Origin of the sequence: Enterobacter sp. Ap-1006 (genome assembly GCF_011752835.1) — a bacterium.
In the GTDB taxonomy this organism is placed as follows: Bacteria; Pseudomonadota; Gammaproteobacteria; order Enterobacterales; family Enterobacteriaceae; genus Cedecea.
On sequence record NZ_VWWU01000003.1, the window covers coordinates 908,494 to 1,002,010 of the forward strand.

Sequence of the window (93,517 nt, forward strand, 5' to 3'; positions counted from 1 at the left end):
ATTTAGCTTACCGAATAGGTTTTTTCTGGTTATCGCCACGATAAAACTCGCCCTGTTTTAATTCGATTATTCGATTGTTTTATTCATCCACTTATCCACGTGGATCAGAGAGCCGAAACAACGCATTAAGCGCATTACGGAACGTTACCTGGAGGGCATAGTAATTAACAAAAATTAAAATAAAAACCCTTGCTGGCCAACATCACGGGTTTTAAGAATTACGCCCGAAAGCCATTCTTAAATTCTCTAAAACGCATGATGCAGGCATACGAAAATTTAACGTTTACTTTTAGAATCGGATTCATAAACAGAAGAACGCCTCCGACAAAAAAGATTTTTTCTGTCTTCAAATATTTATCTCCAGCATGGCAAAAACATATTTGCTGTAATAATTGACAGGGTGACAAGTGGAACACAACTTTCTGGATTACTACAACCGGGAGCTAACTTTCGTCAGAGAAATGGCGCAAGAGTTCGCCGAACGTCATCCCAAGATTGCCGGGCGCCTGGGGATGAACGGCATTGAGATTGCCGATCCTTACGTTGAGCGTTTAATCGAGGCGTTTTGTTTCTTATCCGCCAGAACGCAGATAAAGCTGGACGCTGAGTTTCCCAAATTTACCCAGCGCCTGTTGGACATTGTCTATCCGAACTATAACTCCCCAACCCCCTCGATGGGGGTGGTGCAGCTGGAGCCTAACCTCAGCGAGGGCGATCTCACCCAGGGCTACAGGATCCCAAAACAAAGCGCCTTTTATAGCCGTATTTTGCCCGGTGAGATGACCCGCTGCGAGTTCAGAAATAACCAGGATGTGACGCTTTGGCCGCTGGAAATTGCCGAGGTACGCCTGACCTCAATCCCCCCGGATATCCCTAACCTTGAACATTACCGCATTAAGCATCATCAATTAAAAGGTGCTTTGCGAATTAAACTAAAGCTGCAGGGAGAGCTGGTCTTTTCTGAACTGAAGGGACTGAATGAACTGCCGATATATATCCAGGGCGATGAGCGTATCGTCTCTCATACGTTCGAACTGCTTCACGGCAGCCACGTTGCGATGGTGGTACGCAGCGGAGAACGGGAAAAAAACCGTTATCATGTCATCAATGAACAGCCGCTGAAATTTGAAGGCATGGCGCCAGATCAGAGCTTATTGCCGCTACAGTGGAATATGTTTCATGGCCATACGCTGATTCAGGAATATATTTCCTGCCGCGAAAGATTTTATTTTTTCTCACTCACACAGCTGGCTGAATCCTTTGCGGATAATAACACCAATGAAGTAGAGATAATTATCCTGTTGAATAAGTTACCGCAGGATTTAGTCGCCCACCTGGACGCATCGCGCTTTCTGCTGTTCTGCACGCCCGTCATTAACCTTTTCCCTAAACGTGTCGACAGGATTGAGGTTAACCGGGCGCTCAATAACTTTCATATCGTGCCGGACCGCAGCCGTCCTCTCGACTATGAGGTGTTCTCGGTCAATAAAGTGTTTGGTCTGCAGGCCGAAACCAGCGAAGAGCTGACCTTTAACCCGCTCTATCAGACCCGCCATAGCGATACCGGCAACTTTGGCCGCTATTTTTCCGTCAACCGCACGGTGAGAACCAAAGAGTCCAGCAGCCGAAAATACGATACCCGCACGCCCTACAGCGGGACTGAAATCTTCATCTCGCTGGTTGATCAGCAAGAAGCGCCTTACGGCGAGCATATTCGCTATCTGCTGGTCGATGCGATGGTCACCAATCGTGATTTGCCCCGCCTGCTGACCAGCAGCGGCAGCCTCGATCTGACAATGTCGGACTCGGTTCCCATTCACGGCGCGCGCTTTGTCAGTTCGCCCAGCGCGCCCCGCTCACCGTTTGCTCTCGGTGAAACGGCCTGGCGCCTGATTCGTCAGCTTAGCTTCAACTATCTGCCGCTGTCGGATATGGACCATGCTCAAGGGGGCGAGGCGCTGCGTAATATGCTGCGGCTGTTCACTACCGCCTCCGATCTGGAGTCCATGGCACAAATTAACAGTCTCGTGGGCTGCCAGACCCGCCCGGTGGTTCGCCGCCTCTCGGATGAGGGGCTGCTGGTTTACGGGCGCGGCGTGAACTGTAGCCTGACGGTTGACGAAGAAGGGTTTTCCGGGGTCAGCCCTTATCTGTTTGGGCTGATTATGGAGAACTATTTGTCGCGGCATGCCGCCATCAATATTTTTACCGAAACTGAGCTGCACTCCATGCAGCGAGGCCTGGTCGCCCGCTGGAAAGCGCGCCCGGGCAGGCGAGGCGCGCTATGACTCTCCCGAAGTTGCCTCAGGCCTCGTCATTACCGCCAGGGCTGGAAAACTGGTTCGATCCCAGCGCCCCCTGGGATGCGGGATTTATCAGCATTATGCGGGCTATTGCCGCCCGCACGCCGTCTCTGCCGCCGCCGGGTAAGGCCGCGCTCCCCTCTCAGGAGCGCTTCAGGCTCGGCCAGATCTCCAGCATGGCCTTCTCCCCTCGAGAGATAGCGGCCATTCATCAGCAGGACGACAAAATCAAACTGCAGCTTTTTGGGCTGGGGATCTGGGGCGCTCAGGGGGCAATGCCGCTGCACCTCTCTGAGCTGGCTTATTCCCGCTACGAACAGCACGACCCGACGCTGATTGATTTCGTGGATATCTTCCACCACCGGGCGCTGAGCCAGTTTTATCGGGCCTGGTTCTTATCGCAGGACACCGCCTCGCTCGATCGTAAAGAAGACGAGCGTTTTTCATTTTACGTGGGCAGCCTGGTGGGGCTGGATCCCTCCGAGCTCGATCCCGCCCCGCTGCCGATTCACGCCCGCCTTGCGTCATCCGCGCACCTGATTCGAGAAGCACGCAACCCTGATGGCCTGCTAGGCGCCATGGAGTACTACTTCCAGGTTCCGGTGCAGATGGAAGAGTTTGAGCTGCAGTGGATTTTCCTTGAGGGAAAAGATCAAACCGCTTTGGGCGACGACCGCTACGCCGCGCTGCTGGGCGACGGGGCCATCCTCGGGAATACCGTCCTCGACCGGCAGCATAAATTCAAGCTGATGATGGGCCCGCTCACGCTGGCTCAGTACATGCTGTTCAGCCCCTGGGGCAGCGATATGGCGGTGCTGCGCGAGCTGGTTCGAAGTTTTATCGGCTTTGAGTATGCCTGGGATGTGCAGCTGGTGCTTGCCGCCGATCAGGTGCCCCAGGCCACATTAGACGGCAGCCACCAGCTGGGTTATGCGAGCTGGCTGGAAAGAGAGGCCAGCGAAACCCCCGTTTTCGGGATGAGCTTTGAGCCCGAGATGTACCGCCGGTAGCCCTTCGCCTGGAAGAGAACGTAACCATGGATGAAAAGACACGCACATGAATCAATACGAAAGCCTGACCTGCTCGGACTATTACCAGCCATTGATGCAGCCCTTTCCGGGCGACTCGCCCTGCGGCGAAGCGCTCGATTACGATCCTGCTTTTATCATGCTGCAGTCGCGCCTGCAGCCAAAGCTTGGGGCCGAATACGGCGACTTCGTTGAAGCCGCTGAGCCGGTGAACTGGACGGAAACCGAACGCGACTGCCAGGCCCTGCTGCAAAAAAGCAAAGATGTTCGCCTGGTGGTTATTTTGATGCGCTGCCGCCTGCGTAAGCGCGGGCTGTCTGCGCTGGCCGAAGGCGCGGAGGCGCTGCTTGCCCTGCTGCAAAGCTGGCCGGACGACCTTCATCCACAGCTGCTTGACGAAGGGGAGTTCGAGCCAATGCTGCGGGCAAACGCCTTCGCCGAGCTGGAGGATATTGGTGGTCTACTGACGGATCTGCGCAACCAGCCGCTGCCCAAAGCTTCCGGGCTGCAAATTACCGTTAAAGAATTTGAAAAAGCCCACCAGCTGCCGAGAGAAGAAGGGGCGCTGTCGGACGAGGCCGTCGCCGCCATCATTCGCGAATGGCACACCAGCGCACGAGAAGAGATTCGCCCGCTAACGCAGGCCCATTACTTTGTGCAGCAGATAAAACAGATCCTGGCGGAGACGCTGGGACACGAGGCACCTGAGCTGCCGCTGTTGTCCGGCATTCTTGGCATGTTTAGCCGCGAGTTTGGCAGCGAAATGCCCGCCAGAGATCTCCCTTTGGAAAAAGTCCCCGAAAGCGTGCCGGAGCCTTTGCCCACGCAGCCCCCTGGTCAGGTAGCCGTCCCGGCTGACGAAGCGGCCTGGCAGCCTCCTGTCCCGGTGCCTCGTCCTGCGCGGCACGAACCGCAAAAAGGGGTTAATACGCGCGAGCAAGCGCTCCAGCGCCTGCAGGAAATCCGCAGTTGGTTTGCCGTGGCAGAGCCAAGCAGTCCGCTGGTGCCGGTGCTGAAATACGCGGAGGAAAGCATAGGCAAGAGCTTCGCCGAGCTGCAAAAAATGTATCCCCCAGAAGTTATCGCAATGCTGAACCAGGAAAAGGAATAAACAATGTTAAGGATACTCACCCTTCTGATTTCCGGGCTGCTGATGTCGCCTGGCGCATGGGCCGTTTGTACGCTGGCGCGCGGGACCCCCACGCCGCTCACCATTGACGCTAAGACAATCATTATTTCCGCTGATGCGCCGGTGAGTACTTCTACGCCAATAGCTCAATATGACAGCCCGACGGTGGGTGGCGCTGGCGTAGGTTATGACGACTGTATTAAGGGAACAGAGTACGGCAAACGCGCCGTGTCGCTGTCCGGGCAGGATACATCCACAAAAATTTATGCGACCAACATTCCGGGCATTGGCATCAAAATGCTGGCGAGCAACGGCTCGGCGTTTGGTAATTTCCCGTCGACCAGTTATCTGACTTTCTCAAACGGCAGCTCGGTTGGTTCACTCGATATTCCACCGCAGTCTTTTTATCGAATTGAGTTTTATAAACTCAGCAATAACCTGCGCCTGGCCAATGCCGCGACGGGGGATACCATCCTGCCCGCCGGACAAATTGGCTACAACTATATCCTGTCAGATAACCCCGCGTCGTTCACCCATAGCCTCTCTATCGGGGAAATGAAAATTATCAGTACCCCGGCCTGCACTGCGGATAACGCTAAAACTATCGACTTTAACGACGTGACGCCCACGCTGCTAAAAGCCGGGGTTACCCGCAGCCTGGACTTCGCCATCGTCTGTAAGAGTGACTATGGATCCTACTCGGCCTCCGCGTCGATGATTACCGATACCCCTACGGCAGACGGCGGTTTTATTCGTATCAAAGACTCTGACGGCAATATGGATCGCTTAAAAATCCGCATCACCGACGGCGACAACAAAACCATGAAAGTCGACGGGTCCACCTCTGAATCCTCACGGGTTATCACCAGCCAGGGTCCGGCTGAATTTGCCTGGAAAGCGACGCTGCTCCAGGGCAACGGCACGGCACCTGCCGGTGGCCTGTTCACGGCAAAAGCAGAAATTATTTTTAGTATTCAGTAAGCCAGGGAAGAAGGAAATATGGGCAACCCCGCGACAATTTTTATCAGCATTGCCAGCTATCGGGATCCGCAGCTGATCCCGACGCTTCAGGATATGCTGCGCCACGCCAGTCAGCCTGGAAGGCTGCACATTGCCGTGTGCTGGCAGGACGATGAGGATCTCAGCCTCTTTACGCGACACGGCTTCGTCCCCATGGGCAGCCGGCATGTTGCCGGACACGAGGCGTTTATTTTCAGTTTCCAGCAGGCCCGAATCGAACTCATCAGCGTGCACTACTATGCCAGCCAGGGGGCCTGCTGGGCGCGGAGCCTCGCGGAATCGCTATTTGAGGCAGCAGACTATTTTCTGCAAATTGATTCCCACTGCCGATTTATCCCCGGCTGGGATAACGAAATGATAACCACACTGCGCCAGCTAGCGGCGAAATCTCCCCGGCCAGTGCTCTCCTCCTACCCGCCTGCGTTTGTTCCCGGAGAAGACGAAGAAGCCAGTAAAAAACGTTATGTGAGCCGCTTAATCTTCCGGGAGTTCAACCCGCAGGGGCTCCCGATGTTCAGCTCCACGCCTTTTGAGTCTCCCGAACCCGTCAGGGGCAGCTACCTGGCCGGAGGATTTATTTTTACCCGTGGGGACTTCGTAAAAGAGATCCCCAACGACCCACAGATTTTCTTCGCCGGTGAGGAAATAGCCATGGCCGTGCGCGCGTTTAGCCACGGCTACGATATCTACCATCCCCATAAGCCTCTGCTATGGCACTACTATCAGCGCAAAGAGCACAGCAAAGTCTGGGGCGACCACACGAATCAGGCCAAAGAACAGGGCTCCGTCGAGAAGGCCTGGTGGGAGCGCGATGCCGCGTCGAAAAAGCGAGTCAGAACCGTGCTGGGTCTGGAGAGCGAGCCCGAAGGCGGCCTGGCCCCCTATGGGCTGGGAAAGATCAGAACGCTGGCACAGTTTGAATATCAGGCCGGTATTTGCCTGAAAAACGGCACAGTTTTACCGGAAGTCATGGCCGAGGATAAAGTGAATTTCTTCTCCGACCCGCCCGCCGACCATGCCGAATGGCTACGTCGGCAATATGCCTGGCATAAGAAGACCCTTACGCTGAGCAAGACTGATTATGAAGCAGACAACGGCGACGTAAGAGCACTGCATATCAGCGTCTATACCCAACAAAACGAGTTGTTCCACAGGCAAACGCTCACCCGCAGCGAACTGCATGAACTACGCCAAAAAACGTCCTCGGAAGACATCTCGCTTCCGGTGGAATTTAAAACCACCAGCCTAAGCAAACCAGGCTCGATCAGGCTGTGCACCTGGTCAGACAGCCTGGGCTGGGGCACCGTCACGGAGAAGACATGGTGAAAAGTGAAGCCCTTTTTTGTCGATTAGTCAGCGTGGATACCCTGTTTTCTTTTGACGGCATTATTCCCTCTGCGCCGGACTTTCAGCTCAGGCTGATCTCGCTGATTGAGCAGTTCAACAAGGCGCTGCTGGTGGAAAACCAGGCGCCTGAAGAAAGCGAGGCGCTGTGCCGGGCGCTGTGTGATTATTTTGATAAGCGCTTGAGCAGTAATGCCCAAAACAACTCTCTGTCCTGGCAACGCTACTCGCTGGTGCAGTATTTCTATGGCTTTGTTGACAGCGAGGAAGCGCTCCCCCTTTCCGCCCGGCTGGATGCCCTGCTCAACGCCGACAGCGAGATCATTTTTCGCTACGCCTGGAAGCTGCTGACGCTGGTGATGCAAATTGAAGGCAGTACCGATGCCCTGGTCTCGCTGCGGGCGGCTAAACGCGCCCGCTATTTTTCACGCGCCCGGACAGAGACGCCTCCTTCGGAACACGCAACGGCATCCTGGGTGAGCCCGCGGGCCGGGGCGGCAGGATCCCCGCGCTTAATGATCTTCGTCATCGGGCCCTTTGCTGGAAAATGGTTCAGCCAGTCAAACCTGTCATCCGGCAGCGAGCATGGGATTCTGTGGGTGATTGAGGAGAACGCCAACGGGCTGGCCAAACGGATGGCATATTTAAAGAAAAATAACATCGCCCTTGCTACGATGGCTTACTTCCCGCTGCTTGCCGACGGCTTTGAAAGCAGTAGCATCATGATCGAGCAAATTACCGCCTGGAAATACGCCTTTTCATCCATCCGCCTTTCTGAGCCTTTACCCTGCATGCTGGGGCTCTACACCCGGCTCAGCCAGCAGCGCTCCGCCCACGATCCGGATCGGGCTATCTGGACCGGCGGGCTTGCCGAGCCGCCTTACGGCCACCTCAAGCTTGAGCATCAGTGGGCGAGCCTGCTGGCCGAGCTGGAGGCTAATGACGACGGGAAAGATCTCTACGCCATTCAGCGCCACGCGGTAGCCAGCACGCTGCTCTCCTGGCTGGCTGAAAGCCGTATCATGAACGTGTTACAGACCCTGTTTGACAGCACCCAGCTTGACTTTGCCGGCATCACTCTCGCCGATCACGGCCAGGGATTCACCCGACATGGGGCCTGGTCCCTGTGGCTTTCAGAGCGATACGGTATTTTGCCCGGCCTGTCGGCTTCTATCGCCCTGCCTCCGCTGCCGGAGATTCCCCTGCCGCCGGTTGAAGAGCCGCCTCCTGCCCCCTCTCCTGCGCCGATTCCACTGCCGGTAGAGATCCCACGCCGCCGACGCTGGCCTAAAGCAGTCGCCGCCCTGCTACTGCTGTGCCTCGCGGGCGGCATTGGCTACGCCATACAGCAGGATGCGGTGGAAATTCGCGGCCAGATTAGCCAGATAAAGCCGATCCAAAGGCTACTGGGAATAAATGACAAACCCGATGCATCGGCATTCCTGCAGCTCGTGAACAACGCGCCTTTATTTGAGAACGGCAGCAGTAACCTGATGCCGGAAAGCCAGCACATTCTGACGCAGCTGGTGCCTGAGATGGCGCGCAATCCGCTGCAGATGTATCTGATCATCGGCCATTCTGACAACACCGGCTCTGCCACTGTCAACATGGCCCTGTCCACAGAGCGCGCTCGCGTTATCCGCGACTGGCTGGTGGAACACTCGGGCCTGGCCGCCAGCCAGTTTATCGTTGAAGGCGCGGGCAACTCTCGCCCGATAGCCAGTAACGCCACCCAGGAAGGACGCGCGCAAAACCGCCGCGTCGAAATCATTCCGTTATCTATGCAAGACTACAAGGATTGAGAGAGTCGCTTATGAGTAACAAACCTGTGACCTACCCCCTCAATGAGGGCAGTTTCGTGACGTTGAATCCGCAGGAGGATCAGTCGATCAATATCCTTCGCTACATGGATGAGGATCACAATCCCTATAACATCTTGATCAACCGCACCACTCTTGAAGAAGAGCAGACCGTTGATCAGTTCTGTGAAAAACAGTGGGATAAAATGAAACGCTTCGTCCCGGGATTCGAGGTCGAAGGGAAGAACCTCAGGCATGAGATCGGGCCTGCCAAACTGCCGGTCCTGCAAACCGCGAATAAGTTTCTCGAGGACGGCACCTGGATCCGCCAGGTCTCGTCTATCATTACGCTTCCGGGGCACCCGGTGCTGAACCCGAATAAACGTAAGCTGCTGGTGTTTACCCTGGCCGTAAATAATGATTTCACCGAAGCACAGCGTAAACATTATGTCCGGATTATTAACAGCTTTGTTCCGCTGGAAGCCCCCCTCGGCGAAAGCGAATAACCCTCCCGCTGAAGCATCCCTTCTTTTCGGGGGCTGATGCTTCAGCCCCTTCATTCTTCGCCAGGATTAAAATGAGCCGTAGCGTTTAATGTCTTCAATTGGCCGTTTAAAATACTCTCGTCTGTCCATGACCGTATTTTCTATATCACTGAGCCCGGGGCGCTGATGCCCGATGCAGGGATATACGCCGTACCAGTTTCCCTGAGCCATCAGTTTTAACCAGTTGGTATCCAGTCCGGCTTTATTGCGCGCTTCGCCCTGCTCCATTCGATAAATGGCCCGAGAATAATTGTGCATCAGCGTTCGATAATAAGGCCTGTTCACCAGATAACTGTTTGCCAGAAAAGCGAATTCGACTTTATAAAAAGCGGAACTCACCTTTTTAATGATGTAATAGCTGGCCGAAAGAAACCCCACATCCCAGTCAGTGCGTGCTAACTCACCCAGAAAAATATTAGCTCTTTCAATAGATTGGGGATCCTCATTGAACACCATATCATCTTCAAGAATCAGGACGTTGTTCCAGCCATTTATTTGCGCCATGATCAGGACATTCAGGTGGGACTTTGCGCAGCCCAGCGCGCCCTCTTCTTCCTCAATGGCCTGAAAATGGATAATTTTTTCTTCCGGGGCCTGAACCTTTTTTAATTCTGCGATAATTTCAGCCTTTCTATCCTGACGTTTCGCCAGATTGATATAGACAATTTTATCAATAAAATCCCAGTTAATTACGCACATATTGAGCCATTCCAAATAATTGCCAGCTTGTATTTTATCGCAAACTCCATGCCCTTACGGGCAACAGGTCTATTTTAGGATTATGGCTTTATTTTTCTTTCAAGATACTGTCATTGAATCTTTCTTGCCGATAGCCCTGCCGGGGGAAGTTTTTATATTCAGATCAAATTCTGCGCTCACTCAGGAGCGCGAGATTATTTTCATCAAGAGCGTACTGAGTCATCCGCTACTTTTAACGAAAGACTGAGGAAATTCACGAACGTGGCGGGATGTTGACAGAAAAATACCTGACGTAAGTCCATAAGCCAACGCGGCCAGGCCATACAACTTCCCCCGTCATCAAAGCGTAGCGGGAATTATTACAATACGTACTTCGTTGTACATACCGTTACACAGCAACGCTCATCATCGGTGAAAGGCTGGTATATAGTGCAGCGATGCACAGGGATGATTTGTTGTGTTGATAAAAAATAACAAATTTTAAACAAATGGTAGTCATGTAACCTCATATTAATAATGAAAATCAAGAATACTCTCTGCCTACATATCCTGATGGCGCTGCTTGCCGTTCTGGTCTTATGCGTTCCGGCCCTGGTGACGGGCTTGTTCACGCCGCTAACATTCCAGCCGCTGATTAAAAGCATGGACGGTACAGCGAAAGAGCAATCAGAGAAAATAGCGACAATTTCCCATGCATTACAAGGTAATGCATTATTTTTCCTCGGCGCTTCTGAGGTGTCGACATCGGAAGATGAACATTACGCTGTATATAATTACTTTAATAAGCAATTACATCAGCCGGTGGTGGCTTACGGGGATAGTTATGTCGATAACATCACACAATTCCTGCTGCTCTCACGTTTTAAAAACGATATAAATGCCAACAGTAAAATTGTTCTGCTGTTTGCCCCGGACAGTTTTTATTTTGACACTATTCCTCCGGCTATTTTTGCCGATCATTTCCCGGCCGCTATTTTTAACCCACTGATGGCGGATGAAAAAGCCCGTCCTTTCCTGGTCAATTACTTACACCATATTGATGAAGAGGACATCAGCCATTTAACCCTGGGCGAAATGAAAATATATGGCTGGCGGCCAAAAGTAATTTGGCAGTCTATTAATTATGAGTTTGCTAACTTCTGCACCCTGGTAAAAAACCATTGGCTGGCGTGGCTGCGCATTGCGCCTGAACCTCACCGCCCATGGCCCGCTCCCGCTGATAAGTACGCCGCGCCAGACTGGAACGAACAGCTGGCCCATGCCCGCGTATTGAATCAGGTTCGCCAGCAAAGTGCCGCCACGTTGTGGATGGACAAAAGCGTTTATGAAGACGGAAAAACGGCGGAAGAGTGGTATGAAACGCCGGTGGTAAACCGCCAGATGGAAGCCTTCAAGGCCACCATCGATCTGCTCAAATCTCGCCATGCCCAGTTCGTGGTGATCGTCGATCCGCTTAACCCGTGGGCGCTGAAAAACACGCAAAAATTCCAGCCCGTTGACCGCCAGGTCAGGGCGTATCTCGAGCAAAACCAGGTGCGCTATTTCGATATGTACGCCCAGCCTTATCAAAACGGCTGGAACTGGGATCGCCTGCATCCCACCGAGCTGGCGTGGGTTGCTATGGACCGCTTTATTGCCGAGAGCTTTACACGATGAAAACTGCCGTTCGCCTGTTTGTGCTTTACCTCTTGCTGGCCATCACGGTGATCGCATGGTCTTCCGTGGACGACAGCATGAGTATCAAAGTGCATTTTGAATATCAAAAATTCTGAAGGATGAATGATGTATAGCTCCGGGGCATTTTTTTTCTTTCTGTTTTCATCGGCGCTGCTGTTTGCGCTGGTTAACCGCGTTCTGCATTACCGGCTGACTTATTTGGCGGCATTCTCCGTGCTGGCGGCGCTGGCCTGGGGATATATTTTCCAGGGTGATTACTTGGTTCCGGTGGCGGTATTCTTTGCGTTTTATCTTCTCGTCACCCTGAAAGAGAAAGGCTGGTTAAAAACCTGGCAAGCAGTCACCCTCACGCTGCTCCCGCTATTGCTGGTGAAGTTACACCTGAATAATCACTGGGGCATGATTGGCCTGTCGTTTATGACCTTCCGCGCCATTGACGTGCTGCTTTACCGCAGCAAAAAAGATGGCCAGAACTTTTTGCATTATTTCTGCTATCTGTTTATGCCGTTTATTATTCTTGCGGGCCCGATGTACCGCTGGAGAACCTGGGTCGGGGATATTAATAAGCCGGTATTCAGGCTGACCCGCGAACAGTTTTTACTGGCCGTGGAGCAAATCGTCACCGGCGTCGTGCAAAAGTTTTTGTTTGCGATGCTTATCGACAATCTGGTGATTGAGTCCTGGAGCCACCGGCCGTTCACGCTCACCGTCGGCGTGGTGATGTCGGTCGCCTACAGCGCCTATCTCTACTTTGATTTTGCGGGCTACAGCAACATGGCTATCGGCGCCGGGCGGCTGTTTGGCCTGAATATTCCGGCCAACTTCAATATGCCGATTCTGGCCAAAAACCCGCAGGACTTCTGGCGCCGGTTCCACATCAGCCTGTCTGAGTGGCTGCGCGACGTGGTCTTTATGCCGATTTACATGAATCTGATGAAGCTCGATTTCTTCCGTCAAAACAAAACCCTGGCACAGAACGTGGGCATCTTCTGCACGCTCTTTTGCATGGGGGCCTGGAACGGGCTTGAACGACACTACGTCATCAGCGGCGCGCTGTTCGGCGCCATTTCCGTTGCCCATAACATGCTGCTTTGGTCAGCCAAACGCAGCCCGGCCTTGAGTAACGGCTTACGCCATCCGGTTATCGCGTTTTTTGGACGAATTCTGACGCTGGCTAGCGCCGCGGTCTCCCTCTACATCTTTAGTGGAATGTCACCTCTATGAACCTTCATCCAGAGCTTCAGGAACTGCAGGATTTTCTGCGTGCGGCATTACTCGACCCCGCGCGCCCCAGCCAGTTAGCCATCAGCGGCAGCGATACCGCCCTGACCTGGCAACAGCTTTCCGTCGCCGCAACCGACTGGGCGCAGCGCTACGCGCAGTGCGAACAACCCGCCGGCACGCCGGTGGTTTTATACGGGCATCAGCAGGCCGAATTTGCCGTGGCAATTTACAGCTGCCTGCTGCACAACATCCCGTATATTCCGGTGGACTGCATCTACCCGCAGGAGCGGCTGAAAGAGATCTGCCAGCTTGCCAGAGCCCCTTATTACTACGACGTCGTGACGAAGCAGTTTGTGGCGACCGGAGAAACCGGCAGCGTGCTGGCCGAGCCCGATCTGGCTTACATCATGTTTACCTCAGGCAGCACCGGGAAACCGAAAGGCGTGCAGATTGGCCGCGAGAGCCTGTGGCACTTCATGAAGTGGGTGCGCAATGACTTTGCGCTGCCGGACGTGCCGGTATTAATGAACCACGCGGTGTTCAGCTTCGACCTGTCTCTTATTCCTTTGCTGGCGAATCTCGCCACCGGCGGGCACATCGTGCTGAACGCCAAGGAAGATATTGCCGCTGAAAACTGGCTCGATCGCCTGAAAACCAACGAAGTTTCGGCCTGGGTTTCCACGCCCTCTTTTGCCTACCAGAAGCTGCTTTCCCCGCAGTTCAGCGCCGAGTATTTGCCCGCGCTGAGCGTGTTTGTGTTTATTGGTGAAGTGCTGAATAAGGCGCTGGTCAGGCAACTGCGCCGCCGTTTCCCGCAGGCCAAAATCCTGAACTCCTATGGCCCAACGGAAGCCACCATCGCCACCACGGTGATTGAAATCACCGACGAGATCCTGCACAGCGAAAACGACGTGCTGCCGGTGGGCACCATGATGCCGGAATCCCACATGGAGATTACCTCCGAAGGTGAGCTGATTATCTGGGGGAAAAACGTCATGCGCGGTTATCTCGGCCTGCCGCAGGAAAACGCCGCTAAGTTGCTGCACCGCGAAAGCGAGCAATACCGCGGCTACCGCACCGGCGATCTCGGCTACGAAAACGGGCTGCTGTATTGCCAGGGCCGTAACGACAGCCAGATCAAGCTGAACGGCTACCGCATTGAAATCAACGAAATTGAAAACCGCCTGCTGGCGATGTCCGGTATTAGCGAAGCCGTGGTACTGCCGCTGATGAAGTCCGGTGGCGGCGTGCTGCGCATTGCAGCGTTCTGCGTCACTGGCCTTGCCCCGGAGGCGATCAAGACTTCGCTCGCGAAGGTGATCCCGCCTTATATGGTGCCTTCACAAATCATTATTAAAGACGCTTTGCCGCTGAACCCTAACGGCAAAATCGACCGCAAGCTGCTGGATACCCAGGCTCGCACGAATTAATGACCCAGGAAAATAAGATGGAACAAGAAATTCTCGCCCTGTTTGAAAAAGTGTTATCCCGCAAGGTCGGTTTTAACGATGAACTGATCGAGTCCGATATTCTCGACTCTATTCTGGCCGTTGATTTGGTGCTGGAAGTGCAGGATGTGTACGGCTGCATGATCCCGCCGACGGAAGTCGCCACCGTGCTGAAAACCCCGGCGGATTTGGCGCGTTATATTGAAGAGAATCGCTAAACCCAACTGTTCTCTCCCAAACATTCGGGAACAGTTCTGCCCCTCACCCCGGCCCTCTCCCCCAAGGGGAGAGGGAGAAAAGGCCAGGCAGGGAACGTGATTTATCTCCTCTCCCTTCCAGGGAGAGGGTTAAGGTGAGGGTAAAAGCGCTGATTCAGACTATAGGCTGCACCGTCTCTCTTTTTTTCAAAGCCGCGATCATTTGCCGCAGTTCAAACTTGAAAACGGGCTGAGAGATACTGAACCCCTGAAAGAGATGCACCCCGGATGCCAGCAGCAACCTTAATTTCTCGCGGCTATCAATCCCCTCGGCAACGCAGTAACTTCCCGTTAATTCACAGTAGTACGCCAGGCTTTTGATCAGCGCCAGCGCGTGAGGTTCATACTGCGCGTCGGCCACGACTTTGCGATCCAGTTTGTAATCGTTGAACCGCACCGCCCGCACCGGGAAATAAACGCTGCTCTGCGAAAAGCAGTCATCAAGCATCACCCGGTATCCCTGGTGCTGAAGCTGAGTAATAAAGAATCGACTCTCCTGATGCTGATTCAAATTCAGATCTTCTGAGATTTCCAGCACCAGCCTGTCCGTCCAGAATGGATTTATCAGCCGGGTACTCAGCTGTTTAATAATGCCGAACAGACTTTCACTGTTGGAAACCGCGGCCGGAATATTCACCGCGAAATAATACTCCCCCTGGTACTGATTAATACCGCCCACCGCCTCTTGCAGCATAAAGGCCGTTAACAGCCGCCACGTATAGCTGGAGCGGATCTGCGGCAGAAACTCTGCGGGCTGTAGGGTTTGCCCGTTTCGATGCCAGCGGGCCAGGATTTCCAGCCCTTTGAGCTGCAGCCCACCGTTCACAATAGGCTGGAATACCGGGTAAATCTGGCGGTTGTGGATGGCATAAACCAGCTCCCTTTCAAACGGTGAAAGGGCAGCCAGCGTCCCCGCTGAGTCTCCTTTTTTCTGCTGATTACTCGCCATCGGCGCCTTCTCATGCAGCAGCGGATGAACCATTTTTTTTAACCCGGATATTCGCTGCACATACAACGTCTTATGGCTGACGCCGCGCTGTTTCGCCTGCTCCTGAATCGTCTGGCCGGCCAGAGAGTCCACCAGCACATCCAGCTCTTTTCGGGTCAAACCTTCGGGCCGGATCTGGCTCACCAGCTCCTCTTCAAGAGCGTGTTTTTTGAGGCTGACGCTGTTATCCCAGTCCCCGAGCAGCAGCGCGGCCAGGCTGGCGCAGGGCAGATCGGACGGCACCACCCGCACGCCGCCAAGATAACCGTCTTTTTTCACTAATTTCTGCAGCGAACGCCAGATCCATGAGGCTGAACTTCGGCTCAAAATGAGCATCGGGAGCTGGCCATCATGGCGATCGAGCAGCTGCGCCACCTGCCGCAAGACGACAAGCAGCCAGTAAGGTTGATCGGGCAGATAGACCACAAACCGCGCCCCGCTCTCTTCCCGCATTCTTTCTTCCCCTAAGCCTGGGAAAAATACCGTGCGGGTTTGACTTGCTGATAACAAATTCGCCAGCCCGCACGCCATCATGTTGCAGGGCGAGAGAATGTAGGCCACGCGCTCGCTTACTTTTCCAGGTGTGCCGCTACTGGTAAACAAACGTCACCCCAACGATCGACTGCACATTACCCGCCGTAACCTGCCCGGTCGTTCTCGCGTAGGTCGCGGTCAGCCCCAGACTAACGGGGGTCGTCCCTACCGTTCCCAGCGAAACGGTGTTAGCGCTGCCGGCCCCCAAAGCGGCACCATTTCGCAAAAGCTGAACGCCAATTCCCTGAGCAGGCGAGCTGGCAGAGGTATTGGTGAAAATTGAGCTATCGCTGCCCAGCGTGTTGCCAGACAAAAAGTAACCGATTCTCTGATTCTGCGCGCAGCGCACGGTGACGGGCGCAGGCGCCGTGCCCGGGTAATCAGGCAGATTCACCGTCACGTTACGGGCGGACACGTCACAGCCCCCGGTTGGCACCACAACATCGTTGTTCGCGTAGATATTCCAGTTGATGATCTGGCGATTCCCGTTAATGGAATCTTCTTTTTCCAGAATAAGCTGGGCAATCATGGTGTTGGCTTTAACCACTACGCCGCTGGCGGTGCTGATAGGCGTTAAATACAGCACCGCCTGCCAGCCACGATAATCCCCCCAGGTGTGGTTCACCCAGGCGGTTTCCGTTGTGGTCGGGAAAGGATATTGCACCCCGAAGTAACCTAATGATCCTCTGAAAGCAGAGAGCACGCCCTGATACGCCGAGCCGGATCGGATCCTTACCGGATCGGTATATTGGCTTGGGGCATCGTTTTTGCACTGAATCGACTGGGAAAGATCGACCACTAAGTTTTGCCCTGCCGAAATGGACGGCACGAGATTAACATTGACGTTCACGGTGCCGGAGCCGCTGATGGAAGTCCCCAGCGACTGGCAGGTAAAGGCCTGGCCTGCGGTTGACCATCCCAGCCCGGCCAGAGTGGCCAATAACGCGATGATTTTTTTCATTCCATCCTCCTTGCGATCAGGACCAGGTGTAAGTGACATTGATCACCGCCTGAATGGTTCCCTGGGTAGTCCCGCCGTTGACCGTTATCGCTCTGACCTGCAGAGGAAAACTCGTCGCCTGACTGCCGGCATCCACCGGCACGGTTTTATTGGCACCGTTATTCAGCGTTGCCCCACCGTTGTCCCGCAGCTGGAGCTGGAGGTTACGCGCCGTGCCCTGGTTGGCGTAATACCCCGTCGCATCCGCCGTGCCGCTGAACGTCGCGGTCACTTTAGAGGTCCCGACCGGGCAGTTGGTCAAGCTCAGGACAACATCATGCCAGGCGGATGTAGCACCGGCCTGCACCAGGCTAAAGGTATAGAGATCGCCCAGATCGACCGTGGCCGTTGGGGTCGAGATCGTGCAGGGCTTCGCCACTACCCTGCCGTTCACGGTAATGGTGACGTCATCCGCCTTTGTCGTGGCAGAGAGCACCAGCAGCACTCCGGCAAGCACCCTTCCGGGTAGAATCCATTTCATGTCCGCCTCCGGTTACTGAAATTCAAGTGTGAATATTGCGGTCGCATTTACGTGCCCGGCGGTGACCGGCAGCTGCGTTGCCATCAGGCGCGCATAAAAACCCAACACGTTGGTCTGGCCGGGCACCAGCGTGGTCCACTGAATTGCCGACGATCCCGCGTTGATCGGCATCGGCGTCCGGGCGCTGTTCAGGATTTGTATCCCCATGCCTGCCGCCGCTGCCGCGCCGCTATCCAGCTTTAATAAACTGGTGTTGACGCTATCCGCCACGCCGGTAAAGCCCACTTTCACCGCGGTAGCCAGGCCGCCACACGGGGAAAGCACGATGCGAAATGGCACCAGCGCGGTGGTGGCTCCCACCGCAGAAAACTGTTTGGCCGGGTTATTCATCAGATCGACGGTGAAATCTTTCGACTCCGCCGCAACCGCGCAGGCGTTGTCCCGAACATTCCCACTAATAGTAATGGTGCTGTCTGCCGCATCCGCAGCGGCGGCGAACAGTGACAGGGCGATGCCGACGATATAAAGAGATTTAGTCATGCTTATTCCTTAGCGACACAGCGCCGAAAGCGAGCTCAGCATCTGCTTCTGGCTCTCTTCACCCAGACGGTAGTCCGCCACGCAGCTGGCACCCGGCCCGTCTCCCCATTTGGCCAGCACCTTGCCCGCTAGCGGCATTCCGCTCAGGTACACCTGCCCGCCGTCGGCCACAATACTGCTCACCTGCAGGCCTTCGGCGGTCACAACCGCCCCGAAAGGCACAGGCTTGCCGTTGTGGGTCAGCGTCATGAGCATTTTCACCCCAACCTGTGGCTTGAATTCCGCGCGCACCACGGCGCCGTGGGTTGGCACCACGTTGGCGACCGCATCCTGAAGGTCTACGTTGTCGGCCAGCGTGTTGGTGTCCAGCGCGATCCTGTTTTCGCGGTAATCGCTGGCATACGGGAGCACGGCGTAACCGCGCCAGTCAGTACGCACGCCGGTTTGGTTTTCGACTTTTACGTCTCCGGCTCCGGGGGCTTTCACCAGCACGACCGTGCTGTTCAGCGGCTGGCTGAAGGTCACACCATCCGCATGCGCCAGTACACCACCGCTCGCGCCGTAGTAAACCTGCTTCATGCCGTCGCTGCGGCTATAGCCCACGTTCGCGTTGCCGTATCCGCCGCGATAGTTCAGTGCGGCATAACCTGTACTGCTGCTATTCCCGTGCCCGCCGCCCGCGTAGCCGGTCTGCACGCTATAGCTCAGGTTATTGTCCTCCAGCAGCGTGCCGTACAGCCCGGCCAGGTTGGTCATCCGGCCATTAAGATCGTGTGAGGCGCTGTAGCTGGCGTTGGCATTACGCCAGACCGATTTGCTGTCGGAACGCAGCCAGTGGCTGAACGGGATATTGACGTTTACCGCCAGCATCTGGTCACGCCCGTCCTGCCAGGCGTTTTTCGTCAGGCTGTAGCTGACCGTCCAGTTGATGTCATCCACGGCGGTGTTTAACCCCACCTGCATCTGTTCGTCGGCGCTGCTGCTGTTCCAGTAAGTCTGGTGGCTGCCGCTGAGATAAAGCGTTGTCGTTCTGCCCAGCTGTTGGGTCAGGCTCAGCTGCACCCTGCCGCGCTTGTTGTAGGCGAGGTTGTAGTAGTCGGTAAACTTAGGTTTAACCTGTATCACGCCGTCCTGCGTTTCCACGCGGTAACCGCTCATCCGGCTGTAGGCACTGTCGGCGAGCGTAAAATAGCCGCTGGTTGAATACCGGTAGCCCACCAGCTGGATGTTGGTGCCCAGTTCATTCAGCGATTTGTTATAGAGGAAGCGCAGCGATTGCCCCTGGTGTTCACTGTCATCGGCGAGCCTGGCGTTGGCCTGAGTGACGTCCATCGACAGCGCCCCCAGCGCCCCCATGTTTTTCCCTACGCCCAGGTTGAAGCTGCGGTAACGGTCAGCCAGCTGGCTGCCGCCATAAAGCGTCCAGCCATCGGGCAAACCATGCAGCACCGTGCCCTGGAAGAACTTAGGCTCTTCCTGCTGGCGGTTGCCGCTGCGATATTCCCCGGCCGTCAGTGAAAAACGCGTGCGCCCTTCGCGCTGTAAAACAGGCACGGATGACCACGGCACGCTGAAGATCTGGCTGCTGCCGTCGGTTTCTTTGATAGTGACCTGCAGATCGCCGCCGCTAGTGGCAGCGTAGAGATCGTTAATCGTGAACGGGCCTGGCGGAACGGTGCCCTGATAGATTTCATAGCCATTTTGTTTGACGATGACGTGCGCCGTGCCCCGGGCAATACCGCGAATCACCGGCGCAAAGCCTTTCATGCTGTCGGGCAGCATATTATCGTCGGAGGCCAGCTGAGCCCCCCGGAAATTGATCCCGTCAAAAATATCGCTGTCGGTATAGCTGTCGCCCAGCGTTAACCGGGAGCGCAGGGAAATAATATCGCGCTCAAGCCAGGTGTTGACGTGCTGCCATTTGTTTTCGTTCGCTGAGCTGCCGCCGCCGCTGTTGTAGCTCCAGGTGGTGTTGTCACGCAGTCGCCATGCCCCGAGGTTGATCCCGCTCTGAAGGTTCAGCCAGGCATAATTGCTGTTACCACCGCGATCGTTTTGCACGCTATTGCCGGTAAAGTTGTAATTCAGCAGGCCGGCGTTAATGCCGTTATCCCAGCGTTCAGGCGGGATATAGCCTCTGGCCCGGTTGCCCATAAACGCCTGCGGCACCGTCAGGTTGAGCCTTTGGAGACCAACATCAAACCCGGCGGTCGCCTCAGGAATAAGTTCAGTCATCGGGACGCAGGCGTCCGACGCCAGGGCGTTCATGCCGGCAATGGCCGCCACGTCGACGCCCATTCCGGCCCATTGCTCACGCGTCAGGCAGGGAGCCAGGCCGCTGCTGCTCTTTGCCGCATCAAATTTAACGTCCCGCGTGGCGACAAATCCCTCGTTGAGATAAATATCGACGCGATAGGTTCCCGGCGGCGCTTCCTGCCCACTTTCGAAGCTGGACAAATCAGCCACCGCGGAGGGATCGTCGGCTAAAAAGCGCGGGTTAAAATAGAGATCCGCATGGGCGGAACAGGCTTGCATAGCAATGAAAAGCGCCAGCGGCGTTTGTACCAGAGTAAAAAAAGAAGCTAATTTGCGCCGCGGACGACGGAAGCCGAAACGCGCTAATCCATATTTTAGATGTGACATTGTCCCTCCGGTCCGCATTCGCCCGGCAGTCAGTTCTTCGTTGTTATTTAACGCAGGACGGCCTGTCCTGAATTACTGCATAACGCCCTGCATCCGTGGCGTTAGCGCCCCGTAGTCGTTAATGGTCTGGTAAGTGATGTTGGTCCCGGCATCGGCCGGTAGCTTCACGGAGGTTTTTCCCATCGGTGGGACAAGCGCATTGTCCAGCACGCGGGTGCCGGCATTTATATCCGTGACCGTCAGGTAATACGGGGTGGGATTGTTTACTGTCAGCTGGCCGTTGCTGCGGCTAAAGGTCAGCTTTTCTGCCGCTTTTTCCGGGGCCAGTGCCAGGTTATCCGGGCGGTAATAAAGTTTAATTCGGCTGATGATCGCCAGCTGGAGCGTGTTCTCATTCAGCTTTGATTTTTCCATGGATGGAATGGCTTTCACGTTCAGCCAGAACAGGCTCTCCCGATCCTTCGGCAGCTGATTATTGGTCGCATCTAAAATGCGTAACGTGGTTTCTTTCTTCCCTTTGATGGCAAACAGCGGCGGGGTAATCACGAACCGGCTGTCTTTATCGCCATTAGCGTTTTCTACCCACGACTGAATAAGGTAAGTACTTTTTTCATCGTTGCTGGTTACCGCCAGCTGAACCTGCTTTTGCCCTTCAGGATAAATAACGCGAGTCGCCCCTAACGCTACCCCCGCCTCTGCACGAGCCATAAAGCCCATTGCCGCAGCTATCATCATCGCCGCCAGTAAACCGCGACCTCTTAGTAAGCTTTTTGTCACGCTCGCACCTTTGTCCTTGTCGTTGTTGTTTGTGTCCACTACACCATGGGCCAGGCTATAAATAGGTCAAAGCAAACCAGGCCTGAGCGTTCGCCAGTCCCCCGGTAACCTGATGCCCGGTAGCGCGATATTTAGCGATAAAATGGAGAGTGTTTGGCCCGGCGTATATCCGGGTCCAGGCCTTTGCAGGGGCATTCAATGGGATTTGGCGCTCCTCGGCATCAAAAAGGGCAACGCCCACGCCTTCAGCTATGCCCGGTCCCTCGCCCACCGAAAGTACCGCCGGATTTTTACCGTCGGCCACGCCCATAAACGCCACGCCAACGTGCCGGCTAACATTGGTATTACAGTCCTGAAGGTGGAGCGCGAAAGGCACCGGGTCGCTGTCTTCGCCTGGCGCGTGGAAGCGATTGCTGCTGATCCTGCCCATTTCGACCGTCATTTGGCGGTCGCCCGCTTCCACGCGGCAGGATTCGGCAACGATCGTGCCCTGGAAGCGCATATTGCCGCCCGGCAGCATCACATGCGTTCGGTTACCGGCCAGCGCCAGGGATGGCAGGAGAACGCTCAATAGAATCAGCTTGATTCCTCTCATCATTATCACCTTCAAATCCGTAGTAGATGACGGGCCGTCCCTGGCCCCGAGTGATTTCCCTGTATGACTGACTGATTACTCGTACTGAACTTTAAAGGTCGCGTCCGCGTTAGCGGTACCGGCCGTAGCCGCACCCAGCGCGATGTAACGGGCCTGCAGAGGAATAATATTGGTGCCATCGTTCAGCGTGGTTTTAGCGCTGAAGGTTGCCCCATCCAGTGCCAGCGGTGTGCTGGTGTTGTCGAGAATTTGAATCCCCACATTAGTCGCACCGCCCGCCGCAGGGCCCTGAATTGCCAGCGTGTCGGGCTTGCCGGTGACGGCTACGCCAGAGAACGCAACGGAGGCTTTGGTGGAAACAGTGGTATCGCAATCGTTCAGTTGGATGTTGAAACCTACTGCAGAACTGGTGCTACCTGCCGCAGCCAGTCGGGCAGAACGAACCTGGCCCAGTTGAACAGTCTGGTCCACCGACCCCGCATCAACGGCACAGGCTGCGTTAACAATTTCACCTTTGAAATGAACGGTGCCACCGTTAACCGTCACGGCATAAGCCGCACCCGAGCTCAAAGAGAGGGCTGACAGTGCAACGAGAGCCAGATTTTTGATTTTCATAATTTATTCCTTTAAACAATTTCACTAAAACGAATCAGAACCGGCAGTCGCTATGCCTTCCATAAGACCTATGTTTCAGCTTCACGAAACGATCGCCTATTCACATAAGCTCGCCCCTAAGAGAACTACCCTCTCAATATTGGTGGGAGCCGGGGTGAAATATTAATAAAGTATCCTGACTCGTCTTTGAAATTATATTTAACAAAACATCAATATCATCACATTGCATTGATTTTAAATGTTTTTTATATTTCATCCTATTAGGATTTTTCCCTAAGTTTATTCTCAATAGCGCTTTTGAAATTAATTTCTATTGACATTCCACACGTTGTAAAGAAACTAGAGAAGAAACAGGAACGTTGACTAAAAATTCAAAAAACAGACTACACATAAAAAACAACAGGGATAATTTCGCTTAAAATAATTATAAAACATTCATTGCATTGAATTTATCATTAATATTACAGACGAATGACCTTCCAGAATTTATTAAAAGGAACTTAATATGCAGCGTTAATCTGGCATAAGCCGCAAATCTTAGTTTGCACATTTAAAAAGTAATACCTGACGCAGACATCTTTCATGCTGCGCCGGCCGGGCTTTCACATATCAAAAAAACCTCTGGCGAGGATATACCACGCAATAAAACCTATTGCATCGGGTATAGAAAATAATGACTAATGGACAATTGATATGAATATAACCTCACCGTTATTGCCTGTGCCACCTCAACATTCCCACGTTGAGTTTGTTTATCATATACTTTCTGCCTGTCATTTTTCCGCAACGGGTCTTTCTGAGTTGCTTCATGAAAAGGGAATGAATACAAAACTGATTAGCCCCGAGAAAAACAGCCGACTTATTTCTAAAAATAATGAAAGCGATGATTTTAACTATCTAATTGTTTTTATTCCCGAAGATCCTTTTCAGATGCTGATGACGCTGAAGAGCCTGATATCGCTATTACAAATGCATCACCATAAGATAAATATCCTGATCATAAGTGGGCTGTCGTCTTCCTGGCTGTTTAGTTATTTTAAAAATGTGATGCCGCGAAAATCGAATCTCAGTACCATCAGAGTAGTCAGCATTTTTACCAGCGTGGTTAAACTCAGAAATACGCTGCATAAAGACCTTAAAAACATTCCCACGCTTGTCTCGCTTGCCAGACAGGAAGAACGCAACGGCGGTCTGCGCCACGAAGGCCTCACTATCCATGAGGTCAATACGCTGCTGGAGCTTTTTAGCCCGTCCGGCCATGAAGATACCGCGGCAATAAAAAGCTTCAGTACTAAAACGCTCTATAACCTGCGTTCAAGTGGGTTAAAAAAGCTGGCGGCCATCCACCCGATGATGTCCAGACTGTTGCCGGGCCGGCATCGCAAAGCACAGCGCCAGTCGAAGCCCAGGGGATTAACGACCAGAATGCTCAGCAGCGAGGAGAGAAAAATTACCCATGCCCTTCAGCATGGCCTGATCTTCCCCGTTTTCCAGCCCATTGTAGACGGCGAGATGCAGATAGCGGGCTTTGAGATATTTTGCCGCTGGTACACTAACGGCAACGTATTGTTGCCGAAAGACTTTTTCCATGAGATCAGGACGCGAGAAACATGGATCATGCTCACGGCCTACATCATCAGAGAAGCCGTGGTGAATATAAATAACTATACGGGGAAATTGGAATTTTCTGTCAATATTCCACGGGTTCTCACTGAGAGTGCAGCCCTGTTTAAAATAGTCGAGACGGCCAAAGCTCAGCTGCTTGATCCGACCTGGATAAGCCGCCTGGTGCTGGACATTAACGAAAATGTGGATTTAAGCTATGAGTCTAAAACGGTAACGGTATTAAATCAGCTTGCCGGGTTGGGCATAAAGCTTGCGCTGGATGATTGCTTCGCTAAAAATAGCGTCACGTTTCCAGTCAGGCAGCTAAAATTTAATAGCTATAAGCTGGACCGCTATATCGTTGAAAACTTTACGAGTAATCTCGATGATAAACACCTCATTGATGGCTTAATCTATTATGCGAGCGTGACTGGTAGCCAGTGCGTGGCGGAAGGTGTCGATAACCCACAAAAGTTCCTTATGCTAAAGCAAATGGGCGTCAGTTTATTTCAAGGGTATTATATTTCGAAGCCGGTGCTCCGCGAGGAATTAGATGCGTTAGTTTTTCGTGGCATTCAATAATCGCTATACTTAACAATGTCATTCAGCTTGTAAAAACACCTCCATAATTCGCATTTTTGGGCGGGCAGGAATAAGTTTCTCTGTCCTGGTTATTTCGTTTATTGTCAGGCTGATAATTAATATATCGCCCAACATATGCATATATCATGAATAAATAAGCAAACTGCTGTATTTATTGATTGCCGCAGAGCCGTTCAGGTTAATACCGCCCACTACCGGAGCGGCCTCACCAGGGGTGCTTATGGCAGCTTTGCAGTGAAGCGCTGCTTCCTGGTAACAATGGATATAAATGATGATAAAGACAAGATGTACGGCAATGCCGCCAGCAAGGCAGCGGAAACACAAGCCACTATGCGGATAAACTGGCGCTTACCCTGAGAACCACGTTTAGATTTGCAAGAGCAATGGGTTTGGATACCAGAGCTTAAAGTGCGATTAAAGCCCGTTTTAGCGGGCTTTATGATAGAGCTCAACGACCTCCTCGGAGATTTGGCCCGCGCCTTATCTGGATAACGACCAGCTGTGTTTCAATATGCAGGCAGATAAAGGTAGCACCTGCGTAGGCAACGACCAGACAACGTAGTGGATGACCCGTGGACATCGGCGGTGAACCGCAGGGCCGCGACGATACCTGGTTCCGGGTAGTGCAGCCGGTCGTCAATGACAAAGAGATCGCCTATAAAATCGAAGGTTCACGGGACCAAAAAACCTGGGGCCTGGTTTCCAATGTGGAAATCAACCGCCTTACAGGCGGCGCGGTTGACTGGTTTGTGGCCGAACACCGCGGCACCGCGTACCAATGCCACCTGGAAGGCCCGAAAATTTAATGTATAGCTGAGGTATAGCGGTCGAATTAAACGCTATGCCTCTGGTTGTCTTATAGGCTGTGCGAACGCATTAATTTCTGTCGATCGATAAGGTTGCCCATTTCGTCGTAATAGCGGCTAAGCCAGATCTCCGATGGCACCCTACCTGACGCCTCGGCGATAATATGCTCGCCTTTAATTCCACAGTCAGACACAGCGCGCACAAAGCTTTAAACAAGCGCCCGCTGATATTTATATCTCTTCCAACACTGTCTTACAGTCGTAAGACAGCGTGTATTCAGGAGGACGGGCTAACGATTCGCCCCGGGCAACGAGATAATCAGTTCAGCCTGCTTCGCCCTGGAAACACAGGGTGTCATACAGCTTTTTCGCTCGCTTTGGCTTAACACCGAATCCCGGTGATCGACTTCGCCGTCATAATCTACCCTGCACTTGCCGCAGACGCCGGTTTCACAGGCAGATTCCAGCTGAATGCCGTGACCTCTGAGCGCATGGAGCATAGTTTCCTGCGGCTCCACCTGAATTTTTTGCCCCGTTTCTCTGATGGTGACGACAAAAGCGCTCTCCCCGCTTTGCTCTTCGGCGGCGAAGTTTTCAAAATGGACATAGTCAGCATGCCAGTGGCTGGCACTCTCTCTTACTCGCTGCACAAAAGCGGGGCTTCCACAGGTATAAACGTGCGTCCCTCTCGCGTGTGTGTCCAGCAGCTGGTTGATGTCCAGCGGGTTATCGAGCGAGTAAATCAGAACATGTTCTACATATTTTTCCAGCTGTGGCCTGAAGGCAAAGCTGCCCACGTCACTCACGCAATAGTGAAGCTCAAAGGTTTCTTCCAGGACCAGGGCTTCCTCTATCATCGGAATAAATGGCGTGATACCGATCCCGGCGGCAATAAAAATATGATGTTTATCCCGGGCCATGCTGAAATAGTTCGCGGGCTCAGAGACCGTTAAAATATCCCCTGGCCTGGCGGTTTGATGTAAATACTGAGAGCCGCCGCGGCTATTCGGGGCGTGATTGACCGCAATATGGTATTCGTTTTCAGCCCATGATTCACACAGGGAATAGGCTCTCGACAGGCCGTTGGGGAGCTGGAGAATAATATGCGCCCCCGCCGAATATTCAGGTAAAGCCCCATCGTCAACGCGGCTCAGAATAAAACGCTTAATCCCTTTAAACTCATCCACAATGTTGATGATGCGCATTTCAAGCCCGCCGCTGCGGCCCGACAGCCTTCCCCCCCAATCCTCAACGTCATTGTTTTCAAGGCGGCGCTGAAAGATGCTTTTGACTTCGTTTCCCAGCGGCTCCAGCTTCGCCAGCTGCCCGGTTACCGCCTGGTTGTCAGTTTCGGTATAGAGGTAGTGCAGTATTTGCGCGATGCTCCACTGCGGCCAGGCACGCACGATCACCTCGATGGGATCGCCGGCATGAATCGTCCCTTCTTTCAGGACGCGGTAAAACCAGCCTGTTTTACCGTTATCCTGCACAAATAGGGAGAGCGTAGGTTGTTTAAAGCGGTGATTAAGTTTAAAGCAGGGCTGCCTTGGCTGAGTGACCTGGAGGATTGCCGTCCCGGCCCGAACAATATCCCCGACGCACATATTGCTTTCATTCATTCCGCTGGTGACCAGATTTTCACCAAATCCGCCCGGAACAAACAACGAACCGGAGCCAGGGAATCGGCTGGCCAGAGAAGCATAATGCGCAGAGTCATAGTGCAGAATTGCCCTCTCTTCCCCACCATGGAAGGTTTCGGCCTGTTTGTCGCCGCTAAAACCGGTCAGGGTGACCTGAACACTGTTCGTCGGGTGCTTATCAATCCCGGTCCTGACCGAGAATAATTCTTTGACTTCACCTTGCCGTAATTCATCAATTGTTGTGCCAGGGTACACGGACATGCCTTTAATGTTGCCGGATTAATTCCCTCAGTGTACTGACTCAGGCGTCGTAAAAATTTAGAACAACTGACTAATAATTGCTAAAAACGGTCAAATGAAACCAGAGGGCTGTCGTCAAGCCTGGCCGATATAGCGCTTCGGAGACTTCCCCAGCGCCTTTTTGAACATGGTGATAAACGCGCTCACGGATTCATAGCCCAGCTGCTCTGAGACGGACTGCACGCTGCCCCCCGCCAGCAAACGCTGAAGCGACACAACGATATGCAGCTGCCGCCGCCACAGGCCAAATGTCAGCCCGGTTTCTTTCACCACCAGCCGGGTGAACGTTCTTTCACTCAGGGCAAGAAAAGCGGCCCATTCCCTGGCGGGTCTTCTGTCGGCGGGGTCGGCCAGCAGCATGCTCGCCACTTGCCTGAGCCTGGCGTCTTTGGACAGCGGAAAGTTCAGCCGCTCGGCAGGCATTTGCGCCATCATGGAAAACAGCAGATTAACCAGCTGACACGTCTGCTCCTGCCCCGCCTCTGCCGGTGATATCCTGGCTAAATGAAGGATCATTTCCCGTATCAGGGGACTGACCGCGAGCGTGCAGCTTTTTTCCGGCATGGCGGCCCGCGACGTTTCAATAAACACGAAGCAGAACGTGGCTGAAGCAGCCGGGGTATTCCTGTGCGGCAGACCGGTGGGGATCCACATGGCAGACTCGCTGGGCACCATCCATATTTCATCCTCCACTTCGCAGGTCATTGACCCGGTCACCGGCATAACCAGCTGGCCGCGCCGGTGAGAATGCAACGGCACGTCGAATGCTAAATCTGGTGCGGTGAGAAACAGCACATCGATCGGCGCCCCGGACGAGTCAGGGTCAAAGTAATCCATATCGTTCATATTTCAGGCGCCCATTAAATCCAGTTCGCAGAGATCTTACCCGTCATTACCGACCCACCGGGTACTCTGGTTATCAATTTTTTTATCAATAAACTCGATGACGTTCCCTGCCCCCACCCTGAGCAACAGGGCCACACACACCGCAAACACCAAAGTAACGGGCTAAAGCCGTTGTAGACGGCTTTACGTTTATTTCGTGAGGTCAGGAAAGAGATCGAGAGAGTCCGGGAATATTACAGGGAAAAACCGCCGTCACCCACTTGCGCTACGGCATACCATTTCATCAGCTCAGCCGCTCCCGGCTCATTTTCGGTGGGTGCCCATGGGGCCATATCTTGCTCAGCTACAGGCTGGTACGCCCCCTGTTTTACCTCAAAAATAACCCCACCTTTATCCAGTGATAACACCGCATGCCAGGTCCCGGCATCCGTCTCCAGCACCTTGCAGTCTTCACCTAACACAGCGCGCTGGGTCACGTTGCCATTCTCATCAAAATGCAATACCAAAAAGCGCCCGCTAAGGGGTGTCAGCAGCTCGAACGTGTGCGGATGGCGGTGAGGGCGAACATAAGTACCCGGTTCCATAGCAATAGCCAGGCGCTGAACAGGATCGCTCAATTCAGGATGGAGATTACGATTGGCACGTAAGCGAGGGGAGTTTGCAGCCTGCTCGCTTTGTTTTTGTAGATCGCTGAAAGTAATTTGTTTCATATTACCCTTTGTGAATGTAGGTCGCTCGCGGCACCGGGAGTCCGGATGCCGCAAGGTTTTATGCTATCTCAACGGACGATTAGCCACGGCATTCGCGGCACAAATCTCTGCCCGGATTATAGACGCTGGGACTAAAGTCCCATAGCCCCGGAACGGGTCTATTTACCATGCCGCCGGCGTTCCGGCCGAGGTTTGCTTCTGACTGGCCACGTGCTGGTAGTCAGTAAAATGCTTTTTTATGGGGATGTCTTCATGTGGCTTATGAAGACATCACTCACATTGGGGGGTTAAGTCATGGGGATCAGGTCTGACAGGCTCACTCTGGAAGCGTTGTCTTCAAAATGCTTTCGCTGATTGCCCACAAACGTCTGGCTGCAGCCGGATCAATGGCATACGGCTCTACATCGGTGTAGCTTTCTGTCGGTTGTCCGGGTGAAAAGGACGCCGTGCTTTCGAGGATTCCACTAATGTCCGAATTTGCGCAATAGACGCCGCCAATGCCCTCAAGCTGGGGGCTGACCGCGCACCATACATGGGTCGCAGCGCCTTGCGGGATAGATTTCATGTCACGATCGGGATCAATCACCGGCTCGCCATTGACATCGATATTGCCTCTGTTTTTCAACAGCTCGATCGTCATATGTTTCGCCAGGCCTGTCACGATACCGCCTGGATGCAGCGAAAACGCACGGATACCGTAGTCGCGGCCCCTCCGGTCAAGTTCTACGGCAAATAATACGTTAGCGGTCTTCGACTGGCCGTAGGCGTTCCATGCGTCATAGGCGCCGCGCTCGAAATTGACGTCATCCCAGTTGATGTCCGACCGGCGATGCCCCCGAGAAGAAACCGAAATGACGCGGGCACCGTGCGCACGAATCAACGCGGGCCAAAGCCGCAGGGTCAACTGAAAATGGCCGAGGTGGTTGGTCGAGAGCTGCATCTCATTGCCACGGCTGTCCCGGGCTAGCTCTGGTGTTGCCATGATACCGGCGTTGTTGATCAGGATGTGCAGCGGCAGCCCGGATTGCACGATGTCGCGAGCAAAGGCATCGATTGAAGTCGGATCGGTCAAATCCATCGGCCTGACATCGATTCCGCCGCCGACTTCGGCAATTGCCTGACGCGCACGATCCACATCGCGGGCCGGCACTATCACCCGAGCACCAGCCGAAGCGAGCGTTCGTGCAGTCTCAAGCCCCAGCCCGGCATAGCCCCCAGTGACGATGGCCAGTTTTCCAGTCAAATCAATACCCCGGATGACGTCAAGTGATGTGCTGTAGGCAGTGAAGCCTGATCCAATGGGTCTTTGCGAAGTCGTCATACAGAAAATCTCCTGGTTTATTGTCGAGATTTGCAGTTTGTACCGATAGTCATGGACTTTAAATGCGCTAAAATGCATTTTTCTTTTGCAAAAGTACAAAGAATGCCACGCGATCCGTTATCCCGAACGCTGGAGCTTATCGAGGCTCAGACAATTTATGCAGGCGGCTTTATCGGCGGCGGTGATTGGTCTGTCCGTTTTCCACCCCCCGGTAAGATTAAGTTTTTTGTGATGGGCCGTGGTTCGTGCCTGTTGGCTCTCGATGGAACCGAAACGCCCTTACGGCTAGCTGAAGGGGACGTTTTCCTGTTGGCCCGCAACGTCGGTTTCACCGTAGCGAGCGACCTGGCGTTGGTACCCCAGTTTTCGAGCGACATCTTCGCCAAAAGAGATTCGACCATCATTCCGGTCGGTCAGGGCAATGACTTCCTGTTTCTTGGCGGCCACCTTGACACCAGTCATGGCGGTGGGCGCCTGATGGTCGAGAGCCTGCCCGACTTCCTGCATCTCCCCGGCTCCGAAAGTGGCACAAGTCGCCTCGGTGGATTGGTCGCTGATCTGGTCGAAGAAGCCGCCGACCGCGCTCCTGGTGCGGAAATGGCATGCTCAAGCCTCGCGCATCTCCTTCTAATCCAAATCTTGCGACGCCATCTTTCAGTCGACCAGTGTGACCAGCCAGGCTGGCTTCGGGCAGCCTGTGATTCACGGTTAGCCCCGGCATTGGCATTGGTGCATGGCGATCTGACCTATCCGTGGACGCTGACAGATATGGCGCGTGCTTCAGGTATGTCACGGACCAGCTTCACCACGCATTTTCGAGCCATAGCGGGAGTTCCGCCACTCACTTATCTGACTGAATGGCGAATGCGGCACGCTGAGCGCGAGTTACGCCGTGAAGGGAGTTCCGTCACCAGGATCGCTCAATCGGTCGGCTACAGTTCAGAAGCCTCATTCGGTACAGCTTTTAAGCGTGTGATGGGCTATTCGCCCCGGCGCAACAGTCGAATACTTGCCAAAAACGTTGAGTTGCCCGATACCACCTGACTGGCGATGCGGTGAAATCCTTCCCTGTGCCGTACTGTGTATTCAGCTGCCGCAGGTTAAGTCAGCCGAAGGTGTGGGGTGCCTGGACGATGCGAATGGCCAGTGTGATGCCCACAACAGCTGTTGATACGGAGAGGCAAAGCTTAAGACAGGTAGCGTGAGAGTGGCCCAAATCTATGAAACAGGCAGCAGAATGATAGGGAAAAATCGTCCGGGAATAAGAGCCGATTCTTTTTCACCAATTTTTTCTGCTCCCAGTGACAGGTAAAATGGCACGGCATTGGGGTCAGGGTCACCAAGCCGGTTATTCCTGATTATGACTGGAGCATATTCGGGGTCAGGGTCAAAGGAAATCTACTTGCTAACAAGAGATCAAAGAATATAGAGGGCCTGGGCAATATGTCGCATATCATTAATGTGCAGGGACGAAGTCAATGTGCTTATAGACCCGAGAATAAAAATCTATCCAGATGTCGTAAACTTATTACTGTGCCTCAAGCTCACGGGTAATAGCCTTTGGCTAACTCTCAACTATCAAGTCATACCAACAAACCTGCATTATATTGATTTGCACAAAGTGCGTCTTCGCACGTAAGCAGCCAATTAAGCATCCCACCAAGATCTGGACTGCGCCAGGAGCGGAAGTTAATAGTTTTAGAGATCAAGCTAATTAGCATAATATCTCTTAACTGAAGAGATAAGGAGCCGCAGAAATAAATGAAGACACGGCAGTATGCGCAAAAATCAATCTTCGATCTGGAAGCAATCTTCGAACAGTCCCGCAACAATGTTAGTGAACTTGAACAGCTGTTGAGCGAGCTGACCTTTCGCAACACTGCCAGGGCGCGGACTCTGACGTCTAAAATCGAGCAATCTCTAACTGCAATTAGCGACCGCAGCGAGGTCGCCATGTCGGCTTCCAGCCCATCAACATGTAATCTCGATTCGGCGTCCATACAATTTTCTCAAGCAATGCCCCACAATGCACCTGCAACTGTAGAGCAACTGCAACCGAAGGCTATCCCAGACACTGCCATGCGACAGCAATTCGACAAAGGCCAAATCGATCTAGGTCCACTGCCGTCTTTCTCTCCGTCAGATAAAGCAAATGATGCGCGAGCAATACTGGCAGCATGGACAGCCCTCGAAGCACTATCGCCTCAAGGTTATAAACGCCCAGAGGATATGGCAACCGGCGACCGCTCCAGGGTTGCTCTATTGGAGCGAGGTGTTCCATGGGGACCAAATGCCCGCAGTAAGCCCAGTTATAAGCTTTATTTCGAGGTCGTCCTCGGCTCCATCGCTCTCGACAAGGCGACGGACGAGCTGGTCAAAGTTTTTGGCGAGGATGAGGAGCGTTCACGCCCGGACGGTAAGAAAGCGGCCATCGGCTCGATCCTGATCGACAAAGAAGGCTATGTGCTTGAGGGCAAAGGTGTCGCCGTTTCCAGTTTTGCCTGGGCACTCAAGCCGGCTCTCGATCTGAAGCTTGGGAGCTTAGGGAATTGGCCGAATGTTGAGCCACGCATTATCGAGCATCTGGATCGAATGGTTCGCCGCCACAACGAAGATGGAGACCCCATACCGATCGATCTGAATGTTGTTCATAACGCTTATAAATGGCTTGTATCGCAGTTCAGCGTACCCGAGCACTTGGTTGAGCCACCCACATTCGCGATTAAAGTGTTTCATCATTTCAAGGCCAAGGCACCGCCTGAACCTTCATTACTGAATTCCTTCTATCTTGAAGATCTCGGTGAAGCAACCAAATTGCTCGAGATGGGCAAAGCCGGAACCGGTTTGCTGCGCTACATGGGAATTGGAAGGCCTGACCAGAAAATCGACGTGCTGTCACCCATTTCCGCAGTCGAGCCATTTGTCGCACCGTCGCTCATGCCGCAGGCTCGTTGGCCTTCGAAAGACGGCCATCCATTGGTACTGCTTCAACAGGCTGCCGTGAATGCGGCGCGTGCTGAGCTGAATGATGCTCCAGGTATCATCGGCGTTAATGGGCCTCCGGGAACCGGAAAGACCACTCTTCTCCGGGATATTGTCGTTGGATGCATTCTTGATCGAGCCACGGCGATGTCCGGCTTCAACAAACCGCAGGATGCCTTTTCCACAACAGGCGAGAAGCTGGCATTCGGTTCCAATGCATTCCTGCACTTCTACAAGCTACATGCATCCTTGAAGGGTCATGAGATTGTCGTAGCGTCATCTAATAACAAAGCGGTCGAAAACGTCAGTAAAGAGCTCCCTCTCAAGGAAGCCAATGGTCGCCATGAACAGTTCGCCTACTTCCGATCCATCAGCGACCTGATTGCGAACCCCAAACGTGCCGGCTACTTCGAAGCCGAGGGCGACGCCCCCTCCGATCCTATCGAAACTTGGGGGCTGATCGCCGCTGCACTCGGCAAGGGCAGCAACCGAGGCGCGTTCCAGCAAGGTTTCTGGTGGAATGAGGACGGCGGTTTCCTTACCTACCTGAAAGCAGCTCGCGGCTTAAATGTCATGCGTGAGATCAAGGACGAACAAACTGGCGCAATCATTGATCGCGTGATGCCCAGCGTGGTCGTTAATGAGCGGCCCAGCACCAACGAAGCGGATGCTTTAGCGTCCTGGCGGAAAGCGCGAGCCGTTTTCCTTAAACTCAAGGAGACGGTAGACGCCGAAATCGCCAGCATCGAAGAGATGCGACGGAATATCCAGGCGCTCAAAGGAGCGACCTCCGAACTTCAAAGGGTGGAGCAGCGTCGTCCGAGTCTGAATGAAGCCGTCGAAGAGGCACACCAGATTGCTGAATCCTGCCAACGGGAGCATGAGAAGGCAAAATCTCAGATCGAGCAGGACAAGATCTTGCTCGACAGCCATCTTGCTGGCCGTCCAGGTTTCTTCTCCCGTTTGTTCGCTACTGTGGCCTGGAAATCGTGGAGATCGACACTTCAGAAGCTCTCTGCGACCTTGCAGCAATCAGTCTTAAAGGCGCAGGAGACAGACGGTGCCCTGGAGCTTGCAAGGACTGAGTGGAGCAATACTGAGACCCAGTTACAGCAACTCGACCAGGAAATTTCCAGCAAATGTCAGGCTGTCTCGAAATTGAAGGCAACCGAGGCAGAGGCACGAAACCGCATGGGAGACAGGGTCGTTGATGAGAGATTCTTCGAGCGTGAGCACGAGGCTATCCACCTGACTGCGCCATGGCTTCCCGATGAGATTCATCGCCTGCGGGAGGATCTTTTCGCCGCTGCCCTGACTGTGCATAAAACGTTCATCGATGCTTCGGCCAGCCGCTTGCAACACAATCTTGGGCTATTGATGTCGGGCATGGTAGCTGGTACCTTCCAGTCTTCCGCTCACCGTGAACTTCTCCCCGACCTTTGGTCGAGCCTTTTCATGGTTGTGCCGACCGTGTCCACGACATTCGCCTCTGTTCGGACGATGTTCGGGGATCTGCCACCAGAGAGCATTGGCTGGCTTCTGGTAGATGAAGCGGGCCAAGCCGTTCCTCAGGCAGCAGTTGGAGCTATCATGCGGGCAAAGCGCTCCATCGTGGTAGGTGACCCGTTGCAAATCCCACCTGTAGTTTCACTTCCTGAAAAGCTGAACGCCGAAATCTGCAAGTTCTTCGACATTGACCAAGTCGAATGGTCTGCCCCCGCCGCATCTACGCAGACCCTTGCTGATCAGGCATCGCGCTTCAAATCCACCTTCGTCATGGATGTAGGTGATCGAGAAGTCGGACTGCCACTGCTCGTTCACAGGCGTTGCCAGAACCCAATGTTCGATGTTTCTAACTCCATCGCCTATGCCGGGCAGATGGTCCATGCTGTCGGGCCTAAAAAACCTGGATCTATAGGCTCGGCTTTGGGGAGATCTCACTGGGTGGATATCAATGGCGATGCTGAGACGAAGTGGTGCCCCGACGAGGGCGAAGCGGTTGTACGAATGCTCAAAGAGCTGGCAGCATCGGGCATTACAAATCCGGACGTATTTATCATTACACCATTCAAGATCGTAGAGCAGAACATGCGTCGGCGTCTCGACAGTGAAACAGATCTGCTGCGGGCGTTCGGCGTAAAGTTGGATGAGTGGTGCCGTGATCGTGTAGGCACGATCCACACGTTCCAGGGCCGAGAAGCGGATACGGTCATCCTGTTACTGGGTGCTCCGAAAGCGAGTCAGCAAAGGGCGCGTCAGTGGGCGGCAAGCCCGCCAAACATAATCAATGTAGCCGTCTCACGCGCCAAGCAAAACCTGTATGTGGTCGGCTCGGCTGCTGCATGGGCAGGGGCGGGAACTAGTCTCCAGGTCCTGCATCGGCAATTGGCGCAATCAGCCTGACAATCTCCGAGGTGGCCCTCATTGTTGAGGGCTCATCGCGACTAGTCTTCAATTTACCTCAGTAGCGGACCGGGCATTATGTGCCACTAGCAGACCAAAACTTATTGTAAATCTTAGATTAAATTGTAAGACATATACTCTCCAGAGCTATTCATTTAATGAATCTCGTGGTCTCTGGATCGATTTATGTAGAGTGAGTGCTCATTAGGTTCTTAGTCCAATGAGTTATCACCACGTATCTTTGCGTTGTATATGCTTTCAATAAGCATCTCCTCGTGATGAGGCTTCACTGCACGACGTGATATCCAGAAGTAAATAAGGATCATTGCATAGCGAAAAGTGAGACTATTCATCTCAATGTAGATAACTAATTCATAGGAACCTGTGGCATTAAAAGCTCTTATATCCTCAGAGAAATTTGTAAAACTTTTCTCGACCCAAGCGCTTAACTGATTAGTCGTGTCCTGTGGCGGGGCTTGAATTATACGAATAGCCCTGTAGGTTTTAGGAACGTAGCCATAAAAGATAGGATTACAATCATTACTATCCCATCTTGTCTTGAAATCAAATAATTTATGCTGACGTTGCAGTAAAAATTCATTTTTCCTAAAGATATGTTCAAACGGAGGGCATAAATCAACTATTTCCCTCTCAAACTCCATTCCCGTTTCACGATTAGAATATAACTCATGAATTTTGTCCCTCCAGAAGTTGTGTGCCGCGAATGTATCTTCCAGCAGTATAATTGATTCATTGAGTTCACTATTCATATATTCCTCACTACTTTAAAGGCTACACCATTTAAGATCTCCACATCGACCCTTTCTCTGCGCGTGCTCCTGACCAGAAAGGATTTCTTCCTTTCAGCATTTATCCCGCCTGCATTGTAAGATTTATGGATAAACCTTTTTGCTTCATCAAATGCGTCTTTACGTAGCTTAGCATCCCGGCCCACAAGTTTTGATTCTAATTTCAGCAGCATTGCCTCCCCTTCTTCGGTAGAAGGAGGGATAGGGACAGCCCAAGACTCCGACTCTTCAAGTTTCAGGCCCTGAGCCTGAAACCGTCCTCGATGACCCGGACCAGTATATGTATGCACAACTGTTGTTTTTTTCGCCATGCTATCGTTCCCTTAGGATATGGATAAATACTTTTTAGCTATCTCCGACGCCGTTTTCTCCATGCTTGGGTATACGGTGCTTTCTGATATATTAAGCTGAGCGAGCTCTTCAAGAATTTCACTCTTATTGGCGATATCAACTCTGTCGAGTGGAAAGTCTTCCGTAGTTTCAGGAAGAACAGAATCCAGACCAAATAAAAGAAAAGCCCCCGACTGAAATTGAATTCGCTCATTGTTCACCTTTGCTTTCAAAAATACTATTTTATTCAAATCCTCAATTTTTATTCTATTTCTAAAGTATGTTTTCTCGTTCTGCACAAGCTCAGTAAGTTTATCTTTTAAACCTTCCACTTCCAAAGAATCGTTTTTACCGTCGATTACAGATAACAATTTCAATTGTTCATAAGGTATGAGTGATAGATTGGACATACAGCTAACCGTATCAGAGTCGTAAAACTTTATATTATTCCTTTCTGTTGAAAAAGAGATAACATGGCCATTTTCCTCTGAATTCTCACAACAAGCAAAATATAATGCTATCAATGGGTTAGATGTAATATCTAGTAATCTTGTTGGCAATCCGAAATGCTGCATCCGGACAAGTTTATCAATCGTAAAAATGTCATCTTTGAATTCATTTGGCCTAGCAGTTAGCATCTCGCGAACCATAATAGATTCAGAAAAAAGATGTTTGTAGGTTCCGTTTTCATGTTTTCTGAAAAGTGAAGGAACTAATTCATAGATGTTTTTTGAATGGCCTCTGTAGAATTTCTCAACCCCAGGATTTTTATTTTTATCGATGAAGTCCAGATACGATCTTACGTCAGTAACGACCGGATATTTTTTTTTGCTGAGTGTAACCTTACCTTTCCCGCTTTTCTTAACCCTTTCCAATCCGAGCTTATTAAGAACTTCATTCAGATCCTTGTCCTTTACAGCCCAGTGAGTGCGATTTAATCCAAAAGAGCCGAGCTCAAGCACATCTTTATATAATTTCGCATTAGGCCTCGATATTTCACCAAAATCGTGATTAATTTTAAATGAAAAAAGAATATCTTCTCCGGACTTATGCAGATCACTTATTATTCCCTGACGGATCCTGATATATTTATTGATATCATCCTCATCGTCTTTCGTGTAGACTTCGGTCATAAATAGCACCGGAAGACTAGCCAATGCTGATAAGGTATTAGGTCTTATTGGTATTAATCTGCTGAATATTTCGCTAGGTGTACCTTCCAGCATTCTGGATATCGAAAAGCTGTCCTTGCCCTCCGTGATGTCCGGATCCATACATTGCCAGCGGTCAAAAACGGTAGGTTCTCCGGCCATAATTAAGTTAAACATCGTAATCTCCTGAATTTACCCATGAGAGCATGAGATTTTCATTAGCATCTCTCTCTATTCTGTATGAAAGCAACCTCGCTAACCAATAACTGTTTACCTCTCAAAAGCAACGATCTTAGTAAGATTTATTTTAATCAATAACTAGAAAACAATAGTTAGAAGTAATTAAAATAGTTCTATTTCCCCCCACCATTACCCAACAAATTTTTAAATCACCTGTAAATATTTCCAATTTAGAATCGTTATCATGCCACAAATAGACAGCCTCATAATGTACTGACTTCAAAACACTGGGCAGATTAATCCAGATATTGGACTACCTCCACAACCGTAGACATTTTCTTTCTTCATGATGAGGCCTGTGTAAACGAATTACTACAGAATGTCCGTCAAAATGTTATAAAGAAAGCACGCAGTAAATATTTTTAAGAATGAAAATGGCCACACCCGGTGGCCGTTTTTTAACCGTTTAATTGTTTCGAGCGGTTTTTGCATTGTTCAGATGGCAACTGACAGCACTTACACAGCAATACATCTTTCTTCTGAATACCTTTAATTTTCATAACATTATATTTCCTGCGATTATTTAGTGGGAAGAGAGCTAGCAATACTTTCAGAAAGATTTATCGGCATCCTGCAGCCAGTCTTTAGGGAAAATTGAATAGTAGAACCGCCACAAGTACTCAGCTCGATTACGAGCTCCTGTCATGTACTTCGCTCAAAGCGGACCTTATGGCCTCGATTTCTGGCAGATCCGAGCCAAGAGCGAACATTGATATCATCAACCGGCCCCAATCTTCAGAGGGAACAGAGTCCCTTATTGCTTAGCCAGTTTACTGAAGGTGCTGGTTCAACCAAATACAAGTACCTTCAATGTCATACGCTTTTTCTCCAAATCCTTTCGCAAGCAGAGACTCTGGTAAGTATTCGTCATATTTATCTAAGTACTTTTCTGGAACATTTACAGCAAGATCAAACGCTGAAGGCAAGCCTGACAGCAGCATACCTTTAAGTGCCTGTTGAACAGAAGCGACACTTGAGCCGTCAATTTCTATAATTCCAGCCAATGAATTAGCTTTAAAACCACAACGTATGAGCGAGGCTGTAATCGTATTCACAACTTTATCCCCCATCCAGGGAATTACGTAACAGTGTTGCCCACTCGTAATAAAATACTCATTTTGCAGGTTATAACGCTGAAAGTTACTACAGCCTTCCGCAAATAGGTTTCTGGCGGTAGTATCGGCATAATCTACTTTCTTGCTACCTATTGCTATGCGGTAATCACCTTCCCTATAGATAGCAAGCATTTCCTGACGAACGGCATCATGGACAGACATTCCTCCCCCACTAAATTGTGGTGGCTGACCGCCTTTGGTCGCCTCTACATAGATAACTTTTTTCTCTGTCTCGATTTCTGTCACTTTCCAGCGTCGCCCACCGAAGATGATATGTTGGTCTGGTAGCAGAGGAGAGTCCACTGGCACTGTTCCAAGGGTTCTGTTTCCAGTGACAATGCGGAACTCTTCTGGTGTATTGAACACAGCATAAAAAGTGTAATGGTTAGTCAGTTTCTCCCCCTCTGCCCCAACAACCATTTCGCCGCTAGCAAGTTGAGTGAGTAGGCCACATGCTCCCATATGTTTAAGCAGGCTTTTGAAATCGTTTAAATCTACATTTCTGAATGGCCCTGTCTGGCATAGTTGTGTCCAGAGCTGGTCGGCACGAACTCCACCCCATTGTGCGGTAATTGCAAGAATCTGGTGTAGCAGCGTGGAGTAATGCATCTGCCGGGAATCGGCAGGCTCAAACCATTGTTTAGAGATCATCAACCTGATCATTGCCATCGACTGCACCAACTGGAGTCGTAGGTGATCAACGATACTGCTACTCACAGTAAGCTCATTTTCTGTAATTAGCATTCTGAGTATTGATGGGGAATCGCGTCGCCCAGAACGCCCCATACGCTGGCGCAAACTGGAAACAGAATGCGGAGGGGTAACTTGGATAACCGACTTAACCTTACCGATATCAATTCCCAACTCAAGCGTCATTGTACAAACAGCTGTAGTGGGCAAATTTCCTTTCTGAAGACGAGATTCAAGCGCCTCACGTAATTCCTTGGCAAGGGAACCATGGTGGGGGAAAAATTCATTCGGAACAATTTGTTCCTCACACATGTCGCTCAGCGTTGCCGCAATGCTTTCAGTGCGCTTTCGGCTGTTTGCAAAGACCAAATGAGAATCGCCACGGCAAAGTCTGAAAATATCATAGCAAACGTCATGTTCAGCTGAACTCTGAAGTTCTTCCTCTTTTTGGATCACTCGCTCCAGGTACCCTTTGACCTGTACCTGAAGAGTGGCCGTGCTATTACTATCTGTAACAGTTACGCAGGGGAGTCGTTTGTCCGGGCGCAACATTTCGGGCACTTTCTCCAGTTCACCCAGCGTAGCACTCAACGCAACGCGGGGAATTGGATTTACCTGGCAACCTAGCACATGGTCAATTCTATTGAGCAGAGAAAGCAGCTGTACACCACGCTCTGAGCCAATAAAAGCATGAAACTCATCAATAACGATGTATGCGACTGAAGAAAATGCCTGTTTGAGCCAGCCCATTGAATTTATGAGCAAAGACTCAAGTGACTCAGGTGTAATCAGTAAAATGCCAGCAGGGTTCGTCCGAGCCTTCTTCTTTTTGCTTTGTGGTACATCCCCGTGCCAGGGAGTCACTGGCATTTCCAATGCATCTCCAAGGCTCTCAAGACGACGGTACTGATCGTTAATCAATGCCTTCAACGGACTGATATAGACGATGCCAAATCCATTCGTGAGATCTGCAACTGCCGAACAGGCAGGAAGAAAGAAAGCCTCTGTTTTACCCGCTGCTGTACCTGCACTGATTAGCACGTCTCGATCACGGGCTAAAATTGCCGGGATAGAACTCTCCTGCAAGGGCCTTAATGTAGACCACCCCTGCTTGTAAACCCACTTACGGACGCGGGGATCGAGGCTATCGTAGGCACTGCTCATAGTTTGAAGTTCGCCAGTCCGTCGTCGTCATCGCTTTCCTCCATAATGGCGTCATCCATATCGCTAGGTCTGTCCACTTCAATCGCCACACCCTCGATTAATGTTTGCCAGTTCATCGTTCTGTTTTGTTCGAGTACGGCCAGCATGTCCAGGAAGCCTTTTATGGTATTACGGGGGGTACGGAAGTAAGCGTCTCCAATGGTTTTACTACAGTGATGCAGGAATCCAGTCAGTGCCTCATCTGGTACCAGATAATTCTCTGGATCTCCGCCTGCATAAACATGACGAAGATTTCTCAGCAAAATATACAGTTCCTCAGGGGTGAGGCTGGCAAGATGCAAAGTGGGGGATGAGTAGTCAATCACTCCTGCTTTTTGCGCGAACCGGTTTTCCGCCAGACGCGACTGGAGGGCCTCATAGCTGTAAAGACCTTTACGCGGATCGAAAAGAAACTCTGGCGTACCCCCGAGGATAAAACCAATGTTCTCAGCTGAGCCTTGCAGGCAGTCATTCAAGATCCGCAAAATCTGTTCGTAGTTCGCTGTTCTTGCTTGCGTATTATTCAGCTTAAAGAGGTTCACCATTTCGTCGAGGCTGACCAAAAGACCGGCATAGCCTGCCTGTCGGACAAAAAGGCTCATCAGCTTCAAAGAATCATAGAATGATGCGTCTGAGATAATAGTCCGAACGTCGAGATCGTTACGGGCATCAGTTTTGGTGGTGTACTCTCCCCGCAACCAGCGAATAGCATTGGATTTTAGCGTTTCGTTATCCTGCTCATGCCCGCGCCAGAATGCATCAATGACCTTCGCAAAGTCATATCCACCCACCATATCTGACAGAGCTGTCAGGCGTTTATGAATAACTGATGAAACCTCGGAGCCGTCCGTGTCCGCTTCCTTTCTTGCCTCCGTAACGAATCTTTCAACAACGCTAAGTAACGCATTACCATCCGGCTTGTTTCTGGTGGACATGTTTTTCATAAGCTCAGAATAGAGATTACGAGCCTGACCTCCCGATGAGTGAATGCGCCTGTCAGGAGAAAGGTCTGCACTGACTGACACCAGCTTCTTCTCTAGCGCAATAGAGCGTACAACACTCAGAAAGAACGTTTTACCAGAACCATACTCACCGATGATTAGTCTGAAGCTTGCACCACCGTCAGCAATCCTCTCAATATCCTGGTGGAGAGCGGTGATCTCATTCACGCGGCCAACCTGGATATGCTGAATGCCTATCCTTGGCGTTACACCTGACTTAAGTGACTGAATAATAGCGTCACGTTCTTTCACTCTTATACGTGTTACAGACATTCACTATCCCTCTAATTCTTTGGCAATTTCCAGGTCAACCCAGATATCATCATCGGCATCGTCCAGTACTGGAGCATCAACTACCGCATAGGACCAGTCATTGATCACCTCAAGCGCACCGCCGAGCATCAAATTCAAATTTCCGCACAATTCTGTCGCCTCTTTTCGGGACCACTGTTCTTTCTCCAGCAAACTGCGATAAAGCTGGCTATGTGCGGAGTCAAGCCCCCCCGCCTCCGTTGATGAGGCTGGAGCACTTTCTGGCTCTTCCGGTTCTTCTTCGGTGAAAATTGTGTTCAGCAATTTGCGAACATCATCCGTGGCAGATTCGTGGCGGGCAAGTACATTAGCATCCAGTGTGAACCCAGCTGCTGTCTGATCAGTTGGTACAGACGAGACGAGATCATGTTCAGCTGCGGAATGCTGATGGATATTGCTCGAGACAGATGAGGGATCCAGCCCCAAACTTGAATAAATCTTCTCAAGCTGTTTGATTTCGGCAGGCGCTATCGTCCCATCCGAACAGGCAACACTAACGATAACCTTACCCACAGCAGCTTTTTCCGCGGCCCCCATCAACTCAATCCTGCTTTTCATTCCTGTCATATTGGCTGGGGTATGAAGTTGCCACGTTAAATACGCATGTAGAGAACGTTTTTCATCATCGGTGAAGCCAGGATTGTTGTTGATGGCATTCTCAAGCACTTTCTGTTCAGCTTGATCAAGAGAATCGTCAATCAAGGCGACCATCGCCCCTAATCTGAGCGTCATTACGGCTGAGATAAATTCAGGAGAAGGTGAGAAGCGTCCATCTTCGGCGGCAGGGAATAGAACAAGTGTCCCATCAACATCCGCCTTCACATGGTGATAATACGGGTCAGGTGCCAGACCGTAACCCATCTTCAGAGCAAAGGCCTGCATCAAATCGGCCTCTTTTTTATTGATCTTATTGGGGCAACTGGCATTCATATGTGCCCAAAAGTCAGCAACTGAGACTAACCCCTCCTTGACGAGGATCGCCTCATCAGCCCAGCGTTTGAATGCGCTTAATATTTTTTCTGCGCTTTCATTAACGATCTCTGAAGGGAGCAACATAATTGCAGCCGTATCATTGACTGACGTACCTTTCCTACCAAGGTAGCGACTATAAGCATCAAGTTCATCCGTACATATGTCGGCAAGAGCCATAATTTTCTGGACAGGGCTCTTCAACGCACTTGGATCAGGCAGGTCGGGAACAGGAAGCCGGACGCCTCGTAAACTAGGACTTGCAGGAGTGTAATCTAAACGTAGGCGCGTTTTATTCGCCTTAACGACCATCCCTTCACCATATTTGATGGTGTAACGCCGTTTGAAAAGCGCAGCAAACTCTTTAGCACAGCGGCGAGCCGGTGTACGCAGCGCATACTCAGTATGGTTTATTACCCAGTTCAACGCCAGCTCAGCTGATACAGGAACTCCTTCATGCACAGTTTTTGCCAGAGCCAGCTTAAATTGCATGCTGTTGCTGAAACCTGAATCGCTATCGAGCTCAGTGGCTAAGCCCATGTTCGGGCGCAGAATAGACATGGCTTCGAGTAATTGGGCCGAATATCCACAGAATGAGCGATTCTCAATGAAAACCGATCTTAACCGAGCGACTTCATTGAACAAATTACGGAACTCAGCATCAGGGAATTTTGGGTCAGTGGAATCTACGAGCGCTTTTCTTTCCAGGCCGTAGAGGTAGATAAAAACATAGCCGATAGGACACGATGGATCAGACCTATCGCTGGCAAGCCAACTGACATACGCACCGCGTGCTTCTGGGGAAAGAGAGGAAAAACTGGGCCAGTATCCTAATGAACCGTCCTCGTAAAGATAAGAAGTGGGTTTTATCTTACAAGTGTCATCAATTAATGATGCCTCACTTCCATCGTCATAATAGCCGCCGGATTCCTGACCGGAGGGCCTCATACGTTGCCCCACGTAAATGTGGCCACCGCTAATTGCTACACCAGCTACAGTTATCATCTCACCCGGAAGTACCCATCGAGCTAGTGCACCTGCTGACTTTGAGGTATTCCGGTAATGATTGGTTGTAACCCGAACTTCAACACCCCGGTCGCCGCTCAATGTAAAAGTTGCAAGGTTATCGTCTTCACTATCATCGTTTCGCACAACCGTCTCTTTTTTCTTGATGTCTGCAAGCCATTCTTTTGGCGGTGCTGTCGAAGGAGTAGAGCTATGCGAGATAGCAGCCTTACGTTTTTTCTTCTTGAAAAACAACAAGTAAATCAAATAAATCGCTGCTATGAGTATCCATAACTCCATGAGCATTAACCTTAATAATAAATTATTCACATACACCGATAATGGCGAATGGGAGAAGGAAGTACATTAATCTTAAAATGATACTTCTAAATTGAGAGGGTTAAAACCAAAATGTACTCGAAATAAATGTGTTAATTTAAATAAAAATAACTATTTGTTAAGCATACTGAACCAGAGGTGAAGTTTTAAGGTATAAAAATCTCTGTTAGGTAATTAACCTCGAAATGAAGTCGTATTGCTTCTGCACTAACATGCCTGTAACTGCCACATAGATACAGAACTGACCTCTTAATTGTGGAGATTATCGATTTATTGGACAAAACAAGAATCGGGTTTCAAAGTCAACCAGTCAGGCTATACATTATTAACCTCCAGTCCCTCAGGTATTGCTAACAGGCCGCAGGTCAAAATATTATAGATTTGAATTAGCCGAAATAAACTTAAAACCTAAAAAATTCATTCTTCATAATGTTCAAAGACAATAGAAGCCATTAATCCCCGTTGGTGGTACTAGCGACCAACGGAGCAAAGCGACAGCCTCAGACGGCTTATGTACAGACCAGCTAACTTATCAGGATAACAGTGTGCCTTTCAGGGTTGGAGTATCCTCATGGTAGAGCGGCTGAAACGCTGGTAAAGCCTGTATATCGTTTACAGATACGCACCATCATAGACCTGTTTACATCGGCAGTTAAGAAGGCTCAGTCTTGCCAATACATCAGGATTAAATGCTTAGTGAGTATGCTATGGGATAGATTCACCGACCATTATAGATACAATGAAGTAGAGATATTTCTATCTAACTTTATGATTTATAAGGAAAAAGTACATGATGGTGCCGATAATAGGAGTCGAACCTACGACCTTCGCATTACGAATGCGCTGCTCTACCAACTGAGCTATATCGGCTTTCCGGACGCGCCACGAGCGTGGCTGCGGTGTAAAAGGTTAGGGAAGATTGGGTGATGCGTCAACCACTTATCAAACTGACTGCTGGTTTTTACATCACCCTGTCTTCAATTACGCACGAATAGTGTCGTCGCCGAAACCGATCCACTTGTAGGTAGTTAAGGCTTCAAGCCCCATCGGGCCGCGGGCGTGCAGCTTCTGGGTACTGACCGCCACTTCCGCGCCAAGGCCGAACTGGCCGCCGTCGGTGAAGCGGGTTGAGGCGTTGACGTAGACGGCGGAGGAATCCACCTCGTTAACAAAGCGGTTGGCGTTTCGCAGCGTACGGGTCAGAATCGCGTCCGAATGCTGGGTGCCGTGCGCGCGAATATGAGCGATGGCGTCGTCCAGGTCAGCCACCACTTTCACATTCAGGTGCAGCGACAGCCACTCGTCGTTGTAATCCGCCTCTTTCACCGCTTCCACCGCCGCCGGGCCGGTTTGCAGCACAGGCAGCGATTTCTCGTCAGCATGCAGCGTCACGCCGGACTCCGCCATCTGCTTGCTCAGCGCAGGCAGGAAGCGGTCGGCAATCGCCTGGTGCACCAGCAGCGTTTCCACCGTGTTGCAGGTGCTCGGGCGCTGGGTTTTGGCGTTCACGATGATTTTCAGCGCCGGTTCAATCTCGGCGGTGTCGTCCACCACGATGTGGCACACGCCGATGCCGCCGGTGATCACTGGGATCGTCGACTGTTCACGGCAAAGTTTATGCAGGCCCGCGCCACCGCGAGGGATCAGCATGTCGATGTAGCGGTCGAGGCGCAGCATTTCGGTGACCAGCGCGCGGTCCGGGTTTTCAATCGCCTGAACCGCCGCTTTCGGCAGGCCGCACTCTTCCAGCGCCTGCTGGATCACCGCCACCGTGGCGTTGTTGGTGCGCCAGGTTTCTTTCCCGCCGCGCAGAATTGCCGCATTGCCGGTTTTCAGGCACAGAGAGGCGACGTCCACGGTCACGTTCGGGCGAGCTTCATAGATTACGCCCACCACGCCGAGCGGCACGCGGCGTCGCTCGATGCGCAGCCCGCTGTCCAGTAGCCCGCCGTCGATCACCTGCCCTACCGGGTCAGCGAGGCTGCATACCTGGCGCACATCGTCGGCGATGCCTTTCAGGCGAGCCGGGGTGAGCTGCAGGCGGTCGAGCATGGCTTCGCTGAGGCCGTTTTTACGCGCCTCGTCCACATCCTGCTGGTTGGCGGTCAGGATTTGTTCCGAGCGAGCTTCCAGATAGTCGGCAATTTTTTCCAGCACGAGGTTCTTTTCGCGGCCGGAGAGCAGTGCCAGCTGGTAAGAGGCCTCTTTTGCCGCTTTGCCCATTTGTTCAAGCATTAGTCTGCTCCTTAATTAACAATCATGTCGTCGCGATGCACGGCCACCGGGCCGTATTCATAGCCGAGGATGTCGTCGATTTGCTGGGAGTGATGCCCGGCAATGCGGCGCAGCGCGTCGCTGTTGTAGCGGCAAACGCCGTGGGCGATGTCGCGCCCTTCCAGGCTGCGAATGCGGATCACCTCGCCGCGGGAGAAGTTGCCGCTCACGCTTTTGATGCCTTTAGGCAGCAATGAACTACCGCGCTCCAGAATAGCGGACAGCGCGCCGTCATCCACGGTGATTTCGCCGGCAGGCGGAGCGCCAAAGATCCAGCGTTTGCGGTTTTCCAGCGGCGACTGCTGCGCGTGGAAGCGCGTCCCTACAGGGTTGCCGGCCATGACGTCGCCGATAACGCCGGGCTTGCTGCCTGCGGCGATGATAACGTCAATACCCGCGCGGCAGGCGACGTCGGCCGCCTGGAGCTTGGTGCCCATGCCGCCCGTGCCGAGGCCGGAAACGCTGTCGCCCGCAATGGCGCGCAGCGCATCGTCGATGCCGTGCACTTCTTTAATCAGTTCCGCTGCCGGGTTGTTACGCGGGTCTGCGGTGTAAAGGCCCTGCTGGTCGGTGAGCAGCAGCAGTTTGTCGGCCCCGGCCAGAATCGCGGCCAGCGCGGAAAGATTGTCGTTGTCGCCGACTTTGATCTCAGCCGTCGCCACGGCATCGTTTTCATTAATGACCGGCACGATGTTGTTATCTAACAGCGCTCTGAGCGTGTCGCGGGCATTAAGGAAACGCTCGCGGTCTTCCATATCGGCGCGGGTCAGCAGCATTTGCCCGACGTGAATGCCGTAAATAGAGAACAGCTGTTCCCAGAGCTGAATCAGGCGACTTTGCCCTACCGCGGCCAGCAGCTGCTTGGACGCGATGGTGGCGGGGAGTTCGGGGTAGCCGAGGTGTTCACGCCCGGCGGCAATCGCCCCGGAAGTCACAATCACAATACGATGCCCCGCCGCGTGCAGCTGGGCACACTGGCGAACCAGTTCAACAATATGGGCGCGGTTCAGGCGGCGGGAGCCACCGGTTAATACGCTGGTGCCTAGTTTTACGACCAGCGTCTGGCTGTCACTCATGATTCTCTGCCGTTTCTACAAATAAGGGGAAATTAAAAAGCCAGATGACGTTGTAACAGGAGTCGCGCGGCTTGCCAACAGGCGGCGTGGGAAAAGGGCTAATAAGCCAGAAAGGATCGCTGAGGATAGCGGATATATTTTACATTTTTATGACATATAAACTTTATTACGTTTATTTAATCTTTCTCCTAAATTGTCATAAATCTTTAATCTGAGAACGATAAAACCCTTCCTGTTTTTAGCAGGAGCCCGACTCCTGGATCAATTTTGCAAGCGTTCATCATTCTTGGGATAACAAATGAAAAAGAGCACACTGGCATTAGTGGTAATGGGTATCGTGGCTGCTTCTGCTTCTCAGGCAGCCGAAGTTTATAACAAAAACGGCAACAAGGTTGACATCTATGGCCGCGTTAAAGCTGAACACTACTTCAGCGACAACACCGGTTCCGATGGCGACCAGACTTACGCTCGCCTGGGCTTTAAAGGTGAAACTCAGATTAACAGCCAGCTGACCGGTTACGGCCAGTGGGAATACCAGATTGCGGGTAACAAAGCAGAGAACGACTCTACCGGCACCAAAACTCGTCTGGCGTTCGCAGGCCTGAAAGCCGGTGACTACGGCTCATTCGATTACGGTCGTAACTATGGCGTGCTGTATAACATCGCTGCTTACACCGATATGATGCCAGAGTTCGGCGATGACTCTTTCGTCAGAACCGACACCTTCATGACCGGCCGTGCGACCGGCGTGGCGACTTACCGCAACAACAACTTCTTCGGTCTGGTTGACGGCCTGAAGCTGGCTCTGCAATACCAGGGCAAGAACGGTTCCGATAGCAACAACGCCCGCAGCGATAAAACTCGCCAGAACGGCGACGGCTTCGGTACCAGCCTGTCTTACGACATCGCTGACACCGGTCTGAGCGTGGGCGCAGCATACGCCAACTCTAACCGTACGAACGAGCAGAAAGCTGCCGTTTACGGTAAAGGCGACAAAGCAGAAGCCTGGACTACCGGCATCAAGTACGACAAAAACAACGTGTACCTGGCAACCATCTACGCTGAAACCCGTAACATGAACCCAATCAGCGTCCCGGGTTCCCTGGCGGGTACCGCCAGCAGCGTTCCGGGTTATGCTAATAAAAACCAGGCGTTCGAAGCCATCGCTCAGTACCAGTTCGACTTCGGTCTGCGTCCATCCCTGGGCTACGTGCAGTCTAAAGCGAAAGACATCGAAGGCATTGGTGATGCGGATCTGGTGAAATACATCGACGTGGCCGCCACCTATTACTTCAACAAAAACATGTCTGCGTTTGTTGATTACAAAATCAACCAGCTGAGCGACAACAACAAGCTGAAGCTGAACAACGACGATGTTGTTGCGGTAGGTATGGTGTACCAGTTCTAATTCGCGATACTGCGGATAAAAAAATCCCCGTCAGCTTGACGGGGATTTTTTATTTTCAGGCGGAGAGTTTAAGCGACTTTTCCGCAAAGTTCTCGGCAGGCACCAGCCCAAGTTCAAGGGTGGCGAGTAAATCTTTCAGGCGTCCGTGGAAACCGCGCAGCGTCTGCTCCAGCTTTTCATCCACTTCTTTATCTTTTGCCGGGGTTGCCGTCCATTTGCCGTCTTTATCAAACAGGCCGAACTGCCAGGTGTAGGTAAACTGCTTTTCCTGGGCTTCCAGCACCATCCACCATCCCCAAAACTCGCGTTTCTCCGGCGCGGGCTTTACGTTAACGCACACCGCCAGGCAATCGAAGAAGAAACGGTTGTCTTCACACTGCTCTTCCCGGATATACGGGCCAAGCGAGGCGAACTTTCTGATCAGTCTACTTTTCGGGTGTCCACTCGGTAACGTCATTACGATCTCCTGTTGTGAAGCAACTGTTTTAGCAAACCGCCGTAATTTAGCAAATATTTAACGTAATCTTTGTTTCACCCAGCCGGTAATTTCCTGCAGCGCTTTGTCAAAATTTTGATACACCGGCTTAAACGGGATCTGGAGTAATTTGCCGTCGGCAGATGACGAAGTGATTAAACGGGATTCTTCTTCCGGGCTGAACGGATCGTTCTCCCAAAAGCCGGACAGCATCGGCGTTGGGCAACGGCGGCCCAGCAGCCCCTGCGTTTTCAGGGAGTAGCGATTCAGCTCCACGCTCAGCGCGCTGTCGGAGATGCTGGTCATGCCCAGGCGGCTCGCCAGCACGTCAATGTACATTTCCGGCACGTTGGCCTGGCGCTGCGGGTCGCTCAGCAGGGCGTGAACCACCGGCCCAAGGCAGGCGACGGCTTTCAGGCGCGGCGCTTCGAGGTAGGCCAGGCGCACGGCGACGTTGGCGCCAAAGCGAAAACCGAACGCCGCGACGCGGGTGTGATCAACCCACGGTATATTCGGTAGCGCTTTGAGCACGTGCTGGTGCAGCACGCTGGAATCCTGGGTCAGTTTCCATTTAGAGGAGAAGCCCACAGAGGGCATGTCGATGGTCAGCATCGCGATGCCCTGTGGGGCAAAATATTTCTCAAACAGGCTGTAATAATCGCTCTGTAAGGCATCGAGGCCGCCGCACATCAGCACGGTCGGGAATGGCCCTTCTGCCCCTTTAGGCATGTGCAGGAAGCCGCTGATGGTGCCGCCACCGGTCATCGGGAATTCAAGCTCGCGCAGCCCGCCGGACAACCGGGGAGCCGCCTCTTCGTAAGCCCGGTTAGCCAGCACCTGGGCCTGCTCCGCCAACGCGTCCCCTTTCAGGTGCGGGTACGCCGCAATGCTGTAGAGGTTCGCCGCCTGCAGCCAGCATTTGCCGACTTTCTCTTCGTCCGTTTCCTGGCCGGCACGCTGCTGCCAGAGCATCGCCTGCTTCGACCATTCGTAGATCCAGTTCCCCCCGCGATAGCCCATCACGGTATCAAACAGATCGTCGTTGGTACGTTCAGCCTCGGTGCAGGCAATCCGGGCCTGGACTTCGAGGATTTCACGCGGATCGACCCCGCGCCAGATCCACATCAGGCGGTTGATCATGCGGTACCAGTGGGGCACGTTTTTGCCGTCCAGCGCGGACTGGATCGCGGGCGTGGCGGTATGCCGCGCGCGACGAACAAGCGTGGACGTTTCCGGGTGTTTGAATCTTGGCTTAAAGAGGGTTTCGCTGAGGTTGGCCTGCGACATCGTTTCACTGCCTCCATGAATACGAGAAACGTCGCTATTGTAGCCTGATACGGTCCAAATAACACAAACGCCCGGCTATGCCGGGCGCCAAATAAATGACAAAGCTCAAATCATGGAGGGATTAACGGCCAGCCAACGGCGGCACAAACACCACGCCCATATCCCACGGCTGCTCAATCCAGGTGTCCTGCGGGATATCAATCACGTAATCGTCCACCAGCGGCTGACCGGCTGGTTTAGCGAAGATAGTGACGAAGTGAGCTTTCGGATACATTTCGCGAATGGCTACCGCGGTGCCGCCGGTGTCGACCAGGTCATCGATCACGATAAAACCTTCGCCGTCGCCTTCCGCACGCTTCAGCACGGTCAGCTCACGCTGGTTGTCGTGGTCGTAGCTGGAGATACAAACGGTATCAACATGGCGAATACCCAGTTCACGAGCCAGCAGCGCGCCCGGCACCAGGCCACCACGGCTAACGGCAATAATGCCTTTCCACTGTTCGGCTGGCAGCAGACGCTGAGCCAGTTTGCGGGCGTGAATCTGCAACATGTCCCAGGTGACGACGTATTTTTCGCTCATGTGAAGTGTCCCGGCCTGTAAATAACGGCTTAAAAAGTATTCGAAGGAGTTTTGGTTGCGCGAGATTATAGAGATCTGACGCACTAAAAACCAGTGCCGCAGGCCACTGGCAGCGGATTTTGCTCGTATTCAGCCTTCACGCAACAAAAGAAAGTGGTATTCTCAGGACATCGCGCAAGCCGTGCTTGTGGTGTATCTGAACCCGGCCAAAAACATAACCGGTCAGCCAAAAAAACGACTCCAGGGAGACTCAACGTGTCTGAATTGTCTCAATTATCGCCACAGCCGCTGTGGGATATTTTTGCCAAAATCTGTTCTATTCCGCATCCGTCCTATCATGAAGAAGCGCTGGCGGAACACATCCTGTCCTGGGCAAAAGAAAAGGGCCTGCACGTCGAACGTGACCAGGTGGGGAATATCCTGATTCGCAAGCCTGCTACGCCGGGCATGGAAACCCGCAAACCTGTGGCGCTTCAGGCGCACCTCGACATGGTGCCGCAGAAAAACAACGACACCGTTCACGACTTCGCTAAAGATCCTATCCAGCCGTACATCGACGGCGAGTGGGTAAAAGCGCGCGGCACCACGCTGGGCGCAGACAACGGCATCGGTATGGCATCCGCGCTGGCGGTGCTGGCTGACGACAGCGTGGCGCACGGCCCGCTGGAAGTGCTGCTGACCATGACCGAAGAAGCCGGGATGGACGGCGCGTTTGGCCTGCAGGCGGGCTGGATGCAGGCAGATATCCTGATCAACACCGACTCCGAAACGGAAGGTGAGATCTACATGGGCTGCGCGGGCGGGATCGACTTTATCACTACGCTGCCGCTGCAGCGTGAAGCCGTTCCGGCTGGGTTTGACACCTTCAAGCTGACCATCAAAGGGCTGAAAGGCGGCCACTCCGGCGCAGATATCCATCTGGGCCTGGGGAACGCCAACAAGCTGCTGGCTCGCTTCCTGCTGGCTCATGCCGCGGAACTGGACGCACGTCTGCTCGACCTGAACGGCGGCACCCTGCGTAACGCCATTCCGCGCGAAGCCTTCGCCACGTTGGCCGTGCCTGCGGCGAAAGCGGCCGAGCTGAAGTCTGCGGCTAACGACTACCTGGCCGTTCTGAAAAATGAACTGTCTGCGGTCGAGAAGAACATTACCGTGCTGGTGGAAGCCACAACGTCTGACAAACAGGCGCTGACCGCTAAAACTCGCGATACCTTCCTGCATCTGCTGAACGCGACGCCAAACGGCGTGATTCGTAACTCAGACGAAGTGAAAGGCGTGGTTGAGACTTCCCTGAACGCGGGCGTCGTGACCATGAGCGACGACAGTGCAGAAATTATCTGCCTGATTCGTTCCCTGATCGATTCCGGTAAAGACTACGTGGTTAGCGTGCTGGAGTCCCTGGGTGAACTGGCCGGGGCAAAAACCGTGGCGAAAGGCAGCTATCCTGGCTGGCAGCCGGACGCTAAGTCTCCGGTAATGGCTCTGGTGCGCGAGACTTACCAGAAGCTGTTCAACCAGACGCCGAACATCATGGTTATCCACGCGGGCCTGGAATGTGGTCTGTTCAAAAAGCCGTATCCGGAGATGGATATGGTTTCCATCGGGCCAACCATTACCGGCCCACATTCCCCGGACGAGCAGGTACATATTGAGAGCGTTGGCCAGTACTGGACGCTGCTGACCGAGCTGCTGAAGGCGATTCCGGCGAAATAAGTTTTACCCTCACCCTAACCCTCTCCCTGTAAGGGAGAGGGGATTTTCTTTATCTGCCTTACTTTCATACGCTCCTCTTTCTCCCTGACGCTTTCTCTCAAATAGAGAGGAGACCTTCTTTGTCTGCCTCACTTTCAGCGAAAACGTGTTTTTCCCCTTATCCCTTACAAGGAGAAGGCCGGGATGAGGGTTGCGTTTAAAACCTGAATAGCTGAAGGCGATTCCGGCGAAGTAAGTTTTACCCTCACCCTAACCCTCTCCCTGTAAGGGAGAGGGGATTTTCTTTATCTGCCTTACTTTCATACGCTCCTCTTTCTCCCTGACGCTTTCTCTCAAATAGAGAGGAGACCTTCTTTGTCCACCTTACTTTCAGCGAAATGTGTTTTTCCCCTTCTCCCCTACAGGGAGAGGGCCGGGATGAGGGTCTTATTCACAACCCCAGCAGCAGTTGCCTCTCCAGTTGCGGGTCGAGCAGCGTCACATGCAGCCCCACCAGCCGGACGCCGCGCCCTCCCCGCCGCTCTTCCCATGTTTTACGGGCGGTGGCGATCAGGTCTTCTTTGTTCAGCTTCGGCCAGACGTGCTCCTGGGTCGTCAGCTGAAAGTCATTAAACTTCAGCTTGATGCCTTGCCGGGCGATACGCAGGTCGGCCCGCTCTTTGGCAAGTCGCCTCTCAAGCTCCGGGTACAGGCGTTCAATAATCTCTTCGCATTCTGGCCATTCATGAATGTCTTCCGCGAGCGTCCGCTCTACCCCCACCGACTTTCTCTGACGATCGTTACTGATCTCGCGCTCATCAATGCCCTGGCTACGCTCCCACAGCACCCGGCCAAATTTCCCAAAGCGTTTTAACAACATGGCCAGGTCAGCATTTTGCACGTCAGCGCAGGTTCGCAGACCGAGCGTTTCCAGCTTTGCCACCGTGACTTTGCCCACGCCGGGAATTTTCCCAAGCGGTAGCGTCGCTAAAAAGTCCGGTACCTGTTCGGGCGTAATGACATACTGGCCGTTGGGTTTATTGAGGTCGGAGGCAATCTTTGCCAGAAACTTTATCGGCGCAATGCCAGCTGAGGCGGTCAGGTTCAGTTCGTCGGCAATGGACTGGCGAATTTGGCGGGCTATCAACGTGGCCGAGCCCTGGCAGTGTTCGCTGTCCGTAACGTCCAGATAAGCTTCATCCAGCGACAAGGGTTCGATCAGCGGGGTATAGCGGGAGAAGATTTCACGAATATGGTTGGAGGCTTCTTTATAGGCGTCGAACCGGCCCGGCAATAGCGTGAGATGCGGACAGAGTTTTAGCGCCATCGCGGTCGACATCGCGCTGCGCACGCCGTATTTTCTGGCGGGATAGTTCGCCGTGCTGATCACGCCTCGCCGCTGGGCGCTGCCGCCAATAGCGAGAGGAATATCGCGCAGGGCCGGATTATCACGCATCTCAACGGCGGCAAAAAAGCAGTCCATATCGACATGAATGATTTTGCGCATACCCACTCAACCAGAAAAATAACACTGGATAAGTATACAGCTAATTTTCAAAATGAGGAAATTGTCGCAGGCCACCAAATCTTTCCCTGCGAGTGGCATCACCTCGGGCATAAAGTGACATACCGCAAAAACTCCAATTGATTCCAATAAAATGTGTAAACGCCCGCGTCTGGCGCTTGCGAAAATTAGCCACGATGCTAATGTGAGCGCAATCCTGTACAGAATTTTCTGATTTCGGGTCCCTTTAGCCGTCCTGGCTGTTAGTTTCAGGTTTATCAAGGAATCAAGCAGTATGCGTAAGATCGCACTGATTATTGCGATGCTCTCTATGCCGTTTTTCTCTTTCGCCAGCCTGCTTAACAGCAGCGGTGTCGCCGCCCCTGTCGGCAAAGATAGCAGACAGCAGCTAATGGGCTCCCCGGTTTATATTCAAATCTTTAAAGAAGAGCGCACCCTGGAACTGTGGGTGAAGATGGGCGAGCAGTACCAGCTCCTCAACAGTTACCGCATCTGTAACTATTCCGGCGGCCTGGGGCCAAAACAGCGTCAGGGCGATTTTAAAAGCCCGGAAGGGTTTTATAGCGTTGATCGCAGTCAGTTAAAACCGGACAGCCGCTTCTATAAAGCCATTAATATCGGCTTCCCGAATGAATTTGACCGCGCTCACGGCTATGAAGGGAAATACCTGATGATTCACGGCGCCTGCGTGTCGATTGGCTGTTATGCAATGACCGACTCCGGCATCGACGAAATCTTCCAGTTTGTGACCGGGGCTTTGGTGTTTGGCCAGCCGCGCGTGCAGGTGAGTATCTTCCCGTTCCGCATGACCGACGCCAATATGGAACGCCACAAGTACTCCACCTACATCAACTTCTGGAAAGAGCTGAAACCGGGCTATGACTACTTCGCGGCTAACCATCAGCCACCGGGCGTGGCCGTGGTCAGCGGGAACTACGTCATCAGCAAACCTGCCGTGATGACGCCAGTTCAACCGCAGCTGGCTTCAAACTATAAGCTCACCGAGGCAAAATAACGCCGACTTGCCTGGCTCAATTTTGTGCCAGGTTTCGTTGGCGGTCAGCGGCTGAGTTGCGATGACCGTGACCACATCGTTCGGTGTGGTCTCTTCCTGAAAATCAATTTCCACGTCCTGATCAAGCAGCTTAGCGACACCGAATGGCGCTCTGCGGGTGATCCAGAACAGGTTCGTCGAGCAAAACGCCATCACGTAGCGCCCGTCCGACAACAGCATGTTAAACACGCCCTTTTCTCTAAGCTCTGCGCCCAGTTCAGTGATGTAGCGGAACACCGCTTCCATATTGCCCGGCGTGCGCGGGTAACGCTGCGTGAGTTTGTGCAGCAGCCAGCAGAACGCCTGCTCGCTGTCCGTTTCGCCAATCGGGCGGAACGTCCCCGTCTCCAGCGTGCGATAGCCCTTGAGTTGCCCGTTATGGGCATAGGTCCAGTTGCGGCCCCACAGTTCGCGGGTGAACGGATGGGTGTTTTCCAGCGCAACCTTGCCGCGGTTTGCCTGGCGAATATGCGCAATAACCGAGCAGGATTTAATTGGGTAATCCTGGACGAGGCGGGCGATGGGCGAGTTAAAGCTCGGCTGCGGATCTTTAAACGTGCGGCAGCCTTTCCCTTCGTAGAAGGTTATACCCCAGCCGTCTTTATGGGGGCCTGTTCCGCCTCCGCGCTGCACCAGTCCGGTAAAACTAAAACAGATATCCGTCGGTACGTTGGCACTCATCCCGAGCAATTCGCACATCTCTTCTCTCCCACAACGAATGCCCCTGCTCCGGGAGGAGCTGGGGCATTACGGGCTAAGCTTTAACCATTTCTTTTTCGATTAACTGGATCAGGATGTGGATCACTTTGATGTGAATTTCCTGAATGCGGTCCGCATAGCCAAAGTGCGGCACACGAATTTCGATGTCTGCCGTACCGGCCATTTTGCCGCCGTCTTTGCCGGTCAGGGTAATGACTTTCATGCCTTTCGCGCGGGCAGCTTCAATCGCTTTGATGACGTTGCCGGAGTTGCCGGACGTGGAGATCCCCAGCAGCACGTCGCCTTCGCGGCCAACGGCTTCAACGTAGCGAGAGAAGACATAGTCGTAGCCAAAATCGTTGCTGACGCAGGAGATATGGCTCACGTCAGAAATCGCGATCGCCGGATAGCCCGGGCGGTTCTCACGATAGCGGCCCGTTAACTCTTCCGCAAAGTGCATAGCATCGCAGTGTGAGCCACCGTTCCCGCAGGACAGTACTTTGCCGCCCGCTTTGAAACTGTCTGCCAGCAGCACCGCTGCGCGCTGGATGGCATGAATGTTGGCTTCATCCTTAAGGAAGTTAGTCAGCGTTTCCGCCGCTTCATTGAGCTCACTACGAATAAGATCCTGGTACATGAGGAGGTCCTTGAGGTTTGAGTGAATTTCACATCCCGCAGTGTACCGGATAGCGCCGAAAGCGAGAAGCGTAACCCCGCGTGTAAAGCCGGGGTTTTCCCTGGAAGTGCGGCAACAATGTGAGCGAGGTTGTAATTATTTTGTAAACATATTGCTAAAGAAAGCAACATCCACTACAACCAATACATCACAAGTGGTCAGACCTCCTACAAGCAAGGGAGCTTTCTTTATGTTGATTTTAAGCATTGTCCTTACCGTTGTTCTGCTGGGTGTGTTGTTCTATCACCAGGCAAATCTGCTGCTTAGCAGCGTGCTTCTGCTCGCGTGGACCGCCGCGCTGGGCTTCGCTGGCATCTGGTCTTTCTGGGTGCTGGTTCCGCTGGCGGTAATTCTGGTGCCGCTGCTGGTCACGCCGCTGCGTAAATCGCTGATCTCCGCACCGATCTTCCGTGGCTTCCGCAAAGTCATGCCGCCGATGTCCCGCACCGAAAAAGAAGCCATCGACGCCGGGACGACCTGGTGGGAAGGCGATCTGTTCCGCGGCAAGCCGGACTGGCAAAAGTTGCATAACTACCCGCAGCCAAAGCTGACCGCAGAAGAACAGGCTTTCCTTGATGGCCCGGTGGAAGAAGCCTGCCGCATGGCGAACGACTTCCAGATCACCCATGAGCTGGCCGACCTGCCTCCTGAACTGTGGGCTTACCTGAAAGAACATCGCTTCTTCGCGATGATCATCAAGAAAGAGTACGGCGGCCTCGAGTTCTCAGCCTATGCTCAGGCTCGCGTGCTGCAAAAACTGTCCGGCGTTTCCGGGATCCTGGCGATTACCGTCGGCGTGCCTAACTCCTTAGGCCCGGGCGAACTGCTGCAGCACTACGGCACCGAAGAGCAAAAAGATCACTACCTGCCACGCCTGGCCCGCGGCCTGGAAATTCCTTGCTTCGCGCTGACCAGCCCGGAAGCCGGTTCCGATGCCGGTGCCATCCCGGACAGCGGCGTGGTTTGCATGGGGGAATGGCAGGGTGAACAGGTGCTCGGTATGCGCCTGACCTGGAACAAACGCTATATCACGCTCGCCCCTATCGCCACCGTACTGGGCCTGGCGTTTAAACTGTCTGACCCGAAACGCCTGCTCGGCGGTGAAGAAGACCTCGGCATTACCTGTGCGCTGATCCCAACCCACACCCCTGGCGTGGAAATCGGCAAACGTCACTTCCCGCTGAACGTGCCGTTCCAGAACGGCCCAACCCGTGGGAACGACATCTTTGTGCCTATCGACTTTATTATCGGTGGCCCAAAAATGGCCGGTCAAGGCTGGCGTATGCTGGTTGAGTGCCTGTCCGTGGGTCGCGGCATTACCCTGCCGTCGAACGCTACCGGCGGCCTGAAATCCGTGGCGATGGCAACGGGTGCTTACGCGCATATCCGCCGTCAGTTCAAAATCTCTATCGGCAAAATGGAAGGGATTGAAGAGCCGCTGGCACGCATCGCCGGTAACGCGTATGTCATGGATGCTGCAGCTTCTTTAATTACCTACGGCATCGTGCTCGGTGAGAAACCCGCCGTACTGTCTGCGATTGTTAAGTACCACTGTACCCACCGTGGCCAGCGCGCCATTCTTGATGCGATGGATATCGTCGGCGGGAAAGGCATCATGCTCGGCGACGCTAACTTCGTGGCCCGGGCTTACCAGGGCGCGCCGATCGCCATCACCGTTGAAGGCGCCAACATTCTGACCCGCAGCATGATCATCTTCGGCCAGGGCGCAATTCGCTGCCATCCGTACGTGCTGGAAGAGATGGCTGCGGCGCAGAATAACGACGTGAACGCTTTCGATAAGCTGCTGTTCAAGCACATCGGCCACGTGGGCAGCAACAAAATGCGCAGCCTGTGGCTGGGCCTGACCAACGGCCTCGGCAGCAGCACGCCGACCCGCGATGCAACTAAACGCTACTACCAGTACATCAACCGCCTGAGCGCAAACCTGGCGCTGCTGTCGGATGTCTCCATGGCCGTGCTGGGCGGTAGCCTGAAGCGCAGAGAGCGTATATCTGCTCGCCTGGGTGATGTGCTGAGCCAGCTTTATCTGGCGACGGCGGTGCTGAAACGCTACGAAGATGAAGGTCGTAACGAAGCCGATCTGCCGCTGGTTCACTGGGGCGTGCAGGATGCGCTGTTCCAGGCCGAACAGGCGATTGATGACCTGCTGCGCAACTTCCCGAACCGCTTTGTGGCCGGTACGCTGCGGCTGGTTATCTTCCCGCTGGGTCGCCGCTACGATGCGCCGTCCGATGTGCTGGACCACAAGCTGGCGAAAATCCTGCAGGTGCCGTCCGCAACCCGGTCGCGTATTGGCCGCGGTCAGTACCTGACGTCAAGCGAGCATAACCCTGCTGGCCTGCTGGAAGCCGCTCTGCTGGATATTATGGCCGCCGAGCCAATCCACCAGCGCGTGTGCAAAGAGCTGAAGCGCAATCTGCCGTTCACTCGCCTGGATGAGCTGGCGAAGCAGCTGCTGGGTGAAGGCAAGATCACCGCCGATGAAGCGGCGATTCTGACCAAAGCGGAAGCCAGCCGCCTGCGCAGCATCAACGTGGATGAGTTTGATCCGGAGGCGCTGGCGACACAGCCGGTGAAGGTGCCGGAAAAGCACAGAAAGGTTGAAGCCGCCTGACCATTAACCCCTCTTATGAGGGGTTTTTTATTGCCAACAAAAGCACGTTTTCTCGTGCTACAGTGGATGAAATATTCTGCTAAGAGGCTGCCGATGGTGTCTGGTCTGAAAGTTTCCGTTCTGCAACAACCGCTCGTCTGGATGGACGGTGCCGCGAACCTGCGTCATTTTGATGTGCTGCTGGAGGGCGTGCGCGGACGTGACCTGATTATTCTGCCGGAAATGTTCACCACCGGCTTCGCGATGGAAGCCGCCGTGCAGTCAATGCCGGAACAGGAAGTGATTGACTGGATGCAGTTCAAAGCCCAGCAAACGCAGGCGATGATCGCCGGCAGCGCCGCTCTGCAAACCGAACGCGGGCCGGTGAACCGCTTCCTGCTGGTTCAGCCAGACGGCAAAGTACATTTCTACGATAAGCGCCACCTGTTCCGCATGGCCGATGAGCATCATCATTACCAGGCCGGGGAAGAACGCGTGATTATCGAGTGGAAGGGCTGGCGTATTTTACCGCTGGTTTGCTACGACCTGCGCTTCCCGGTGTGGTCCCGCAATCGCAACGACTACGATCTGGCGCTGTACGTCGCCAACTGGCCCGCGCCGCGCTCGCTGCACTGGCAAAGCCTGCTGCAGGCGCGCGCCATTGAGAACCAGGCTTATGTGGCAGGCTGCAATCGCGTGGGCACCGACGGCAACGGCCACCATTACCGGGGCGACAGCCGGATCATCAGCCCGCAGGGCGAGATCCTGGCGAGCGTTGAACCTCACCAGGCGGCACGACTTGATGCCGATCTTTCGCTGATTGCGCTGCGGGAGTACCGGGAGAAATTCCCGGCCTGGCAGGATGCCGATCCTTTCAGCCTGTGAGCATGATATGAAGAAACCGGCCCATTCAGGCCGGTTTTTTTATTGTTCCGCCAGCACAGTCACGGCGCGAGTCAAAGCCTGGACGGCAAGGGCCACGTCGCTTTCAATGACGGATTCCGCCGGATGATGGCTGATACCCTTCTCGCAGCGAACAAACAGCATGGCGCTCGGCCAACGCTCTGCGATGGCAATGGCGTCGTGCCCTGCGCCGCTTGGCAACGACAGGCTCCGCCCCTGAACTTCGCTCACCGCCTGCGTTAGCGTTGCCTGCAACGCCGCATCACACGGCGTGGCCGGAATAGCGTAGTAGGCTTCTGCGGTAAACTGCATGCCGCGACGGGCGGCAATCGCTTCCCCTTCGGCAAGAAGCTGGCCTAACAAACTTGCCAGGCTTTCGTCACTCGGGCTGCGAATGTCCAGCGTAAGCTGAACGTCGCCAGGGATAACGTTCACCGCGCCTGGCGCGCAGCTTAACGTTCCCACCGTGGCAACTTCGTCGGGGCCGTGGCGGCGCGTGGCGGATTCAATAAAGGTCATCCATTCGGCAGCGGCGGCCAGCGCATCTTTGCGCAGCGCCATTGGCACCGTCCCCGCATGGCCCGCATGGCCGGTAAAGCTGCAGTTCAGGCGACGGGCGCCGTTAATGGCCGTGACCACGCCCAGCGCAAGTCCCTGCTCTTCCAGCACCGGTCCCTGCTCGATATGCAGCTCAAGGTAAGCGCTGAAATCGCTTTTTGGCCGCTCCGCGCTGGCAATACGCGTCGGATCCAGACCGGCAATCGTCATGGCCTGCGCCACGCTGACGCCGCTGGCATCTTCACAGCTCAGCCAATGCTCCGGCCAACTGCCGGTGATGCCTCGGCTCCCCAGCAGGGTAATCCCAAAGCGGGTGCCTTCTTCATCGCCAAAACCGACAATTTCGATGGCCTGCTCGAGCTGGATATTGTTTTGATAAAGGTACGCGACCACTTCCAGGGCACACAGCACGCCGAGCATCCCATCGTAGCGGCCCGCATTGCGCACCGTATCAAGATGGGACCCCAGCAAAATCGCCTGCGCGCCTTCTTGCCTGCCTTCGTAACGCCCACAAATATTGCCGACAGCGTCCTGCCAGGTCGTCATGCCGAGCAGTTCCATCCAGCCAGCGACCAGCTGATTCGCCCGCAAATGTTGCACCGAAAGGTAAACCCGGGTCAGCTGGCCCGCGATTTCGCTGATAGCAGCTAGCTGGTCAGCCCTGTCCATGACGCGCTGGGCGGCTACCGCGGCATAGTTAGCATCCATAAGCGGCGCGCCCATTAGCGGGCCCCCTGCGCGTAAACGTTCCACGCTGCCTGCATCGCTTCACCCTGCACGCTTTTAAAGCCGAGACGGTTAAGCACCGCTTCCAGCGCGGTGAGCGTTTGCAGGACGCAATCTTTGCGTGCGTTGTAGCCCATGGTGCCGATGCGCCAGATTTTGCCCTGCAGCGGGCCGAAGGAGGTGCCGATCTCGATATGGAAATCTTCCAGCAGCAGCTTACGAACCTCTTCGCCGTGAACCTGCGCCGGGATAGTCACGCCGAGGACGTTGTTCATCTTGTGGTCAAGATCGCCGAAAGTTTCCAGCCCCATGCCCTGGATCCCCGCCACCATCGCCCTGCCGTGCAGCTCATGACGGGCAATACCGACGTCCAGACCTTCTTCCAGGATCACGCGGGCGCACTCACGGGCAGCAAACAGCATGCTCGTCGCTTCGGTGTGGTGATTCAGACGTTCCGGCCCCCAGTAGTCCATGATCATGCCCAGATCGAAGTAGTTGGAGTAGATCATTTCTTCGTCCCCGTCCTGATGGGCGGCAGTGCGAATGCCTTCTTCCACACATTTACGGCGGCGAATGGCCTCTTCCATTTTCGGACTAAGGGTGACCGGTGAGCTGCCTGACGGGCCGCCCAGGCACTTCTGCAATCCGGCGGAAACGGCATCCAGTCCCCAGGCATCGGTGAGCAGTTCGTTCCCGCCAAACGATGCTGTAGCATCGGTGTAGAACAGCACGCCGTGGCGGCGGCAGATCTCGCCCAGTTCGGCCAGCGGCTGCAGCATCGTGGTGGAAGTATCGCCCTGCACGGTCAGCAGCAGGCGAGGTTTTACCGCTTTGATGGCGTCTTCGATTTGCTGCGGGCTGAATACTTCGCCCCACGGCACTTCAATGGTGTGCACTTCGGCGCGGCAGCGGCGGGCAATCTCACACAGCAGGTGACCAAAACGGCCAAACACTGGAACAAGCACTTTATCGCCAGGGCGAATAGCCGACAGCAAAATGGCCTCGATCCCGGCGCGGGAAGTGCCGTCCACCAGCATCGTCCATTTGTTTTCGGTGCGGAAGAGCTCGCGGTACAGCACCATCACCTCATTCATATATCCCGTCATCACCGGGTCATACTGGCCGATAAGCTGGCTCGCCATGGCACGCAGCACGCGCGGATCGGCATTGATCGGGCCTGGCCCCATCAGCAAACGGTGCGGCGGGTTGATCTGGGAAAACTGCTGAATATCAAACATGGCGATTCCTTGAGTCTGAGATTGAAACAAAAGATTCTTATAATCATCTTTTGCAACTAATGTGCCAGCCGCAGGCAAAATTTTTTCCGGCTGACAGGCTTAAGCCAGCGCGGAAAAACAGGTTTGGGTAAAAACGATGAACTCTTTTGGCTCACCCGAACTGTGCAGTTGCACCGGCGAGGGGCATTAACGCTGTTCGAGCTCGTCCAGCTCTGTATACAATTCAGCGATATTATGGATACGCTGACGCCCACTGGTCAATGATTCATGCAGCACTGCGTTAGCCAGTAAATTCACCAGGCTCATGGCGCTGCTGTAGCTGTCAAACGCCGAAACGCTGTCGAGCGGCGAGCTCAAATGCCAGCCAGGATAACTTGCCAGCACCGCCGAACCCGGTTCGCTCAGCACCACCAGCGGTATACCGCGCTGCTGCAAACTGGTGAGCAGTGGCTTGATAATGCGCGGCCTGCGGCGAAACGCCACGGTGACGACGCAATCTTCCGGGCCGATATCCACCAGCTCTTCCGCCAGCGTCTGCCCCGGCTGCGGGAGCAGATGTACGCCGCTGCGCACCTGCAAAAGCTGCTGGCGCAAGTGCATCGCCACCGGCCAGGAGTTTCGCATCCCAATGATAAACAGCCGTTTTCCGATCACAAGGGCATTGACCACTTCGGCAAACGGGCCCGCTTCAAGCTGATTCACCAGTTGAGTGAGGTTCGCCATTTCCTGCTTGTAATGACGTGCCAGCAGCGTGTTGCCCTGCACGGCATCACGGTTTTCCGTCAGCGGCATCCCGCTCTGGCGCAGGGTCCGCAGCTCTTCGCGCATATCTTTGTAGCGTTCGTAGCCTAAGCGCTTAAACAGGCGGCTCACGGTGGCCTTGGACACGCCTGAAAGCCGCGCCAGCTCGGCGCTGTTGTAGCTGATCAAGTCATCAAAGTGGTCAACGATGAACGAGGCCACGCGCTGCTCCTGCGGGGAAAAGAGCGCCCATGACGCCCGCAACCGCTCGTCTAACTGTTTCATGCCGACTCCTGTAACTTTTGTTTCATCAAAGCCTGACACAGTGAAACGATCCTCGTCAACCTGGAACATCTCTTGCTTCTGACTCCCCTACCCGAGCGGATTTCCTGCAAGAGAAGAAAAATATGCAAAGCAATATGGCCCCCGGAGGCATGGCGGTGACGCCCCATCATCTGGCTTCTGAAAGTGCGCTGTCTGTGCTGCGCCAGGGCGGTGATGCCATTGAAGCGATGGTCGCCGCAGCCGCCACTATCGCGGTGGTTTATCCCCATATGAACGGTATAGGCGGGGATGGATTCTGGCTGATTGTTCCGCCTGAGGGGGAACCTGTGGCCATCGACGCCAGCGGGGCCGCCGGATCGCTGGCGTCACTGGATTTCTACCGGGGAGAACGCGCTATTCCCCATCGCGGCACCCGCGCTGCGTTGACCGTGCCCGGCACGCTGAGCGGCTGGGCAGAAGCACTGAAAGTGTCATTGGAGCTTGGCGGCGGGCAGATGCCGCTTTCCCGCCTGATGGCTGATGCTATTCGCTATGCGGCGGACGGGATCCCGGTCACCGCCTCTCAGGCGAACGCGACGCAAAGCAAATACGCCGAGCTGGTTGATATTCCCGGTTTTGCCGACACGTTCCTGCAGCGTGGTGAAGTGCCCGCGACCGGGAGTCGTTTCACGCAGCCCCGGCTGGCCAGGACCCTGACGCGAATGACCGTAGAAGGCCTGGACAGTTTTTATCGCGGCCCGCTGGCCTCAATCATTGCCGAAGAGCTGGCCGGTCTGGGGATACCGGTCACAGCTGCCGATCTGGCGGCGTGCAGGGCAACTCGTACCAAACCGCTTCGGCTTGAGCACCAGGCCGGGGAAGTTTTTAATCTCGCACCGCCTACGCAAGGGCTGGTCTCGCTGGCGATCCTCGGCATTACCGACCGTCTGTCGATGACAAACGCCAGTGAAGTTCAGACCGTACACCGCATCGTGGAAGCCACTAAAAAAGCCTTTGCGCTGCGCGACACGCACATCACCGACCCGCGCCTGATCGCGACCTCAATACAAAACCTGTTAGATCCCGAGGCGCTGGATCTGCTGGCCGCAAAAATTGATGACCAAAGCGCCGCCCCGTGGGGCAAAGGTAAAGGCCCCGGCGACACGGTCTGGATGGGCGTCATTGACGGGAATGGCCTGGCCGTGTCGTTTATTCAAAGTATTTATCACGAATTCGGCAGCGGAGTTGTGCTGCCCCAAAGCGGCGTGCTGTGGCAAAACCGCGGGGCATCTTTCAGCCTTGATGCAGAGCACCTGCTGGCGCTGGCGCCGGGCAAAAAGCCGTTCCATACCCTGAACCCGGCAGCGGCCAGGCTCGCCGACGGCAGGACGCTGGTTTACGGCTCGATGGGCGGCGACGGGCAACCGCAGACGCAGGCGACAATCTTTACCCGCTATGTGCTGCAGGGCGTCGATTTACAGGAGGCGATTTGCGCCCCGCGCTGGCTGCTTGGCCGCACCTGGGGGCTGATTTCCGACAGCCTTAAGCTTGAAAGCCGCTTTAGCCAGGACACCGTAACCGCACTTGAAGCCCTCGGACACGAGGTAGAAACAGTACCCGCCTTCAGCGAGATCGTCGGCCATGCCGGCGCCATCGTCAGACATACCAATGGCATGCTCGAAGGTGCGTGGGATCCGCGCAGCAACGGCAGCGCCGCAGGCTTTTGAGGAAAATACCAATGAACCAATATTCTTTTGACTGGCAGCACTACATTGCCCTGATGGAGCAACTGCTTGCCGTGCCGCTGACCGATGAGCGCCGTGAAGAGCTGGAATTCCAGCTGGCGCGCATTGCAGCCATGGCTGAACCGCTGATGGCCTTCCCGCTTGCTGACCGCCAGGAAACCGCCGGAGTCTATACATTATGACCACTCTTTCTATCCGACAGATCCAGCAGGGACTGCGGGACAAAGATTTTTCAGCTACCGAACTGGCCAGGCAAACGCTGGCGAAGATTGAGCAGCGAAACCCGCAGCTTAATGCTTTTACGGAAACCACCCAGGATCGTCTTCTGGAGGAGGCGACCTCGGTAGACCAACTGATCGGTCGCGGCAGCCCTTTGCCAGCGCTCGCGGGCGTGCCTTACGCGGTAAAAAATCTTTTCGATATTAAAGGCGTAACAACCCTTTCAGGCGCGGAGCTGTTTGCCGGACAACCCGCGGCATCCCAGGATGCCTTCGCTATTACACAGCTGCAAAAAGCGGGTGGAATGCTCAGCGGGGCGTTGAATATGGATGCCTATGCCTACGGCTTCACCACGGAAAACAGTTATTACGGAGCCACCAAAAACCCGCACGATCTGTCGCGTATTGCGGGCGGCTCGTCCGGCGGCTCAGCGGCAGCTGTCGCCGCGGGCATGGTGAATTTCACTCTTGGTACCGACACCAACGGCTCAATTCGCGTTCCGTCTTCGCTTTGCGGGCTGGTCGGCCTGAAGCCGACTTTTGGTCGCCTGTCGCGCGGCGGCAGCCATCCTTTTGTCGCCAGCCTCGACCATATTGGCCCGCTGGCTCGCAGCGTGGAGGATGTCGCAGCGGTTTACGATGTGCTGCAAGGGTACGACAGTAGCGATCCTTTTCAGACTTCGCGCGCCATTGAGCCGGTTTGCGCAGTGCTTGAGCGTGATACGCCGCTTCGCGTGGCGGTGCTGGAGGGTTTCTTTGAAAGCTGGTGTGACGCGGATGCCAAAGAAGCCGTTAGCCGGGTAGCCAAAGCGCTCCAGGCCACGGAAAAAGTTTCTATGCCGGAAGCCGAACTCGCCCGTTCGGCGGCTTTTTTGCTGACCGCCGCCGAAGGTGGAAATCAGTACCTGCCCGCACTGCGAACCAGTCCTGAGCGCTTCGAACCTAACTCGCGCGAACGCCTGCTGGCGGGGGCCATGACGCCGTCGGCCTGGTACACCCAGGCTCAGCGCTTCCGGGCCTGGTTGCGCGATCGCACGCTGCCGCTGTTTGACCATTTTGATCTGCTTGTTGCCCCCGCCACGCCGTGCTGCGCCACGCTTATCGGGCAGCAAACCATGCATATCAACGGGCAAGATATCCCGGTCAAAGCCAGTATGGGGATCCTGACGCAGCCAATCTCTTTCCTGGGATTACCGGTTGTCAGCGCCCCGCTGGTCGCGGCCAGCGGTTTACCGATTGGCGTGCAATTAATTGCCGCACCGTGGCGGGAAGACGTGTGTTTACAGGCCGCTCGCCGCCTGGAATCTCAGGGTATTTTACAGACGAAGGTAAGTTAAATGATGCGAGATAATATCGACCGCCCGGCCGTTTTAAATGAAGTCACTACGGCATTTTATCGCTACGAGCAGGCGCTGATTACCAATGACGTCGCCGTTCTGGATGAGCTGTTTTGGGAGGATGCTCGCACCGTGCGTTTTGGCGCAACGGAAAACCTTTATGGCATTGAGCAGATCCGCGCTTTCCGCAACGGGCGTTCGCCGAAGGGGCTGGATCGCCAGTTGAGAAATACCGTTATCACCACCTTCAGCGACGACCTCGCGGTAGCGAGCACTGAGTTTACCCGAGAAGGCAGCGATAAGATTGGCCGCCAGATGCAGACCTGGGTCCGGTTTGCCTCAGGCTGGAAGATTGTGGCGGCGCATGTCAGTTTAATGGGGTGATAGTCTGTTTCTTCACCATAAAAATCTTCTGTTTATGAAAGCCCATGTCGTGTTCCGTTCACCTTAAATACCGCTTCATATGTTGCCACCATACAGGTGAACATCTTAGGGGAGTCACCGTCACTCCCCTAAGAACCCGGACTCCCGGCGAAATAAATCGACCGCGTGAGCGGCAGACCTCCGTTTTATCTCCCAGTCCTGGGTCGCCTGAGATGCATTCCCGACGCTCTCAGCCACAACGTCTCGGCTTCTTTTACCCTCACCCTAACCCTCTCCCTGGAAGGGAGAGGGAATAAACAATGTTTCCCGTGGATTTTGTTTTCTCCCTCGCCCCTTTGGGGAGAGGGCTGGGGTGAGGGGAGATTTGTCCCCGGCTCTCATCGCCCCCGGGTATGACCCAACTCAGACGGGGTTGAGCTGTCGGGAACAGCGAAAGAGAGCGATCGTCGGGAACGAATCGCGAACGACCCCGAATGTTTGGGTGATAGCCGGTGGGTTTACCGCTTCTGCGGCGATGAGCTCGCCGGGCGCCAGGGTTGTCAGGGAGATGGCGTTATCTCCCTGACACGTTCACCGTGCTCTGAACGTGCAGGGGAAGCAGAGATACGGGTGAACGGAACAGCAACAAAGTAACAAATATCTCAGAAACGAGCCTCAAAGATATATCTGTATAAAAATGGCATCCACAAAAGAATGGGAGGGCCAATAACATCATTCAACAAAAGGGTGCGTCTTCACCCAATGCTCAGCAATGTCCTGCCTTCTGCAAATCCACACCCCTTCATGTTGCTGCACGTAATCCAGAAAACGCTGCAGCGCCCGGAAGCGGCCCGGTCGCCCTAACAGGCGGCAATGCATGCCGATAGACATCATCTTCGGCGCCGTGTCGCCTTCTTCATACAGTACGTCGAAGCTGTCTTTCAGGTAGGTGTAGAACTGCTCTGCGGTATTGAACCCCTGCGCGGTGGCGAAGCGCATATCATTGGTATCCAGCGTGTACGGCACGATCAGGTGAGGTTTGGTGTTACCGTCTTCGCAGGCCACTTTGCTCCAGAAAGGCAGATCGTCGCCGTAGTAATCGCTGTCGTACAGGATACCGCCGTGCTCAACCACCAGCCTGCGGGTATTAGGGCTGTCGCGCCCGGTGTACCAACCGAGCGGGCGGGAGCCGAACAGATCCTCCAGGATTTCCATCGCCTGATGCAGGTGCTGGCGCTCGGTGGCAACGTCCATATTCTGATAATGGATCCAGCGCCAGCCGTGGCTGACCACGTCGTAGTCAGCGGCTTTGATCGCGGCCACGATCTCCGGGTTGCGGGCCAGCGCCATGGCGACGCCAAACACCGTCAGAGGCAGACCGCGCTTCTGGAATTCATTGTGAATACGCCAGAACCCTGCCCGGGAGCCGTATTCGTACAGGGAGTCCATCGACATATGGCGGTCCGGGAAACTGGCCGCCCCGATGATGTCGGAGAGAAATTGTTCCGAGCCGCTGTCGCCGTGCAGCACGTTGTTTTCCGCCCCTTCTTCAAAGTTCAGGACAAACTGAACCGCAATACGCGCGCCGTTCGGCCACTGCGCATGGGGAGGCTTGCCGGCATAACCGGCGAGATCGCGCGGGTAGTTTTCGGTAAAAGGGTAGCGATTACACTTTTGTTCTTCCGTCATAGTTGGCCTCTTCAACCTTAACCCAGACGAGCAAAAGAGCCGGAAAGCGGCTTTTTATTCGGATAAGCGAGATCGCCAAATTTGCTGGTGCCGATCCCCAGCGTAACCAGCGACTCCACCAGCTTCACCGCCGCGGTGACGCCGTCGATGACCGGGATGCCGATCTCTTCGGTCAGCTCTTTCGCCAGGTTTGCCATGCCGCCGCAGCCCAGCACGATCGCCCCACTGTTGTCTTCTTTTTTGGCCTGAATGCAGCGCTCACGCACCATGCGCTGGGCCAGCCCGGTGCCGTCTTCCAGCGCCAGCACGGGCAGATCGATGGCATGCAGCGCCGCGCAGTGATGCTCGAAGCCGTATTGCCGCAGCAAATGGCGGGCAATGATCACCGTGCGCGGCAGCGTGGTGACAATAGAGAAGCGGGTGGCGACCATCGTGGCCATATGCATGGCCGCTTCGGCAATGCCAATCACCGGCCCGCTGGCTATCTCACGCGCCGCCAGCAGCCCAGGGTCGCCAAAGCAGGCGATGACATGCCCGCTCGCGCCCTGCGCTTTGCCCTGCTGAATTTGTTCCAGCACACCGATGGCCGCAATGGCTTCGTCAAAGTGCCCTTCTATTGACTCCACGCCCTGCTCCGGGCAGGTCGTGAGGATTTGCGTACCGGGAGCCGCAACGCTACGCGCGGCTTCAGCAATGGTGTGCGTCATTGCCTGGCTGGTATTGGGGTTGATCACTTGAATAATAGGCTGGGGCATGGTTATTCCTGTCGGGTGCCAAAGAGGCGGGCGAAGTCTGGGGTGGTTTCACCGCTGCGCTCAAAATGCAGGCTGGAAACAATGTGATCGAAGTGGTGCTGCATCGCCAGGGTCAGCGGTTCAATGTCTTTTTTACGCAGCAGATCGATTAGGTGTTCATGATCGTCACAGCGGCAGCCCCGCTGCCACGGCGCGCCCCAGGCAGCGATCGCCAGCGAGGAGCGGTGCGTCAAACTGGTGACCATTTCCGTCAGCACGGCATTGCCGGAGATAGCCTGCAGCTGAATATGAAACGCCGCTGAAAGGCGGATGGCCGCCGGCCCGTCTCCGTCGCGGTGCGCTTTTTCTTCCTGCTGGATGATTTTACGCAGCGCGGCCAGGTGCGGCGCCTGAAGATGCTCGAGTACATGAGGCAGGTTGGCGCATTCAAGGACGGAGCGGGTCTGGAAGATCGCTTTTGATTCTTCGACGTCTGGCGTGGCCACAAATGCACCACGCCCGGGCAGCATGGTGATCATTTGCACCGTTGCGAGGCGCGTTAAGACTTTACGGACCCCGGTTCGGCTAATGCCAAAAACGTCCGCCAGCGCTTCTTCCGGCAGTTTACTGCCCGGCGGCAGCTGGTGTTCGACCATCGCCGTCATCAGCGATTGCCAGATCACGGCTTCTTTATCATGCAGTTCTGCTGGGGCTGTCACCCCGAAATCACGCTTCATTCACCTCTCCTGTTAGCACCAGGCACTCTTTATTTGTATACAATATCACTGATAATTGAATACAAGAAATGCAAACCTGGCCTGGTTCCTGCAATACCTATGGCAGACGTAATCCATCTTCTGTTTTTATAGGAGCAGATCCCATGCCAGGTATAGAGAACAATGCAGCAGCCATGAAAGAGAGTGCCAACGCCGGCTACAGCCCGCGCCTGTGCAACGATGATCTGGCCCCAACCCGCCACCAGACTTGGTCCTGGTATAATATTTTTTCGTTTTGGATGTCTGATGTACACAGCATGGGCGGCTACGTGGTGGCAGCCAGCTTCTTTACGCTCGGGCTTGCCAGCTGGCAGGTACTGATTTGCCTGCTGGCAGGGATTTGCATCGTGCAGTTTTGTGCCAACCTGGTCGCCAAACCCAGCCAGATGGCGGGCGTGCCTTACGCGGTGATTTGCCGCCAGGCTTTCGGCGTCTTCGGCGCGAATATTCCGGCGGTGATCCGCGGGCTTATCGCCTTCGCCTGGTACGGGATACAAACTTACCTGGCCGCTAACGCATTAATGCTGGTGCTGTTGAAGTTCTGGCCAACGCTTGCGCCGATGACCAGCGTCAGCTTCCTCGGCCTGTCTCAGCTCGGCTGGGTCTGCTTCGGCATTATGTGGGTGCTGCAGGCGATGGTGTTCTGGCACGGGATGAATGCGATTAAGCGCTTTATTGATATCGCGGGCCCCGCCGTATACATCGTGATGATGGCGCTGGCAGGCTGGATCCTGTATCAGACCGGTTTCGATGGGATCTCCTTTACCTTAGCCAGCAAACAGCTTAGCTCCGGCGAGCAGGTGTGGCAGATGATCACCGCTACCGCGCTGGTGGTGTCGTACTTCTCCGGCCCGCTGCTGAACTTCGGCGACTTCTCTCGCTACGGTAAAAGCATGAATGAGATCCGCCGCGGCAACCGCTGGGGTCTGCCGTTTAACTTCCTGCTGTTCTCTATTGTCACCGTGGTGATTGTGTCCGGTACTCAGTCGCTGTTTGGCAAGATGATCACTGACCCGATCGAAACCGTGAGCCATATCGGCAACAGCCTCGCGATGGCGATTGGCCTGCTGACGATGATCACCGCGACTATCGGGATCAATATCGTGGCGAACTTTGTTTCTCCGGCGTTCGACTTCTCTAACTGCTCCCCGCAGAAGATCAGCTTCCGTGCGGGTGGGATGATCGCCGCGGTGGGTTCTGTGCTGCTGACGCCGTGGAACCTGTTCCAGTCCCCGGAACTTATCCACTACACGCTGGATGTGCTGGGCTCGTTCATTGGGCCGCTGTTCGGCATCCTGCTGGCGGACTTCTACCTGGTGAAAGGCGGTAAAATTCACGTCGACGATCTGTTTAACGACACGCCGAAAGGCCGCTACTGGTACAGCCACGGCTTTAACCCGAAAGCGATCATCGCCCTGGTACCTTCGGTTGCCGTCTGCCTGACTATCAGCTTTATTCCTTCCCTGCATGAAGTCGCCAACTTCAGCTGGTTTATCGGCGTGTTCCTCGGCCTGAGCTGCTACCGCTGGCTGGCTCGTAGCGAAAAAGTCAGCGTTGCTGCCGGTTTTGCTGGCCGCGTCGCCACCTCCAAAGAGTAAACATTGAGGCCTGGGCCCGAAGGAGTTCAGGCTTTTTCATTTCCAGACATACTCTTTTTCTCTCTGAGACGACGGCTGACTCGGCGCGAGTGATATATTCTCTCTTCGCCCTTTCCAGCAAAATCCCGTGTCAAAGGAGAGTCCCTTGCTCAGCAGTAAGAAGTCGGCCACTGAGGCTGCCCCCCATAAGCCGTCCGCCTGGTATGTTTTGCTCCTGTTCACCATTCCGCCGCTGCTTTGGGCGTGTAATTACATCGTCGGCAAAGCCGTTCGCAACGATATTCCCCCGGTAGGGCTCACCTTTATGCGCTGGCTGGTGGCACTCATTGTGATCCTGCCGTTTGCGCTGCCTTATATAAAAAGAGACTTTCGTCGCTACCGGGAGTATCTGGGCTGGATTGTCGCCGTCTCGGTGACGGGGATCGTCTGCTTTAGCCTGCTGGTGTATATCGGCCTGCACCACACTTCGAGCACCAACGCGCTGTTGCTTAACTCCTGTATACCGGTGCTGATTATGCTGTTTGGCGCGCTGTTTTTTGGGCATAAGCTCAGCGTTAAACAAGTGGTGGGCCTGGCAATTTCCTGCTGCGGTGTGCTGTTTATTATCTTTAAGGGCGATATCCACGGGCTGCTGCAAATGGCGTTTTCATCGGGTGACCTGATGCTGCTGGCGGCCATGGCCTGTTTTGCGCTGTATACGCTGTGGATCCGAAAAATTCCTTCCGATATTAGCCGCATCGGGCTGCTGGGTGTTCAGGTGGCTATCGCGCTGGTGGTGACTCTGCCGCTGTGGCTGCATGAAATGAGCACCGGCGCTGTGCCACACTGGAATACCATGACGATTTCAGCGGTCGTGTTCCTCGGCGCATTTCCCTCTTTTGTTTCCTACCTGCTGTACGGGCGCTGCGTGGAAGCCGTAGGTGCCGCACGGGCCGGGCTTAGCATTCACCTGATCCCAGTCTTCGGCGTGGTGCTGTCACTGGTGTTTCTCGGCGAAACGCTGCATCTTTTCCATATCATCGGGATTGCGACTATTTTGATCGGCGTGGCGTTGGCCAGCAGGCAGTAAATCCTCTCCGGGGGAAGCCCCTGTTCTAAAATAAGCCACATCTCTGTAGCCGCTGAGAAACCAGCAGAGCCTGAGCCAGCAATGACTCAGGCTTTTTGAACCGAGGCATCTGTCCCCTTCTCAGGGCAAACGCTTAAACTCAGCATTACCATTTTCCCCAACAGACACAGCATGAGACACCTGATCAAAGGTGCCGTAATGTTAAAATTCGATCGATTCAATAAGTATTGAACAATAAGCCAGGCGCTGCATGGCAGCCTTTCATGTGAAAATGAGCCTCCCTTGAGAAAAATACCGGCCTATTCTCCTACTACAAGATGCCCAAAAAGACGCAGAGACCATATTGCGGAGAACAAATATAGTAGGATAAAACCTCTTGATTCGTGAGCCCAATGGTCACGAGTTCGGATATTTACGTATAAATTCATTCACATAAATCGTTGTTGAGATTTATTCTTAACTGGAAAAACAAACAACCACAAATAAAATAGGTTATTAAAGTATCTAAGCTTCATTTATTATCTAAATAATTAAGCATCTGTTTAGATAATGAATATCTTTCCATAACCACATTTTAAATAAGCATATCTCCTTATAAAGAAGGAAATTAAAATCCTACTAAAAATATTTTTTTGTATCCAAATTAAACAAACAATATAAAGGTCGTTCAAAGGGATATAGCATGATAGTTTTCCTTATCGAGAATAATATAGAATTTAGACCCGGCGACAGAACGCTTCGAGGGCAAAATAAAGAAGTGAAGCTTCACTCTTCGTCGGTACACTGCCTGGAGTTGCTGATCGAGCGCCAGGGGGACGTCGTTGACCATGAGTCCTTGCATGATTTTGCCTGGCGGCGATTTGGGATGGAGGTTGGGTCCAACGCGCTCTACCAAAGCATCTCTACGCTGCGCAAAGCATTCTCAGTCTGTGGCGGCGAGGAAGCGTTTATTCGCACGGTCCCACGGCGGGGCTTTATGCTCCCTCAAAAAATCCTCGTTTCCAGCCAGAGCCTGGGGCCAGACCCTACGGACAAAAAGGCAGCGGAAGATGTGCAAAATGAAAATTTACAGCTGCGTATAGAGAGTGCCAGTGATAATACGTCTGAACGAAATGAACAGCAGAAAGACAACGTTGGTCCACAGATAAAAAACACATTATCTATTTTAGATAATGTGAAAATGAAAACGTTGTCTGGGAAAAATCATTTTTTGATTATTGGGTTCTTTGTGTTTTCCTGCTGTCTTGCTGCGCTCTATTCACTGCTATTGTCAGTCCCAACAGATTACCCCAAACGGCTCCAATATAATGGCTGCGACTTTCGTAGCAATGAAGCTTCAGATGACGATATGATTGAAGACATCACCTTAAAATTGAATATAAAGTGTAGCACGCGAAAACACTTATACGTCACTTCATATCAGGAGGGGAGTGTTATTTCCGTCATTCAGTGCGCAAGACCAATAACATTCTTTTCACATCCAAACTGCATTTCTACTTATTACACAGAAAAGCCATGAAAAAATTACTTATTATATCTGTCTGTTTTCTGCTCATCGCCACACCGGTATTCCTCTATTTTTTCTATCAGGAACAATCGATCAGCTGCACAAACAGTATCACACTGGTAAAAGAAGGTGGAAAACTCTCTCTGACCACCGGACAAAAGATGAGTAAAGGGAAAGGGATGGTCACGCTGGTGGGTACGCTCTACAGGAAAGATGGTTCCAGGGCCCATATCAGCAGGAAAGTTTTGTTTGATTATCACTATAGATACGATTTCATGATTGCCAAATCGATGTCAGTTAATGTTTTGTCTCAAAATAATGTATCCAATGAGGAAACGAAACAGTGGATTTCCGAGTTCTTTATCAAACCTGGGGCCGAAATCTCACTTGTTTTTAACAGAGTCGGCCTAAACACCTGGCTAATTTTCACAACTCCGGTTCCACTCAGCCTTTGTGAAAAATAGCAACAACCGCAACAATTGATCCAGATCAATTATATGAATATTTACCAGATACTGGATCAATGCTTTATATCAAAATATCCCACATCATCTCATGGATACATTTTTGATACAAAAACAAAACCTCAAGATAACAACATAACTTACTGATTTTAAATCACAAAAATGACAAAATGAGTTCTCATCAATTCTCATGAGAAAAGAGAATATTACTTCATTAGTCAATCTTCACTCCTCGACGTATTCTACTCCCCAGAAACAGCAGCATCAGAAATCAATAAACAGATAGAGTTCACCCGATATTACAGAGGTCTACCATTATATAGATAAGGTTAGTGAATAACATGACTACAGCATCTGTGATTATTATGGACTCGTACCCTATTATCAGAATGTCACTGGAGATGTTACTTAGAGAAATAGATGACATTGATGTCGTTTTAAAAACAGATGAAAGCAGGCTCACGATTGGTTATCTGAGAGAAAAACCTGTTGATCTCGTTATTACAGACATTGATCTCCCGGGTACAGATGGGCTTAGTTTACTTAAAAAAATAAAGAAAACACAAAAAGAAACAAAGGTTCTTTTTTTATCTTCAAAACCAGAAGAGTTTTACGCTATGAGAGCCCTTCAGGAAGGTGCCAGTGGCTTTATAAGTAAAGATAAAGAAGAAAAAGAAATATTGAATGCCGTGAATGCACTTCTTTCCGGATATCTTTTTTTCTCTTCTAACCTTACCGCCGCGCTTACGCAAACGTCAGGAAAGAGAGATGCACAATCGATACAGAGAGATACGCCTTTATCCAATAGAGAAGTAATGGTGACAAGACTATTGCTTAAAGGATTGTCAAACAAAAAGATTGGAGAGCAGCTGGCCTTGAGTAATAAGACCATCAGCGCTCACAAATACAATATATTTCAGAAATTAAACATTAGCTCAATATTTGAGCTCATGGATTATGCCAAAGAAAAGAAACTGATTTAAAGATATGTCTCAGCATCATTGATGAGAACTTCCTTTAGATGATTTTCAAATCAATGATAATAATCCAGACAATACACTTTTAGAACCAGAGTCATTAGCAGTCAGAGCTAAGTTCACCACTCTATTTTTTCCGCGTGGCGTATGCATGCGCCACCACCCCGTACTTTACAAAATCGTATTGTGCGCATTTTAAATATATAAGGAACATTAGCATGAATAAATTAGCTATCAGCGTTATTGCCATCGCCGTATTGGGTTCTGCCAGCATGGCAAATGCCGCCACCCGTACCGCCACGGCGAGCGCTTCCTGGGATGCAAAAGCGATCAAAGACACCCACAGTATGCTGGTTGTCACGCCGATCAAATCGCTGACTTTTAACTATGCCGAAGGACTGGATCGTTTTAACAGCCAGGACGGAGCTTTTGATATCACCATCGCCGGTCAGTCTGGTGCAAGTGACTTCAAACTGACGTCAAAAATTATCTCCAACACGCTGACTCGCAGCAGCGACCAGTCTGCACTAACCGTTGGCGTACAGTGGAATGGCGCCGACCTTTCGGCCTCTACACCTACCGTACTGGTCGATACGTCCAAAGGTGTTAGCGCCGGTTTAGCCGCGCTCGCTCAATCCAGCGCCTATGCAAACTCTGGCCGTACCAGCGCGCAAGGGGTATTTGCTTTTAACATCGCTAAAGCGACCAAAGCAGGCACTGATACCGCGGTTAAAGATCTGGCCGATGGCTACTGGGATGGCAACGTAAATATCGAATTTACCGCCGCATGGGATGGCGAATTCACCAGCTAATCTCGGTGGGCCCGCAACGAGACCATCAATACTTACCCCAGGATTTTCCTGGGGTTTAAGGAGATAACATGAATAAATTATTAATGTCTGTTTTAATCCCCATCGCACTTTATTGTTCTTCTGCTAACGCGATTAATGTAGGAGCCATTACATCAATAATGCCTCCTGAAAAAGATGTCATACCTAAAGAGGTTATTAATAACGTTAACGATGCCAGATTTGTGAGTCTAAAAATAGAGCGCATATCTTCCCCACTGGAAGGGGGAGAAGTTATTGCCATGGAAAATAAAAAGGAGATCATGGCGACCCCCGCTAATTTAATTCTTCCGGGGAATGGCAAAGATGTTTTCAGAATTTTTTACACCGGCCCTAAAGATGACAAAGAACGTTACTATCACATGGTCTGGCAGGACAACCCGGTTGCAGAAGATGGCTCAACAAAGTCAAAAAAATCAGCTTCAGCAACAACTTCTGCCACCATCAGTACGATTTTGGTTGTCGCTCCCAGAAAGGAGAAATTCGCTCATGAATACCGCAACGGCGTGGTTTACAACAAAGGTAACAGCACCTTCCGCGTCGTTGCCATGGGGCCCTGTAAAACACCGCAAACAAAAGAAGAAGCTTCCCAGGGATGCCGTGAACGTTATTACGTAATGCCTTCTATGGGCGTAAAACTTAAATTTGTTGACACCCATAACCCAAAGTCAAGCGTGGGCATTTGGCATCATAAAGACTTTATTAATGTCAAATAAAAACACTCATTAATTACCTGAGTCTTTACTCAGAGTAAAAGCAAAAGTTTTTATTGGGGTAAGGATGTTCAGACAATATTTTTTCATCACTAAAATTTTGACGCTGATATTTTGCACTATTTTCTCTTCGACCATAGTTGCACAAAGCTTGCAGGACGTTCGCCTGGGTAATTATATTATTCCAGGAATTTTTGGTCAGGCGCTGATTGAGGGTATGAGCATCCCTGTTTTTTTAAGCTATAAAGGTGGCAAAGAGGAAGACAAACAAAAAGTGGCAGACGCTCTGGTGGTTCTGGATAAAGACCGCCTGATGATCAAAGAAATTACGCTGGCTGAAAACAGCGGTGGGGCAACGCTGTCCGCTGAAACCGAGGCGTTAATCAACGAACTAAAAGATCGCTTCTTTGATCAAAACAGCGACATTGTCCTTTCGTCAGAGGCAGACCTAAAACTGAATATTCGCTCTTTTATTCTCACCCTGAGCGTCAGCCAGAGGAGCCTAAGCGCAGCGGTAATCCCTCGACAGGATGTGCTCGCGGCGTCATCAGTGCAGAATTCCAGCTCGGTTTTGAACTATGATCTCGGGCTCTATCGCACCCAGGTCAGGCAGGGCCGAAACGATACCAACAGCTATCTTAACGTAGACAATACGTTCGCTATCGCTGAGCATCATTTCAACGTGAACGGCGCACTGTATGGGATCGGTGACTCACAGCAAAACGCCCAACTCTACCGCGCCATGTATGAAAAGGATCGGGATGGCCACCGGCTCGCTTTCGGACTGGTGGACACCTGGAACCTGCAGTCCATCGGCAGTCTTTCTGCGATCAACAGCAGTAAGCTATACGGTTTGACTTATGGGAACAAAACCGCAACCAGAACGAATAATACCAGCTATTCCCTGACGCCAATTACCGTGTTTTTACCCAGCGCCGGTGAAGTCCATATATATCGCCAGGGGCGCCTGCTTAATATTCAAAACTTCCCCATGGGCAGTTTTGAAGTTGATACCAGCCCGCTGCCTTATGGTATCTATGATGTTGATATCGAAACTGTCATTGATGGCAAGGTGAACGGCAAAATGCGTCAGACGATAAACAAACCCTTCCGCAACGATAGCAGCGAAGCTAATGCACCAGGCTGGCAGGTGTATGGCGGGTATATGGATTATAAAAATCGCAGAAACTCTGCTGTAGATGAGGACAAGCAAACTTATCTGGCCGGAATATCCGCCGCGGTCTCATTTCCGGATCTGGCCAGATTTTCCGATGCGCCTTCTTTGCTGGGCCTGACGGTACAGACCAGCAGTTATGCCTTTGACCAGAATCTGGTCAATGAGACCTCTATTAACGCCAGCATCAGTCCTTACGGTACGCTGGGCTGGCAGGGTCTCATTTCCCAGGGAGGCCGCCATCGTAATATTTTTAGCGCCAGCCTCATGCTGCCGGAAGGATATGGATCGCTGTGGGCGAACAGAGAGAAAAGTCATATTGGGGAAGGATTGCCGGTGTACGAATCAGACAGCTATTCCTGGGGGGGCAGCTTTAGCCTGGATCGCATGTTCGATCGCGGGGGGCAGATCACGCTCAGCCGCACGGTGGATAAGAGAGATCGAAGCACCTCAAATAACTTTGAGTATTCAACATCCCTGGTATCCGGTCGCCATGGTTCAATAGGCTTACGAGCCGGTGTGCAGCGTTATCAGTATGACTACCAGTCAAATAGCATGAACCAGCGCTATATTTCACTGGATTTCTCTTTGCCGCTTGCAACGTGGCTGAGCGCGGGTGTGTCGTCTAACAACGGTAACATGCAGGCTAACCTGGCGGCCACTAAGAGCTTTGATGACTCGGCAATCACTTCTGCTGGCTTCAGTATTTCGAAGCAGGTGAAAGAAAAGAACAAAGGCGATAGTCATTATTCAGCCTCGGGCTATTCAACGTTTGATACGAAATACAGTGCGGGCACCGTGTCCCTTTCACGTCCTGATGATAAACGCCTTAACGGCAACCTGACGGCAAGAGGGTCTGTGGCCTACAGCGATAATAAAATTGCGGCCAGCGGCCTGCAGGAAAAATCTGGCCTGATGATTAAAACGGATATTGAGGATGATGCCATGCTGTCTGCCCAGGTGAATGGCCGAAGCTACAAGCTGAGCGGGAAGAATAACTTCATCCCCCTCCCCTCTTATGCCAGCTATAAGGTTGAACTCTTGAACGATAAAAATTCAGCAGACAGCTTTGATATTGTGAAAGGACGCACAAGTAGCGTGACGCTGTATCCAGGGAATGTTGCGGTTCATACGCCAGAAATTAAACAGTTGGTTACCGTCTTTGGCAGGATGACCACAGAGAATGGGAAAGCGATCGCGAACGCACAAATCCGTAACCATATTGGTAAAACCACCACCGATGAAAATGGTGATTTTTCGATGGATGTGGATAAACGGTACCCCGTTGTTTCTTTAACGACTGCCGATAATAGCGTGTGTGAGGTCGATTTAGACTTGCGCAAAGCGCGAGGCGTAATGTGGGTCGGTGACAGGGTGTGCGAGACACAAACTATCCTGGCACAACGATAAGGAAAAAATCAGAGATGAAAAAACGTTCTCTTATTGGTCTGGGCTTTGGGCTTTTATTGGCCACAACTTTTACCCATGCGGCCAACGTAAATAACCAGTATTTCTTTATCGAGAACCAGGTGGATGGCGAGTATTTCATCACCCCCGGCAAAACGGATCCTCGCTTTAGCGGTGCGAATGTCTTTACCCGATATGCGGCTAACGATCAGCTCAGTCTGGGGTATATGGGCTCCAGCGGGTCGCTGGCCAGGAACAGCTACGCCGATATCTGGCTTGAAGATTCGCCGATTAGCAGGCCTTTTATCGGCAACCGCTGCATGCGCAATGCCCGAGACTGCCCTTCAGATGGCTATCTGCCGGGGTATATAGGAAAACAGGGGGTTTATCATATTTCAATGACAACCACCTCCGGAGAAGCGGGGACGCCACGCGGGATATTCTCAGACTCGGCCTATGAGTATTTTCGTAATCTAGGCGTCGGCAGCGTCGAGAAGTACCGATATTATTACTGCTACACCAATAACAATTACAACCCCGCTGCCGGGCAGACCTGCGCCACAGTGGGCGGCAGGGTCGGTAATCATGAATTTACCATGTCGAAAGTTGGGCATATGAGCCTGGAGTCAACCAACGCCTTACAGGAAATTTTCATCGACAGCGCGGGTAACCCAATCATTGGATTAGGTTCCGAGTTCTGTCGCGTGGGCTATGTTGGTTCGCAAAATGGCGCCATCTGCCAGATGGTGAAGTATAAAATGAAGGGCAGCGTGCTGTCGCCTATGCGCATGAGCATGAAGGTGAATACGGCGAAAATGGGCTTCACTCCGGGCAGCAGCACGATTCGGCTTAGCCCTAATGGCTCCAGCGGCTGGGTAAATTACTCCTCAACCACCCGAGCCTCTGACCTGATAACATCTAATAACGGCGGGATATATGTATTCTTTTCCCAGCAGTTCCTGAAAGAGCTGATCGCCCGTAATGTGGATCTGAGGAACAGTCAGGAATTCTTCACTTTCCTGTTTACCAACACCGCCGTGCCTCAGTCAGGCTATTATGAATTTTCGCCTTCGAATACGATTATACTTCGCCCGCGCGACTATGGGATTAGTATCGTTTCGAAGGATCTTACGCAGAACCAGAAACGAGAAGGCAAAGTGGGCGATAAAGAGCCGCCGTTGCTTTTCGAATACGTTGTTACCACCAGCGGCCCACGTCAGGCAGACGCCATCACAGCCCAGGTTTTCGGCCCGGTCGTGCGCAGAAACGGTCAGCCATACTGTCTGTTCTCTTCCTCAGACGGTAAAATAGGCGTCCCGTTTTCTGCCTATCTCTCTTACCGAAACAACAGAGGCCAAGAGGTCAGTTCGCGGGCCAGCTGCGACAACCAGCCTATTAGCTTAAACGCCGCTCGCTGGGAGCAGGCAGCCTGGCCATCGCCTTATCAAAATGACGGTCGTTTTTATCGCACCAACCTGTCGCTCATCTTCCCAATGAATGAGGCGAACTCACAGTACTCAATGGATGGACAGGATTGGATGGGAGTGGTGAGCGCAACCGGCGAGGTTCGAGTGAGCGCTACCTGGAGTGGCCCAGATATTCAGTAAGGAAAAGAATGAAAAACATTTTACTTCTGCTGGCGTTGCTGCTGTCGCCATCGGCAAAAGCGATTTATCTCTCTTCGGGAGTGTTTACCCTTGAATCGGATAAGTCACAGTTTTCAAGACAGTTTTTAAACAATACTGACAGTACCAATTTATATACTATCGCCGCCTTCCGTATTGACCGGCCGGGGATCGATGAACGTCAGCAACCTTTGCAAAATGGGGAAATACTCTACACGCCGCTAAAAAAAGTTCTGGAACCCGGCGCATGGGAATTCTTCAAGATTTTTTACAAGGGGCCGGAGGACGACCGTGAACGTTACTACCGTATTATCATCAAGGAAACACCGACCAACGCAACGCCCATTCCTGCGCCCTCGAAGTCACCGCTGGTGTCCCCCGTGGTCGCGCTGGACACAGTTTTGGTTGTTCGCCCGCGCAAAATGAATTTTTCCTATGACTACAATCCCAATATGGGGGTTTTAACCAATACTGGGAATACCTATTTTCGGGTGATTCTGCATAAAACCTGTGAAGAAAATGACGATACCGCAAAAATCTTTCAGCTTCTGCCGGGAGAGCGCTATCGTGGCGAGGAAATGAAGGGGCAACACAGTAAGTTTATTGTCGCTTTTGACAAATACATCCGGGTAGGAAATCAATGCGCAGCCGGGCCGGAGAATTAACATTTTCGGGCGGCGTTAATGAAAGGCAATGTGCATCAAATAATTTTAAAAAGAATAAAACAACGAAGGCCTGAGTCATTGCTGACTCAGGCCTTCTGAATTGTGGCGGAACGGACGGGACTCGAACCCGCGACCCCCTGCGTGACAGGCAGGTATTCTAACCGACTGAACTACCGCTCCGCGTTTTGTTCCCCGTCGGGAACGAAGCGGATATTACGGATTGCCCCGATAACCGTCAACGCTTTTTATCATAAAATTAACCGTTTGCCGCAAAAATCACCTGAGTGGTGATTTTTAACTCATTTTGGCTATTTTTAGCTGCGCCAGAGGCAGCTGCCGCCTTTCTTCTGCACCAAATCAAGACGCGATTCATGGGCCACCAGCTCTTCGTCACTGGCGTGGATAACCCGCATGCCTGATGCACGACGCACCACGCGCTGAATACCGCCGCTGCCCTGCTGCTGTTGCACATCACCTTCCATAGAAAATTTGAGTGACGTTTGCCCGCCGGTCATCATCAGATAAACGTCGGCCAGGATTTGGGCATCGAGCAATGCGCCGTGCAGCGTACGTTTGCTGTTGTCTATTTCATAGCGAGAGCAGAGCGCATCGAGGCTGTTCCGCTTGCCCGGGAACATCTTACGGGCCATTGCCAGGCTGTCGGTTACCTTACAGAAGGTATCCGTTTTAGGAAGGTCGCGCCGCAGCTTGCTGAACTCGTAGTCCATAAAGCCGATATCAAACGAGGCGTTATGAATGACCAGCTCGGCGCCGCGAATATAGTCGAGGAACGAGTCTGCAACCTGATCGAAGGTCGGCTTATCCGCCAGGAACTCGTCCGCAATACCGTGAACGCCAAAGGCTTCCGGATCCACCAGCCGGTCGGGCTTGAGGTAGACGTGGAAGTTGTTGCCCGTCAGGCGGCGGTTGATCACTTCAACCGCACCGATCTCGATAATGCGATGCCCTTCGTAATGAGCACCGATCTGGTTCATACCGGTGGTTTCGGTATCGAGGACTATTTGTCTGGTGGGGGTAGAAATCATATAGCTGTGCTCATCGCGCTCGTTTGTGTCAGACTTGACGTTTTCATCACAGGAAGTCTACCAGAGATGCGTAAACAGGTAGAAGTTTTCACCGATGGCTCCTGCCTGGGGAATCCAGGACCGGGCGGCTTCGGGGCAATTTTGCGGTACAAGCAGCACGAGAAAATCTTCAGCGAAGGGTTTCGTCTCACCACCAATAACCGCATGGAGATGATGGCCGCTATCGTCGCGCTTGAGGCGCTGATCGAACCCTGCGATGTGGTACTCAGCACCGACAGCCAGTACGTCCGCCAGGGCATTACCCAGTGGATCCACAACTGGAAAAAACGCGGCTGGAAGACGGCAGATAAAAAGCCGGTGAAAAACGTCGATTTATGGAAGCGACTGGATGCCGCCCTCAGCCACCACGAGATTAAGTGGGAATGGGTCAAAGGGCATGCCGGCCACCCGGAAAACGAGCGCTGCGACGAACTGGCGCGCAACGCTGCCTCCCGCCCTACTCATGAGGATGTGGGTTATCAGCCGGACGCGGCGGCACCTTAGCAACGGCTTCGCGGTACTGCCGCGTGGCCCCTACCGCCGAGCGAATCTGATTTTTCGCTTTGCGGCTTTTCATTGGGTTCAGCGTCAGCGGCAGCGTACGTTTACGCGCCACGATAACGTGCATACAGCCCAGCGCCGGCAGATGAGTACTCAGCAAACGCCCCCCTTGCTTATGCCAGGGCAGGACCTGAAAACTGCGCCGGTACATCACCTCAAAATTCAGTAATGACAGCCAGTCTTGTTGCCTCATTGGGGTAAACATTCGGCTATTATAAGGCACACGCTTACGCAGGAACGGGACCATTTTCCCCAGCCCCAGCAAGCTAATGGGATTAAAACTGCTGAGCACGATCCAGCCATCGTCGATCAGGACACGATCCACTTCCCGCAGCAGGCGGTGGGGATCCGGGCACCAGGGCAAGGTGTGGGCCAACAGGCAAGCATCCACCGACTTCGCCGCAAAAGGCAAGTGCAGAGGATCGGCATTAACCTGTAGGTGTTCACCCTGCAGGGCCACATTAACCTGATGCGAAATCGCACAAGCTTCGGTGTTCACTTCCGCACTCAGGTTGCCGATTTTCAATAAGTGAAAGCCGAACATTTTCGCCAGCCACGGGCGGAGCTGCTCTTCGAGCGCATCCCGATAGTGTTCTCCCCACCGCAGCTGCTCCCAATGATGGGGGGAAGTGATAATCTCAGGTATCCTTGCCGGTTTCATCACTACCTTCTTAATGGCCATAGAGAGGTTGAACTATGAATCTTAACAGTATTCGTGCCTTCCAGGATAACTACATCTGGGTGCTTAATAACGAGCAGGGAAAATGTGCGATCGTTGACCCTGGCGACGCCGCACCGGTCTTGAGGGCAATAGAGGAAAACGGCTGGCAGCCAGAGGCCATTCTGCTGACCCATCATCATGCCGATCATGTGGGTGGCGTTCAGCAATTAAAGGACAAGTTTCCGAAGATTAAGGTCTACGGCCCGGAGGAAACCCGGCAGAAAGGCGTCACTCAGATCGTTGGCGAAGGGGATAAGTTTAGTCTGCTTGGACGTGAATTTCGCGTGATAGCAACACCTGGTCACACTTTAGGACATATCTCCTTTTTTAGTTTTCCTTATCTATTTTGCGGCGACACAATGTTTTCAGGCGGCTGCGGAAGGCTTTTTGAAGGCACTGCAGATCAGATGTTTAATTCATTTCAAAAGCTTAATGAACTCCCCGCCGATACACTGATTTGTTGCGCACATGAGTATACGGAATCGAATATAAAGTTTGCCTTAAGTATTCTGCCCCATGATGAGCATTTAACGGGATACTATCGAAAAGTTAAGGAGTTACGTGCAAAAAACTATTCAACTTTGCCGTCTTCCCTGCAAACCGAACGTGAAATAAATATTTTTTTACGCACTGAAGACACTGTTTTAAAAGAAGAAATAAAAAAAGAAACAAACTTGCAACAACCCCATGAGATATTCGCCTGGTTAAGGACAAAGAAGGACAGCTTCTGAATATTCTGGTTGTGTTGTCGAAAAGGCGACGGTATCATCGCTCGTCTTTTAAGCAACCATTGACACACACATGAAGGCAAAAGCGATACTACTCGCCTCTGTCTTGCTTGTCGGGTGCCAGGCGTCAAAGCATGATGCCAACATTCAACAGCACGCACAGAGTCTGTCTGCAGCTGGTCAAGGTGAAGCAGGAAAGTACACGGGTCGAGCGACCTCCGCGCGATGGATGGATGATGGAACCTTCCTCGCGCAAGATCAAAACCTGTGGAACTTCATCGGCAACGAGCTAAAGATGGGGATACCGGAAAACATCCGTATCCGCGAACAGAAACAGAAGTACCTGAGTAATAAGAGCTATCTCCACGATGTAACATTACGGGCAGAGCCGTATATGTACTGGATTGCCGGGCAAGTTAAGAAACGCAACATGCCAATGGAACTAGTACTACTACCCATAGTGGAGAGCGCTTTTGACCCCCACGCGACGTCTGGTGCAAATGCCGCAGGCATTTGGCAGATTATCCCAAGTACGGGGCGCAATTACGGTCTGAAGCAGACCAAAGCGTACGATGCACGCCGTGATGTAGTGGCTTCCACCACTGCCGCACTGGATATGATGCAGCGTTTGAACAAGATGTTTGACGGCGACTGGTTGTTGACCGTGGCGGCGTACAACAGCGGTGAAGGCCGCGTGCTGAATGCTATTAAAGCGAACAAATCGCGGGGTAAACCTACCGATTTCTGGTCGCTGGCTTTGCCACGTGAAACAAAGATCTACGTACCGAAAATGCTGGCGTTGAGTGACATACTCAAAAACAGTCAGAAGTACGGCGTACGTCTGCCAACAACGGATGAAAGCCGCGCGCTGGCGCGTGTTGAAGTAAGCAGTCCGGTTGAGTTAACGCAGGTCGCCGAAATGGCAGGCATGTCGCTCACCAACCTGAAGACCTTCAACGCCGGCGTGAAAAGCACCACCGTTGGGAAAAATCAGCGCTATGTGATGGTGCCGAAAAAGCATGCCGAGCAACTGAAAGCCTCTCTGGCTTCTGGGGAAATCGATGCTTTACAGCCAACGCTGGTGGCGGATAACCGCCTCAACGCGGGCGGCAACAAATCCTATAAAGTGCGTTCAGGGGATACTCTGTCCAGCATTGCTTCACGCCTCGGTGTGAATACTAAGGATTTGCAGAGCTGGAATAACCTGCGCGGTTCGCACCTCAAAGTTGGGCAGACGCTCAGTGTGAAAGGTGGCGCCACGCAGCTGGCCGATAACAGCAGCATCACTTATCAGGTGCGCAAAGGCGACTCGTTGTCGAGTATTGCTAAACGTCACGGCGTGAACATCAAAGATGTGATGCGCTGGAACAGCGGTACCGATGACCTGAGACCGGGTGACCGTTTGACGCTTTTTGTCAGCGGCAACAACTCTCCGGATACCTGATAGCCAGAACAAAAAAGGCACCTTATGGTGCCTTTTCTTTTTTTACGTCACGCCTTTCGCGCTTCCAGCATGATGATGTCGCTGGTGAACGAACCGTCCCGCTGCAATTCAAAGTATTGTTTCACCTCGTCCGAGGCGCTTTTTTGATAGGCGCGGATTGCGTCCGATAACACTATCGGCGTGCGCATTCTGGCGATCCAGCTGGTAAATTCCAGATTCAACCTGTCACACAGCACGCTGTGCGTGACCAGGCCCGCATCATTGAACAGGCTAAGCCACTCTCCGCTGGAATAATTACGCACATGCGAGGTATCTCGCAGCGCTTCGACCGTTTGCAGCCAGATATCCTTGACCGGATGGCCTGGCGAGGTCACATCCATAAAGATGGCAATACCACCGGGCTTAAGCACGCGCTTTACTTCGCGCAGCGCCTGACCAACATCGTGCCAGTGATGCGCTGAGTAGCGACTGATCACCACGTCAAAAGTACCGTCGTCAAACGGCAATGATTCCGCGTATCCCTGACGCGTCGCGATATTCGCTATTCCGCGCGTTGTTGCCGCATCAGCAACGACCGCCAGCATCTGCTCGGACAGATCATAAGCCACCACCGATTTCACTTTAGCCGCGGCAATAAAGCTGGCGTGTCCTGCCCCGCATCCCATGTCCAGGAGCGTGGCATGAGGGAAGTCATTCAGCCTTGCGCTAAGCCGCTCCAGATCGCGCCCGGAAGCATGAACCGTACTGGTCAAATAGGCGCTGGCCTGAGATCCAAACTGCTGGCCAACTTTGTCGTGATGGGATTGCGTTGTCATCGTTATGTCCTTGCGGTTAAGTGAGAAAAAGGGCAGCGCACAGGTCTGCCCAACGGCAGACCTGACGAACCTTATTTCAGCTCAGGCTTGCCGGGACGGAATTCAACTAGTAGCGGATTATGGTCTGATGCACGAGTCACCAGCACCGAAGCTTCGGTGACGTTCAGGCCACGATAGAACACAAAATCAAGAGGGCGACCAAACGCCCGGCGGCGGTGATCGTCGGTAAAGCGGACTTCACGGAGCGTCATCTCGCGGGCAAAGCGGAAGAGCGCATTCTTACGCGGACGGCTCCAGGCATTGAAATCGCCGGCCATGATCACCGGCCCGTTGTGATGCCCTATCTGGTCTCCAATAGGCCCCAACTGCTTGCTGTAGACATCGACACCGAGGCTAAAATTGACGGCGTGGATATTAATCACCATCAACATTCGTCCGTCTGGCAGCGGATAAACCGTGACCAACGCTGATTTAGACAAGCGCAGGATCGGCTCGCGTTCACGCAGCGGGCAGCAATAAACCGGATGAGCAGCAGACAGTGTCATCACGCCAGAAGGATGCTGGGGTAAAACAAAGGCAGGAACCTGATCGGCAGCCAGATAGTTGGTGGTCGCAAACCTGACCAGCTCAGGCGTCGTCTGCGCTTCCTGGAGCAACATCAGATGTGCGTCTTTGCCGAAGGTTTGCAGCACCGAAAGCCAGTCGGCTCGCTGCTGCTTAAAGATATTCCACACCAGAACGCGAATTGTGTCCTGACCGGGTAAAGGTTCACCGGGGGGTAATGCCTGGCCGATAGTCGCGAACGAGCCAGGAGGCAGAATGCGCTCTGCTGGCTGTCCGGCTACATATCGCATGGCATAGGTATTCTTGTGCACGTTTGGCTAACGACCTCAGTAACTCAACTTGCCTGCAGCTCGCAGGCTATCTTTCAGTTATAGGGACTTTAGCGCAGACTTTCAACGACCATTACAAACCATTGCCTTTCCGGAACGTAAACAATCACGCTCCGGAAAGATAAAACTTAACCGATAGCAACCCGTGATTGCTTATCGAGTCGGCCACTTAAGCCTATTAACAGCAGCGCCAGAACAACGATCACGGCGCCAATCCAGGGCGTTTGCGCCAGGCCGAAGTTCTGTACAGTCTGACCGCCAATAATGGAGCCCAGGGCAATCCCTACGTTAAAGGCCGCGATGTTGAGCCCAGAGGCAACATCTACCGCGTTGGGCGTGTATTGCTCAGCTTTTTGGACAACATAAACCTGTAATCCCGGTACATTACCGAAAGCAAACACGCCCATCACCAGAATCGTCAGTAAAGCAGCGACATGTGAATGCGCTGTGAACTGGAAGACCAGAAGTAACGCAGCCAGAGCAGCAAAGATAAACTTCAGAGCCGGCACCGCACCGTGACGATCCGCCAGTTTCCCACCCCAGATATTACCTATAGCCACCGATACGCCATAACCGAGCAGGATCCAGCTAACCGCAGAAGGTGAGAAGCCGGCCAGATCCTGCATCATTGGAGCAAGGAAGGTGAAGGCGGTGAACACGCCACCATAGCCCAGAGCGGTAACCAGATAGATCAGCACCAGACGCGGATGCGTTAGTACCTGTAATTGCTCTTTTATTCCCGCCATCGCACGGTTAGGAATATCTTTCGGGATAAGGATCATGCTGCTGATTAACGCGATCACGCCAATAGCCGATACCGCGAGGAAGGTTTCACGCCAGCCGAAATGCTGCCCGATGAAAGTGCCTAATGGCACGCCGGTCACCAGCGCTACCGTCAGGCCACCAAACATAATGGCAATGGCCGAAGCTGCTTTCTCTTTAGGCACAAGGCTTGTCGCAATCGTCGAGCCAATAGAGAAAAACACGCCGTGCGCCAGGCCAGTTAGTAGACGTGCCACAACCAGGGTCTCGTAATTAGGCGACAGCCAGGCAATAACGTTACCCACTGTAAAGAGAGCCATAAGCCCGATCAGCAGCTGTTTACGCGGCAATTTACCCGTTAAAGCGGTCAGGACAGGCGCGCCAATGGCTACGCCCAGGGCATAGATAGAAACCAGCAATCCTGCCGACGGCACGGAGATCGCGAGTTGTTCAGCGATGGTCGGCACAAGTCCGACAATCACAAATTCGGTAGTACCGATTGCGAAAGCACTGATTGTCAGTGCCAGAAGCGCCAGAGGCATAATTTACTCCATAACAGGTGTCTTTTGATGACACGCAGTATGGCGGGATGCTTAAATAACAAAAATATGTAAAATCTCAATAGAATTTTGCTTGTGGAGCAACAATGAAGGCTACATCGGAAGAACTTGCGATTTTCGTTGCCGTAGTAGAAAGCGGGAGTTTTAGCCGCGCAGCAGAACAGCTGGGACAGGCTAACTCTGCGGTAAGCAGAACGGTTAAAAAGCTGGAGATGAAGCTGGGAGTAAGCCTGCTCAACCGCACAACTCGACAGTTGAGCCTGACGGAGGAAGGTGAACGCTACTTCCGTAACGTGCAGCAGATTCTGCAGGCGATGGCCGCAGCCGAAAATGAAGTGATGGAAAGTAAGCAAACGCCGCGGGGATTATTGCGCATTGATGCCGCAACACCGGTAATGTTGCATTTACTGATGCCGCTGATAAAACCGTTCCGCGAACGCTACCCGGAAATGACGCTCTCGCTAGTCTCTTCAGAAACCTTCATTAACCTCATCGAACGCAAAGTCGATGTGGCTATTCGCGTGGGTAATTTAACCGACTCAAGCTTGCGCGCCCGGCCGCTCTTTAGCAGTTATCGCAAGATTATTGCTTCGCCTGAGTATCTGGCAGTACACGGTACGCCAGAGTCTGTCGCCGATCTGGTGAATCATGTCTGCCTGGGCTTTACCGAACCGTCATCTCTTAACCGCTGGCCTGTTTCACAAGCAGATGGGCAGCTTTTTGAGATCACGCCTGGGTTATCTTCGAATAGTGGCGAGACACTTAAGCAGCTCTGCCTGACGGGAAACGGCATTGCCTGCCTGTCGGATTTTATGATTGATAAAGAGATTGAGAGCGGAGAGTTCGTTGAGGTGCTGGCCGATAAACTTTTGCCGGTCAATATGCCTTTCAGTGCGGTGTACTATAGCGACCGGGCGGTCAGTACACGTATTCGTGCATTTATTGATTTTCTGAGTGACGCAGTAAAACGGCCCCATGCAGGGCCGTAATCAGTATTAGTTATCCCACTTTGGTGCCAGACCTTCCGGGCTCACCAGGCGGTCATTGCATTCCAGAGCAGCAATAGCCGCCATGTCTTCTGCATCCAGCTTCAGGTTCAGCGCCTGCAGGTTGCTTTCGAGATTCACACGTTTGGTAGATGAAGGAATGACTGCGTAACCCAGAGCCATCGCCCACGCCAGAATCACCTGAGCAGGGGTCGCCTGATGCTTCTGTGCAATGCGGCCAATCGTTTCGTCTGCCAGTGCCTTGCCATACGCCAGCGTCATGTAAGACGTGATGTGGATGTTATGCCGTTTTGCCCACTCAACAACGGTACGGTTTTGCAGGTATGGCGACAGTTCGATCTGGTTAGTCGCAATGTTTTCAGCGCCAATGGCGTCAATGGCCTGCTGCATCAGCTCAACTGTAAAGTTCGAAATCCCAATCTGCCGAGTCAGACCAGCTTCTTTCGCCAACAACAGCGCCTGCATAAATTCAGCAACCGGTACAGCATCGTTTGGCGATGGCCAGTGGATCAGGGTCAGATCGACATAGCCAGTCCGCAGTTTCGCCAGACTCTCTTTCAGGCTAGGGATCAGCTTATCTTTGCTAAGATTTTCGATCCAGATTTTGGTGGTGATAAACAGTTCATCACGCGGAATACCGCTTTCTTCCAGGGCCTGACCAACAGCCGCTTCATTATCATAGATTTGAGCAGTGTCTACTGCGCGATAGCCCAGTTCCAGCGCAGTTTTAACCGATGCGATGACGACGTCGTCTTTCAGGCGGAAAGTGCCCAGACCGAATGCAGGAATTGCCATTATTAACCTCATTATAGGGTGTGCGTTTGTATGAGGCAGAGTATGCAGGGGAGAACTTTGATGAAAAAGGCAGATAAATGCAGAAGATTTTTGCTAAATCAGCAACAATGCCGCCGTGTGTGATGAAATTTAAAAACAAAAAAGCCCTGAGTCTAAGACTCAGGGCTTAAATAAGTGGCGGAACGGACGGGACTCGAACCCGCGACCCCCTGCGTGACAGGCAGGTATTCTAACCGACTGAACTACCGCTCCACCGAATTTTTCTACAACCACCGGTTTGTTGCCCCGGTTTACTGCTTAATTTGATGCCTGGCAGTTCCCTACTCTCGCATGGGGAGACCCCACACTACCATCGGCGCTACGGCGTTTCACTTCTGAGTTCGGCATGGGGTCAGGTGGGACCACCGCGCTACGGCCGCCA

Annotated in this window: 79 protein-coding genes, 3 tRNA genes and 1 rRNA gene (1 of these 83 cut by a window edge); 38 read left to right on the forward strand and 45 right to left on the reverse strand. The window is 52.9% G+C overall.

The features are described 5' to 3' along the window. Positions 1–39, reverse strand: partial view of a type VI secretion system ATPase TssH gene (tssH, locus tag F3J28_RS12480; protein WP_166876316.1) — the 5' end (the start) only. 2,658 nt of this gene lie to the left of the window's left edge; the window shows 39 of its 2,697 coding nt (coding positions 1–39); it begins with the start codon at positions 37–39; the stop codon falls past the left edge of the window. 368 nt (positions 40–407) lie between these two features. Here tssH and tssF point away from each other — a divergent pair, with 368 nt between their 5' ends. From tssF to F3J28_RS12515, 7 genes are read left to right on the forward strand one after another with little or no spacing between them, the layout of a single operon-like run. Beyond that, complete coding sequence (tssF, locus tag F3J28_RS12485) at positions 408–2,288, forward strand: type VI secretion system baseplate subunit TssF (RefSeq protein ID WP_008454358.1); 1,881 nt, start codon at positions 408–410, stop codon at positions 2,286–2,288. Further along, positions 2,285–3,313: a type VI secretion system baseplate subunit TssG gene (gene tssG, locus F3J28_RS12490; RefSeq protein ID WP_166876319.1), complete on the forward strand. Its 1,029-nt coding sequence runs from the start codon at positions 2,285–2,287 to the stop codon at positions 3,311–3,313. Before tssF ends, tssG begins: the two co-directional genes overlap by 4 nt. A gap of 46 nt (positions 3,314–3,359) precedes the next feature. Next, positions 3,360–4,442, forward strand: a complete 1,083-nt coding sequence (locus tag F3J28_RS12495) for a type VI secretion system protein TssA (protein ID WP_166876321.1) — start codon at positions 3,360–3,362, stop codon at positions 4,440–4,442. Between the two features lie 3 nt (positions 4,443–4,445). After that, entirely contained in the window at positions 4,446–5,441 is a 996-nt protein-coding gene (locus F3J28_RS12500) for a fimbrial protein (protein ID WP_008454353.1), read from the forward strand. Positions 5,442–5,459: 18 nt separating this feature from the next. Continuing rightward, positions 5,460–6,806: a GlcNAc-transferase family protein gene (locus F3J28_RS12505; RefSeq protein WP_166876324.1), complete on the forward strand. Its 1,347-nt coding sequence runs from the start codon at positions 5,460–5,462 to the stop codon at positions 6,804–6,806. After that, positions 6,800–8,626 carry an OmpA family protein gene (locus F3J28_RS12510; protein ID WP_166876327.1) on the forward strand — a complete coding sequence of 609 codons (1,827 nt, stop codon included), beginning with the start codon at positions 6,800–6,802 and terminating at the stop codon, positions 8,624–8,626. Before F3J28_RS12505 ends, F3J28_RS12510 begins: the two co-directional genes overlap by 7 nt. A gap of 11 nt (positions 8,627–8,637) precedes the next feature. Further along, on the forward strand, positions 8,638–9,129 hold the full coding sequence (locus tag F3J28_RS12515; protein ID WP_008454347.1) for a DcrB-related protein: 492 nt from the start codon (positions 8,638–8,640) through the stop codon (positions 9,127–9,129). 66 nt (positions 9,130–9,195) lie between these two features. On the opposite strand, the gene F3J28_RS12520 is transcribed toward F3J28_RS12515, so the two are convergent. Beyond that, a complete protein-coding gene (locus tag F3J28_RS12520; RefSeq protein ID WP_286178153.1) occupies positions 9,196–9,882 on the reverse strand; it encodes a glycosyltransferase family 25 protein in 687 nt (228 codons plus the stop codon). A gap of 501 nt (positions 9,883–10,383) precedes the next feature. Here F3J28_RS12520 and F3J28_RS12525 point away from each other — a divergent pair. The 4 genes from F3J28_RS12525 to F3J28_RS12540 all read left to right on the forward strand — a co-directional run bounded on the left by F3J28_RS12525 (position 10,384) and on the right by F3J28_RS12540 (position 14,434). Further along, the gene (locus F3J28_RS12525; protein WP_166876330.1) at positions 10,384–11,523 is read left to right on the forward strand and encodes a D-alanyl-lipoteichoic acid biosynthesis protein DltD; all 1,140 of its coding nucleotides are present in this window, start codon (positions 10,384–10,386) and stop codon (positions 11,521–11,523) included. Between the two features lie 126 nt (positions 11,524–11,649). Next, a complete protein-coding gene (locus F3J28_RS12530) occupies positions 11,650–12,768 on the forward strand; it encodes a membrane-bound O-acyltransferase family protein (protein WP_166876646.1) in 1,119 nt (372 codons plus the stop codon). Continuing rightward, positions 12,765–14,198, forward strand: coding sequence for an AMP-binding protein (locus F3J28_RS12535; RefSeq protein WP_166876334.1), 1,434 nt, complete (start codon positions 12,765–12,767; stop codon positions 14,196–14,198). Before F3J28_RS12530 ends, F3J28_RS12535 begins: the two co-directional genes overlap by 4 nt. A 17-nt stretch (positions 14,199–14,215) precedes the next feature. Beyond that, positions 14,216–14,434: an acyl carrier protein gene (locus F3J28_RS12540; protein WP_008454337.1), complete on the forward strand. Its 219-nt coding sequence runs from the start codon at positions 14,216–14,218 to the stop codon at positions 14,432–14,434. Between the two features lie 154 nt (positions 14,435–14,588). Here the strand turns inward: F3J28_RS12540 and F3J28_RS12545 are convergent, their stop codons facing one another. From F3J28_RS12545 to fimA, 8 genes are all read right to left on the reverse strand, one after another. Beyond that, positions 14,589–16,064 (reverse strand): EAL domain-containing protein, encoded by a 1,476-nt coding sequence (locus tag F3J28_RS12545; RefSeq protein WP_286178156.1) that lies wholly within the window; start codon positions 16,062–16,064, stop codon positions 14,589–14,591. Next, positions 16,051–16,956: a fimbrial protein gene (locus F3J28_RS12550; RefSeq protein ID WP_166876337.1), complete on the reverse strand. Its 906-nt coding sequence runs from the start codon at positions 16,954–16,956 to the stop codon at positions 16,051–16,053. Before F3J28_RS12550 ends, F3J28_RS12545 begins: the two co-directional genes overlap by 14 nt. Positions 16,957–16,972: 16 nt before the next feature. Next, positions 16,973–17,476, reverse strand: a complete 504-nt coding sequence (gene fimG, locus F3J28_RS12555) for a type 1 fimbrial minor subunit FimG (RefSeq protein ID WP_166876340.1) — start codon at positions 17,474–17,476, stop codon at positions 16,973–16,975. Positions 17,477–17,488: 12 nt separating this feature from the next. Next, entirely contained in the window at positions 17,489–18,016 is a 528-nt protein-coding gene (gene fimF / locus F3J28_RS12560; RefSeq protein WP_166866583.1) for a type 1 fimbrial adaptor subunit FimF, read from the reverse strand. A 9-nt stretch (positions 18,017–18,025) separates the two neighbouring features. Then, on the reverse strand, positions 18,026–20,659 hold the full coding sequence (locus F3J28_RS12565) for a fimbrial biogenesis usher protein (RefSeq protein ID WP_166876343.1): 2,634 nt from the start codon (positions 20,657–20,659) through the stop codon (positions 18,026–18,028). A gap of 72 nt (positions 20,660–20,731) precedes the next feature. Next, on the reverse strand, positions 20,732–21,436 hold the full coding sequence (locus F3J28_RS12570) for a fimbria/pilus periplasmic chaperone (RefSeq protein WP_502706559.1): 705 nt from the start codon (positions 21,434–21,436) through the stop codon (positions 20,732–20,734). A gap of 55 nt (positions 21,437–21,491) precedes the next feature. Then, positions 21,492–22,031 carry a type 1 fimbrial minor subunit FimI gene (gene fimI, locus F3J28_RS12575; RefSeq protein WP_166876652.1) on the reverse strand — a complete coding sequence of 180 codons (540 nt, stop codon included), beginning with the start codon at positions 22,029–22,031 and terminating at the stop codon, positions 21,492–21,494. Positions 22,032–22,106: 75 nt separating this feature from the next. Then, positions 22,107–22,646, reverse strand: a complete 540-nt coding sequence (fimA, locus tag F3J28_RS12580; protein ID WP_166876346.1) for a type 1 fimbrial major subunit FimA — start codon at positions 22,644–22,646, stop codon at positions 22,107–22,109. A 693-nt stretch (positions 22,647–23,339) separates the two neighbouring features. Between fimA and F3J28_RS12585 the strand changes: the two genes are divergently transcribed. Together F3J28_RS12585 and F3J28_RS12590 are read left to right on the forward strand one after the other, a co-directional pair. Then, on the forward strand, positions 23,340–24,833 hold the full coding sequence (locus F3J28_RS12585; protein ID WP_166876349.1) for an EAL domain-containing protein: 1,494 nt from the start codon (positions 23,340–23,342) through the stop codon (positions 24,831–24,833). Between the two features lie 593 nt (positions 24,834–25,426). Then, positions 25,427–25,660 (forward strand): hypothetical protein, encoded by a 234-nt coding sequence (locus tag F3J28_RS12590; RefSeq protein WP_166876352.1) that lies wholly within the window; start codon positions 25,427–25,429, stop codon positions 25,658–25,660. Between the two features lie 50 nt (positions 25,661–25,710). Here F3J28_RS12590 and F3J28_RS12595 read toward each other — a convergent pair whose 3' ends face one another. From F3J28_RS12595 to F3J28_RS12615, 5 genes are all read right to left on the reverse strand, one after another. Next, positions 25,711–25,863 (reverse strand): helix-turn-helix domain-containing protein, encoded by a 153-nt coding sequence (locus F3J28_RS12595; RefSeq protein ID WP_166876355.1) that lies wholly within the window; start codon positions 25,861–25,863, stop codon positions 25,711–25,713. Between the two features lie 87 nt (positions 25,864–25,950). After that, complete coding sequence (locus F3J28_RS12600; protein ID WP_166876358.1) at positions 25,951–27,561, reverse strand: MOSC domain-containing protein; 1,611 nt, start codon at positions 27,559–27,561, stop codon at positions 25,951–25,953. Positions 27,562–27,675: 114 nt separating this feature from the next. After that, positions 27,676–28,446, reverse strand: a complete 771-nt coding sequence (locus F3J28_RS12605) for an AraC family transcriptional regulator (protein ID WP_166876361.1) — start codon at positions 28,444–28,446, stop codon at positions 27,676–27,678. A 233-nt stretch (positions 28,447–28,679) separates the two neighbouring features. After that, complete coding sequence (locus F3J28_RS12610) at positions 28,680–29,156, reverse strand: WbuC family cupin fold metalloprotein (protein ID WP_166876364.1); 477 nt, start codon at positions 29,154–29,156, stop codon at positions 28,680–28,682. A gap of 316 nt (positions 29,157–29,472) precedes the next feature. Then, positions 29,473–30,477, reverse strand: coding sequence for an oxidoreductase (locus F3J28_RS12615; RefSeq protein WP_166876366.1), 1,005 nt, complete (start codon positions 30,475–30,477; stop codon positions 29,473–29,475). Between the two features lie 72 nt (positions 30,478–30,549). Here F3J28_RS12615 and F3J28_RS12620 point away from each other — a divergent pair, with 72 nt between their 5' ends. Then, positions 30,550–31,521, forward strand: a complete 972-nt coding sequence (locus tag F3J28_RS12620) for an AraC family transcriptional regulator (RefSeq protein ID WP_166876369.1) — start codon at positions 30,550–30,552, stop codon at positions 31,519–31,521. A gap of 717 nt (positions 31,522–32,238) precedes the next feature. Beyond that, positions 32,239–35,862 (forward strand): DEAD/DEAH box helicase, encoded by a 3,624-nt coding sequence (locus F3J28_RS12625; RefSeq protein ID WP_166876371.1) that lies wholly within the window; start codon positions 32,239–32,241, stop codon positions 35,860–35,862. Positions 35,863–36,074: 212 nt separating this feature from the next. On the opposite strand, the gene F3J28_RS12630 is transcribed toward F3J28_RS12625, so the two are convergent. From F3J28_RS12630 to proB, 9 genes are all read right to left on the reverse strand, one after another. After that, positions 36,075–36,632: a hypothetical protein gene (locus F3J28_RS12630; protein WP_166876374.1), complete on the reverse strand. Its 558-nt coding sequence runs from the start codon at positions 36,630–36,632 to the stop codon at positions 36,075–36,077. Then, positions 36,629–36,982 (reverse strand): hypothetical protein, encoded by a 354-nt coding sequence (locus F3J28_RS12635; protein ID WP_166876376.1) that lies wholly within the window; start codon positions 36,980–36,982, stop codon positions 36,629–36,631. Before F3J28_RS12635 ends, F3J28_RS12630 begins: the two co-directional genes overlap by 4 nt. A gap of 12 nt (positions 36,983–36,994) precedes the next feature. Then, positions 36,995–38,329, reverse strand: a complete 1,335-nt coding sequence (locus F3J28_RS12640; RefSeq protein WP_166876378.1) for an FRG domain-containing protein — start codon at positions 38,327–38,329, stop codon at positions 36,995–36,997. Positions 38,330–39,162: 833 nt separating this feature from the next. After that, positions 39,163–41,361, reverse strand: coding sequence for a DEAD/DEAH box helicase (locus F3J28_RS12645; protein WP_166876381.1), 2,199 nt, complete (start codon positions 41,359–41,361; stop codon positions 39,163–39,165). After that, complete coding sequence (locus F3J28_RS12650) at positions 41,358–42,674, reverse strand: ATP-binding protein (RefSeq protein WP_166876384.1); 1,317 nt, start codon at positions 42,672–42,674, stop codon at positions 41,358–41,360. Before F3J28_RS12650 ends, F3J28_RS12645 begins: the two co-directional genes overlap by 4 nt. A gap of 3 nt (positions 42,675–42,677) precedes the next feature. Next, positions 42,678–44,987, reverse strand: coding sequence for a tellurite resistance TerB family protein (locus F3J28_RS12655; RefSeq protein WP_166876387.1), 2,310 nt, complete (start codon positions 44,985–44,987; stop codon positions 42,678–42,680). Positions 44,988–45,820: 833 nt separating this feature from the next. Further along, positions 45,821–45,896: transfer RNA gene (locus F3J28_RS12660), tRNA-Thr, on the reverse strand. A gap of 111 nt (positions 45,897–46,007) precedes the next feature. After that, a complete protein-coding gene (proA, locus tag F3J28_RS12665; protein ID WP_166876389.1) occupies positions 46,008–47,261 on the reverse strand; it encodes a glutamate-5-semialdehyde dehydrogenase in 1,254 nt (417 codons plus the stop codon). 11 nt (positions 47,262–47,272) lie between these two features. Continuing rightward, positions 47,273–48,376, reverse strand: a complete 1,104-nt coding sequence (proB, locus tag F3J28_RS12670) for a glutamate 5-kinase (RefSeq protein ID WP_008457354.1) — start codon at positions 48,374–48,376, stop codon at positions 47,273–47,275. Positions 48,377–48,674: 298 nt separating this feature from the next. Here proB and ompC point away from each other — a divergent pair, with 298 nt between their 5' ends. Next, a complete protein-coding gene (ompC, locus tag F3J28_RS12675; RefSeq protein ID WP_166876392.1) occupies positions 48,675–49,784 on the forward strand; it encodes a porin OmpC in 1,110 nt (369 codons plus the stop codon). 55 nt (positions 49,785–49,839) lie between these two features. On the opposite strand, the gene crl is transcribed toward ompC, so the two are convergent. From crl to gpt, 3 genes are all read right to left on the reverse strand, one after another. Next, complete coding sequence (crl, locus tag F3J28_RS12680) at positions 49,840–50,241, reverse strand: sigma factor-binding protein Crl (protein ID WP_008457351.1); 402 nt, start codon at positions 50,239–50,241, stop codon at positions 49,840–49,842. Positions 50,242–50,298: 57 nt separating this feature from the next. Further along, entirely contained in the window at positions 50,299–51,546 is a 1,248-nt protein-coding gene (gene frsA, locus F3J28_RS12685; RefSeq protein WP_166876394.1) for an esterase FrsA, read from the reverse strand. A gap of 121 nt (positions 51,547–51,667) precedes the next feature. Continuing rightward, complete coding sequence (gpt, locus tag F3J28_RS12690; protein WP_008457349.1) at positions 51,668–52,126, reverse strand: xanthine phosphoribosyltransferase; 459 nt, start codon at positions 52,124–52,126, stop codon at positions 51,668–51,670. 255 nt (positions 52,127–52,381) lie between these two features. Between gpt and pepD the strand changes: the two genes are divergently transcribed. After that, entirely contained in the window at positions 52,382–53,839 is a 1,458-nt protein-coding gene (gene pepD / locus F3J28_RS12695; protein WP_166876396.1) for a beta-Ala-His dipeptidase, read from the forward strand. 430 nt (positions 53,840–54,269) lie between these two features. Here the strand turns inward: pepD and dinB are convergent, their stop codons facing one another. After that, the gene (gene dinB / locus F3J28_RS12700) at positions 54,270–55,325 is read right to left on the reverse strand and encodes a DNA polymerase IV (protein WP_166876399.1); all 1,056 of its coding nucleotides are present in this window, start codon (positions 55,323–55,325) and stop codon (positions 54,270–54,272) included. A 292-nt stretch (positions 55,326–55,617) separates the two neighbouring features. On the opposite strand from dinB, the gene dpaA reads away from it, so the two are divergent. Then, on the forward strand, positions 55,618–56,358 hold the full coding sequence (gene dpaA / locus F3J28_RS12705) for a peptidoglycan meso-diaminopimelic acid protein amidase (protein ID WP_039300629.1): 741 nt from the start codon (positions 55,618–55,620) through the stop codon (positions 56,356–56,358). Here the strand turns inward: dpaA and F3J28_RS12710 are convergent. Beyond that, positions 56,329–57,096 carry a class II glutamine amidotransferase gene (locus tag F3J28_RS12710; RefSeq protein WP_008457309.1) on the reverse strand — a complete coding sequence of 256 codons (768 nt, stop codon included), beginning with the start codon at positions 57,094–57,096 and terminating at the stop codon, positions 56,329–56,331. The genes dpaA and F3J28_RS12710 overlap by 30 nt on opposite strands. Before the next feature lie 55 nt (positions 57,097–57,151). Continuing rightward, positions 57,152–57,733, reverse strand: a complete 582-nt coding sequence (gene lpcA, locus F3J28_RS12715; RefSeq protein WP_008457307.1) for a D-sedoheptulose 7-phosphate isomerase — start codon at positions 57,731–57,733, stop codon at positions 57,152–57,154. 229 nt (positions 57,734–57,962) lie between these two features. On the opposite strand from lpcA, the gene fadE reads away from it, so the two are divergent. Further along, positions 57,963–60,407, forward strand: a complete 2,445-nt coding sequence (gene fadE / locus F3J28_RS12720) for an acyl-CoA dehydrogenase FadE (RefSeq protein WP_166876401.1) — start codon at positions 57,963–57,965, stop codon at positions 60,405–60,407. A gap of 96 nt (positions 60,408–60,503) precedes the next feature. Further along, complete coding sequence (locus F3J28_RS12725; protein ID WP_008457303.1) at positions 60,504–61,271, forward strand: amidohydrolase; 768 nt, start codon at positions 60,504–60,506, stop codon at positions 61,269–61,271. A gap of 39 nt (positions 61,272–61,310) precedes the next feature. On the opposite strand, the gene hpxK is transcribed toward F3J28_RS12725, so the two are convergent. The 3 genes from hpxK to F3J28_RS12740 all read right to left on the reverse strand — a co-directional run bounded on the left by hpxK (position 61,311) and on the right by F3J28_RS12740 (position 64,837). Then, the gene (gene hpxK, locus F3J28_RS12730; RefSeq protein ID WP_166876404.1) at positions 61,311–62,570 is read right to left on the reverse strand and encodes an allantoate amidohydrolase; all 1,260 of its coding nucleotides are present in this window, start codon (positions 62,568–62,570) and stop codon (positions 61,311–61,313) included. Then, positions 62,570–63,811 (reverse strand): pyridoxal-phosphate-dependent aminotransferase family protein, encoded by a 1,242-nt coding sequence (locus tag F3J28_RS12735; RefSeq protein WP_166876406.1) that lies wholly within the window; start codon positions 63,809–63,811, stop codon positions 62,570–62,572. Before F3J28_RS12735 ends, hpxK begins: the two co-directional genes overlap by 1 nt. Positions 63,812–63,997: 186 nt before the next feature. Continuing rightward, complete coding sequence (locus tag F3J28_RS12740; protein ID WP_166876409.1) at positions 63,998–64,837, reverse strand: MurR/RpiR family transcriptional regulator; 840 nt, start codon at positions 64,835–64,837, stop codon at positions 63,998–64,000. A 122-nt stretch (positions 64,838–64,959) separates the two neighbouring features. Between F3J28_RS12740 and F3J28_RS12745 the strand changes: the two genes are divergently transcribed. From F3J28_RS12745 to hpxZ, 4 genes are read left to right on the forward strand one after another with little or no spacing between them, the layout of a single operon-like run. Next, positions 64,960–66,543 carry a gamma-glutamyltransferase family protein gene (locus F3J28_RS12745; protein WP_166876411.1) on the forward strand — a complete coding sequence of 528 codons (1,584 nt, stop codon included), beginning with the start codon at positions 64,960–64,962 and terminating at the stop codon, positions 66,541–66,543. A gap of 11 nt (positions 66,544–66,554) precedes the next feature. Beyond that, complete coding sequence (gene hpxX / locus F3J28_RS12750) at positions 66,555–66,743, forward strand: oxalurate catabolism protein HpxX (protein ID WP_166876414.1); 189 nt, start codon at positions 66,555–66,557, stop codon at positions 66,741–66,743. Then, positions 66,740–68,116 carry an AtzE family amidohydrolase gene (locus F3J28_RS12755; RefSeq protein ID WP_166876416.1) on the forward strand — a complete coding sequence of 459 codons (1,377 nt, stop codon included), beginning with the start codon at positions 66,740–66,742 and terminating at the stop codon, positions 68,114–68,116. Before hpxX ends, F3J28_RS12755 begins: the two co-directional genes overlap by 4 nt. Further along, on the forward strand, positions 68,117–68,500 hold the full coding sequence (gene hpxZ, locus F3J28_RS12760; protein ID WP_166876419.1) for an oxalurate catabolism protein HpxZ: 384 nt from the start codon (positions 68,117–68,119) through the stop codon (positions 68,498–68,500). A 711-nt stretch (positions 68,501–69,211) separates the two neighbouring features. On the opposite strand, the gene puuE is transcribed toward hpxZ, so the two are convergent. From puuE to F3J28_RS12775, 3 genes are read right to left on the reverse strand one after another with little or no spacing between them, the layout of a single operon-like run. Then, positions 69,212–70,168, reverse strand: a complete 957-nt coding sequence (gene puuE / locus F3J28_RS12765) for an allantoinase PuuE (RefSeq protein ID WP_166876423.1) — start codon at positions 70,166–70,168, stop codon at positions 69,212–69,214. A gap of 17 nt (positions 70,169–70,185) precedes the next feature. Then, positions 70,186–70,923: an aspartate/glutamate racemase family protein gene (locus F3J28_RS12770; RefSeq protein WP_166876425.1), complete on the reverse strand. Its 738-nt coding sequence runs from the start codon at positions 70,921–70,923 to the stop codon at positions 70,186–70,188. A gap of 2 nt (positions 70,924–70,925) precedes the next feature. Beyond that, on the reverse strand, positions 70,926–71,639 hold the full coding sequence (locus F3J28_RS12775) for a GntR family transcriptional regulator (RefSeq protein WP_166876428.1): 714 nt from the start codon (positions 71,637–71,639) through the stop codon (positions 70,926–70,928). A gap of 143 nt (positions 71,640–71,782) precedes the next feature. Here F3J28_RS12775 and F3J28_RS12780 point away from each other — a divergent pair, with 143 nt between their 5' ends. The 10 genes from F3J28_RS12780 (at position 71,783) to F3J28_RS12825 (ending at position 83,725) form a co-directional block, all read left to right on the forward strand. Further along, the gene (locus F3J28_RS12780; RefSeq protein ID WP_166876430.1) at positions 71,783–73,276 is read left to right on the forward strand and encodes an NCS1 family nucleobase:cation symporter-1; all 1,494 of its coding nucleotides are present in this window, start codon (positions 71,783–71,785) and stop codon (positions 73,274–73,276) included. A gap of 145 nt (positions 73,277–73,421) precedes the next feature. After that, entirely contained in the window at positions 73,422–74,345 is a 924-nt protein-coding gene (locus F3J28_RS12785) for a DMT family transporter (protein WP_166876433.1), read from the forward strand. Positions 74,346–75,027: 682 nt separating this feature from the next. Further along, complete coding sequence (locus tag F3J28_RS12790) at positions 75,028–75,864, forward strand: winged helix-turn-helix domain-containing protein (RefSeq protein ID WP_166876436.1); 837 nt, start codon at positions 75,028–75,030, stop codon at positions 75,862–75,864. Continuing rightward, a complete protein-coding gene (locus F3J28_RS12795; RefSeq protein WP_166876438.1) occupies positions 75,861–76,316 on the forward strand; it encodes a YqeJ family protein in 456 nt (151 codons plus the stop codon). The genes F3J28_RS12790 and F3J28_RS12795 overlap by 4 nt, the downstream gene beginning before the upstream one ends. A 341-nt stretch (positions 76,317–76,657) precedes the next feature. After that, the gene (fimZ, locus tag F3J28_RS12800; RefSeq protein ID WP_166876441.1) at positions 76,658–77,299 is read left to right on the forward strand and encodes a fimbria biosynthesis transcriptional regulator FimZ; all 642 of its coding nucleotides are present in this window, start codon (positions 76,658–76,660) and stop codon (positions 77,297–77,299) included. 212 nt (positions 77,300–77,511) lie between these two features. Then, entirely contained in the window at positions 77,512–78,105 is a 594-nt protein-coding gene (ecpA, locus tag F3J28_RS12805; RefSeq protein ID WP_166876444.1) for a common pilus major fimbrillin subunit EcpA, read from the forward strand. A 68-nt stretch (positions 78,106–78,173) separates the two neighbouring features. Beyond that, on the forward strand, positions 78,174–78,857 hold the full coding sequence (locus F3J28_RS12810; RefSeq protein WP_166876446.1) for an EcpB family pilus assembly chaperone: 684 nt from the start codon (positions 78,174–78,176) through the stop codon (positions 78,855–78,857). Positions 78,858–78,921: 64 nt separating this feature from the next. Further along, positions 78,922–81,438: a CS1-pili formation C-terminal domain-containing protein gene (locus F3J28_RS12815; protein WP_166876449.1), complete on the forward strand. Its 2,517-nt coding sequence runs from the start codon at positions 78,922–78,924 to the stop codon at positions 81,436–81,438. A 14-nt stretch (positions 81,439–81,452) separates the two neighbouring features. Then, on the forward strand, positions 81,453–83,042 hold the full coding sequence (locus F3J28_RS12820) for a fimbrial adhesin EcpD family protein (RefSeq protein WP_166876452.1): 1,590 nt from the start codon (positions 81,453–81,455) through the stop codon (positions 83,040–83,042). Positions 83,043–83,050: 8 nt separating this feature from the next. Next, positions 83,051–83,725, forward strand: coding sequence for a fimbrial protein (locus F3J28_RS12825; protein WP_166876455.1), 675 nt, complete (start codon positions 83,051–83,053; stop codon positions 83,723–83,725). 103 nt (positions 83,726–83,828) lie between these two features. Here F3J28_RS12825 and F3J28_RS12830 read toward each other — a convergent pair. Together F3J28_RS12830 and dnaQ are read right to left on the reverse strand one after the other, a co-directional pair. Next, positions 83,829–83,905: transfer RNA gene (locus F3J28_RS12830), tRNA-Asp, on the reverse strand. A gap of 134 nt (positions 83,906–84,039) precedes the next feature. After that, a complete protein-coding gene (dnaQ, locus tag F3J28_RS12835) occupies positions 84,040–84,771 on the reverse strand; it encodes a DNA polymerase III subunit epsilon (protein ID WP_166876458.1) in 732 nt (243 codons plus the stop codon). Between the two features lie 66 nt (positions 84,772–84,837). Between dnaQ and rnhA the strand changes: the two genes are divergently transcribed. Next, entirely contained in the window at positions 84,838–85,314 is a 477-nt protein-coding gene (gene rnhA / locus F3J28_RS12840; RefSeq protein ID WP_061278896.1) for a ribonuclease HI, read from the forward strand. Here the strand turns inward: rnhA and F3J28_RS12845 are convergent. Further along, entirely contained in the window at positions 85,268–86,032 is a 765-nt protein-coding gene (locus tag F3J28_RS12845) for a class I SAM-dependent methyltransferase (RefSeq protein WP_166876461.1), read from the reverse strand. The genes rnhA and F3J28_RS12845 overlap by 47 nt on opposite strands. 35 nt (positions 86,033–86,067) lie before the next feature. On the opposite strand from F3J28_RS12845, the gene gloB reads away from it, so the two are divergent. Next, on the forward strand, positions 86,068–86,823 hold the full coding sequence (gloB, locus tag F3J28_RS12850; RefSeq protein ID WP_166876464.1) for a hydroxyacylglutathione hydrolase: 756 nt from the start codon (positions 86,068–86,070) through the stop codon (positions 86,821–86,823). A 70-nt stretch (positions 86,824–86,893) separates the two neighbouring features. Continuing rightward, positions 86,894–88,264, forward strand: a complete 1,371-nt coding sequence (mltD, locus tag F3J28_RS12855) for a murein transglycosylase D (RefSeq protein ID WP_166876467.1) — start codon at positions 86,894–86,896, stop codon at positions 88,262–88,264. Between the two features lie 47 nt (positions 88,265–88,311). Here the strand turns inward: mltD and F3J28_RS12860 are convergent, their stop codons facing one another. The 3 genes from F3J28_RS12860 to F3J28_RS12870 form a co-directional block, all read right to left on the reverse strand. After that, positions 88,312–89,079 (reverse strand): class I SAM-dependent methyltransferase, encoded by a 768-nt coding sequence (locus F3J28_RS12860; RefSeq protein ID WP_166876470.1) that lies wholly within the window; start codon positions 89,077–89,079, stop codon positions 88,312–88,314. A 71-nt stretch (positions 89,080–89,150) separates the two neighbouring features. Continuing rightward, entirely contained in the window at positions 89,151–89,954 is an 804-nt protein-coding gene (locus F3J28_RS12865) for an endonuclease/exonuclease/phosphatase family protein (RefSeq protein WP_166876473.1), read from the reverse strand. 146 nt (positions 89,955–90,100) lie between these two features. Next, a complete protein-coding gene (locus F3J28_RS12870) occupies positions 90,101–91,276 on the reverse strand; it encodes an MFS transporter (RefSeq protein ID WP_166876476.1) in 1,176 nt (391 codons plus the stop codon). Between the two features lie 104 nt (positions 91,277–91,380). On the opposite strand from F3J28_RS12870, the gene yafC reads away from it, so the two are divergent. Continuing rightward, positions 91,381–92,283: a DNA-binding transcriptional regulator YafC gene (gene yafC, locus F3J28_RS12875; RefSeq protein ID WP_166876478.1), complete on the forward strand. Its 903-nt coding sequence runs from the start codon at positions 91,381–91,383 to the stop codon at positions 92,281–92,283. Positions 92,284–92,289: 6 nt separating this feature from the next. Here yafC and dkgB read toward each other — a convergent pair whose 3' ends face one another. The 3 genes from dkgB to rrf form a co-directional block, all read right to left on the reverse strand. Beyond that, positions 92,290–93,096 (reverse strand): 2,5-didehydrogluconate reductase DkgB, encoded by an 807-nt coding sequence (dkgB, locus tag F3J28_RS12880; protein WP_166876481.1) that lies wholly within the window; start codon positions 93,094–93,096, stop codon positions 92,290–92,292. A gap of 175 nt (positions 93,097–93,271) precedes the next feature. Then, positions 93,272–93,348: transfer RNA gene (locus F3J28_RS12885), tRNA-Asp, on the reverse strand. Positions 93,349–93,403: 55 nt separating this feature from the next. Continuing rightward, positions 93,404–93,517 (reverse strand): 5S ribosomal RNA (gene rrf / locus F3J28_RS12890); the annotation flags it as partial.

Excerpts from the sequence above, each read along its gene's own strand:
- tssG (WP_166876319.1), top strand. The coding sequence starts at position 2,285 with ATGACTCTCCCGAAGTTGCCTCAGGCCTCGTCATTACCGCCAGGGCTG.
- F3J28_RS12495 (WP_166876321.1), top strand. The coding sequence starts at position 3,360 with ATGAATCAATACGAAAGCCTGACCTGCTCGGACTATTACCAGCCATTG.
- F3J28_RS12500 (WP_008454353.1), top strand. The coding sequence starts at position 4,446 with ATGTTAAGGATACTCACCCTTCTGATTTCCGGGCTGCTGATGTCGCCT.
- F3J28_RS12505 (WP_166876324.1), top strand. The coding sequence starts at position 5,460 with ATGGGCAACCCCGCGACAATTTTTATCAGCATTGCCAGCTATCGGGAT.
- F3J28_RS12510 (WP_166876327.1), top strand. The coding sequence starts at position 6,800 with ATGGTGAAAAGTGAAGCCCTTTTTTGTCGATTAGTCAGCGTGGATACC.
- F3J28_RS12515 (WP_008454347.1), top strand. The coding sequence starts at position 8,638 with ATGAGTAACAAACCTGTGACCTACCCCCTCAATGAGGGCAGTTTCGTG.
- F3J28_RS12525 (WP_166876330.1), top strand. The coding sequence starts at position 10,384 with ATGAAAATCAAGAATACTCTCTGCCTACATATCCTGATGGCGCTGCTT.
- F3J28_RS12530 (WP_166876646.1), top strand. The coding sequence starts at position 11,650 with ATGTATAGCTCCGGGGCATTTTTTTTCTTTCTGTTTTCATCGGCGCTG.
- F3J28_RS12535 (WP_166876334.1), top strand. The coding sequence starts at position 12,765 with ATGAACCTTCATCCAGAGCTTCAGGAACTGCAGGATTTTCTGCGTGCG.
- F3J28_RS12540 (WP_008454337.1), top strand. The coding sequence starts at position 14,216 with ATGGAACAAGAAATTCTCGCCCTGTTTGAAAAAGTGTTATCCCGCAAG.
- F3J28_RS12550 (WP_166876337.1), bottom strand. The coding sequence starts at position 16,956 with ATGAAAAAAATCATCGCGTTATTGGCCACTCTGGCCGGGCTGGGATGG.
- fimG (WP_166876340.1), bottom strand. The coding sequence starts at position 17,476 with ATGAAATGGATTCTACCCGGAAGGGTGCTTGCCGGAGTGCTGCTGGTG.
- fimF (WP_166866583.1), bottom strand. The coding sequence starts at position 18,016 with ATGACTAAATCTCTTTATATCGTCGGCATCGCCCTGTCACTGTTCGCC.
- F3J28_RS12565 (WP_166876343.1), bottom strand. The coding sequence starts at position 20,659 with ATGTCACATCTAAAATATGGATTAGCGCGTTTCGGCTTCCGTCGTCCG.
- fimI (WP_166876652.1), bottom strand. The coding sequence starts at position 22,031 with ATGAGAGGAATCAAGCTGATTCTATTGAGCGTTCTCCTGCCATCCCTG.
- fimA (WP_166876346.1), bottom strand. The coding sequence starts at position 22,646 with ATGAAAATCAAAAATCTGGCTCTCGTTGCACTGTCAGCCCTCTCTTTG.
- F3J28_RS12585 (WP_166876349.1), top strand. The coding sequence starts at position 23,340 with ATGAATATAACCTCACCGTTATTGCCTGTGCCACCTCAACATTCCCAC.
- F3J28_RS12600 (WP_166876358.1), bottom strand. The coding sequence starts at position 27,561 with ATGTCCGTGTACCCTGGCACAACAATTGATGAATTACGGCAAGGTGAA.
- F3J28_RS12605 (WP_166876361.1), bottom strand. The coding sequence starts at position 28,446 with ATGAACGATATGGATTACTTTGACCCTGACTCGTCCGGGGCGCCGATC.
- F3J28_RS12610 (WP_166876364.1), bottom strand. The coding sequence starts at position 29,156 with ATGAAACAAATTACTTTCAGCGATCTACAAAAACAAAGCGAGCAGGCT.
- F3J28_RS12615 (WP_166876366.1), bottom strand. The coding sequence starts at position 30,477 with ATGACGACTTCGCAAAGACCCATTGGATCAGGCTTCACTGCCTACAGC.
- F3J28_RS12620 (WP_166876369.1), top strand. The coding sequence starts at position 30,550 with ATGCATTTTTCTTTTGCAAAAGTACAAAGAATGCCACGCGATCCGTTA.
- F3J28_RS12625 (WP_166876371.1), top strand. The coding sequence starts at position 32,239 with ATGAAGACACGGCAGTATGCGCAAAAATCAATCTTCGATCTGGAAGCA.
- F3J28_RS12630 (WP_166876374.1), bottom strand. The coding sequence starts at position 36,632 with ATGAATAGTGAACTCAATGAATCAATTATACTGCTGGAAGATACATTC.
- F3J28_RS12635 (WP_166876376.1), bottom strand. The coding sequence starts at position 36,982 with ATGGCGAAAAAAACAACAGTTGTGCATACATATACTGGTCCGGGTCAT.
- F3J28_RS12640 (WP_166876378.1), bottom strand. The coding sequence starts at position 38,329 with ATGTTTAACTTAATTATGGCCGGAGAACCTACCGTTTTTGACCGCTGG.
- F3J28_RS12645 (WP_166876381.1), bottom strand. The coding sequence starts at position 41,361 with ATGAGCAGTGCCTACGATAGCCTCGATCCCCGCGTCCGTAAGTGGGTT.
- F3J28_RS12650 (WP_166876384.1), bottom strand. The coding sequence starts at position 42,674 with ATGTCTGTAACACGTATAAGAGTGAAAGAACGTGACGCTATTATTCAG.
- F3J28_RS12655 (WP_166876387.1), bottom strand. The coding sequence starts at position 44,987 with ATGGAGTTATGGATACTCATAGCAGCGATTTATTTGATTTACTTGTTG.
- proA (WP_166876389.1), bottom strand. The coding sequence starts at position 47,261 with ATGCTTGAACAAATGGGCAAAGCGGCAAAAGAGGCCTCTTACCAGCTG.
- proB (WP_008457354.1), bottom strand. The coding sequence starts at position 48,376 with ATGAGTGACAGCCAGACGCTGGTCGTAAAACTAGGCACCAGCGTATTA.
- ompC (WP_166876392.1), top strand. The coding sequence starts at position 48,675 with ATGAAAAAGAGCACACTGGCATTAGTGGTAATGGGTATCGTGGCTGCT.
- crl (WP_008457351.1), bottom strand. The coding sequence starts at position 50,241 with ATGACGTTACCGAGTGGACACCCGAAAAGTAGACTGATCAGAAAGTTC.
- frsA (WP_166876394.1), bottom strand. The coding sequence starts at position 51,546 with ATGTCGCAGGCCAACCTCAGCGAAACCCTCTTTAAGCCAAGATTCAAA.
- gpt (WP_008457349.1), bottom strand. The coding sequence starts at position 52,126 with ATGAGCGAAAAATACGTCGTCACCTGGGACATGTTGCAGATTCACGCC.
- dinB (WP_166876399.1), bottom strand. The coding sequence starts at position 55,325 with ATGCGCAAAATCATTCATGTCGATATGGACTGCTTTTTTGCCGCCGTT.
- dpaA (WP_039300629.1), top strand. The coding sequence starts at position 55,618 with ATGCGTAAGATCGCACTGATTATTGCGATGCTCTCTATGCCGTTTTTC.
- F3J28_RS12710 (WP_008457309.1), bottom strand. The coding sequence starts at position 57,096 with ATGTGCGAATTGCTCGGGATGAGTGCCAACGTACCGACGGATATCTGT.
- lpcA (WP_008457307.1), bottom strand. The coding sequence starts at position 57,733 with ATGTACCAGGATCTTATTCGTAGTGAGCTCAATGAAGCGGCGGAAACG.
- fadE (WP_166876401.1), top strand. The coding sequence starts at position 57,963 with ATGTTGATTTTAAGCATTGTCCTTACCGTTGTTCTGCTGGGTGTGTTG.
- hpxK (WP_166876404.1), bottom strand. The coding sequence starts at position 62,570 with ATGGGCGCGCCGCTTATGGATGCTAACTATGCCGCGGTAGCCGCCCAG.
- F3J28_RS12735 (WP_166876406.1), bottom strand. The coding sequence starts at position 63,811 with ATGTTTGATATTCAGCAGTTTTCCCAGATCAACCCGCCGCACCGTTTG.
- F3J28_RS12740 (WP_166876409.1), bottom strand. The coding sequence starts at position 64,837 with ATGAAACAGTTAGACGAGCGGTTGCGGGCGTCATGGGCGCTCTTTTCC.
- F3J28_RS12745 (WP_166876411.1), top strand. The coding sequence starts at position 64,960 with ATGCAAAGCAATATGGCCCCCGGAGGCATGGCGGTGACGCCCCATCAT.
- hpxX (WP_166876414.1), top strand. The coding sequence starts at position 66,555 with ATGAACCAATATTCTTTTGACTGGCAGCACTACATTGCCCTGATGGAG.
- F3J28_RS12755 (WP_166876416.1), top strand. The coding sequence starts at position 66,740 with ATGACCACTCTTTCTATCCGACAGATCCAGCAGGGACTGCGGGACAAA.
- hpxZ (WP_166876419.1), top strand. The coding sequence starts at position 68,117 with ATGATGCGAGATAATATCGACCGCCCGGCCGTTTTAAATGAAGTCACT.
- puuE (WP_166876423.1), bottom strand. The coding sequence starts at position 70,168 with ATGACGGAAGAACAAAAGTGTAATCGCTACCCTTTTACCGAAAACTAC.
- F3J28_RS12770 (WP_166876425.1), bottom strand. The coding sequence starts at position 70,923 with ATGCCCCAGCCTATTATTCAAGTGATCAACCCCAATACCAGCCAGGCA.
- F3J28_RS12775 (WP_166876428.1), bottom strand. The coding sequence starts at position 71,639 with ATGAAGCGTGATTTCGGGGTGACAGCCCCAGCAGAACTGCATGATAAA.
- F3J28_RS12780 (WP_166876430.1), top strand. The coding sequence starts at position 71,783 with ATGCCAGGTATAGAGAACAATGCAGCAGCCATGAAAGAGAGTGCCAAC.
- F3J28_RS12790 (WP_166876436.1), top strand. The coding sequence starts at position 75,028 with ATGATAGTTTTCCTTATCGAGAATAATATAGAATTTAGACCCGGCGAC.
- F3J28_RS12795 (WP_166876438.1), top strand. The coding sequence starts at position 75,861 with ATGAAAAAATTACTTATTATATCTGTCTGTTTTCTGCTCATCGCCACA.
- fimZ (WP_166876441.1), top strand. The coding sequence starts at position 76,658 with ATGACTACAGCATCTGTGATTATTATGGACTCGTACCCTATTATCAGA.
- ecpA (WP_166876444.1), top strand. The coding sequence starts at position 77,512 with ATGAATAAATTAGCTATCAGCGTTATTGCCATCGCCGTATTGGGTTCT.
- F3J28_RS12810 (WP_166876446.1), top strand. The coding sequence starts at position 78,174 with ATGAATAAATTATTAATGTCTGTTTTAATCCCCATCGCACTTTATTGT.
- F3J28_RS12815 (WP_166876449.1), top strand. The coding sequence starts at position 78,922 with ATGTTCAGACAATATTTTTTCATCACTAAAATTTTGACGCTGATATTT.
- F3J28_RS12820 (WP_166876452.1), top strand. The coding sequence starts at position 81,453 with ATGAAAAAACGTTCTCTTATTGGTCTGGGCTTTGGGCTTTTATTGGCC.
- F3J28_RS12825 (WP_166876455.1), top strand. The coding sequence starts at position 83,051 with ATGAAAAACATTTTACTTCTGCTGGCGTTGCTGCTGTCGCCATCGGCA.
- dnaQ (WP_166876458.1), bottom strand. The coding sequence starts at position 84,771 with ATGATTTCTACCCCCACCAGACAAATAGTCCTCGATACCGAAACCACC.
- rnhA (WP_061278896.1), top strand. The coding sequence starts at position 84,838 with ATGCGTAAACAGGTAGAAGTTTTCACCGATGGCTCCTGCCTGGGGAAT.
- F3J28_RS12845 (WP_166876461.1), bottom strand. The coding sequence starts at position 86,032 with ATGAAACCGGCAAGGATACCTGAGATTATCACTTCCCCCCATCATTGG.
- gloB (WP_166876464.1), top strand. The coding sequence starts at position 86,068 with ATGAATCTTAACAGTATTCGTGCCTTCCAGGATAACTACATCTGGGTG.
- mltD (WP_166876467.1), top strand. The coding sequence starts at position 86,894 with ATGAAGGCAAAAGCGATACTACTCGCCTCTGTCTTGCTTGTCGGGTGC.
- F3J28_RS12860 (WP_166876470.1), bottom strand. The coding sequence starts at position 89,079 with ATGACAACGCAATCCCATCACGACAAAGTTGGCCAGCAGTTTGGATCT.
- F3J28_RS12870 (WP_166876476.1), bottom strand. The coding sequence starts at position 91,276 with ATGCCTCTGGCGCTTCTGGCACTGACAATCAGTGCTTTCGCAATCGGT.
- yafC (WP_166876478.1), top strand. The coding sequence starts at position 91,381 with ATGAAGGCTACATCGGAAGAACTTGCGATTTTCGTTGCCGTAGTAGAA.
- dkgB (WP_166876481.1), bottom strand. The coding sequence starts at position 93,096 with ATGGCAATTCCTGCATTCGGTCTGGGCACTTTCCGCCTGAAAGACGAC.